Annotated in this window: 106 protein-coding genes, 1 tRNA gene, 1 pseudogene, 2 riboswitches and 1 other annotated feature (2 of these 111 only partly in view); of the genes and pseudogenes, 84 read left to right on the top strand and 24 right to left on the bottom strand. The window is 42.9% G+C overall.

Annotation, left to right across the window (positions count from 1 at the left end; genetic code table 11):
* Positions 1-796 carry the 3' portion of a 6-phospho-alpha-glucosidase gene (locus A5878_RS10045; protein WP_034858513.1) on the top strand. The gene continues 536 nt to the left of window position 1, outside the view, so 796 of the gene's 1,332 nt are visible here — the last part of the coding sequence; the start codon falls outside the window, past its left edge; its stop codon occupies positions 794-796.
* Positions 797-1,016: 220 nt separating this feature from the next.
* The gene (locus tag A5878_RS10035) at positions 1,017-2,390 is read left to right on the top strand and encodes a gluconokinase (RefSeq protein WP_228077399.1); all 1,374 of its coding nucleotides are present in this window, start codon (positions 1,017-1,019) and stop codon (positions 2,388-2,390) included.
* An 18-nt stretch (positions 2,391-2,408) separates the two neighbouring features.
* Here the strand turns inward: A5878_RS10035 and A5878_RS10030 are convergent, their stop codons facing one another.
* Positions 2,409-3,149 (bottom strand): MurR/RpiR family transcriptional regulator, encoded by a 741-nt coding sequence (locus A5878_RS10030; protein ID WP_060792114.1) that lies wholly within the window; start codon positions 3,147-3,149, stop codon positions 2,409-2,411.
* A 151-nt stretch (positions 3,150-3,300) separates the two neighbouring features.
* On the opposite strand from A5878_RS10030, the gene A5878_RS10025 reads away from it, so the two are divergent.
* From A5878_RS10025 to A5878_RS10005, 5 genes are all read left to right on the top strand, one after another.
* Complete coding sequence (locus tag A5878_RS10025) at positions 3,301-4,053, top strand: IclR family transcriptional regulator (RefSeq protein WP_016610978.1); 753 nt, start codon at positions 3,301-3,303, stop codon at positions 4,051-4,053.
* 110 nt (positions 4,054-4,163) lie between these two features.
* Complete coding sequence (locus A5878_RS10020; RefSeq protein WP_005229908.1) at positions 4,164-4,811, top strand: bifunctional 4-hydroxy-2-oxoglutarate aldolase/2-dehydro-3-deoxy-phosphogluconate aldolase; 648 nt, start codon at positions 4,164-4,166, stop codon at positions 4,809-4,811.
* A gap of 1 nt (position 4,812) precedes the next feature.
* Positions 4,813-5,811, top strand: coding sequence for a sugar kinase (locus tag A5878_RS10015; RefSeq protein WP_086295515.1), 999 nt, complete (start codon positions 4,813-4,815; stop codon positions 5,809-5,811).
* A 12-nt stretch (positions 5,812-5,823) separates the two neighbouring features.
* Positions 5,824-6,666: a 5-dehydro-4-deoxy-D-glucuronate isomerase gene (kduI, locus tag A5878_RS10010; RefSeq protein ID WP_005229915.1), complete on the top strand. Its 843-nt coding sequence runs from the start codon at positions 5,824-5,826 to the stop codon at positions 6,664-6,666.
* A gap of 22 nt (positions 6,667-6,688) precedes the next feature.
* A complete protein-coding gene (locus A5878_RS10005) occupies positions 6,689-7,495 on the top strand; it encodes a gluconate 5-dehydrogenase (RefSeq protein ID WP_005229917.1) in 807 nt (268 codons plus the stop codon).
* Between the two features lie 246 nt (positions 7,496-7,741).
* Here the strand turns inward: A5878_RS10005 and A5878_RS10000 are convergent, their stop codons facing one another.
* The 5 genes from A5878_RS10000 to A5878_RS09980 form a co-directional block, all read right to left on the bottom strand.
* On the bottom strand, positions 7,742-8,413 hold the full coding sequence (locus A5878_RS10000; protein WP_086295513.1) for a rhamnogalacturonan acetylesterase: 672 nt from the start codon (positions 8,411-8,413) through the stop codon (positions 7,742-7,744).
* A gap of 10 nt (positions 8,414-8,423) precedes the next feature.
* Complete coding sequence (gene uxaC / locus A5878_RS09995; protein WP_086295511.1) at positions 8,424-9,812, bottom strand: glucuronate isomerase; 1,389 nt, start codon at positions 9,810-9,812, stop codon at positions 8,424-8,426.
* 20 nt (positions 9,813-9,832) lie between these two features.
* Positions 9,833-11,344: a UxaA family hydrolase gene (locus A5878_RS09990; protein WP_016610984.1), complete on the bottom strand. Its 1,512-nt coding sequence runs from the start codon at positions 11,342-11,344 to the stop codon at positions 9,833-9,835.
* 12 nt (positions 11,345-11,356) lie between these two features.
* Entirely contained in the window at positions 11,357-12,760 is a 1,404-nt protein-coding gene (locus A5878_RS09985; protein ID WP_086295509.1) for a tagaturonate reductase, read from the bottom strand.
* A gap of 72 nt (positions 12,761-12,832) precedes the next feature.
* Positions 12,833-13,813: a LacI family DNA-binding transcriptional regulator gene (locus A5878_RS09980; RefSeq protein ID WP_074535203.1), complete on the bottom strand. Its 981-nt coding sequence runs from the start codon at positions 13,811-13,813 to the stop codon at positions 12,833-12,835.
* Between the two features lie 162 nt (positions 13,814-13,975).
* Between A5878_RS09980 and A5878_RS09975 the strand changes: the two genes are divergently transcribed.
* A complete protein-coding gene (locus tag A5878_RS09975) occupies positions 13,976-16,189 on the top strand; it encodes an AraC family transcriptional regulator (protein WP_074535204.1) in 2,214 nt (737 codons plus the stop codon).
* 60 nt (positions 16,190-16,249) lie between these two features.
* On the opposite strand, the gene A5878_RS09970 is transcribed toward A5878_RS09975, so the two are convergent.
* Entirely contained in the window at positions 16,250-17,137 is an 888-nt protein-coding gene (locus A5878_RS09970) for a carbohydrate ABC transporter permease (protein WP_015509917.1), read from the bottom strand.
* 259 nt (positions 17,138-17,396) lie between these two features.
* Here A5878_RS09970 and A5878_RS09965 point away from each other — a divergent pair, with 259 nt between their 5' ends.
* The 13 genes and pseudogenes from A5878_RS09965 to A5878_RS09910 all read left to right on the top strand — a co-directional run bounded on the left by A5878_RS09965 (position 17,397) and on the right by A5878_RS09910 (position 29,264).
* Positions 17,397-18,365, top strand: a complete 969-nt coding sequence (locus tag A5878_RS09965) for a sugar ABC transporter permease (protein WP_005229934.1) — start codon at positions 17,397-17,399, stop codon at positions 18,363-18,365.
* Positions 18,366-18,380: 15 nt separating this feature from the next.
* Complete coding sequence (locus A5878_RS09960; protein WP_081116626.1) at positions 18,381-19,058, top strand: YesL family protein; 678 nt, start codon at positions 18,381-18,383, stop codon at positions 19,056-19,058.
* Between the two features lie 165 nt (positions 19,059-19,223).
* Positions 19,224-20,345, top strand: a complete 1,122-nt coding sequence (locus tag A5878_RS09955; RefSeq protein WP_081116627.1) for a glycoside hydrolase family 105 protein — start codon at positions 19,224-19,226, stop codon at positions 20,343-20,345.
* Positions 20,342-21,658: a glycoside hydrolase family 28 protein gene (locus tag A5878_RS09950; protein ID WP_086295507.1), complete on the top strand. Its 1,317-nt coding sequence runs from the start codon at positions 20,342-20,344 to the stop codon at positions 21,656-21,658. Before A5878_RS09955 ends, A5878_RS09950 begins: the two co-directional genes overlap by 4 nt.
* Positions 21,655-22,545 carry a dienelactone hydrolase family protein gene (locus tag A5878_RS09945; RefSeq protein ID WP_081116628.1) on the top strand — a complete coding sequence of 297 codons (891 nt, stop codon included), beginning with the start codon at positions 21,655-21,657 and terminating at the stop codon, positions 22,543-22,545. Before A5878_RS09950 ends, A5878_RS09945 begins: the two co-directional genes overlap by 4 nt.
* Positions 22,506-23,423, top strand: a complete 918-nt coding sequence (locus A5878_RS09940; protein WP_086295506.1) for a pectinesterase family protein — start codon at positions 22,506-22,508, stop codon at positions 23,421-23,423. The genes A5878_RS09945 and A5878_RS09940 overlap by 40 nt, the downstream gene beginning before the upstream one ends.
* Positions 23,420-23,866 carry a DUF4064 domain-containing protein gene (locus A5878_RS09935; protein WP_081116630.1) on the top strand — a complete coding sequence of 149 codons (447 nt, stop codon included), beginning with the start codon at positions 23,420-23,422 and terminating at the stop codon, positions 23,864-23,866. The genes A5878_RS09940 and A5878_RS09935 overlap by 4 nt, the downstream gene beginning before the upstream one ends.
* Positions 23,863-24,680, top strand: a pseudogene (locus A5878_RS17820) (family 43 glycosylhydrolase); the annotation flags it as partial. The gene A5878_RS09935 and the pseudogene A5878_RS17820, both read left to right, overlap by 4 nt.
* Positions 24,657-25,454 (top strand): hypothetical protein, encoded by a 798-nt coding sequence (locus A5878_RS17815; protein WP_373270295.1) that lies wholly within the window; start codon positions 24,657-24,659, stop codon positions 25,452-25,454. The pseudogene A5878_RS17820 and the gene A5878_RS17815, both read left to right, overlap by 24 nt.
* Before the next feature lie 3 nt (positions 25,455-25,457).
* On the top strand, positions 25,458-26,951 hold the full coding sequence (locus tag A5878_RS09925; protein WP_074535210.1) for an extracellular solute-binding protein: 1,494 nt from the start codon (positions 25,458-25,460) through the stop codon (positions 26,949-26,951).
* Between the two features lie 149 nt (positions 26,952-27,100).
* On the top strand, positions 27,101-27,934 hold the full coding sequence (locus A5878_RS09920; protein WP_074535211.1) for a sugar phosphate isomerase/epimerase: 834 nt from the start codon (positions 27,101-27,103) through the stop codon (positions 27,932-27,934).
* Positions 27,935-28,099: 165 nt separating this feature from the next.
* Positions 28,100-28,972 (top strand): VOC family protein, encoded by an 873-nt coding sequence (locus A5878_RS09915; RefSeq protein WP_081116632.1) that lies wholly within the window; start codon positions 28,100-28,102, stop codon positions 28,970-28,972.
* A 64-nt stretch (positions 28,973-29,036) separates the two neighbouring features.
* Positions 29,037-29,264, top strand: a complete 228-nt coding sequence (locus A5878_RS09910; RefSeq protein WP_005229963.1) for a hypothetical protein — start codon at positions 29,037-29,039, stop codon at positions 29,262-29,264.
* A gap of 88 nt (positions 29,265-29,352) precedes the next feature.
* On the opposite strand, the gene A5878_RS09905 is transcribed toward A5878_RS09910, so the two are convergent.
* The 4 genes from A5878_RS09905 to A5878_RS09895 form a co-directional block, all read right to left on the bottom strand.
* Positions 29,353-30,624, bottom strand: a complete 1,272-nt coding sequence (locus A5878_RS09905; RefSeq protein WP_081116633.1) for a hypothetical protein — start codon at positions 30,622-30,624, stop codon at positions 29,353-29,355.
* Between the two features lie 196 nt (positions 30,625-30,820).
* Entirely contained in the window at positions 30,821-30,916 is a 96-nt protein-coding gene (locus tag A5878_RS17700; RefSeq protein WP_256925804.1) for an Ltp family lipoprotein, read from the bottom strand.
* Positions 30,917-30,942: 26 nt separating this feature from the next.
* Positions 30,943-32,046, bottom strand: coding sequence for an Ltp family lipoprotein (locus A5878_RS09900; RefSeq protein ID WP_256925785.1), 1,104 nt, complete (start codon positions 32,044-32,046; stop codon positions 30,943-30,945).
* Positions 32,047-32,449: 403 nt separating this feature from the next.
* Positions 32,450-32,532, bottom strand: a tRNA-Leu gene (locus A5878_RS09895).
* Positions 32,533-32,728: 196 nt separating this feature from the next.
* Between A5878_RS09895 and A5878_RS09890 the strand changes: the two genes are divergently transcribed.
* From A5878_RS09890 to A5878_RS09875, 4 genes are all read left to right on the top strand, one after another.
* Entirely contained in the window at positions 32,729-33,841 is a 1,113-nt protein-coding gene (locus tag A5878_RS09890; RefSeq protein WP_081116635.1) for a hypothetical protein, read from the top strand.
* Positions 33,838-35,052, top strand: a complete 1,215-nt coding sequence (locus A5878_RS09885; protein WP_074535216.1) for an ABC transporter permease subunit — start codon at positions 33,838-33,840, stop codon at positions 35,050-35,052. Before A5878_RS09890 ends, A5878_RS09885 begins: the two co-directional genes overlap by 4 nt.
* Positions 35,053-35,062: 10 nt before the next feature.
* Entirely contained in the window at positions 35,063-35,938 is an 876-nt protein-coding gene (locus A5878_RS09880; protein ID WP_074535217.1) for an ABC transporter ATP-binding protein, read from the top strand.
* Between the two features lie 167 nt (positions 35,939-36,105).
* Complete coding sequence (locus A5878_RS09875; RefSeq protein WP_005229975.1) at positions 36,106-37,323, top strand: pyridoxal phosphate-dependent aminotransferase; 1,218 nt, start codon at positions 36,106-36,108, stop codon at positions 37,321-37,323.
* A gap of 55 nt (positions 37,324-37,378) precedes the next feature.
* Here A5878_RS09875 and A5878_RS09870 read toward each other — a convergent pair whose 3' ends face one another.
* Positions 37,379-37,558, bottom strand: coding sequence for a hypothetical protein (locus A5878_RS09870; RefSeq protein WP_005229977.1), 180 nt, complete (start codon positions 37,556-37,558; stop codon positions 37,379-37,381).
* A 159-nt stretch (positions 37,559-37,717) separates the two neighbouring features.
* On the opposite strand from A5878_RS09870, the gene A5878_RS09865 reads away from it, so the two are divergent.
* The 5 genes from A5878_RS09865 to A5878_RS09845 all read left to right on the top strand — a co-directional run bounded on the left by A5878_RS09865 (position 37,718) and on the right by A5878_RS09845 (position 45,059).
* A complete protein-coding gene (locus A5878_RS09865; protein WP_015509901.1) occupies positions 37,718-38,563 on the top strand; it encodes a helix-turn-helix domain-containing protein in 846 nt (281 codons plus the stop codon).
* Between the two features lie 68 nt (positions 38,564-38,631).
* Positions 38,632-39,777, top strand: a complete 1,146-nt coding sequence (gene nagA / locus A5878_RS09860; RefSeq protein WP_074535218.1) for an N-acetylglucosamine-6-phosphate deacetylase — start codon at positions 38,632-38,634, stop codon at positions 39,775-39,777.
* A 122-nt stretch (positions 39,778-39,899) separates the two neighbouring features.
* On the top strand, positions 39,900-40,739 hold the full coding sequence (locus A5878_RS09855; RefSeq protein WP_074535219.1) for an SDR family oxidoreductase: 840 nt from the start codon (positions 39,900-39,902) through the stop codon (positions 40,737-40,739).
* A gap of 195 nt (positions 40,740-40,934) precedes the next feature.
* The gene (locus A5878_RS09850; RefSeq protein WP_015509898.1) at positions 40,935-41,636 is read left to right on the top strand and encodes an ABC transporter ATP-binding protein; all 702 of its coding nucleotides are present in this window, start codon (positions 40,935-40,937) and stop codon (positions 41,634-41,636) included.
* On the top strand, positions 41,637-45,059 hold the full coding sequence (locus tag A5878_RS09845) for an FtsX-like permease family protein (protein ID WP_086295504.1): 3,423 nt from the start codon (positions 41,637-41,639) through the stop codon (positions 45,057-45,059). It begins immediately after the preceding gene.
* Between the two features lie 44 nt (positions 45,060-45,103).
* Here the strand turns inward: A5878_RS09845 and A5878_RS09840 are convergent, their stop codons facing one another.
* The gene (locus A5878_RS09840) at positions 45,104-45,703 is read right to left on the bottom strand and encodes an aromatic acid exporter family protein (protein ID WP_005231932.1); all 600 of its coding nucleotides are present in this window, start codon (positions 45,701-45,703) and stop codon (positions 45,104-45,106) included.
* A 98-nt stretch (positions 45,704-45,801) separates the two neighbouring features.
* Here A5878_RS09840 and A5878_RS09835 point away from each other — a divergent pair, with 98 nt between their 5' ends.
* Positions 45,802-46,764 (top strand): aromatic acid exporter family protein, encoded by a 963-nt coding sequence (locus tag A5878_RS09835; protein WP_086295502.1) that lies wholly within the window; start codon positions 45,802-45,804, stop codon positions 46,762-46,764.
* Between the two features lie 31 nt (positions 46,765-46,795).
* Here A5878_RS09835 and A5878_RS09830 read toward each other — a convergent pair whose 3' ends face one another.
* Positions 46,796-47,752 carry a Gfo/Idh/MocA family protein gene (locus tag A5878_RS09830; RefSeq protein WP_081116636.1) on the bottom strand — a complete coding sequence of 319 codons (957 nt, stop codon included), beginning with the start codon at positions 47,750-47,752 and terminating at the stop codon, positions 46,796-46,798.
* A gap of 123 nt (positions 47,753-47,875) precedes the next feature.
* Here A5878_RS09830 and A5878_RS09825 point away from each other — a divergent pair, with 123 nt between their 5' ends.
* The 9 genes from A5878_RS09825 (at position 47,876) to purB (ending at position 56,105) form a co-directional block, all read left to right on the top strand.
* Positions 47,876-48,379 carry a hypothetical protein gene (locus A5878_RS09825; RefSeq protein WP_074535222.1) on the top strand — a complete coding sequence of 168 codons (504 nt, stop codon included), beginning with the start codon at positions 47,876-47,878 and terminating at the stop codon, positions 48,377-48,379.
* A gap of 32 nt (positions 48,380-48,411) precedes the next feature.
* Positions 48,412-49,422, top strand: coding sequence for a M15 family metallopeptidase (locus A5878_RS09820; protein WP_074535289.1), 1,011 nt, complete (start codon positions 48,412-48,414; stop codon positions 49,420-49,422).
* The gene (locus A5878_RS09815) at positions 49,419-50,024 is read left to right on the top strand and encodes a glycoside hydrolase family 73 protein (protein WP_005229997.1); all 606 of its coding nucleotides are present in this window, start codon (positions 49,419-49,421) and stop codon (positions 50,022-50,024) included. The genes A5878_RS09820 and A5878_RS09815 overlap by 4 nt, the downstream gene beginning before the upstream one ends.
* Positions 50,025-50,044: 20 nt before the next feature.
* Positions 50,045-50,722, top strand: coding sequence for a hypothetical protein (locus A5878_RS09810; protein ID WP_010749577.1), 678 nt, complete (start codon positions 50,045-50,047; stop codon positions 50,720-50,722).
* Positions 50,723-50,804: 82 nt separating this feature from the next.
* Positions 50,805-50,902: riboswitch (purine riboswitch) on the top strand.
* A gap of 76 nt (positions 50,903-50,978) precedes the next feature.
* Complete coding sequence (locus A5878_RS09805) at positions 50,979-51,560, top strand: xanthine phosphoribosyltransferase (RefSeq protein ID WP_074535223.1); 582 nt, start codon at positions 50,979-50,981, stop codon at positions 51,558-51,560.
* Complete coding sequence (locus tag A5878_RS09800; RefSeq protein ID WP_005230003.1) at positions 51,560-52,864, top strand: nucleobase:cation symporter-2 family protein; 1,305 nt, start codon at positions 51,560-51,562, stop codon at positions 52,862-52,864. The genes A5878_RS09805 and A5878_RS09800 overlap by 1 nt, the downstream gene beginning before the upstream one ends.
* Positions 52,865-53,193: 329 nt before the next feature.
* Positions 53,194-53,682, top strand: a complete 489-nt coding sequence (gene purE, locus A5878_RS09795; RefSeq protein WP_081116637.1) for a 5-(carboxyamino)imidazole ribonucleotide mutase — start codon at positions 53,194-53,196, stop codon at positions 53,680-53,682.
* Positions 53,666-54,793, top strand: a complete 1,128-nt coding sequence (purK, locus tag A5878_RS09790) for a 5-(carboxyamino)imidazole ribonucleotide synthase (protein ID WP_081116638.1) — start codon at positions 53,666-53,668, stop codon at positions 54,791-54,793. Before purE ends, purK begins: the two co-directional genes overlap by 17 nt.
* Positions 54,794-54,806: 13 nt before the next feature.
* Positions 54,807-56,105 carry an adenylosuccinate lyase gene (gene purB / locus A5878_RS09785; RefSeq protein WP_077453800.1) on the top strand — a complete coding sequence of 433 codons (1,299 nt, stop codon included), beginning with the start codon at positions 54,807-54,809 and terminating at the stop codon, positions 56,103-56,105.
* A 48-nt stretch (positions 56,106-56,153) separates the two neighbouring features.
* Here the strand turns inward: purB and A5878_RS09780 are convergent, their stop codons facing one another.
* From A5878_RS09780 to A5878_RS09770, 3 genes are all read right to left on the bottom strand, one after another.
* A complete protein-coding gene (locus A5878_RS09780; RefSeq protein ID WP_081116639.1) occupies positions 56,154-58,202 on the bottom strand; it encodes a penicillin-binding transpeptidase domain-containing protein in 2,049 nt (682 codons plus the stop codon).
* A 1-nt stretch (position 58,203) separates the two neighbouring features.
* On the bottom strand, positions 58,204-58,809 hold the full coding sequence (locus tag A5878_RS09775; RefSeq protein WP_016611021.1) for a DUF1054 domain-containing protein: 606 nt from the start codon (positions 58,807-58,809) through the stop codon (positions 58,204-58,206).
* Between the two features lie 100 nt (positions 58,810-58,909).
* A complete protein-coding gene (locus A5878_RS09770; protein WP_081116640.1) occupies positions 58,910-59,344 on the bottom strand; it encodes a hypothetical protein in 435 nt (144 codons plus the stop codon).
* A gap of 214 nt (positions 59,345-59,558) precedes the next feature.
* On the opposite strand from A5878_RS09770, the gene purC reads away from it, so the two are divergent.
* The 19 genes from purC to A5878_RS09670 all read left to right on the top strand — a co-directional run bounded on the left by purC (position 59,559) and on the right by A5878_RS09670 (position 84,918).
* The gene (purC, locus tag A5878_RS09765) at positions 59,559-60,284 is read left to right on the top strand and encodes a phosphoribosylaminoimidazolesuccinocarboxamide synthase (RefSeq protein ID WP_081116641.1); all 726 of its coding nucleotides are present in this window, start codon (positions 59,559-59,561) and stop codon (positions 60,282-60,284) included.
* Entirely contained in the window at positions 60,275-60,547 is a 273-nt protein-coding gene (purS, locus tag A5878_RS09760; protein WP_010749587.1) for a phosphoribosylformylglycinamidine synthase subunit PurS, read from the top strand. The genes purC and purS overlap by 10 nt, the downstream gene beginning before the upstream one ends.
* Positions 60,544-61,221, top strand: a complete 678-nt coding sequence (purQ, locus tag A5878_RS09755) for a phosphoribosylformylglycinamidine synthase subunit PurQ (protein ID WP_010749588.1) — start codon at positions 60,544-60,546, stop codon at positions 61,219-61,221. The genes purS and purQ overlap by 4 nt, the downstream gene beginning before the upstream one ends.
* Entirely contained in the window at positions 61,214-63,442 is a 2,229-nt protein-coding gene (purL, locus tag A5878_RS09750) for a phosphoribosylformylglycinamidine synthase subunit PurL (protein WP_179135458.1), read from the top strand. Before purQ ends, purL begins: the two co-directional genes overlap by 8 nt.
* The gene (gene purF / locus A5878_RS09745) at positions 63,427-64,851 is read left to right on the top strand and encodes an amidophosphoribosyltransferase (protein WP_086295501.1); all 1,425 of its coding nucleotides are present in this window, start codon (positions 63,427-63,429) and stop codon (positions 64,849-64,851) included. Before purL ends, purF begins: the two co-directional genes overlap by 16 nt.
* 115 nt (positions 64,852-64,966) lie before the next feature.
* Positions 64,967-66,013: a phosphoribosylformylglycinamidine cyclo-ligase gene (gene purM / locus A5878_RS09740; protein ID WP_081116643.1), complete on the top strand. Its 1,047-nt coding sequence runs from the start codon at positions 64,967-64,969 to the stop codon at positions 66,011-66,013.
* Positions 66,010-66,594: a phosphoribosylglycinamide formyltransferase gene (purN, locus tag A5878_RS09735; RefSeq protein WP_010749592.1), complete on the top strand. Its 585-nt coding sequence runs from the start codon at positions 66,010-66,012 to the stop codon at positions 66,592-66,594. Before purM ends, purN begins: the two co-directional genes overlap by 4 nt.
* Entirely contained in the window at positions 66,587-68,122 is a 1,536-nt protein-coding gene (gene purH, locus A5878_RS09730; RefSeq protein ID WP_015509884.1) for a bifunctional phosphoribosylaminoimidazolecarboxamide formyltransferase/IMP cyclohydrolase, read from the top strand. Before purN ends, purH begins: the two co-directional genes overlap by 8 nt.
* Before the next feature lie 16 nt (positions 68,123-68,138).
* Positions 68,139-69,425 carry a phosphoribosylamine--glycine ligase gene (gene purD, locus A5878_RS09725; protein WP_086295499.1) on the top strand — a complete coding sequence of 429 codons (1,287 nt, stop codon included), beginning with the start codon at positions 68,139-68,141 and terminating at the stop codon, positions 69,423-69,425.
* Positions 69,426-69,594: 169 nt separating this feature from the next.
* Entirely contained in the window at positions 69,595-70,509 is a 915-nt protein-coding gene (locus A5878_RS09720) for an aldo/keto reductase family oxidoreductase (RefSeq protein ID WP_081116645.1), read from the top strand.
* 210 nt (positions 70,510-70,719) lie between these two features.
* A complete protein-coding gene (gene guaC, locus A5878_RS09715; protein WP_005230038.1) occupies positions 70,720-71,697 on the top strand; it encodes a GMP reductase in 978 nt (325 codons plus the stop codon).
* A gap of 121 nt (positions 71,698-71,818) precedes the next feature.
* Positions 71,819-72,919 carry a non-hydrolyzing UDP-N-acetylglucosamine 2-epimerase gene (gene wecB / locus A5878_RS09710; protein WP_005230040.1) on the top strand — a complete coding sequence of 367 codons (1,101 nt, stop codon included), beginning with the start codon at positions 71,819-71,821 and terminating at the stop codon, positions 72,917-72,919.
* 390 nt (positions 72,920-73,309) lie between these two features.
* A riboswitch (M-box (ykoK) riboswitch) is annotated at positions 73,310-73,481 on the top strand.
* A 187-nt stretch (positions 73,482-73,668) separates the two neighbouring features.
* Complete coding sequence (gene mgtA / locus A5878_RS09705; protein WP_074535231.1) at positions 73,669-76,260, top strand: magnesium-translocating P-type ATPase; 2,592 nt, start codon at positions 73,669-73,671, stop codon at positions 76,258-76,260.
* Positions 76,261-76,694: 434 nt separating this feature from the next.
* Positions 76,695-77,804, top strand: a complete 1,110-nt coding sequence (gene pdhA / locus A5878_RS09695; RefSeq protein WP_005231936.1) for a pyruvate dehydrogenase (acetyl-transferring) E1 component subunit alpha — start codon at positions 76,695-76,697, stop codon at positions 77,802-77,804.
* Positions 77,805-77,806: 2 nt separating this feature from the next.
* Positions 77,807-78,784: an alpha-ketoacid dehydrogenase subunit beta gene (locus tag A5878_RS09690; RefSeq protein WP_005230047.1), complete on the top strand. Its 978-nt coding sequence runs from the start codon at positions 77,807-77,809 to the stop codon at positions 78,782-78,784.
* A 25-nt stretch (positions 78,785-78,809) separates the two neighbouring features.
* Positions 78,810-80,456, top strand: coding sequence for a dihydrolipoyllysine-residue acetyltransferase (locus tag A5878_RS09685; protein WP_081116646.1), 1,647 nt, complete (start codon positions 78,810-78,812; stop codon positions 80,454-80,456).
* A 7-nt stretch (positions 80,457-80,463) separates the two neighbouring features.
* Positions 80,464-81,870: a dihydrolipoyl dehydrogenase gene (lpdA, locus tag A5878_RS09680; RefSeq protein ID WP_086295497.1), complete on the top strand. Its 1,407-nt coding sequence runs from the start codon at positions 80,464-80,466 to the stop codon at positions 81,868-81,870.
* Between the two features lie 110 nt (positions 81,871-81,980).
* Positions 81,981-82,234, top strand: a binding site (T-box leader).
* A 50-nt stretch (positions 82,235-82,284) separates the two neighbouring features.
* Complete coding sequence (locus A5878_RS09675) at positions 82,285-83,556, top strand: O-acetylhomoserine aminocarboxypropyltransferase/cysteine synthase family protein (RefSeq protein ID WP_086295495.1); 1,272 nt, start codon at positions 82,285-82,287, stop codon at positions 83,554-83,556.
* Between the two features lie 162 nt (positions 83,557-83,718).
* Positions 83,719-84,918 carry an MFS transporter gene (locus tag A5878_RS09670; RefSeq protein ID WP_074535233.1) on the top strand — a complete coding sequence of 400 codons (1,200 nt, stop codon included), beginning with the start codon at positions 83,719-83,721 and terminating at the stop codon, positions 84,916-84,918.
* A gap of 72 nt (positions 84,919-84,990) precedes the next feature.
* Here A5878_RS09670 and A5878_RS09665 read toward each other — a convergent pair whose 3' ends face one another.
* A complete protein-coding gene (locus A5878_RS09665; RefSeq protein WP_005230058.1) occupies positions 84,991-85,515 on the bottom strand; it encodes a type 1 glutamine amidotransferase domain-containing protein in 525 nt (174 codons plus the stop codon).
* Positions 85,516-85,703: 188 nt separating this feature from the next.
* On the opposite strand from A5878_RS09665, the gene A5878_RS09660 reads away from it, so the two are divergent.
* From A5878_RS09660 to A5878_RS09560, 20 genes are all read left to right on the top strand, one after another.
* A complete protein-coding gene (locus A5878_RS09660; protein ID WP_086295493.1) occupies positions 85,704-86,609 on the top strand; it encodes a hypothetical protein in 906 nt (301 codons plus the stop codon).
* Positions 86,610-86,816: 207 nt separating this feature from the next.
* Positions 86,817-87,089 (top strand): UPF0223 family protein, encoded by a 273-nt coding sequence (locus A5878_RS09655; RefSeq protein WP_008381425.1) that lies wholly within the window; start codon positions 86,817-86,819, stop codon positions 87,087-87,089.
* Between the two features lie 8 nt (positions 87,090-87,097).
* A complete protein-coding gene (locus A5878_RS09650) occupies positions 87,098-87,865 on the top strand; it encodes an inositol monophosphatase family protein (protein WP_074535235.1) in 768 nt (255 codons plus the stop codon).
* A 129-nt stretch (positions 87,866-87,994) separates the two neighbouring features.
* The gene (gene typA / locus A5878_RS09640) at positions 87,995-89,824 is read left to right on the top strand and encodes a translational GTPase TypA (protein ID WP_005236363.1); all 1,830 of its coding nucleotides are present in this window, start codon (positions 87,995-87,997) and stop codon (positions 89,822-89,824) included.
* Positions 89,825-90,068: 244 nt separating this feature from the next.
* Positions 90,069-91,436 carry a 23S rRNA (uracil(1939)-C(5))-methyltransferase RlmD gene (gene rlmD / locus A5878_RS09635; RefSeq protein WP_074535237.1) on the top strand — a complete coding sequence of 456 codons (1,368 nt, stop codon included), beginning with the start codon at positions 90,069-90,071 and terminating at the stop codon, positions 91,434-91,436.
* A gap of 426 nt (positions 91,437-91,862) precedes the next feature.
* Positions 91,863-93,524, top strand: coding sequence for a phosphoenolpyruvate carboxykinase (ATP) (locus A5878_RS09630; protein WP_074535238.1), 1,662 nt, complete (start codon positions 91,863-91,865; stop codon positions 93,522-93,524).
* A 73-nt stretch (positions 93,525-93,597) separates the two neighbouring features.
* Positions 93,598-94,026 carry a VOC family protein gene (locus A5878_RS09625; RefSeq protein WP_010749608.1) on the top strand — a complete coding sequence of 143 codons (429 nt, stop codon included), beginning with the start codon at positions 93,598-93,600 and terminating at the stop codon, positions 94,024-94,026.
* 335 nt (positions 94,027-94,361) lie between these two features.
* Entirely contained in the window at positions 94,362-95,192 is an 831-nt protein-coding gene (locus tag A5878_RS09620; protein ID WP_074535239.1) for a prenyltransferase, read from the top strand.
* A gap of 107 nt (positions 95,193-95,299) precedes the next feature.
* Entirely contained in the window at positions 95,300-95,992 is a 693-nt protein-coding gene (locus tag A5878_RS09615; protein WP_086295491.1) for a response regulator transcription factor, read from the top strand.
* Positions 95,985-96,968, top strand: a complete 984-nt coding sequence (locus tag A5878_RS09610; protein ID WP_086295489.1) for a sensor histidine kinase — start codon at positions 95,985-95,987, stop codon at positions 96,966-96,968. The genes A5878_RS09615 and A5878_RS09610 overlap by 8 nt, the downstream gene beginning before the upstream one ends.
* 93 nt (positions 96,969-97,061) lie before the next feature.
* Positions 97,062-97,820: an ABC transporter ATP-binding protein gene (locus tag A5878_RS09605; RefSeq protein ID WP_010749611.1), complete on the top strand. Its 759-nt coding sequence runs from the start codon at positions 97,062-97,064 to the stop codon at positions 97,818-97,820.
* A gap of 3 nt (positions 97,821-97,823) precedes the next feature.
* Positions 97,824-99,797: an ABC transporter permease gene (locus A5878_RS09600; protein WP_074535241.1), complete on the top strand. Its 1,974-nt coding sequence runs from the start codon at positions 97,824-97,826 to the stop codon at positions 99,795-99,797.
* A 322-nt stretch (positions 99,798-100,119) separates the two neighbouring features.
* Positions 100,120-100,812: a M23 family metallopeptidase gene (locus A5878_RS09595; RefSeq protein WP_074535242.1), complete on the top strand. Its 693-nt coding sequence runs from the start codon at positions 100,120-100,122 to the stop codon at positions 100,810-100,812.
* A 127-nt stretch (positions 100,813-100,939) separates the two neighbouring features.
* Entirely contained in the window at positions 100,940-101,491 is a 552-nt protein-coding gene (locus A5878_RS09590) for a CDP-alcohol phosphatidyltransferase family protein (RefSeq protein ID WP_086295487.1), read from the top strand.
* A gap of 141 nt (positions 101,492-101,632) precedes the next feature.
* Positions 101,633-102,616 (top strand): serine hydrolase, encoded by a 984-nt coding sequence (locus A5878_RS09585; RefSeq protein ID WP_074535244.1) that lies wholly within the window; start codon positions 101,633-101,635, stop codon positions 102,614-102,616.
* A gap of 270 nt (positions 102,617-102,886) precedes the next feature.
* Positions 102,887-103,261: a hypothetical protein gene (locus A5878_RS09580; RefSeq protein WP_005230091.1), complete on the top strand. Its 375-nt coding sequence runs from the start codon at positions 102,887-102,889 to the stop codon at positions 103,259-103,261.
* 167 nt (positions 103,262-103,428) lie between these two features.
* Positions 103,429-103,731 carry an antibiotic biosynthesis monooxygenase gene (locus A5878_RS09575; RefSeq protein WP_074535245.1) on the top strand — a complete coding sequence of 101 codons (303 nt, stop codon included), beginning with the start codon at positions 103,429-103,431 and terminating at the stop codon, positions 103,729-103,731.
* A gap of 58 nt (positions 103,732-103,789) precedes the next feature.
* On the top strand, positions 103,790-104,254 hold the full coding sequence (locus tag A5878_RS09570) for a hypothetical protein (RefSeq protein ID WP_074535246.1): 465 nt from the start codon (positions 103,790-103,792) through the stop codon (positions 104,252-104,254).
* Between the two features lie 48 nt (positions 104,255-104,302).
* Entirely contained in the window at positions 104,303-104,761 is a 459-nt protein-coding gene (locus A5878_RS09565) for a DUF3788 family protein (protein WP_081116907.1), read from the top strand.
* Positions 104,762-105,076: 315 nt separating this feature from the next.
* Complete coding sequence (locus tag A5878_RS09560; RefSeq protein ID WP_034858575.1) at positions 105,077-105,490, top strand: VOC family protein; 414 nt, start codon at positions 105,077-105,079, stop codon at positions 105,488-105,490.
* 88 nt (positions 105,491-105,578) lie between these two features.
* On the opposite strand, the gene A5878_RS09555 is transcribed toward A5878_RS09560, so the two are convergent.
* On the bottom strand, positions 105,579-106,463 hold the full coding sequence (locus A5878_RS09555) for a LysR family transcriptional regulator (RefSeq protein ID WP_086295484.1): 885 nt from the start codon (positions 106,461-106,463) through the stop codon (positions 105,579-105,581).
* Positions 106,464-106,674: 211 nt separating this feature from the next.
* On the opposite strand from A5878_RS09555, the gene A5878_RS09550 reads away from it, so the two are divergent.
* The 3 genes from A5878_RS09550 to A5878_RS09540 all read left to right on the top strand — a co-directional run bounded on the left by A5878_RS09550 (position 106,675) and on the right by A5878_RS09540 (position 108,999).
* A complete protein-coding gene (locus A5878_RS09550) occupies positions 106,675-107,772 on the top strand; it encodes an alpha/beta hydrolase (protein WP_086295482.1) in 1,098 nt (365 codons plus the stop codon).
* A 122-nt stretch (positions 107,773-107,894) separates the two neighbouring features.
* A complete protein-coding gene (locus A5878_RS09545; protein WP_074535250.1) occupies positions 107,895-108,407 on the top strand; it encodes a cyclophilin-like fold protein in 513 nt (170 codons plus the stop codon).
* A gap of 22 nt (positions 108,408-108,429) precedes the next feature.
* On the top strand, positions 108,430-108,999 hold the full coding sequence (locus A5878_RS09540) for a sugar O-acetyltransferase (protein ID WP_074535251.1): 570 nt from the start codon (positions 108,430-108,432) through the stop codon (positions 108,997-108,999).
* Between the two features lie 78 nt (positions 109,000-109,077).
* On the opposite strand, the gene A5878_RS09535 is transcribed toward A5878_RS09540, so the two are convergent.
* Positions 109,078-110,532, bottom strand: a complete 1,455-nt coding sequence (locus A5878_RS09535; RefSeq protein ID WP_086295480.1) for a flotillin family protein — start codon at positions 110,530-110,532, stop codon at positions 109,078-109,080.
* 25 nt (positions 110,533-110,557) lie between these two features.
* Complete coding sequence (locus A5878_RS09530) at positions 110,558-111,103, bottom strand: NfeD family protein (protein WP_081116908.1); 546 nt, start codon at positions 111,101-111,103, stop codon at positions 110,558-110,560.
* 408 nt (positions 111,104-111,511) lie between these two features.
* Here A5878_RS09530 and A5878_RS17695 point away from each other — a divergent pair, with 408 nt between their 5' ends.
* Positions 111,512-111,640 carry a hypothetical protein gene (locus A5878_RS17695; protein ID WP_005236316.1) on the top strand — a complete coding sequence of 43 codons (129 nt, stop codon included), beginning with the start codon at positions 111,512-111,514 and terminating at the stop codon, positions 111,638-111,640.
* Between the two features lie 78 nt (positions 111,641-111,718).
* Here the strand turns inward: A5878_RS17695 and spxB are convergent, their stop codons facing one another.
* The 3 genes from spxB to A5878_RS09510 all read right to left on the bottom strand — a co-directional run bounded on the left by spxB (position 111,719) and on the right by A5878_RS09510 (position 114,938).
* Positions 111,719-113,452 carry a pyruvate oxidase gene (gene spxB, locus A5878_RS09525; RefSeq protein ID WP_074535253.1) on the bottom strand — a complete coding sequence of 578 codons (1,734 nt, stop codon included), beginning with the start codon at positions 113,450-113,452 and terminating at the stop codon, positions 111,719-111,721.
* A gap of 127 nt (positions 113,453-113,579) precedes the next feature.
* Positions 113,580-114,272 (bottom strand): N-acetylmannosamine-6-phosphate 2-epimerase, encoded by a 693-nt coding sequence (locus A5878_RS09520; RefSeq protein ID WP_015509858.1) that lies wholly within the window; start codon positions 114,270-114,272, stop codon positions 113,580-113,582.
* Between the two features lie 180 nt (positions 114,273-114,452).
* Complete coding sequence (locus A5878_RS09510; RefSeq protein WP_005230125.1) at positions 114,453-114,938, bottom strand: MerR family transcriptional regulator; 486 nt, start codon at positions 114,936-114,938, stop codon at positions 114,453-114,455.
* Between the two features lie 137 nt (positions 114,939-115,075).
* Between A5878_RS09510 and A5878_RS09505 the strand changes: the two genes are divergently transcribed.
* Positions 115,076-115,343, top strand: the beginning of a protein-coding gene (locus tag A5878_RS09505; protein WP_010749631.1) for an MDR family MFS transporter. 1,211 nt of this gene lie beyond the right edge of the window; 268 of the gene's 1,479 nt are visible here — the first part of the coding sequence; the start codon lies at positions 115,076-115,078; its stop codon lies beyond the right edge, outside the window.

The following is a 115,343-nucleotide window of genomic DNA, read 5'->3' as shown; positions in this document are numbered from 1 at the left end:
GTCGCAAATCATTGGCAAACAGCCAGAGGAACTAGAAGTTCGCTACTTTGGCTTGAATCATTTTGGCTGGTGGACCAGCGTCAAAGACAAAGAAGGCACGGAGTACATTCAAACCATTCGTGACTACGTTGCAGAACACGGCTATTTGACGCAGATCGAAGTGGATACCCAACATACTGACCCAAGTTGGCAAGACACCCACAAAAAAGCCAAAGACCTCTTGGCGCTCACACCAGAATATCTGCCAAATACGTACTTGAAGTATTATTTATACCCAGATTACGTCTACGAACACATGAAAGAACATCCAGAGTATACGCGTTCCAATGAAGTGATGGAAGGACGGGAAAAACGAGTGTTCGATCATGCCAAAAAGATCACTGCCCAAGGCTCTGCTGAAGGGATCGCCTTTGAGATTGATGCCCATGCAACCTTTATCGTTGATTTGGCACGCGCCATCGCTTTTAACACGCATGAGCGAATGGTCATGATTGTGGAAAACAACGGCGCGATTGCGAACTTCCCAGATGATGCCATGGTGGAAGTGCCATGTATCGTCGGTTCTGATGGACCAGAAGCTCTCGCTCAAGGAAAAATTCCTGCCTTCCAACAAGCGCTCATGTTCCAACAGGTGACTGTGGAAAAATTAGTGGTCGAAGCATATGTGGAAAAGAGCTATCAAAAAATGTGGCAAGCGTTAAGCCTTTCCAAAACGATTCCTAGCGCAAAAGTAGCCAAAGAGTTGCTCGATGATTTGGTTTCGGAAAATGGTGATTACTGGCCAGGATTGTCTTGATTTGTTTCACATTTGCGAAACATTTGCTGATTGGATAACTGAAAGAGGAAGATTCTCCAAGAATCTTTCTCTTTTTTGATTTTTGTTGTGGAAGGATAATTCTCTGAAGAAAATCACCACGAAACGTCTTATCAAAAAAACGATCAGACAGGTATACTAGAATATGCCACTAACTATGGTAGAATAAAGCTAATTGAATCAGATGAGAGGGAGCAATGCGATGTTTTTAGGGATTGATATCGGCACGACAGCCATAAAATTTGGGGTCATTGAAGATCGGAAAATCATTTACTCACAGTCATTACCAATCAAAACCCATAGCCACGGGTTAAAACAGACCCAATCAGCGACCCAGATCAGTAGCCAATTGATCAGTGGTGTCACAACGATTCCCGCTCAATTTAAAGCGGCAATCACAGTGATCGGGTTCAGTACCGCCATGCACAGTTTGATGCCAGTGGCTGGTGAGACAGCAGAAGAGATTTACATTTGGTCAGACAATCAAGCGAGTCAAACGATGACGGCCTTTCGTCAAACGGATCTGGCGGGAACGTTTTATGAAGAGACAGGGACCCCGATCCATGCGATGTCTCCCTTTGCGAAACTGGCTTATTTTCAAACAAATGGTTCATATTCTAAAGAGACGAAATGGTTTGGCTTAAAAGAACTAGCAATGGCGTTGTTTACCGGACAAGCACGGATCGATTATAGTACCGCATCAGCGACCGGTCTTTTTTCTTTGAACGAAAAGCAATGGAGTCAAAAGATTCTCAATTATTTATCCCTTTCAAAAGCCCAGTTAGCGCCTTTATGTGCACCCACTGATCGTTTTTTGATTACCGAGGAGATGGCGCAGCGGTGTGGCTTGAAGCCTGAGGTAGAAGTGATGTGTGGGGCTAGCGATGGGTGTTTAGCAGCATATGCTGGCTATATTTCTACAGGGATCCGCAACAGCTTGACGATCGGAACCAGTGCGGCGGTTCGTAAAGTAAGTGAGACCACCGTCTTTGATCGCCAAAAACAAAATTTTTGCTACTATCTGCAAGATGACCTCTATGTCGTAGGGGCACCTTCAAACAATGGTGGCTGTGTCCTTGCTTGGGCAAAAGATACCTTATCAGAAGATCCTGATGCATTTTATCATTATCTGCCTCAAGTCATGGAGGAGTCGCCGATCGGCAGTAACGGCTTACGTTTTTTTCCCTATTTAAACGGGGAGCGGGCACCTTTTTGGACAAATGAGATCACAGGCGGCTTTTCTGGCTTGACCCTGAAACACAATCGCTCAGACATGTTGCGGGCAGTCATCGAAGGCATGCTGATGAACATCGATTTATTAAAGCAAATGGCGCAGTTGGAAGGGGCAGTCACTGTAAGTGGTGGTTTCTTTCAAACAAAACTTTTAGGTCAAATGACCGCGGATGTGTTGGGGCTGACCTGTTATCTTTCCGATGAAAACGAACCGATATTCGGCTTGTATGATTTATACAAAAGCTCTGTTGTGCGCCAAGATCAGCCAGATGAAAAATTTGTTCCTGATCTGCAGAACCAAGCGCTCTATCAAGAATTGGCAAAAACCTATTTTCAAGCATAAGCAAAAACCAGCAATCCACTAGGGTTGCTGGTTTTCTTTTTCAACATGGGTAAAAGCGTCGACGATATATTCCATCAATAAGAGCAGTTTACCAAAGAAGCTAGTGTACTGGATGTTTTGGGTGTCGTAGGGACGTTCATCGGTCACTTCAAAGGAAAAGGTCGCTAGTTGATTGGCGCGATGATCACCGTTCCCGCAAAACAAAACAGTTGGTATGTGATGTTCATTGGCTAATGCCATCTTTTCCAGCACTTTTTGTGTTTCGCCAGATTTAGAAATGGTGATCAGCATACTGATGTTCTCGATGTTGTTACTAATGATCCCACCTGAGTCAGAAGCACTGACTAATAAGGTTTTGATGCCGTTGACAAGCATTTTTTTGTGGAGGTATTCTGCCACGATCCCAGAAAAACCTGTTGCATAAATCGTAATAAACTTGTCCTTGTTTCGTCCATAGATTTCTTTGATTGCGTCGATCGTATCTGCAATACTGGCAGCGTCAATTTGGTAATCGATGGCGGCTTCAGTGATCGTCTGATTTTTCAAGCGATTCTTTAAGAAGTAAAGTAGCTCTAGATAGCCAGAAAAACCTAATTTTTGCGCAAGCCGCACGATGGTTGCGGGGGAAGTGTAGATCGCTTTAGCGATTTCTCTTAAGGGCAGTCCATCGATCGCAGCGGTATTTGCAAGCAAATAATCAAGGATTTGCAGCTCATTGTCAGTCAATTTTTTTCCTTTGATCAATACATTTAGGTCCATTGTTCGGCACTCCTTTGTCTTGTCTTCATCATACAATGAATAACGACAGAAAGTAAAATGGGAATCGCGTCATGCTGATATATAGGAAAAAAGATTGTGCATTTCCTAAAAAGATATTATAATTTCTTATATAGAAAATAAAGGTGGAGAAATGATGACGCAAAAACCATATGGAACCGTACTACTAAAAGCAGCAACCATTTTAGATTATCTCGCAGAAGCGCCAAGTAAACCATTGCAAGAAATTTCAGAAGCAACGAAACTGACCCCATCCACAGCTTTGAAAATATTAGAAACGCTGCAAATGATCGGCTATGTCAAACGGGACAAAGAGAAGAATTATCGCTTAGGGTCTAAGCTGATCAAGTATGCCAATCAAAACATTCAAGAGCTTGATTTAGTGGAAATCAGCTTGCCTTACTTGGAAGCATTGCAGAAAACGGCGGATGAAACGATCCACTTAGGGGTCTTGACTGCCAATGAGATTCTTTATGTCAATAAATTGGAGCCCCACAATCAAACGATCCGCATGTCTTCAAAAGTAGGGATCACAAGACCGTTGTATAGCTCTGCCATGGGGAAAGCCGTTTTAGCGGAGTTTGATGCCCCTCAAGTGGAAGAATATTTGGCAGCAACGCCTTTAACCGCTTATACGGAAAACACCATTACGAATCAGTTGAAGTTGAAGAAAGAATTGGAACAGGCAAAAGAAAACCAAGTAGCGTTTGATGATGAAGAAATGGAACAAGAAATCTATTGCATCGGCGCCTCACTGATAAAGGATCAGGAGATCGTTGGGGCGTTTTCTATCAGCCTACCGAAATACCGCTTGACCCCAGAATACAAAACGACATTAATCGATGCGATTATTGCGACAAAACAACAAATTGAACAAGCATTATAAACTTTTTAGTGGAAAGCCCTTGCAAATAAAAACGAGAACGGTATAATAAACGTGTAAGTTTCTTTATAATAAATACCATTTTCCAAATAGGAAATAAATGGAGGGTCTCAATGAAAAAAGTAGCGAATTTAATGAAACTAAAAGAAAGCGGCGTGATCGCTGTTGTGCGTGGCGCTTCAAAAGAAGAAGCACTACAAGCAAGTAAAGCGATCGTTGCAGGGGGGATCACTGGCATTGAGTTGACTTTTACAGTGCCTCAAGCGGCGGATGTAATCGCTGAATTAGTAGCAACCTTCAAAGATAATCCAGAGGTAGTCGTTGGTGCTGGGACCGTTCTTGATGCAGTGACCGCTCGCTTAGCGATCATGGCAGGAGCACAATATGTTGTAAGCCCAACCTTTGATCAAGAAACAGCTGAATTATGTAATTTATATCAAATCCCGTATCTGCCTGGTTGCATGACCATTTCAGAAATGAAGGACGCCTTAAAAGCAGGCGCAGATATTATTAAACTATTCCCAGGTAGTGCGTATGGACCAAGTATCATCTCGGCCTTCAAAGCGCCATTGCCACAATTAAACATTATGCCGACCGGTGGTGTCAGCTTAGACAACATGCAAGAATGGTTTGCGGCGGGTGTCGTAGCCGTTGGTGTAGGGGGGAATTTGTTAGCGCCAGCAGCAAGTGGGGATTTTGACAAAGTAACAGAAGTAGCGAAACAATATGCGGCAAAATTAAAAGAGATTCGAGGAAAGTAAGATGGCAAACATTCTGACACTAGGAGAAATCATGTTGCGTCTATCGACAACGTTAGGCGACCGAATCGCCCATAGTTCGATGTTTGCTGCCCATTATGGCGGTGGAGAAGCCAATGTTGCGATCTCCTTAGCAAATTTTGGTCATCGCGTTTCTTTTGCTAGTAAAGTGCCTGAGAATGCTTTAGGAGATGCCGTTTTTCATCATTTACGAAGCTATGGCGTCGATTGTCGCCACTTGCTTCGTGGCGGTTCCCGACTAGGTACTTACTATATTGAAACCGGTATCGGGGAACGAGCAGCGCGAGTGGTTTATGATCGCGCAGGCTCTAGCTTTGCTCAAATGAAAGAAAATGAGTGGCAGTCTGACCTTTTTGATGGGATTGACATTGTTCACCTTTCAGGGATCACGCCAGCTCTTTCATCGACTTGGCAGACGCTTTTACTGACGTTGATCAAAGAAGCGAAAGCAGCTGGTTGTAAAATCAGTTTCGATATCAATTATCGTGGAAAACTGTGGACGACCGCTGAAGCACGCGTCTTTTTGCAAGAAGTGCTCCCCTATGTCGATTATTGCTCGGCAGGACAGTTAGATGCCCAAGTCTTTATGGATGTATCAGCTCCAACAGAGGAAGTCGAAGATGACTACTATTATCAAGAAATGCATCGGAAATATCCAAATATCCAGCTCTTTTATTCAACTAGTCGTCAGGTGCTCTCAGCAAGTCACAATCAATTGACAGGAAGCCTATGGCATAACGGCAATTATGTCGTTTCTGCTACCCATGAGATCAATCCCATCGTTGATCGCGTCGGAGGCGGCGATGCCTTTTCAGCTGGTGTCCTACATGGTCTTGTCACGAAGAAACAAGACCAAGAAATCATTGATTTTGCCACTGCAGCATCTGCTTTGAAACATACGATCCATGGCGACTGTAATCAGTTTAGCGCCAATGAGATACAAGAATTTATTGCAACAGGTTCAGGAAAAATTATCCGATAGGAGGAATAAAACATGCAACACATGGAAACACGCTATACCCATAGTCCACTTGATATTCGTCACTATAGTACCGAGGAATTACGCAGAGAATTTTTGGTAGAGAAAATTTTCACACCAGGACAAATCATGCTGACCTATACCCACAATGATCGGATGATCTTTGGCGGAGTGACACCGACAGAAGAAGCGTTAGAAGTGCAATTAAGCAGCGAATTAGGGGTGGAATACTTCTTAGAACGTCGCGAATTAGGCGTCATCAATATTGGAGGACCTGGTGCGATCACGATCGATGGCCAAAAAGAACCAATGAAAAAACAAGACGGCTACTATATCGGCAAGGAAACCAAACAAGTCTTGTTCCACTCAGATGATCCAGCAAATCCAGCGAAATTCTATCTATCTTGCGTGCCAGCACATAAGAAATACCCAAATGTAAAAATCAGTATCGATCAAGTCACACCAATGGAGACAGGCGAGGGCTTGACATTAAATGAACGGAAAATTTATCAATACATTCACCCAAATGTTTGTGAAAGCTGTCAATTACAAATGGGGTACACGATCTTAGAACCAGGCAGTGCTTGGAATACGATGCCAAGTCATACCCATGAACGTCGGATGGAAGCATATGTGTATTTTGATTTTGCCAACGAAGACACAAAAGTGTTCCATATGATGGGCAAACCAGATGAAACGAAGCATTTAGTCGTTAGTGAAGAACAAGCAGTTATTTCTCCAAGCTGGTCGATCCATTCGGGTGTTGGAACCAGTAACTACTCCTTTATCTGGGCAATGTGTGGCGAAAATATCACCTATACCGACATGGATATGGTGGCAATGGACGACTTAAAATAAAAAGAAAGAGGGTTTATTAATTATGGATTTTTCAATGGATCAATTTCGTTTAGATGGTAAGATCGCATTAGTGACTGGAGCTGTCTATGGGATCGGTTTTACGATCGCTCGTTCATTAGCAGCAGCAGGAGCAACGATCGTTTTTAACAACTTGGATCAAGAATCAGTGGATAAAGGATTAGCAAACTATCGTGAAGCAGGGATCGAAGCCCACGGCTATGTCTGTGATGTAACGGATGAAAAAGCAGTCAACGAAATGGTCAAGCAGATCGAAGAAGAAGTTGGCGTGATCGATATCTTAGTCAATAATGCTGGGATCATCAAACGAATCCCGATGTTGGAGATGTCTGCTGAAGACTTCCGCCAAGTCGTTGACGTGGACTTGAACGCTCCATTTATCGTTTCAAAAGCAGTCTTACCGTCAATGATCAAAAAAGGACATGGAAAAATCATTAACATTTGCTCAATGATGAGTGAATTGGGAAGAGAAACGGTGGCTGGTTACGCAGCGGCTAAAGGCGGCTTGAAAATGTTGACGAAAAACATTTGTGCTGAATTTGGTTCAGCTAACATTCAATGTAATGGGATCGGACCTGGTTATATTGCAACACCGCAAACCGCACCATTACGAGAGATCCAACCAGACGGTTCTCGTCACCCATTTGATCAATTTATCGTAGCGAAAACACCTGCTGCCCGTTGGGGTGAGCCAGAAGATTTAGCAGGACCAACTGTTTTCTTAGCTTCTGAGGCATCCAACTTTGTCAATGGCCATGTCTTATATGTAGACGGCGGTATCTTGGCGTATATCGGGAAACAACCTGAATAAAACAATCAGTAGTAAGGATGGGGACGATTGCAATCGTTCCCATTTTTATGGTCCAACACCCAAGAAATGCAGGGCTTTAAAAATAAATGGGTTGAAGCAAAGGAATGGCAAACAAATCTTTTAAAAAGAATCAAAAGCAAAACGCTGTGAAGGAAAATGTTCTTCGCAGCGTTTTGCTTGAGTAGCTCTTTTTCAAATCAGGTAGCGTATTTATGTTAGGGGAAGATTCAACACGAACAATGAGTTTCAATCTAACAAAACTTGTTGTGCAAGCGGTAATGGAGCATTTGTCAAACATTTGGCAACTAATTTGGCGACGGCTGTAGCACCTTGGTCATTCAAATGCGTGTTATCCGTAATGCCGGCTGGATAATTGGGGTGCTGGTTTTTTTCTAAATGAAGAAAATAGTTTTTCGCCTGTTGTGGTTCCAGTGCTGAAAAAAACCGTTGTGTTGCGACAAAAAGATCCAGACAGACCACATCCAAGGAGGTAGCCAAAGCACGCATTGCTTCTGGGTAAGGACCGACTGCCAAAGGATCAAGTTGCTGTTGGTCCACGTAATGCAAACGAGTGATCGAGGTCAATAGGATCGGTGTCGCTTGCTGCTGGCGTGCCGTTTGCACAAAGGTTGCTAAATTATGCTGATATTCTACAGGTGTCGTACCACGACTATCTGTTTTTTGATCGTTGTGTCCAAATTGAATCAAGAGATAATCACCAGCATATAGTTCTTTTTTTGCCTGCAACAAGCGTCCTTCTTCAATGAAGCTTTTGGAGGAACGCCCATTTTTTGCCAAGTTGACGATTTGATGCTGGGGGAGATAGCGTGAGATCTTTTCACCCCAGCCCGTTTCTGGACGAGCGCTAGGCTCTTTGATCGATGCGGTGGAATCACCGACGATGACGATTTTTTCCATTGTCTTTCTCCTAAAATTTGAAGTAGTTGTTGGCGTTTTGATAACAGACATTTTCTACTAATGGTTTTAGCTGACGAAGATCAGCAGGTGCTTCACCACGTACAACGATCTCAGCAAGCCATTCACAAAAGACGCGTCGGAAATATTCATGACGGGTGTAAGACAAAAAGCTTCTTGAATCCGTCAGCATGCCGACAAAGTTAAAGATCACACTGCCGTCAGCGAATTTCGTCAATTGGTGACGCATGCCTGCGCGGGTGTCGTTATACCACCAGCCAGATCCTAACTGCAATTTATTATTGCCTTCTTGCTGGAAGCACCCCATCAAAGCGACGAGTGCATCATAGTCATTGGGATTTAAGGAGTAGAGAATCGTTTGAGGCAAATGGTCCTGCGCATCAGCAGCGTTCAATAATTTCTGCAAGCTTTGAGTCAGTGGTTGATCATTGATGCCATCGTAGCCCGTATCTGGTCCCAAGCGCTCAAACATTCGTTGATTGCAGTTACGGTACGCATGGACATGCAGTTGCATCGTCCAACCATGTTCGTGATACAGCTTCATCAGTTCAACTAGAACATTGGTTTTGAAGAACGAGACTTCGTTTTCCTCCAAAGATTCTCCAGCTAATGCTTTGGCAAAAATTGCTTCAAGGGATAACTGTTCGTCTGCAGCATACACTAAAGTATCCAGCGCATGGTCAGACAAGCGGCAGTGATGCTGGTGAAAATAGGTTACACGGTCCCGCAAGGCTCTCAAGAAAGCATCGTAGGTAGTGATCGCGTTTTCGACACTCTTTTCGAGTTTGGTAACATAGGTAAGAAAATTCGGATGGTCGATTTGTAACGCTTTGTCAGGTCGAAAGGTCGGCAAGACCCGAAAACGTTGTTCTGTTTGGCTTAATTGGTGATGATAGTGAAGATCATCAACTGGATCATCTGTGGTGCAAACGATCTCGACGTTACTGCGAGCAATCAAAGCTCTTCGGGTAAAGTCTTTTTGCTGCAATTTTTCGTTGCATAGCCTCCACAAAGTTTCGGCATTTTCTTCAGTAACGGGAAGATCGATCTCAAAAAATCGCTTTAATTCTAAATGGGTCCAACTGTAAAGGGGATTTCCCACCAATTTTGGCACTGTTTGACACCATGCCAAAAATTTTTCATAATCACTGGCATTGCCCGTAATCGCTTCTTCGGGTACGCCACAAGCGCGCATCAATCGCCATTTGTAATGATCACCACTTAGCCATGCCTCGGTGATAGTTTTAAACGGCCGATCCTCATAGATTTCTTTCGGGTCTAGGTGGCAGTGGTAATCAATAATCGGCAGCTCTTTGGCATAGTCATGGTATAGTGTTTGAGCAATTTCATTTGGCAATAAATAGTTTTCATTTAAAAACATGTCGGACCTCTTTTCTTTGATTATAGTGTCACGCCATTTTTAAAGATGGCGATCTCACGAACGTTGTTGGCTTCATTACGCGTCGGTTTTCCACTGGCAGTATCGATGATCGCTTGAATAAAATCTTCCAGCACGACCTCCATCGGCTCTTCCAACAAGCGACCAGCGTTGAAATCCATCCAGTGGGGTTTCTTATGATAAATCTCTTGATTTGTGGCAACTTTCATGGTCGGCACATAGGCACCAAATGGCGTGCCGCGACCAGTGGTAAATAAGACGAGTTGGCAATCGGCAGAAGCCAGTGCAGAAGCGGCAACAAGGTCGTTTCCTGGACCTTCCAGCAGGCTCAAGCCTGGCTTACGGAGTTTTTCCCCATATTTTAAGACATCGACGACAGCGGAAGTCCCAGATTTTTGGGTACAGCCTAATGACTTATCTTCTAGCGTAGTGATACCGCCTGCCTTATTGCCAGGAGAAGGATTTTCATAGACTGGTTCACCGTATGCAAGGAAATAATCTTTAAAGTCGTTGATTAGATGGAGAATTTTTTCAAAGGTGGCTTCATCTTGTGCACGCGCCATCAAGACTTGTTCAGCGCCAAACATTTCGGGTACTTCCGTCAAGACTGTACTGCCACCTTGAGAAACTAAAAAGTCAGAAAATGCCCCCAACAAAGGGTTGGCGGTGATCCCAGAAAACCCGTCGGAACCCCCACATTTTAACCCGATCTTTAGCTCACTCAAGGGAACGGCTTCTCGTTGATCCTCTTTTGCTGCTTCCAGTAATTCTTCTAATAAGCTTTCGCCGACCGCAATTTCATCGTCGCTTTCCTGTGCCACCATAAATTTGACGCGCTTTGGATCGTAGTCACCCAGGTTTTTCTTAAACTCGGGAACGGTGTTGTTCTCACAACCTAAGCCAAAGACCAAGACGCCACCGGCATTTGGATGATGCACCGCATCAATTAAAATTTGACGGGTGTTTTGATGATCTTGGCCTAACTGAGAGCAGCCGTAGGGATGTTTAAGGATCGTAATATGATCAAAAGTGCCAAGATCCGGATGATTCTTCTTGAAGTTTTCAACAATGATCTCTGCGATGCCATTGATACAACCAACTGTTGGCACGATCAGTAAATCATTACGAATTCCAACTTTGCCGTTTGCCCTACGGTACCCTTGGAACGTCGCAGCCCTTTTTGGATAACGGACGGGATGCAAATCGGGAGCATAGGTGTATGTTAAGGTGCCAGAAAGGTTGGTTTTGACATTGTGGGTATGCAACCATTGGCCAGTTTTCACGTCAGCTAAGAGATGTCCAATGGGATAGCCATATTTGATCACGTCTTGTGATTGTGCTAGGTCTTTGAGGGCGATTTTGTGTCCTTGTGGAATATCCTCAAAAAGGGTGATCGTTTTGCCTTCAAATGCAAGGGTCGTTTTAGCAGCTAGTGGTTTTAATGCGACTGCGACATTGTCTTTAGGGTGCAATTTCAATAGTTGCGCGGGTGTTTCTGTTAATGTGCTGGACATAAAGATTCTCCTTTATTTCAAACTTGGCTCAGGGGTGTCAATCGACGCAAGTAACTGGCGGGGTCCGTCTTGTTTTAGGCATGCGCACATTTCATTGATTGTCTCTGTCATAAAGCTCAGGTCTGCATGCCAAAGTTGCTCATTTTTTAATAGAGCTGCGATCTGTTCTTCTGCTGGTAATTGTTTCACTTGCTGAAATATGGTTGTCACTAGCTCATCATCTTGAAAGGGTCGTGTGAGATAGAAAGTCAGCAATCCTGCCAGTGCGGCAGTGATTCGTTTTGGTACCTGCTGGTTTTGTTGGACATAACGACTTAAGACTGGTTGAAGACGCGCACGGAATTTTGAGACGCTGTTTAAAGCGATCGATTGCAGCTGATGCTTCACATAAGGATTTCTGAAGCGCTCTTTGATTTGGTCCGCATAAGCTGCAAGCTGTGCTTTAGGCAAATCAAGCATTGGAATCAACTCTTCCTGAAAAAGACCATCCAAAAAGGCTGCAAATTCACGGTCGTTCATTACTTCTTCAACGGTTTCTAAACCCGCTAAAAGACCGAGTGGAACCATCGCCGTATGAGGACCATTTAATAAATGTACTTTTTGTTCACGGTAAGGAGTCATATCTTCTGTCACGATCACATTCAACCCAGCTTCTTGCAAAGGGAGCTTTTCGGCTACGCCGTTTCCTTCGATCACCCATAGCATAAAGGGTTCCGCAGTGACCATTACGGCATCCTCATAGCCAAGAACCTCTTGGTATTGTGCCACTTTGTCGCGAGGATATCCTGGAACGATCCGATCGACTAAGCTGCAGCAGAAGGTGTTTTCTTTTTCTAACCAGTTGACGAAGTCTGATTCCAAAGACCATAATGCGGCATATTGTAAGACGATCTCTTTTAGTTTTTCCCCATTCCGATCGATCAATTCACAAGGAATGATCAAAAATCCCTTTTTTCGTAATTGAAAACGACGATACAAAAGAGCGGTCAGTTTTGCGGGAAAACTTTGGGGAGGGGTATCGTGTAAGGTATCCTCTGGGTGAAACGCAATACCTGCTTCCGTCGTATTAGAAACGATAATCTCAAGTTGCTCGTCTTCGGCTAAAGCAAGATAGTCTTCCCATTGCTGATAAGGATTCAGCACTTGATCAATGGTGGAGACGACTTCAAATGTTTGAGATAAAGCGCCATCGACAAGTCCTTCTAAGATAACGGTGTAGAGATTTTCTTGTTGTGCCAACAGCTCTTTCAAGCCGTGATCAATCGGCTGTACCACAACGGCACTGCCGTTAAAAAGACCGTTCTTGTTCATTTGCTGCAGCTGCCAGTTAAAAAAGCCCCGCATAAAATTGCCTTCCCCGAATTGAATCACTCGGGCTGGATAGGTTTGATGGGGTTGTTCGGTAATTTTTTTCATAGAATCCTCCTTAAAAAATAGTTATGCACACGTTAACATTTTTTTGCGTAAGCGCTCTTGAAAACAAGAGGCTTACAACGATTGACGAATGATTAACGAGGTATCAAAGAAATGTTGTTTCTCAACTACTTGATTGGCAAATGCTTGCAACAGCAGGGTTGCTGCCAATTGACTCATTTCATAGACTGGTTTGCGGATCGTTGTTAATGGGGGATACGTATAGGGAGAAAAAGAACTATCATCAAAACCGATGATACCGATCTCCTCAGGGATCTTTCGTCCTGCTTGATGACAGGCATTGATCGCACCGATCGCCATGTCATCATTGGCGCAAAAAATCACTTCAGGTGGTTCAGGTAAAGCGAGTAGTTGCTGGGCACCCAGCTGACCGCTTTCCAACGAGTAGTCGCCAGCTACGAAGTATTCTTTCGGGCAGACAAGCTGCTTTTCTTGAATCGCTTTCATAAATCCTTTGCGGCGCTCTCTAGCGGAACCAAAGGAAGCGATTCCTTCGATCATGGCGATCTTTCGAAAGCCTTGTTCAAGCACATAGGTGATCATTTGATAGACCCCTTGGGCATCATTACTAGTGACATTCATCAAGGTTGCATCCTGCAATTGACGATTCAAAACGACGATAGGAATGTTTTTCTTTGAAAGAGCAGCGATAAAGCCGTCATCACGATCACTTTGACTCATCACGATCGCTCCATCGAGGCGATTCGGCTCTTCATCAAATGTATCGGATTGCAATAATTCATGAACCGCCAAAGTATATTCGGATGGTAGGGTATCACTGATTCCTTTGATCACTTCGACTAAAAAGCTATCGGAAGTACCAATGGATAGATGAGAAAAATAAAGACCAACGATATAGGATTTTTGATTCACCAGACTTTTGGCATTGACATTGGGCACATAGTGTAAAGATTCAGCGATGGCTGCGATCTTCTTTTTTGTTTCTGGCTTAATTAATGGGCTATCGTTTAGCGCACGAGAAACAGTTGTATGTGAAACACCAGCGACTTTGGCGATATCTTTGATCGTGACCATAGAAAACCTTCTTCCTTTTTGCTTGATTCAAGCATAGCTTGTTCCCACGAGAATGTCAATACACCAAGGATGCACACGTGAAACATTTTTCAAAATAACATAGGAACTTTTTCTGGGATGTGCTAGTATAAAAGAAGATAGTCAGGTAATGGGAGGGAGTCTATGAAATTCTTTTTAAGCTATCATCAAACGTCCAACTTGTTTTATAAAATATTTATTTTGATTTTTCTAATTGGTAGCGCTTTAATCATTGGGTTTAGTGGGGTCATTTATCATCGAACGTATCAAAACATTCAAGAAACATTTTTGCAAAGTCAACATAATTTGGTCAACCAAGTCAAAGAAAATCTGGATCAAAAAATTCAGATGGTGGAGTATGCCTTTTCTACATACAGTAGCACACAAAGCTTTTCCGATACGATGGAACAGCCGTTTTCCGTGACGAATTATCGACAAGTGCGAGAGATCAATTCACAACTGGCTTACATTGGTGTGATGGGGATTGAAAACGCCAGCTACCAATTGGTGAATTTGAATCAGCATTGGAAAATCGAAGAAGGCTCCTTAAAACAGATCGATGATACTGAATTCGCTGCTTTTCAAGCGTTGATCGACAACCAACGCTACTTGTATTGGTTACCAGAAGATGGCTATTTAAAAATGGTGATGACGCTGCCTGTGTTTCGCCAGGAAACCACTGCTTTGGGGATCGCTGAAATCCAAGACCATACCATTGCGCAGTTGGTGGCAGATCATGACGATTCCTTTTTGAATATTTTTCATGCAGACGGACAACTGCTTTTCGATAATGGTGAAGTGATCGATTCTGCCTTACAAGAAACAATGATTGCAGCTGCCCACGGCGATGGCATCTTCACTGACAAAGAAAACAATAAGTATGTGGTCACACAATCGGATTACAATCAGTGGTATCATGTGATCCGCCTGGCGTCTGCTAGCGTTTCACAAGCAATCCGTGAATTAAGAAGCGGTTTGATCGTGATTGGCAGTCTTTTGATCATCCTCTTTTTATTAGTATCCTATCGCATTGCGATCGTGGCTACCTCACCCATCAATCGGATCGGTGAGCTTTTAAAGCCCAAAAAACAAGGTCAGAAATTAGAAGTCAATCAGTTGATTTCCGATATCGACCAGGTCTTACATCAAAACCACGATCTCGCCGTCAAAGTCGAGCATCAAAAGCCCGAATTAGAATCCTTGTTTCTATTAAACTTGTTTCGCGGCTGTATCTCAGAAGAAGATATTCACTTAAAACTGTCACAATTTGGGTATGAAGTATCCAAAACAGAACACTTTGCCGTATTACTGATTCAAATCGATGATTTGTGTGGACGAGAAACAGCGACTATTGATATTTTCTTGCTTGCCATCGAGAATCTCGTTTCTGAGATCATTCCAGCAAATTTGCGTTTTCAACCAATCATCTCCAGTCAAGAAACCCAAGGAACGATTTTAAAGCTTCCTGAATCAGTTGACCAAAAACAAGTATTGACCTATTGTCAAAAGATCCATCAAGCGGCAAAAGATTACTTGAAAATCAAAATAAGTTGTGGGGTCTCACAATCCTACGACCGCCTCGTAGAAACCAAATTAGCGGTTGATAACGCCAAAGAAGCCTTGCACTATCGAATGAATTTAGGGGAAGAAGTCATTATCTTTTTTGACGACATTGCAGCACAATTAGACAATAATGCGATCGTTCAATACCCTAGAGAAGCAGAAAGCACCTTTTTGGATGCGATGCGTAGTGGGGAACTAGCGACCATCAAAGCGAGTTACACGGAAGTCGTACGGGAAATCATTCATGAAAACAAAAATCCGTTGACGATTGAAAGTGCCTTGTTTAAGTTGATCAACAGTATCGTTCAGCTAGGGCAACTCTTAGGAGCGGATCATACCAGCTTGCAGAATAGTCGTAAAGTTTATCAATCCGTGCTCAACCAAACTAGTTTGTTCAAAGTTGAGCAAATCATCTATCATGAGTTAGTTTTACCTATCGTTGAAACGACACAAGCCAAAACAGATCGAGAAATTCGCTCCTTGTCTGAAAAGATGGTCTTGATCGTACACCAACAATACGATCAAGATCTCTCCTTAGATAGCATTGCTGAACAGCTGCATTATAATGCCAATTACTTAAGTAATGTGTTTAAAAAGGAATTATCCATCAATTTTGCCGATTACTTACAAAACTATCGGTTGCAAATCGCCAAAAAATGGTTGCGGGAAACGGATATGACGATCAAGGAAATCGCAGCCAACCTTCAATATACCAACTCTCAAAACTTCATCCGCTTTTTCAAAAAGAAAGAACAGATGACCCCTGGAGAGTATCGCAAGCGATCCAAAGACTAAAAGAAAAAAGCGCTTTTTGATCGTTGATCAAAAGCGCTTTTTTTCTTTGCTGCCTGTTGGTTACCCTTTGACGGAACCAACCATTGCACCTTTCACGAAATACTTCTGGACAAAGGGATAGGCGATCAACATTGGCAGAGTCGCAACGACGATCACGGCCATTTTTACGGATTGTGCTGGGGGGACAACATCGACACTAGCGGCATCAGCGTTCATCCCGCTGGAGACGATCACGATTTGTCGAAGGAGCACTTGGATCGGCCATTTCGCTGAATCATTGATGTACAAGATCGCTGATTGATAAGTATTCCAATAACTAACAGCGTAGAACAAAGAGATCGTCGCAATCGATGGTAAGGAAAGGGGTAAGATGATACGGAAAAAGACGCCCCAATCAGAGCAACCATCCATTTTTGCGGATTCCTCTAAACTATCAGGAATCCCTTGGAAAAAGTTTCTCATAATGATCATATTATATGCACTGATGGCGCTCGGTAAGATCAATGCCCAGAGAGAATCGATCAAGCCGAGGCTTTGTACCAAAATAAAACTTGGGATCATCCCACCGCTAAACAACATGGTAAATACGACAATAAAGTTGAAGATGCCGCGTCCATGCAAATATTTTCTCGAAAGAGCATAGGCCATAAAAGAGGTCAAGATCATTGAAAGAACCGTTCCGACGATGGTCACGAAAAGGGAAACACCAATACTCGTAAAAATCGTGGGTGTCGAGAGAATATACCGGTAAGCATTTAAGCTAAATTCACGTGGGATAATGATAAATGTTCGTGTCGCGATCTCAGAAGAAGAAGCAAAGGAGCTTCCGAGAATGTTTAGAAAAGGTAAGAGACACGTTAAGGTGAAGAGTAGTAGAAAGCCAATAATAAATCCTTGAACGACCCGTTCACTTTTCGGGCGGTTCGTTTTTTTCAGGGTTTGTTGCATAGAAAAAACCTCCATCTTTTTTTACTTAAATAGGTACTTCCAACGTATCATGAGGCGGGGACAACGTATATAATCACTTTTACATGTTAAAAAATTCACAATAGTGATAAACGTTGATAAATCAAGGGTTTTCCAATTCGATTGAGAAATAATCCTAAAAAATGTATGCCTTTTCAAAGCTGAGAAAATGATTATATACGTTATCTTTTTTTCACGCTACCATGGGACTATCAAATCAAAAAAATTCGGAGGAACAAGTATGGAAACAAAAGTTGATAATTACTTCTCACCACTTAATGAAGAAGAACAGCGGCTGCGGCTGAAAAAGAAAAAATGGGCGCAAATCAGAAAAAATCGTGCCCTCTATATTATGGTATTGCCGGGGATTTTATATTTTCTTATTTTCCGTTACATACCGATGGGCGGTTTGGTCATCGCTTTTCAAGACTACCAACCATTCTTGGGGATCCTAGGAAGCCCCTTTGTTGGCTTCACTCATTTTATTCGGCTCTTTACTGAAGATACCTTCGTGATGTTGATGCGCAATACACTGATCATGTTTTTCTTAAATATCACGATTTCTTTCCCTTTTCCTATATTATTGGCACTTATGCTAAATGAAGTAAACAATCGCCGTTTGAAAAAAGGGATTCAAACCATCATTTATTTGCCTCATTTTATGTCGTGGGTCATCGTTGTTTCCATCTTCTATGTTTTATTAACGACAGAAGGTGGTGTAATCAATAACATGATCGAAAGTCTTGGTGGCGAACGTATCCCGTTTCTAACAAGCCGCACGTGGTTGCGTCCAATGTACATTTTCCAAGATCTTTGGAAAGGTGCCGGTTGGGGGACGATCGTCTATCTAGCCGCTATTACCAATGTTGATGAACAGCTTTATGAAGCTGCGGATATGGATGGGGCTGGCAAGCTACGAAAAATGTGGCATATCACATTGCCTTGTATTCGTCCAACGATCGTAACCTTATTGATTTTAAAGATCGGTTCGATCTTAGATATGGGCTTTGAGCATATGTTCTTGTTGATGAACTCAATGAACCGTGAAGTTGCCCAAATCTTTGATACCTTTGTCTATACCGCCGGGATTCAAAATGGTCAATTGAGTTACTCGACAGCTGTTGGGCTGTTTAAAGGACTTGTTGGCTTGATCCTCGTTATCTTTGCGAATCGTTTGGCGAAAAAAATTGGCGAAGACGGGATTTATTAAGAAAGAAGGGATCACATGACGATCGAAAAGATCACGAAAATCAACGAAGGATTACTCGCATTTTTGACGCTGATCGCACTTCACTTTCTTTGGCTCAGTGTGACTCTCCTGGGAGGGGTCCTCTTTGGCATTGGCCCTGCGTCGTATGCCATGATGAAATATTATGATCGCTGGCTTCGTCTTCATGAACGACCACCTTTGATAAAAAGTTTTTTCTACTATAGTAAAGAACGGTTCCGACAATCGGTGCTGATCAGTTGGTTGTTTCTGATCATTGCAGCGATCGTGATCACCAACATATTTGCGCCATTTCCATGGTTTATCCAAGTAGCGAATGTCCTCTTTTTGATTGCGTTTCTCTTTTTATTCATGCACGTGTATACCGTCATGGCAGCCACCAACTTTGTGACCGTGTTTGAGATCCTGCGGGGGAGTGCGTTGTTAGGTTTAGGCTATCTGCATTATTCGATCATAAGTTGGACGATTTTGATCGTTGGCTATTTAGTCCTGGGCAGTTATTTCTTGATCGGCCTCTTTTTGATGGGTAGTAGCTTAGTTGGTGGTGTTTTTGCCCTTGCTGGTAAAAAAATTCTTCAAGATATCCACCCAATTGAAACAGATCAGGTGGTTTCAAAAACGGCATCGACTACGGAGCAAACCGTTGCCAGCAAAGGAGAGGAGGTCATTATCTAAAGAAAACGGCTCAAAGACTTTTACTTGTCCGCAAACAAAACGGTTACTAGAGAACACCTGAAAATAGCAAGACAAGCTGAACCCTCATGAAATACAGCCGGTAAAACGGATTCATTCAAATAGCTCTATGAATTGAGGAGACTACAATAAAAGGAAGTATCGTACATGAAGAACTATTCGGAAATTGCTTTGAACACATTATTTGAGCGCTATGACTACTTATGCAAAGAAAAAATTTATCACGGAAAATGGTCCTATGACATCGGGGTCGTTTTACAAGGTGTGAAAGAAGCCTATGAGCAAACTGGTGACAAACGCTATTTCGACTATATCCAAAACACGATGGATTTTTATATTGACGAAGACGGTTGTATCAAAAACTATCAGATGGATGCGATGAATATCGATTACATCAATAATGGCAAATGTTTATTCTTACTATACAAAGAAACAGGTGCTTCAAAATACAAGATCGCCTTGGACACGCTGTATCAACAATTACAGCAGATGCCAAGAACAAGCGAAGGCGGGTTCTGGCATAAAAAAATCTATCCTTATCAAATGTGGTTAGATGGCTTATATATGGGGGCCCCATTTCTAACAGAATACGCACTGACATTTGAGAAAGAAGAAGCATTGGAAGATGTAATCAAGCAATTCACCTTATGCTTTACTCATACCCTAGATCCAAAAACGGGTCTTTTGTATCACGCGTGGGATGAACAAAAAGTCCAGCCGTGGGCAGATCCTGAGACCGGTTGTTCAAAAAATTTCTGGGGACGATCAATGGGATGGTTCATGATGGCTCTCGCAGATACGATGGTGCTATTAGGGGAATCAGAGCAGAAGAATCCATTAGAAAAAATGTTTGTCTCCTGTCTAGAAGCTCTTGCTAAAGTAAGAGATCCCCAGAAAAAAGTGTGGTATCAAGTCTTAGATAAAGGCAGTGAGCGTGGGAATTATTTAGAAGCATCCGCTTCTTCAATGATTTGTTACGCAACAGCGAAAGCAGTCAAAGCAGGGATCATCGATCAAAAATGGCAAGTGTTTGCCCAAGAGACCTATCAAGGATTGCTTGATGAGTTTGTCTTTTTAACAAAAGAAGGCTGGTTGAATCTGATCAGAAACTGTGAAGTTGCTGGTCTTGGTGGCCCAGATGATCGGGATGGTACGTTTGTTTACTATATCAGTGAACCCGTTATCACAAATGATTTCAAAGGATACGGTGCCTTTTTACAAGCGAGTTTACTGCTGCAACCACTAATGGAGGAAGGAAGCAAGAAATGAATATCCAATTGACTACAGCTGATTTACAAGAAAAAGAAGGTCTGTTGACAGAAGCGATTCAAGAAAAAATTGATGAATTGCATCAACAAGGAGGAGGCAGAATCACTTTTTCCGCAGGACGCTATCCGACAGGAGCGCTCTTTTTAAAAAGTAATATTGAACTGCACCTACTATTGGGGGCGACCCTAGTATTTTCTGATGATCCCAAAGACTATCCCGTCGTCGTGTCTCGCTGGGAAGGGGTCAAACGGGAAGTTTATGCCTCTTGTTTATATGCCGAGAATGCGGAAAATATCGCTGTCACAGGATTAGGAATGCTTGATGGACAAGGGCAAAGATGGTGGAAGACCTTTCGGGAAAACCGTGAACAACTTGCTTATCCACGACCTAAATTAATCAGTTTTGACTCTTGCCAGCAAATTACGTTGAAAGATATCCGTCTTGTCGATTCACCAAGTTGGACCGTCAATCCGATTCTTTGCCAAGATCTAACGATCGATAATCTTCGCATCAAAAATCCAGCGGATTCGCCAAATACGGATGGGATCGATCCTGAATCTTGTAAAAATGTCCGCATCAGTAACTGTCATATCGATGTTGGCGATGATTGTATCGCCATCAAATCAGGAACGGAGGACACCAAAGAACGGGTCGCTTGTGAGAATATCACGATCGTAAATTGCCATATGCTTCATGGGCATGGGGCAGTCGTTCTAGGTAGTGAGATGAGCGGCGATATTCGTAATGTCACCATCAGTAACTGTATTTTTCAAGATACTGATCGTGGGATTCGGTTGAAATCCCGTCGGGAACGTGGCGGAACGATCGAAGATATTCGAGTGAATAACATTGTGATGGATAATGTTATCTGTCCATTCACTTTAAATCTTTACTATTTCTGTGGACCGAAAGGCAAAGAAAAGTATGTTTGGGATAAAAATCCGTACCCGATCACCGAGGAAACCCCTCATTTTCGGAGAATCCATTTTGCAAATATCTCGGCTCGGAATGTTCATGCGGCCGCTGGGTTTGTTTATGGCTTGGCTGAACAATTTATTTCAGATATCACTTTCCAAGATATTGCTGTTTCTATGGCTGAACACCCAATTCCAGGAAAGCCTGCAATGATGACAGGTATCGAAGAGATGACAAAACAAGGCTTTTATATTGGCTGTGGACGGAATATTCAGTTTGATCGTATCAATTTGGAAGGCGTAACTGAAGCGTTCCATATCGAGAATAGTCGGGAAATCACCGTCACACAATCATTTGAGAATCGTCAGCCTCTGGCATTTCAAGGAGATTTTTTGTGAGGGATCCTCAGTTACTACAGCTGCTAGGTCCTGATATGAAAGTTGCACCACAAGTGGTTCAGCAAACAAAAGAGCAAGTGCAAAATTATACCTTGGAACATTTACTTCTACGATTAAATCAAGAAGAGGATGTCCCTGCATACTTTGCTTATCCTAGCTCTCAGCAACCTGTTCCACTCGTTTTGTTCAATCATTCTCATGGCGGCGACTTCACGATGGGGAAAGAAGAACTACGACAAAGTCCGTGTTATATGCAAAAAGAAAGCCTATTCGCGACATTTATGAAGTTGGGCGTCGCCGTTGGGGTGATCGACATGTGGGGCTTTGGCGAACGAAAAAACGGTGAGAATGATAGCTACAAGCGGTTTCTGTTGCATGGCAAAACATTATGGGGACAACGAATCTATGATAACCAACAGTTTTTGACCTATCTTGCTTCCCGCAAAGAAGTGAAACATTCCGCTATCGCCACATTGGGACTTTCTATGGGCGGCTTGATGAGCTGGTGGTTGGCAGCGCTTGATGAACGGATATCAGTGGTGGTGGACATGGCAGCACAAGTGGACTATCAGGCATTGATCGAAGAGGACTGTCTAAGCAAACATGGGTTTTACTATTATGTTCCTAATGTGTTGAAAGACTTTACGACTGTGGCGATCCAAAAACAGATCGCACCACGCCCGCGTTTGAGTTTGGTTGGCAAAGAGGATCGTGGCTGCCCCTCAAGCGGCGTCGCTCGTTTGGATCAGCAGATCGGGCAGCATTATGAAGCAATAGGCTACAAGGAGAATTGGCAGGCGTGTTGCTTGCCAGGCGGTCATGAAGAAACCAAGGAGATGAGAGCGCAGTGGATCGAATTTCTAAAACAGCACCTCCTATCAAGCTAAAGGTTAGTAAAGAGCCGCAAAAGGGTGATTTTACGAGTATCCAAGCAGCCGTGCTGGCTGCTGAAGCCTTAAAAGCACCTTGTGAAATCACGATCGCCTCTGGCGTGTATCAAGAACAGGTGAAAATTTATAAAAACCAGCTTACGTTGATCGCGGAACCTAACACGTTCTTATGCTACCACTTGGCTGCCGAGCAAACCGATGAAAAAGGGCAAAAAAGAGGAACGTTTCAAACAGCGACGCTCTTTATCAATAGCCGAGAAGTCTTTGTAAAAAACCTGACCATCATCAATGACGCAGGGTATGGGCAAGCAGTCGGGCAAGCAGTTGCCGTCTATATCGAAGGGGATGACATTCGCTTCGAACGCTGTCATCTCGATGCTTTTCAAGATACCTTGTGCCTGGGTCCATTGCCAAAATATACCAAAGAAGGCGAACCAATGATCAGTCCTTGGCGAAAGACAATCTTTGACCAACAACAGAGTTTGTTTTTGCATTGCAGAATCAGTGGAACAGTCGATTTTATTTTTGGCGGTGGTTCCGCCACCTTTGAAGAGTGTCACTTGCATTGTAAAAATACACCACAAACGAACTACATTACTGCTGCCTCAACCAGCAAACAAGCAAGCGGGTTAACCTTCGATCGGTGCCGAGTGACAGGGGACAAAGCCTATTACTTAGGCCGTCCTTGGCGTAATGACGCCAAAGTCACCTTTTTATCCTGCTGCTTTGATCAACAGCTCGCCCCTTGCGGATGGTCTGATTGGGGAAAAACAGCAAGCCACCAAACGGTCACATTCACGGAGCGAATGTGTTGTTACCAAAGAAGTCCCCAACGTCCTGAATGGGTGACTCTTGAAGGAGTGATAGAAAAATGAGCAAGGCAAAATGGTCTGGCTGGATCGGGATGGTTCTCGCTCTGGTGTTTATGGGCGGCTTTTCCTTGGCGATCAATCAAATGACTGTCCAGCAGTTCGAAGAGATCTTTCAACGTGCGTTTCCCACTATACTGAATCAAATGACGGCAGAAGCAGCATTGGCGCAATTTCAAACACTCGGCGCTTGGTTTGGCTTCACGCTGTTGGCACTCCTGATATTGGTTTCAGTGGCGACGATGCTTGTTCGCTATCGTAATTATCGAAAGCAATCTTGTGCTATTTATTTTTTGACTGGTGTCGTGACATTGATTGGTAGTCAAATGATCGCTTTTCCGATTGCCTTTTGTTTCTTTTTAGCGGCGGGTTTTTGTTTTCTCCATCGCGATGACGGACACAAGAAAAAAACAGCGGACGCAGTCAGCAAACAAGGAGGGGTTGCATGAAGGCAATAATCAATAATCCGATTTTAAGAGGGTTTCATCCTGATCCGAGTATTTTAAAAGTCGAGGATACTTATTATTTAGCGGTTTCTTCCTTTGAGTGGTTGCCAGGAATTCGGGTCTACTGTTCTCAAGATCTAGTCAATTGGTCCCATGAAACAGATATTCTGACCAATCAAGTGGATTTATTAGGCAACGCAGCAAATTGCAGCATTTGGGCACCGCAAATCAGCTACGCAAACGGACAATACTATTGTGTCTATACAAATGTTCGCAACACGACACGCCCCTTCAAAGACTGTCGAAACTATCTCATCACGGCTCCTACCATTCATGGGCCATGGAGTGAGCCCATTTACTTAAATGGTAGTGGCTTGATCCGTCCTTGTTTCATGATCAAGAGGGGCGTATCTGGTTACTGAATGCGCTTTGGGATTATCGTAAGGATACACCAAATAAATCGGTGGGGATCGTGCTCCAAGAATACTCTGAAGCACAAGGGTGCTTGATCGGTGACAGAGTGCCAATTTTTTCTGGAACCCAGCTGGCGAAGACTGAAGCACCGCATCTTTATTACCACAATGAGTGTTATTACTTACTGACGGCAGAAGGAGGAACGGGTGCAGGTCATGCGGTAACAGTTTGTCGTAGTAAAACCATCACTGGACCTTATGAAGTAGATCCGCATTTTCCCATGATGCGTGCCTATCAGCGCGAAGATTCCCCTTTTCAATGTACAGGTCATGGCAGTTTGACGATTGCGCCATCAGGAGAATGGGTCATGAGCTATTTGATGACTCGGCCAGTAGAAGGGGCAGCGATCCTTGGACGAGAGACAGCACTCCAAACTGTCTATTGGGATCACGAAGGATGGCTGCGTCTTAGCAATAACGATACGATCCCAGATCAAACCATCAGGCTCGCTAGCGACGCTCAGAAGCAAAGGGCATCATCTGCTGTTTTTATTGATGACTTTAAAGGATCGTTGCAAAAAGCATGGAACGGTAGACGATTGCTGCCCAATGAAGAGTGGTGCAATCTGAGTGAGCGACCAGGGTATTTGCGATTGATCGGCGGAGAATCGATGCAATCGAACTTTCATAAGCACTTATTGGCGATTCGTCAACAAGACTTTTGTTTTGAAGCTGAAACAGTGATGGAATACCACCCCCAATCGTTCAATCAGATGGCTGGATTGTCGCTTTTCTTAAATGAAGAAAACTATTTGTTTTTCTACGTAACCTATGATGAAAAAGAAGACAAGGTCCTTCGGTTGCTGCGGTGTTGTGAAGGAGAATTTCACTTGTTCCCAGATAAATTGCCCCTCGCTGCTGCAAGTGAGCCGATTGGATTGAAAGTAGTCGGTTCTTATCTAGAAGCCCAATGGTTCTATCGGCAATCACAAACGTGGCATCCCTTTAAAAAGCAAAGCATCCAGTTCTTGTCTGGTGGTTTTACGGGGAATTTCATTGGAATCAGTGCCCATGATTTAGATCACTTTGGCAAAAGCTATGCCGATTTTGAATATTTTACGTATCAAGGGAAAGATCCGCTCGATGATGGCTCCCTAAAAATAGAGAAAGAAGGTTAACAAATGAAAAAGTTGAAAGTTGCAAGTTTATTATTATGTGCTGGACTGTTTTTAGCAGGCTGCGGCGATGGTGGAGGTTCACCTGAAGGACCAGAAAGCGAAGGGAAATCAAGTATTTCGTGGATGGCGATGCTACATACTGCTTCCCCACCATCTGGAGATGTCACGCAAAGGTTAGAAGAATACACAGGGGTCGAGATCGACTTTACGTGGGTGCCAGATGCTTCAAAAACAGAACGCTTGAATGCAGCATTGGCGTCGAATTCTTTAGCAGATATCGTTAGTCTGACAGAAATCAATAACACAACCGTCCGCAGCTCACTCGCATCTGGAATGTTCTGGGATGTGGAACCCTATTTAGAAGAGTTCCCGAATTTGGCAGAAATTTCCGAAGATCGGTTAGAGTCTTCTCGAATTGATGGTCGAATCTATGGTGTTCCGTTTTTAAAACCGATCGCTCGTTATGGCGTCCTTGTCAGAAAAGATTGGTTGGATAATTTAGGCTTGGACGTGCCATCGACATTAGAAGAATTAGCTGCTGTCGCCCAAGCCTTTACGGAAGATGATCCAGATGGAAACGGTGCGGATGATACGGTTGGTTTCGTAGAGCGTGATGAGTCCTTTAACGTTGGGTTCCGTTCACTTTCAGGTTACTTTGGTGCAGACAATTGGTTTACGATCACGGATGATGATGAAGTGATGCCATCTTTTATGCAACCAGAATACAAAGAAGCAATGGAATGGTTCCGTAATATCTATGATAACGGCTGGATGAATTCTGATTTTGCGGTAATGGCGAAAAATGATCAGAAGAACTATATCGTTCAAGGTCGTGGTGGGATCGTATTGAGTGGTTTGCAAGAAGTACGTAACTACATTGATGATGCAGCTGGTACTGATGAAGAGCATATGGAATGGGTCTTGATCAATGATATCGTCCATGAAAACGTGGAACGTCGTATCCTTTCTGATACCAATGGTGGAATGGGCGGCTGGTTAGCCATTCCGAAAAACAATGTTGAAACCGAAGAAGACTTACGTGTTGTTTTGAAATTTATCAATGATTTGATGGACGAAGAGCCGTTTACGTTGATGACGCAAGGGATCGAAGGTGTTCATTATGAAATTGATGATGAGGGTGTCTATGTCCGTTTAGATGATACGAAGTGGCAACAAGAAGTACAACCATTTTCTTCGTCTCGTCCATCAGAATTAGTAACAGTTTTCCCTTCAAGCAACCCATATGTCAACTTAGCCAATGAAAAGATTCGCGAAAATGAAGAGTTTGCGGTGATCAATCCTGCACAATCGCTGACCTCTGAAACCTATGATCGTTCATGGTCAAGCTTGATTGAAGGAATCTCAGACGCTTACTACCAATATATGACTGGGGAAATCGAGATCGATGGGTTTGATACAGCGATCGAAACCTTCTTAAGAAATGGTGGACAGCAAATCATTGACGAGTTCACGGAAGACTATCGTTCACAACAATAAAGGTCACAAAAGGTTCTGATCATCTATTGAGAAGAAATGGATGAAGTGAGGAGCCGCTACTGCTGAAAGATTTGAAGACCAAGACCAGTTGAAGTGATTCGCTGCTTGGTCTTCTTTTTGCTTCAAAAGCAGTGAAGAAAGGAGAAGCTATGTTTCAACTAACTGTTCGGGGGCATGATTTAAAGAATTATGGATCCCCAGAAGAATTAGCGCAAAAAATTGCCGCCCAAAACATTCATAACATTCAATTTGCATTAAATAAATCCTTCCCGCAATGGGCAGAGCCAGAGCAATTAAGCCCTGGTTTAGGCCGCTTTTTCAAACGAGTTTTTGGTCAATCTCACGTTCAGGTCGCTTTATTAAGTTGTTATTGTAATCTGATCCATCCTGATCTGGAAAAACGGGAAACGATTTTATCCAGATTCGAGACCTATCTCGCACATGCCAAATATTTTGATGCAGCTATGGTCGCAAGTGAAACTGGTTCGGTTTTGCCAAATATGGGGTATACCGAGGAAAATTTTAGTGACGTCGTTTTCGATGATTTGGTTCAGGTGATCAAGCGTTTGGTCCAAGTGGCTAAGAGACATCAAGTGATGCTAGGAATTGAAGCAGGCTTGAATCATCCACTATCATCGATCGACCGAATCGAAGAATTGCTGGAACGGGTACCCTCTGACTATTTAGGGATCATCTTTGATCCAACCAATCTGATTACTGCGAAGAACTATCAAGAGCAAGTCGCATTGACAAGGGAAGCTTTTTCTCGCTTTGGCGATGCCATCGTTTGCTTGCACTTGAAAGATTATCAAGTAATCGATGGGAAAATCAAGGTAGTCCCATTGGGAGAAGGAATGATTGATTATCAACAACTATTGGCCATCACCGCTGAATACAAGCCATATTGTTATGTTGTGTTAGAAGGGACGACCGAAGAAGCGATGCAGCCAGCCATTTCACTGATTGAAGCACTGAAAAAGTGAGCGAGTTGTCTTTGATTGTGACTGATGAGGAACTGCTTTGTTTCTAGGAATCACGGGAGATCACGGAGTCCTTTCCTCAGCAAGCAAATTTATTTACTTACTAAAAGTTAGTGTTATACTTAAAGGTACAAGTGAATTTAACTGTTTAGAAAAGAGGAAATAGCGATGACAATGATTCAATCCACCTATCAAATCGATGCAACAGCCGCAATTGGCAAAGTCGTTTTAAAAGTAGCAAACATAGAAAAAATGAGCCAGTTTTATTCGGACGTGATCGGCCTGACTTTATTGGAGCAAAGTGTAGATCACGCGCGATTAGGCGTGGGAGCGCAAGAGCTTTTAGTTCTAGAGAAGGTGAGTGATCCGTTGCCTTTGACACGGAAAACAGGCCTTTTCCATACGGCGTTTCTTTTGCCTAGCCGTAAAGACCTAGGAAATATGCTGATTCATTATTTGGAAGCCAAAGCTCCCCTCGATGGTGCCAGCGATCATGGATATAGTGAAGCGTTATATCTGACCGACCCAGAAGGAAACGGGATCGAAGTGTATCGTGACAAACCGATGAGTGAATGGGATATTCGAGCAGATGGTGAGATCGTAGGCGTTACTATCGAAATGGACGCGCAAGGCGTCCTGGGAGCCGCTGACCGATCTCAAACGACCTTTCCAGTTGGCACCACGGTGGGGCATGTCCATTTGAAAGTGGCGGACTTGGCAAAAACAGAAGAATTCTACACAGAAGTTTTAGGCATGCGTTTGACCTCAGATTTTGGTAGCCAAGCAAAGTTTTTTGCTGCTGGTGCGTACCATCACCATATCGGATCGAATATTTGGATGGGAAGAAATGTTCCAGCTATGGAAGAACAGGATCTAGGCTTAGCGTACTTTACGATCGTTTTGCCAGCTTTGGCTTTTTCTACGTTACGAAGTCATCTAAAGGCAAGTGGCGTTTCGTATGAGTTAGAAACAGACAGCCGCTTGCATTTGACTGATCCGAATGGGATCAATCTGATCATCGAAAGAAAGAATCAGCCTTAAGATGGAGGTTTTTTCATTCATGAAATGAGAGAATAACCTATAATCAAGTAAAAGGAGAGCAAGCATGAAAAAAAACGGGGCGGGACAATCACTATTTCTAGCATTATTGATCAGCATGGGCTTATTTTTCTTTGTCCAAGGGAAACAATTAATAGAAAGTGGGGCGTCTCCTGTGATTTTTATTGCTTTTTCGGCTTTTGCAGGAATTATCGGAGTTGGTGTCTATGGTCTTCAAGCAATAATGAAGCAGCATCGGCGCAAAGCCATGGTACCAATCAAAACCAAAAAATAAAGAAACCGACCAATCTTAAACAGGAAGATTGGTCGGTTTTTTGTTTAAGCTAAGACAAAATGGGAAATGGGGTCTCGTCCCCTACATATTAATTTTCCATGTTTTCAATCGCAAATTCGATCTCATCAGGTGAGAAGCCGTTCCCTTCAAGATGAGCAGCCATATTTCTTTGACGGATCCCTAACACCCGACGGGATTGATTGGCGCGTCCTAAAGCATGGCGATACCAATCTACATCTAGGGTTTCTAGTGCCCATTGTGTTTCCTCCGCAGTAAAACCTTCTGTTTCTAACAGTTCTGCCATCTCTTGTTTTGAATAAAAGCGACGATTTCCTTGCGCTCTAACGAGGAAAAAGGCTTCAAGTTCTCGTTCTGTCGCATTGTTTTCGCGCTCATAGCGTGCTGCTACAGTCGGGGCGAGATGAAACCCTGCTAAAATCGTTTCCTCGGTCACTTCGTTATCAAACACGTAGGTTCTGAATTGAAAACGATTGTCGTTTTCCAGTTCAAGCCATAGTGATTCAACCAGAAATCGATAACCGTATGGAATCGTTTCATAAACAGCATCGGCAATTTCGTAAAAATAAGCGGAAACGGCTTCGTAAGGAGTCATTATCTCGGGAACGATTTCCGTCGTTTGTCCATTAAACAAAGTGATTGCGGAAGGGTAGGTCTCACCAGCATTCGTAAATGTGAGAATCCCCACTGGCTCATGTTTTGTTGAAAAGACATTCATGGTCACACCGTTCGCCAAATCAATCGCACTCTGCCACTCGATTTCTTGGTCATCGCTTTGTTGGTGTAAGTGTTCAAGTGTATCAGGTGTCAAACCAAGCTTTTCTCGTGTATCTTCATTAATTCCTTCTTCATCGGCAAGAGGATTGTTTGCTCCAGCGGTCACTAGTGCCAAATCCTCTTCGTATTCGTTGAATAATTCTTGCAATTTTGCTCGTCTACTGACGATGATCGGGCTCTCTTCATGGATGGCAAGTAAGGCTTCGATACGGCCATTGCGAGCGGCAACCCAACTGGGCATATCCAGATAGCGAGCTTCGATCGCTTCTTGAGCGAGTGCGATCATTGTTTCCGTGTTTTCAATGAATGCCGCCTTGTGTTTTGAGTTGCTATTGACCTGGTCTAGAAAGGCCAATTCTGCTTCTTTGCCTCGAATCATCAGTTCGAGATTTTCAATACTTAAATCATAAGTAAGATTTTCTGCATGATAGGTATGTTCCCAACCAGCATCTAAAGCTGCACCGATGCGTTCAGAAAGTTCCTCAGGGCTTGCTGAATTTATCGTCCCACATCCTGAAATCAGGGACAGTATTAGTAATAAAGGCAACAAAACTTGTTTTTTCATTTTTCTCCTCCTCGTGAGACTCTAGTAAACCTCGCCAATTTGTACGAATGAACGCATCAGAGCACTTTCTTGGGTATAAACATAGCCACAATATAAGGGACATCAACTGACCCCCAAAGTTAGACCAAAAAACCTAACTTTTTGGGGTCACTACAACAGCATATGGGCATCGCGATGCCCTTTTCTTCGCTAGCTTTTAGTTACCTATGTTTGTCATCGCGTAGTCGATTTGTTCTTCTGAAAAGTCTTCAAAAGTCAATAACCGGCGAATGTTGTCAGGAGGAAGACTCATCAAGGAATGGTAACTATTTGCTTTCTTCAACGCCTGCTCGTTCCAATCAATCGTGAGCTGATCAACTGCCCATTGTGCATCATTATGGGAAACCCTTCAAATTCTAATTGTTGTATCAATCGTGCACGTGAGAAAGCCATGAGGTTCGTATAGGATTCGGCACGAGCTATCGCTCGTCTTTGTCCTGAAGATCCTTCATTCTCGGTCTGAGTTTGTTCGTCATTGTTTTGCTCTTGCTGCAAAGCCGTAGCTGCTTCTTGTTTGGCGTTTGCTTCTTGAAGCTGTTGATACACGGTAGTGACCATGTCTTGATCAATGTCATGATCAAAACCATAGGTCATCACCGCCAGCTGATGTTCATCAGAAGATTGATCGAATCGATTCATAAACATCAATGATTCACGAGGAATATTTACGGCGAGCGCTCGTAAAATCGTTTCATAGAAAGCAGCTTTTTGCTCGTCGGCAGTTTCCCGATTCAGAACAGTAAACCCAGATGCGTACTCCTCATCGGGCATCGCAAAAACGAAGACGTCAACATTCGTTACGCTTGTGTGGTAAACAGTGGCAGTGAGTCCATCGTCAAGTTCGATTGTGCGATGAAGAGTAAGCGCATCTTCTGTGAGCTGCTGAAGCTGCTCGATATCGTCTGCCAAAAGCCCCAGCTTTTCCCGCGGATCGGCTTCAGGAATCGTTTCGTTTGCTACCTCTAGTAGACTGTTGAGGTTGTCTTGATTACTGAGAATGATTGGGCTCCGTTCATGAATCGCAGCCAGAGCATGGCTATAACCAATGCGGGCAGCAAACCAAGCAGGGACATCGATCCGACGCTCCACTAACGCTCGTTCAGCGGTTGCCATCAAATCAATCGTGTGGCTGATCAATTGCTGAAGGTCTTCGTCGGAAGAATCAAGTTCTTCCAAAATAGCCAGTTCGGCTTGGCTGCCGGCAATCAGCAATTCTAAGGTCGCTGGTTGATAATAGGCCCAACCCGTTCCAGACTGGTTTGTATATTCCAGTCGTGCGTCGATGCCAAGCGCAACGGTCTCTGACAGTTCTTCATTTGCCTTCGTGCAGCCGATAAGCAAAATAACGAATGACAATAGGGTGATCAGTATTCTTTTTTTCATTAGGCTCCTTCTTTCTATCGAAAGTAACTGAGAAAACGGTCGGCAGAGGTTGGTTCATCTGGGGGAAGGAGGGGGGCAGGTGAATGGAAAAAATGTTGAAAAGATTTCCATCACAAGTTCATTCAAGCAATTGTTTCTGATACGTTAATAAGAAAAAACGGAACATTGAACTGGTTTTCATTAATACCTGTTATATTATTCATTTTATATGAAAAATATCACTAAATGCAATGATAAAAGGATTTTTATTGGATTTTTTATCTTTGGGAAAGGAAGGTTACTCTCAACTTTTGAAGAGTAGGTACTCAAGAGCAAAGCGATCGAGGGAATTCATTAAAGGATCGCCAAGGGGATCTTTTGCGCAAACAAAAAACAGCTTCCCACAATGGGGAAGCTGTAAGGATGCGGAAAATGGGATTTGAACCCACACGAGCGATTGCTCACAAGACCCTCAATCTTGCACGTCTGCCATTCCGTCATTTCCGCAAATACTATAGAAGGAAACGCAGGCTAAGGTAGTTCTGTCACGCCGCGTCTAGAAAATATCTTACCTGATTTTCAGCAGGTTTGTCAATAACTTTTCCAAATGCTATTTGAAAGAATTTTCAGACTTTAGATTGCATTTTTTTCCATAAAAGGTATGCTAAAAGAATGAATAATTATTTTTTTGAGAGGAGAGCAAATGAACTATTTTAAAAACCAACTGGCAAAAGCTGTTAAGCAGAAAGTATTCATCTTCCTACTCATTGGTGCCTTTAGTTTAGGCTGCAGTTTTTCCGTTTATTTGAAACTGATGGAACCCGTCAACTTGCCCGCTACCATTACCGCCGAAAAAGCGGAGGCCTCACGGCTTGTTGATCGCTACCAAGCCAATCAGTCGGGCTCGCCTGACCAGCAAGAGGTATATCAACTTTTGCTTGAAAATAATACACTGACCTCACGGCAGTTATCCAACTTGATTATGGAGGAATACGAACGATTTAATCAAACGAGTATTCAAATTGCAGAACTAAAAAAGCAGATTTGGGCGTCTGAAGTTGATGACAAAGCCTTTTTACCGCCTATGTGGACGATCGAACAAGAGCAAACGGTCTATCAAGCATTAGCCGAGCAAGAAAAAGAGCCGGTCCTCACGGCTGCCAATACCCAGACCGCTGTCGCTTTGGCAATAATGCTTTTACTGAATTTTGGGTTCTTCTTTTGGGCTTTTTTTGCCAGTGACAATTTGATAGAAGAAAGAGAACACTTCTCTTTGATTCGCTCGTACCCGCAGATTTTCCCGATACGGATGGTCAGTAAGGTTTTTGTCAAAACGATCACAAATTTAGGAATCTTGCTCGTGTTTTTCTTAGGCGTGTTTCTTTCAATGAGCCTTCTGGGGGAGTTCGGGGATTGGCAGTATCCAGTAGCCGTCTATCTCAATGGGGATTGGGTAGCCTTACCTTTTTGGCAGAGCGTTTTATCTAGTATGGTTTCTTTTGCCTTGCTGATTGGTTTGATCGAATGCTTAGGTTTTGTCATGAACATGGTCGCAGCCAATCGATACGTCTCTTTCTTTTTACTGGTGCTTTTTTATGGATTCGGCTTGATTCCGATGCTGCAAAAGATCCCTATATTACCAGTTCATCTAGCTGCTATGGATAAATTTTATTCGGGTGCCTTTGCTTTGGGCTCTGGCACTTCTTGGGGCGTCTATGCCAGTTGGCTGCTGACGCTGGTGTGGATCTTCCTTTGTTTAAGCATCATGCTCGTTGCAGATAAACAGAATCGCTTGTTGAGAGGAGGCAAAGGATGAAAGACTATTTTTTATTTGAATTACGACAACTCTTAAAGAGCAAGAAAACCATTGGCCTTTTTTGCTTGCTGCTGATCTACAGCGGCGTTTACAGTTTTTGGCAAAGAGACTTTCGCCCGATTGAACGAGTAGATAAAACAGAAATGCAACAACGCTATACCGTGCGACAAGATTTTCTTGATCAACAAGCAGCCAATCCTTCTGACCATTGGTCGGCAATCATGGCAGTCGAAATGTTTACACCATGGAATGAAGCAGAAAAACAACGGTTAGATGCGCTAGCCGATGAAGACTGGCAAGCTTATGCCCAAGGGACAAGTAATTGGTATCAGTTGGCCTTACAGTTTACCGATGAACGAAATGTTTTTTATACACCGGATTATTATACGTTTCAAAATTACTACGCTGGGTATGACGGGCGCTTCGGCTATGCATCAACCGCAAAACTGATGGAGGCTTTTAGCCAGCTGCCCAATAGCAAACTCTCTCAAGCAGTCATGGAGCAAAAAACGGGGGTGCAAGCATTACAGCGAAGTTTTACTGGATATTTACCGATTCTGTTGCTTGCTGTTTCTTTATTTTTGGCGATCGATTGCTTACCAAAAGAACGAAGACATAAATCCCTGTTTCTTTCACTGCCATTATCGACAGAAGAGATCCTTTGGAGCAAAACGGCAGCGTTGATGGTTGGTTCTGCAATCGCAACGCTAGGAACCATGTTCTTTATCTGGTTTGGCTCTGGAATTCAATTCGGCTTTGGTTCCTTGGAACTGCCAGTCACGATTTTATCATCGACCTTTGATGCCCGCTATCCGATCACAGATTTCAATGCTTTTGAGACCCAATCCATCGGTCTTTTTCTAAGTCAATGTTTTCTTGCAACACTTTTCTTGCAGTTTCTTTATTGTCGTGGCATCTTGCTGTTCAGTGCCCTGTTTCGCTCAGAGCTGATTAATCTGCTTGTGGCTGGTTTTTGTTTGCTTTCGCCCTTTCTTTTCCAACGGCGCTGGTTTAGTGCCTACCTTGATAAAACGCTGTATGTCTATCTGTATCAAAATGTGGGACAAGTCCTTTCAGGCTGGACACGCTTTTACTTTGGTTCTGCAGGATTTACGATTGAGAAAGGCTTACTTTTATTAGGCGGGGTTTGGCTTCTGATCGAAATGTGTTTCTTTTTGACGATCCAACGCAAAAAATTTCATTTGGCATAGGAGGAACGATATGTTAGAACTGAAAAATGTGACTGTCACGTATACGAGAAAAGTATTGGATCAACTTTCCGTTGCTTTTTCTCCCGGGGAGATCGTCGGGTTAGTCGCCCCTAACGGCACTGGGAAATCCACACTATTGAATGTGGTGATGAATTTCATCCAGCCGAATGAAGGCGCAGTATTTTTAAACGGCAGTCAAGTATATGTGACCAAAAAATCAGAAGTGGCAGCGCATCAACAAATTTCATTTTTTCCTGACCAAAATGATTTGTACAATGATTTAAGCGGACTCGAGCATTTGAAACTGTATCAGCGAATGTGGCGTTCAGAGGAACGCTTGGTGGAAGAAACGATTGCTCGTTTGCGAATGAGCGATTACATCAAACGCCCAGTGGGAACCTATTCGCTGGGGATGCGGCAACGTCTGTGCTTTGCGATGCAGATCGTGACAGATACGCCATACATGTTGATGGATGAGGTGATGAATGGCTTAGATCCGACAAATGTCGAATTGATCTCCAACGTGTTGAAAGCCTTGCGGGAGCAAAAGAAAGCAATCGTGATCGCTTCGCATATTTTGACGAATTTAGATTCTTACGCGGATCGGGTCTTGTTTTTAAAAGACGGTAAGATCATTCACGAATACCTTGGCCGAAAGTCGTTAGTCAATGAACCGTTGTATGTAAAGACGGATTCGGCGGATTTCTTGGTGGCTTTTCCAGAGTTAACGACAGTGACTATCGATCTGCAAGGGCGGATCTATCTAGTAGAAATCAGCGATCCGCAGTTGCCGCAACGTTTTATCGCAGCAGGAATCACTGATTTTTCGGTGGGGCATTTGGCGTTAAATGAATTGTACTTGAAGTATTTTCCTGAAAATTCCTGAATGAACCAAATTCAGTGGATGAACGCAGGGCAAGCGCTCTCGACCCAGAGGTGAAAAATTTTCGCCACAGTTAAAATTTTTTTGCTATAATAGGTTCAATCTGAAAAGAGATCAACGACGAGAACCAATAACCTGACGTTGACCTATGGTTAAAGGAGAAATGGAATATGAAGAAATTTTCAAAGTCGTCAAAACTTGAAGGGGTCAGTTATGATGTACGCGGCCCTGTTTTAGAAGAAGCTGATCGGATGCAAGAAGAAGGCATCAGTATCTTAAAATTAAATACTGGGAATCCCGCGCCCTTTGGCTTTGAAGCCCCAAATGAAATCGTTAGAGATTTAATCATGAATGTGCGAGAGTCGGAAGGCTATTCTGATTCAAAAGGGATTTTCTCGGCACGTAAAGCGATCGAGCAATATTATCAATTACAAAAATTTCCTGATGTGACCATCAATGATATTTACACAGGTAATGGTGTTTCCGAGCTGATCACGATGTGTATGCAAGGGTTATGTAACAATGGGGACGAAGTGCTCGTGCCGATGCCAGACTATCCTTTGTGGACTGCTTCGATCTCATTAGCTGGCGGAAAACCCGTCCATTATATTTGTGATGAACAAGCAGATTGGAATCCTGATATCGAGGATATCAAAGCCAAAGTAACCAGCAAGACGAAGGCCATCGTCATTATTAATCCAAATAATCCCACCGGTGCCGTTTATCCGAAAGAAGTTTTACAACAAATCGTCGAGGTTGCTCGTGAGCATGACTTGATCATTTTCTCCGATGAGATCTATGACCGTTTAGTCATGGATGATTATGTCCATGTACCGATTGCTACACTAGCACCAGATCGCTTCGTTGTGACGCTAGGCGGTTTGTCTAAGTCTCACCGAGTGGCAGGCTTCCGCGTTGGCTGGATGGTTCTCAGCGGGGATAAGTCCAATGTCAAAGACTATATCGAAGGCTTGAATATGTTGTCTTCGATGCGGCTGTGTTCCAATGTTTTATCGCAACAAATCGTCCAGACTGCATTAGGCGGCTATCAAAGCTCCGATGAGCTGCTGCTGCCAGGTGGTCGAATCTATGAACAAAGAGAGTTTATCTACAAGGCGATCAATGATATTCCTGGATTGTCAGCAGTGAAACCGAAAGCAGCCTTTTATATTTTTCCTAAAATTGATATTCAGCGCTTTAACATTACCAATGATGAACAATTTGTTCTCGACTTTTTACATGAACACCATATCTTGTTGGTGCACGGCGGTGGGTTCAATTGGCAACAGCCCGATCATTTCCGAATCGTCTATCTTCCTAATATGGAAGATTTAAAAACGACTGCTGAAAAAATGACAGAATTCTTGGCAGCGTATCGCCAGAAGTAAGTACATGAAAAAGCACCGCTCCTTCAGCAATCGTGAGGGAGCGGTGCTTATGTTTTTATTCGGTAACTGGTTGACAAATTTTTTTGCTGACAATCATCCGATTGGTAAACTTATCCAGCATTTCAGCACTAGGATCGGTCACTTGAACGAGGACCGAATTTTCATATTCCCGTTCGATGATCCCTTGGTATTTTTTGCCTTCCCATGTAAAAAAGATCGTACTGTCGATCGTCATCTTAACACCTCATTTGAAATTGTGGAAAAATAACAAGACATTCTTGAAATTGCTTTCCTTTTTGTCATTATGTGCTAAAATAAAGAAAATTAAAAATGCGAATTCGCATTTTTGACAAGAAACGTTCGATTTTTTTAGAATTCCCCCTGGAGGACGATTATGAAAAAAAGAGATGAATCTTTTGGTCAAAATATCCGTTCAATTCGGTTGAAACGAAAGATGACCCAGAAGATGTTAGCGGAAGATATTTGTTCGCAAAGCGTGTTAAGTCGTATCGAAAACAACGAAGAGCTGCCCAATGTCTGGGTGATGTATCAAATCTGCCAACGCTTAGGCGTCACCTTAGATCAAGTAATGATGCTTCATTCGGAAGAGATCAACAAAACCAATCAAATCTTTGCCGAGATCGAATCACACTTTGTCCATAAACAATTTCAAGAAATGCGGGAAAAAATGGAAGACAAGGCGATCAAGGATTATTTGTATCTGGATTCAGATATGCAAATGTATTACTACTATCTAGGCAGCTGTGATTATTTCCTCGATCAAAACTATGATGCCGCCCTTGAGGCGCTGAAAAAAGGATTGGCTTATTCCTATCAACAGGATAAGACCAATGTTTCGGTGATGGAAATTCGTATCCTGAGCTGCATGGGTCGCGTCTATAGTGATTTGCTGCAACTGGGTGAGGCGCGTTTTTATTTAGAAAAAGCCTACGATGCCATGCATGCCTTGCCGCCGGAGCGACTGTCCACAGCGCTGACCAAAATTTATTACAACTATGCGGTCTTTTTAAAGGAGCAACAAGAAGACTGTCGCGCGCTAAAAGTAACCAACGAAGGCATTGCCCTAGCAAGAGAGAAAAATAGCTTGTATTTTCTTGAAGAATTGTTTGAACTAAAAGGACAATTGCTTCAAAGACTAAAAGAAGAAAAAGCGGCTGAAAAAAGTTTTCAACTGTATCGTGCCGTCATGGATATTCGCCAATCTGACAAAGTGGTGTAGACCTTTCTTGACTTCTGCTACAAATAAGAGTACTTTTAAGGAAGAAAAGAAATAGAGGAGCGATCAAGATGAATAAATATATTTACGCAGACAAATTCTTTCTGAAATCAGCGGTTCATGGCCCTGGTTACTTGGAGGTCAAGGAGGGAAAATTCGGCGCGATCGTCGAAGAAGTCCCTGCTGGTGCAGACGTAGAAGATTATTCAGGCAAATGGGTAGCACCGGGTCTTGTGGATACTCATATCCACGGGTTTATGAACCATGATGTGATGGATAACGATGCAGAAGGCATCAAAGCCATGTCAGAAGGTCTTTTGTCTTGTGGTGTGACATCTTTCTTACCGACAACCTTAACATCCAGCAAAGAACGGTTGCGTGATGTTGCTGAAACCGTTGGGAAAGTCAAAGACGAAGTTACAGGAGCAAAAATCCAAGGGATCTACTTTGAAGGTCCGTTCTTTACTGAAGAACATAAAGGGGCGCAAAATCCAATCTACTTTGGTGATCCTGATATTGATACCTTCCATGAATGGCAAGAAGCTTCTGGTGGAATTATCAAAAAAATCGCCTTGGCTCCTGAGCGCGAAGGTGTGAGTGAATTTGTTTCGCAAGTGACGGAAGAAGGCGTAGTGGTTGCACTAGGGCATAGTAATGGAACGTTACAAGAAGCGCAAACAGCAGTAGAAGCTGGTGCCAGTGTCTTTGTTCATGCCTTCAACGGAATGCGCGGATTAAACCATCGTGAACCTGGAATGGTTGGTGCCTTACTTTCATTAAAAGAAGTTTTTTCTGAGTTGATTTGTGATGGCCACCATGTACATCCTCAAGCAGCTGAGATTTTGATGGAAAAAGCTGGTCACGACCATGTGGCCTTGATCACCGACTGTATGATGGCTGGCGGTATGCCAGACGGTGATTACATTTTAGGTGAATTTCCAGTAGTGGTAAAAGATGGCACGGCTCGAATGGAAACAGGCAATCTTGCTGGCAGCATCTTGAAACTAAAAGAAGCCGTGAAAAATGTTGTAGACTGGGGAATCGCTACCCCTCAAGAAGCGGTCATGATGGCAAGCTTGATCCCAGCGATCAGCTGCAAGATCGACCACGCTTGCGGTATGATCAAACAAGGTCGTCCAGCTGACTTCATTGTTTTGGATCAAGAAATGAATTTAGCAGCCACTTATTTAGATGGTGTTTGCCGTTACCAAGCATAAAATGAAACAATCTGCTTCAAGAAACAAGAAGAGAGCTTCTCTTGATCTGTTTTTTGAGCAGATTTTTTTATTTTCAGTTATGATGAAAGAAACCGGTATTCTTAGAAGGGGAAGGTGGCAAATTGAAGACGATTTTAGTTACGGGTGCCAACGCTGGCATGGGCTTTGCAACAGCCAAACAATTGGCAGAATTGGGGATGCATGTGATTTTGTATTGCCGTTCTGCCGAACGAGGGCAGGCAGCACAGCAACGTTTGAAGGAAGAGACAGGCAATCCAAGCATTGATCTAGTGATCGGTGATTTGGGGTCATTGGCTAGCGTACGCAAGTCAGCCGCTGAAATCAATGCCCGCTTTGAGAAAGTGGATGTACTGATCAATAATGCGGGCATCGTCAATTTAAAAAAAGAGCGAACAGCCGATGGATTTGAACAAATGCTGGGCGTAAACTACGTGGGGCATTTTGAACTGACCCGTCAGTTATTGCCGCTAATAAAACGTGCGGATGCTGGTAGGATCGTTAATGTTGCTTCTGGTGCTTACAAATTTGTAAAGAAAAAGGATCAGCGCTTTTTCGATGTACCGGATTTTTTACCTTGGCGGGAATATGGTCGCTCAAAAAAAGCCCTGATTTTATTTACGGATGCACTTGCCTTTCAATTGCGCAATACGACCGTTACTGCCAATGCCTTGCATCCGGGAGCTGTGGCGACCAGCTTAGGGGTCAGCCGACAAACAGGATTTGGTCAATCTGTCTACAAAATGCTCACGCCTTTTTTCAAAACACCAGAGGAAGGGTCTGATACAGCGATATATTTGGCACTAAGCCCCGAGGTAGCTGGCACTAGCGGGCGCTACTTTGTCGACCGTCAGGCAGTGCCGACGGAGATCCTTGATGAGCGGCAGCAAGCGCAAAAACTTTGGGAAGAAACCCAGCGAAGAATTGCCGACCAAGCACAATAATTGGTTTTTGTTCTTTGTCAATCAAATTAGATGGAAGTGTAAAATCGATTCTGGGACAGAATGAGCATCATTTTGTCTCAGATTTTTTAATTTGATAAAATGAGCTGCTTTTTTGCTGTTTCTTTCGCAGGAATAAGTATGATACACTATTAAGCGAGAAAGCGCATGCGGCGCTGGAATTCTTGGAGGAACATAATGAGTTATATCGAAGTTGTGAAAGAAGTGAAGAAATACACAATGGGCGACACGGTCATTGCTGCTAATGATGGTGTTTCGTTTTCTGTAGAAAAAGGAGAGATCGCACTGATCCTTGGTCCTAGTGGCGCTGGTAAGTCCACCGTTTTGAACATACTTGGCGGAATGGATCAATGTGACAGTGGCAAAGTGATCGTTGATGGAACAGATATTGCTGGCTTTGATGCCAAACAATTGACGACCTATCGCCGCAAAGATGTCGGTTTTGTCTTTCAGTTTTATAATTTGGTCCCTAATTTGACAGCCAGAGAAAACGTTGAACTCTCAGCACAAATCGTGCCAGAGGCACTTGATGCTGCTGAGATCTTGACCCAAGTTGGGCTTGGTGATCGCTTGGATCACTTTCCAGCGCAATTGTCTGGTGGCGAGCAGCAGCGAGTCACGATCGCTCGTGCTATAGCGAAGAAGCCCAAATTGCTGCTTTGTGATGAACCAACTGGGGCACTTGACTATGAAACGGGGAAACAGATTCTAGCAATTCTAGAAAAAACGGCTCGTGAGACTGGGACGACCGTTTTGATCATTACACATAACAGCGCATTGGCTCCCATGGCTGATCGTGTGATCCATATCAATGATGCAAAGGTCCGCAAGATGGAAAAAAATACTCATCCGATTCCAATTGCCTCTATTTCTTGGTAAATGCCTATGAAAAAAACATTATTACGTTCCAGTTTACGTGAAATTAGGCAAGCACCCGGGCGGTTTTTGTCCATATTAGGCATTATCTTCTTAGGGGTCGCTTTTTTTGTGGGGATCAGTGCAACAGGTCCGAATATGGAACAAGCTGCTGAAGATTACTTTGCTCGCCAGAAATTAGCGGACTTTACGATTGCGTCAACTTTAGGGTTGTCGACTGCCGATCGGGAAATCATTGAAGAAATGCCTGGTGTCACGTCTGTTGAAGCAGAGCAGATCGCCGATATCAATGCCGAAAATCACCGTGCCGTGATCCGTGTCTTTTCCCTTTCGAAGGAGCGACAAGTCAATCAATATCAGGTGACTTCTGGTCGATTGCCGCAAAAGTCAGGGGAAATTGCTTTGGATCAAGCGGCACAAAGCAGCGATGGGTTTGCACTAGATGAAACTTTTGAACTGCCAAAAAGCGGTGAAAACCAGCTAGCAACGCACACTTACACGATCGTTGGCTTTGTCAATAGTCCCGAATTTATTGAGAATTTTCATCGAGGCAATAGTACCGTTGGGAATGGGACAGTCGATTACTTTGCAGTAATTCCAGAAGAAGATTTTAAAGAAACTGCGTATGCTAGATTGTTAGTTCGTTTTGATGAGCTATCGCAAGTGACTAGCTATTCAGAAGCATATCAGACAAAAAGGGATCAAGTAAGTGATGAAGTAGAAGAACGGTTGGCTCCGCGGGCACAAGGACGTCGGCAAGAGTTGATCGATGAAGCGCAACCAGCGATTGATGAAGCCAAAGAACAGATCCGTGATGGCGAAGAGGCATTGCAGCAAGCGCAAGCGGAACTTGACGACGCAACAGAGAAATTGGCGCAGGCGCATCAGGAGTTGACGGAACAAGAAGTAGCTTTTCAGACAGAGATTCAAACTGCCCAAGAGCAATTGAATGTAGAAGCGCAAAAATTAGCTGAGGGGAAACAGGCATTGATCGAAAATCAACGCCTGCTAGATCAAAATGAACAAGCATTGATTCAGCAAGAAGCCCAAGTACAGTCAGCCCAAGCTCAGTTGGCACCCGTTTTGGCACAAAGACCTGAACTACAAAGGGGTATCCAGCAGGTAGAGGAGCAACTGGCGCTGGCATACCAAGGCATGGATCAAATCAGAAGTGTGAGTCAACTTTCTGCAGAGGAGCAAATGTCCCAGCTGCCTACCGTCTATGCACAAATAACAGCCGCTCTGGCACAGTTGAACCTGCCGACAGATGTCCTTGGTCCGGTTCCTGATCTGGAGGAAATCGATGAAACGATGATTGCTACTATGCTGACGGCAGCTGAAGATACATTGCGTCCACTTATTGCCGAAGGTGAGCAACAACGTGCTCAATTACTTGGGCAATTGTCTACGATCAATGACCAAGAAGCGCAACTTCAGCAGGCACAACAGCAAGTCAATGCTGGCTGGAGCCAAATCAGAGCTGGGCGCCAAGAATTGGCACAAGCGCAGACCCAGATCACCCAAGGAGAGACGCAGCTAAGCGACGCTCGTGAGACCTTAGCTTCTGAAAAAGCCAAGGGTCAGTCTTTATTAGCTGCTGGTTGGCAAGAATATCGAGAAAACGAAGCAACCCTTCAAGAAAAGGTTGACGAATTTAAAGAAAGAGCACCAAAAGAACGCGAAAAACTTGAAGATGCCAAAAAAGAAGTTGCTGAAAAAGAGCAGGAATTGTTGGATCTAAAACCGGCAGTTTATCGTGTCGCAAACCGCGATGCGAACCCTGGTTATTCAGAGTACCAAGACAATGCGGAACGGGTTTCTTCGTTAGCGACGATTTTCCCAGTTATCTTCTTTTTGATTGCAGCGTTAGTCAGTCTAACCACCATGACGCGGATGATCGATGAAAAACGTAGTGAGATCGGTACATTGAAAGCATTGGGCTATCGTAACTGGGAGATTGGACAGAAATTTTTGCTTTATTCCTCTGCAGCAGGAATCACAGGTGCTGTATTGGGTCTAGCAGTCGGCTTTTCCTTTTTTCCAGCAATCATCATTCAAGCTTATGGACCGCTTTACAATCTCACGGAGTATGACACCCCATGGTATTTGCGGCTTTCATTGATTGCTGTGGGAGTCAGCTTGCTTTGCACCATCGGTATCGCGTTGCTGGTTTTACGATTTGATTTAAGACAGTCATCCGCTTCATTGTTACGACCAAAGGCACCCAAAACAGGAAAACGAATTCTCTTAGAAAGAATCACCGTTATATGGCGGCATTTAAGTTTTATTCAAAAAGTTACAATGCGAAACCTGTTTCGCTACAAGTCAAGAATGCTCATGACCATCTTAGGGATCGCCGGATGTACGTCAATGATCTTGACTGGATTTGGCCTAAGAGATTCCATCAGTAATATCATTCCTTTACAGTTTGAGAAAATCTGGCAGTATCAGGCGGTGATCACCTTTGATGATGAGGATTCTGAAGCAATGAGTGAAACAAAAGCCGCCGCAGAAGAAATTGAAGGCTTTGAAGCAGGGTTATTCTTGCATACGGAAAGTCTGACGTTGGCTCAATCGGGGGTCACGCAGCAAGAAGTAACCGTCACCGTGCCAGAAGATCCTGCGGCTTTATCGAGATTTGTCCACTTGAATGATCGGGTTTCAGGAGAAGCTTACGAGCTAGAAGGAGAGGGCGCCATCATCAATGAAAAGCTTGCTAAGTTGTTTGGATTATCGGTGGGTGATATGATAACGTTGACGAATGAAAGCGGCGAAGCATTTGAACTGAATGTGGCTGCAATCGCAGAAAACTACACAGAGCATTTTGCTTATTTGACCCCAGATGCGTATCAAAAGATCTTTCAGGCCGCCCCTTCTTACAACAGTGAGTTATTGAAATTCAGTCAGCGTTTGACGAAATCGGAGGAAGAAGCGATCGCGGCTGATTTGATGGCACAAGACAATGTCATCAATGTTTCCTTCCTCTCAGCTTCAGCGGATGCCTTAGATGACACGACAGCAACCTTGAACATCGTCATCTGGATCTTGATCTCGTCTGCGGGGGCATTAGCCTTTATCGTGTTGTACAACTTGAACAACATCAATATAGCGGAACGCATTCGCGAGTTGTCGACCATCAAAGTATTGGGCTTTTATGATCGAGAAGTGACCATGTACGTCTTTCGTGAAAATATCTTTCTGACGATCTTCGGCATTGCATTTGGTTTATTATTAGGGGTGCTTCAGCATCAATTTGTCTTACAGACCATTGAAGTCGATATCGCCATGTTTTCACCGACAGTCGAACCAATGAGCTATGTGTATGCCGCTGGATTGACCTGCTTATTTTCAAGCGTGGTAGGGATCGCAATGTATTTCAAACTGAAACATGTCAATATGATCGATGCACTGAAAGCCAATGAGTAACAAAAACAGCCTTTTCTCAGAATGATTCTGGAAAAAGGCTGTTTTTATTTTTCTTGTTTTTCTTGTTCGGAAATCTCACCTTGGACTTCTTCTAGCATGGCTTTTAGTTCAAGCTCTTTTTGCCTCAGCACCACCAGATCTTCTTGGATCTCATCCTTTTTCTCTTCCTCAGGTGGTCGAATGACGAAATTGATCGATAGGGCAACTAACGTGCCGATAAAGGTGTCCAATACACGGTCTAAGGCGAAGATGATCGATTCCCCTTGAGGGACACTGGAAGTGATCAAAAGCATCGTCGCAATAGCAGAGATAATGCCAGAATTGTTATTGATGCCATCTGAAAAAACGATGACAAAAATGACTAGCGCTGGCAAGACAAACAATTCGATCAGAAAGTCATTTTGAAAATATTGCTTCGTCAAAAAGTAAAAAATAGCTGTACCGCCGCCGATCGTATTTCCTAATACCCGTGACTTCCCAAAAGAGATCGTTGTGGTCAGGTCTTGTCGCAAAGAAAAGACAGCCGACAAGGCAGCAATCAATGGTTGGCCACGATCAAGAAAATGAAAGAGCAGAATACAAAGCATGACAGCAATGGCTGTTTTTATCGTTCGCATACCCAAGCGAAAACGCCCCAGTTTCATGGTCAAATGCCCCCTTTACTTAATCATACCCAAAGCAGTTGAGAAATTCTAGTCTTATTCCTCACAATTTAGTATACTTTTCACAGGAGGTGACAAAAATGAAAATCGGAATGAGGACCGTGAAAACGGCGATTGCTGCTGGTTTATCAATGTTTCTGGCACAACAGATCGGTCTTTTGTATGCGCCAGCCGCAGGGATCATCGCCATTTTAAGCGTCGGTAATACAAAGAAAACGTCACTTTTTACGGGAATCGGGCGTTTGATCTCTTTGGCGATCGCTACGCTCTTAGCTTTTGTCAGCTTCCATTTATTAGGCTTTGGGCCGATAGGATTTGTTCTTTTTCTCTTTCTCTTTATCCCAACCGCTGTCTATTTCAATTTGACCGATGGGATCGTCGTCAATTCTGTCTTGGTGACCCATTATATGATGGAACGTTCGTTTGCTTGGCCACTGATTGGGAATGCTTTTTTATTGATGGGTATTGGCATTGGCTTTGCACTTTTGTTCAATTTATATATGCCAGATGGCGAACGAGCATTGAAAGAAAGACAGCAATTAGTGGAAGAAATGTTTAAAAGTCTTTTAAAAGACATGTCGATTGCCTTAACTGAAAAAGAAAAGGCGACGCTTCCCCAGGTCTGCCAAACGCTTTTGGGGGATATCAAGCAAGGCAAACAACAAGCAATGGTGCATAGTGAAAATCAATGGCGAGGAGAAGCCTCCTATTATGAAGAGTACTTTACCATGCGCCAAAGTCAGGCACGCTTACTCTTAGAAATGGTTGACTTATTGCAGTTTTTTTGGGTAGAAGAAGCCTATACAAATGCGTTTCAAGAGTTGCTATCCTTTACTGCCGAGTCCTTTCACGAAAATAACGATGGGAAAGAGATCTTGGCAAAAATTGCTGCGCTTTATGAAGATTATCGACAAAAGCCATTGCCCCAAACAAGAGCAGAGTTTGAAAATCGCGCTCAGCTGTTTCAGTTTCTGCAAACCTTTAAAAGTTTTATTGAAATCAAAGCCGACTTTTCTGATCAAATGCAAACAATGGCACGCTAAAAAAGACTCCCAAAATGGAGTCTTTTTCATTTTACTGCTGTTCCCAAAAAGCCTGCATTTGATCAAGAACGTCAATGACATCGGTGGTCAAGTGGATCGATCCTGCGATCTCGCCATCGATGGCTTTGATCATATTGGCAATTTCATAATTAAGGGCTTGACTGCTGTCGCCAGCTTCAATCATTTCATTTGTTCCATCTCGGAAATGGATCACGGCTTTGTCCGCACGAGGGTATTCATCTACGGTAATGTATCCTTCTTCGAAAGCGACGATACCGGTTTTAGGCATTTTCGCTTGGAAAGTCAGCGTGACACTAGCCATTTCATCGGCTGGATTTTGTAGGATCGTGACTGATTGTTCATCCACACCTGTAGAGAAGGGCTTCATGCTGCTAAACGTCACTTCTGGTGTATCCGTCATGAAAAAGCGGGCAAATGAAACAGCATACGTACCGATATCCAATAAAGCACCGCCGCCTAAATCTGGATTGAAGAAACGATTGCTTGGGTCTGGATCTTTGTAGCTGCCAAATGGCGCTTGGATCATTTTTAATTTTCCTAAGCGTCCGGCATCGATCTCTTCTTTCAACTGAGCATAAACCGGCATATTGAAAATCGTCATTGCTTCTTCTAAGATTAGGTTTTTTTCTTTGGCTAAGGCTAGTTCTTCCGCCAGCTCATCGGCACTGGTGGTGATGGCTTTTTCGCAGAGGACATGTTTTCCTGCCATCAGAGCTTTCATAATAAATTCATGATGAAGATCATTAGGTACTGCAATATAAACAATATCGATTTGCGGATCTTCTAACATGGCATCTGTGCTTTCATAAGCATGGGGAATAGAGTGTTTCTCAGCAAATGCTTGGACTTTAGGGAAACTCCGGGCACTGACCCCATGTAGTTCACTTGCTTCATTAGAAAAGCCAGCAGCAAATTGCGTTGCGATATCTCCGAGGCCAATCATTCCCCAACGGTATTTTTTCATCATTGATCATCTCCTTCGTATTTAGTATAACAAAAGAAATCAATTCTTTAAAATAATCAAAAACAATCGCAAAAAGTTTCCATTACGGCTGACTTTCAGTAAAATATAGAAGAGGAGGGATAACATATGCATAATGTATCAATTGCAATTATTTTAAATACCATCATCGAGCAATACGCATCAGAAAAACAGTTTTATGAAACACAATTAGGCATCAACGAGGAGCAATGGGAAGCATGGAAAAATGGCACAATGAGTCTGTCACCTGCTGAAAATCAGAAAGTGAAGCTGCTGTTTTCAGATTATGAATGGATGTTGATCCAAAAAATCATTCGGCAAACCGTCATTTATCCAGAAAAACGCAATCAAGCGGTCGTCGAGTTCAAAAAAATGAAGACCCAAATCGCCAGAACGTGGTTAGCAAGCGATTTAGCGAAGGTCGAATTGTTAACAGAATCTGAAGAAACAGCCCAATACCTTGATTTGAGAGTCAGTATTACGTATGATGAGTGGGGTTATGATGATATACTAAACTTCCGATTGCCCGCTTTTGTTCAGCAGCAAATTCGCAATGAAAAAATCGAACTGTTGGAGTGGGTCAAAGAAAATCTGGAAGAAACTTACAACTAAAGGTAGGATATTTTTTGAAAAAGTATTATGGAATGGCTGCGGCGGCGGGCTTCTTGTTTCTGGTTCTTTTAACCATTCAAGTGAACCGAGTGACCGCAGTCACCCCAACAAAGAGTGCAAGTATCGCTCGTTCAACAGATCAAGCAACAACGAGTGAAACAACAGAAACAAATGAAAAAGAGCCAAATGGGAACACGCAAGAGTCACAAGAACAAGCAAGTGCTAGTGATGAAGTGAACGAAGAGGATTTCCCAACCGTTTCATTGGATGATTGGTCATTGGTTTTGGTTGGACCAAACAATAAAATCGAAAATGAAATTGCCCAAAAAGATTTAGGGAAATTGTCGAATGGCTATCTCGTCGATCAACGCATCGTTTCAGCTTATGAAAAGCTGGCAGATGCCGCAAAAGCTGCAGGACATCCTTTGGCGATGGTCTCTGCCTACCGTTCAGTAGCGTATCAAGAGGAGATATTCAATGCCAATGTCAACACCCTGATGAGTCAAGGTCATACAAAAGAAGAAGCAATTCGGATCACGAAACTGACCTTTACTGAGCCTGGCTATAGCGAACACCATACTGGGCTTGCTGTTGATGTTGTGGATCAGGATTGGTATCAAAATCATACTGGAGAGCTGCTCAATGAGGGGTTCGGTGATACCGAGGGTGGAAAATGGTTACAGGCTCATGCAAGAGAGTATGGGTTTATCATCCGTTACCCGAAAGGAAAACATGCTATTACGCAAATCGATTATGAGCCTTGGCATCTACGATATGTGGGGGTCGAAGTGGCAACCTACATTGAGGAGCAGGAGTTGACCTTTGAAGAGTTTCTCGAAGAAGCAAAAGAACACATCGCTCGAAAAGAAGCAGAACTGTCCTCTCACGAATGGGAAGATCCTCTGGCAGAGGACTGGATCTATGAGGGTTCTCTTGCTAAAAGTCAAGAAAGCAGTGAGCTTACACAAGATGAGTTGTTGCTGAATGGAGGCAATTTGTTTTCTAAAACTGTGTTTAGTCAGACAAAGGAAGTGAAAAAATGAGCGCAAGACGAAAAAAACAGAAGACTCGTTTCCCATTAGTCTTTCTAGGGTTATTCTTGATTGGGATTGCCTTTATTTTTTCCTTGAATAGTTTGGCAGACCCCCTTCCAAAAGAGGAAGAAACAAACACGGAAGCCATCTCTCATGAAGAATTTATTGATCGCATCGCTCCTTACGCACAAGAACTGCAAAAGGGCTACGGGATTTTACCTAGTATCATTATTGGACAGGCGATTCTTGAATCAGATTGGGGTCAAAGTTCTCTAGCCAGTGAATACAATAATTTATTTGGGATTAAGTCGTTTGGCCATTCAAAAAAGGTGACATTAGATACCCAAGAGTTTTATAATGGAGAATGGGTCACGATTCAAGGAGATTTTCGTGTCTATGATACTTGGGAAGAATCAATGGATGATCATACGATGTTGTTTGTAAATGGTGTGGATTGGAATCCTGCGCTTTATGTAAATGTCTTGACAGCAAACGACTACCGCAGTGCCGCACAAGCATTACAAGATGCAGGGTATGCAACGGATCCAGATTATGCCAGCAAAATCATTCAAGTAATTGAAACCTACCAATTGAATCGATTTGATCAATAAGAAAAGAGAGTTGGCTGCTTATGGAAGAAAAATATATGCCAAAAATCACCACCGATTTGCGTAAAGATATCGTGAAAGTGCCTAAAGTTATTCGAGAGGCTAGCGGTATTCAAATATTTGGAAAACAAATCCGCTCCATTATTTTCACAACGGATATTGCGATCATCCGCAATACAAATGCGGATGCTGTGATTGCGGTCTATCCTTTTACACCGCACCCAGCAATTACGAAAGCAATCATCGAAGCAGCAGATATTCCAGTGTTTTCTGGTGTCGGCGGGGGCTTGACCCAAGGATTTCGCTCGTCTTATATGAGCATGTTTGCTGAAGCCCAAGGATCGATCGGGGTCGTCTTAAACGGACCAACGCCACTGAAAACTGTGGAGCAAGTCTGTAAAGTTGTAGATATTCCCGTTATCAGTACCGTAACGAGTAAGTATACCGAAATTGATGCCAAACTTGAAGCTGGTGTGAAAGTCATCAATATCAGTGCTGGCAAGGACACAGCAGATACCGTGGCTTTCTTCCGTAAAAAATATCCGAAGCTGCCGATCATCGCAACCGGTGGACCAACCGATGAAAGCATCTTAGAAACGATTGAAGCAGGCGCTAATGCCATCACCTACACACCGCCGTCCAATGGGGAGCTTTTCAGTAAAAAGATGGAACACTATCGCGATATGGAGAAGCCAGAGTAGGAAATGATCCGCAAATGAGAATATTTTTATTTATAAAGGGCATTCCATGCTTGTGTTTTTAATCAAAGACAGGCATAATCGAATCTATCATTTAAAAATTACTTGTATATCGTCGAAATATGGTCGACAGTCTCTACCCGATACCGTAAATATCGGACTATAAGTAAAAATCGTGCCTGTTAGACACTTTTTTTGCTTTGGCAAAAAGAGTGTCTTTTTTTTCAGGATGGAATAGAAAGGAACGAGGAGAGCTAGGATGGAAAAATTAGTTGAGCGTATCAAAACACATGGAAATGTGCTGGGCGAAGGGGTTCTTAAAGTGGACCAATTTTTGACCCACCAAGTGGATTATGAGTTGATGAAAGAAATCGGTACAGTCTTCGCGGAACGGTTTCAAGGAAGCGGCATCACAAAAGTAGTGACCATCGAAGCTTCAGGGATCGCACCAGCGCTTTATACTGCAGAACAGTTACAAGTACCAATGATCTTTGCCCGTAAAGCAAAGAGTTTGACGATGGATGAAGAGCTTCTGACTGCATCTGTCTATTCCTTTACTAAGCAAGTGACCAGCCAAGTATCGATTTCCAAGAAATTTTTGTCTTCAGATGATACGGTCTTGATTATTGATGATTTCTTAGCAAACGGACAAGCTGCAAAAGGATTGATCGAATTGTGTCAGCAAGCAGGAGCAAAAGTCGTTGGCATTGGGATCGTAATTGAAAAATCATTCCAAACTGGTCGACAATTGCTTGAGGAGATGGGGATTCCTGTTGTTTCACTAGCACGGATCGCCTCATTGTCGGAAGGCCAAGTTAGCTTTTTAGAAGGAGATGCCTAATGAAAGAAACGAATAGCCGTTCAGCAGTTTTAGGCTTGCAACATTTGCTAGCGATGTATGCAGGAGCTGTTGCCGTTCCTTTGTTGATTGGAACAGGTCTGGGCTTCAATGAAGCTCAGATGACGTATTTGATCTCGATCGATATTTTCATGTGCGGAATCGCTACGCTTTTGCAATTAGTTGTTACCCGCTTTTTCGGGATCGGCCTACCAGTCGTTTTAGGCTGTGCCATCCAAGCTGTCTCCCCATTGATTTTGATTGGCACCAAATCAGGGATCAGTGCGATTTACGGAGCGATCATTGCCGCTGGGATTTTCATTGTTCTGATCGCTGGCATTTTTTCGAAAATCAAAGTCTTGTTCCCCCCATTGGTGACAGGAACGGTGATTACCGTCATCGGCTTGACCTTGATTCCAGTCGCCATCACCAAAATCGGTGGAGGGGATGCCGCAGCTGCTAACTTTGGTGATCCAACGAATTTATTGTTAGGCTTTGTGACGATTGCCTTGATCATTGGGGTGCAGGTCTTTGGGAAAGGCTTTATTCGCTCGATTGCCGTTTTGATTGGTTTGATCGGTGGGACCATTTTAGCAGCGCTCTTAGGATTGGTGGATCTTTCTGCCATCGCCCATGCGCCTGTGTTTCATTTGCCTCAGCCTTTTTATTTCGGCTTACCATCCTTTGATCTGTGGTCGATCGTTTTGATGATCATTATTTCCATCGTGAGTCTGGTAGAGTCCACTGGCGTTTATTTTGCGCTGGGAGATATTACTGAAAAACCGATTACAGGCAATGACTTAAAGCGCGGCTATCGTGCGGAAGGCTTGGCGGTGATCCTTGGGGGGATCTTCAATACATTCCCTTATACTGGATTTTCACAAAATGTAGGTTTGGTTCAACTTTCAGGTATTAAGACACGACGCCCGATTTTCTTTTCAGCTATCTTTTTGATCGTATTAGGGCTGTTTCCAAAAGTTGGTGCCATTGCGCAAATCATTCCAGAAGCAGTACTGGGAGGCGGCATGTTAGTGATGTTTGGCATGGTCGCTGTTCAAGGGATGCGAATGCTGAGCAAAGTTGATTTTATGAATGACAAGAACTTGTTAGTGATTGCGGTCTCGATCGGTTTTGGTTTAGGGTTCAATATGATGCCAACCTTATTCAGTCAGATGCCTGAAACCGTCCAAATGTTTACAGGCAATGGGATCGTCATGAGTAGTTTGACAGCCATTGTTTTGAACCTGTTCTTCAATGGATTGCCGAAAGAAACAGACGAAGTTACGGAATTGAGCTTGCAACAGTAAGTCGATTTGATCCAGACGAGGATTCGTCTGGATTTTTTGTATTGTTCCTTTATTTGTCTTTTTCCTACCAAACAGAAAGACTGAATAGTTTTATTAGCCATAAAAACGAACGATCCAATGTTAAGCTAGCAAATAGTTCGAAAATATTTTGACATTGCTCCGGCAACTCGTTACTATTTAAAGGTGAAAGTGATTGTTAGTCATAACGTGTTATGCAAGGGGCGTTGGGTCGCAGTGACAAACTGCTGCTAACAAACTAATTTCGTGAGAAAATGCTTCTGAGCTTGTTTCAGAAGAAACTAGTAAAAAATCGTTGGAGGGAAAATCAAATGAAACCAGCAGTTGCAGTGATTATGGGGAGCAAGTCAGATTGGGAAACAATGAAGGAGTGCTGCTTGATTTTAGATGAGTTAGCGATACCTTATCAGAAAAAAGTCGTTTCGGCACATCGTACACCAGATTTGATGTTCGAATTTGCCGAAACTGCTCGTGCAGAAGGAATCAAAGTCATTGTCGCAGGAGCAGGAGGAGCAGCCCATTTGCCGGGAATGGTGGCAGCTAAAACAACATTGCCGGTTATTGGTGTACCCGTGCAATCCCGCGCGTTAAATGGTTTAGATTCCCTTTTATCCATCGTGCAAATGCCGGGTGGTGTACCAGTGGCAACAACAGCGATCGGAAAAGCTGGCGCAACTAACGCAGGACTACTTGCAGCGCAGATGCTTTCCATGTATGATTTAGAGATAGCGGAGAAATTAAACGCGCGAAGAAATTCATTAAAAGAAATCGTATTGGAAAGTAGTGATCAACTTGATTAAACCTTTAATGCCCAACGCAACGATCGGAATCGTTGGCGGAGGACAGCTAGGTCGTATGATGGCAATGAGTGCCAAAGAAATGGGCTTTCGGGTTGGCGTTTTAGACCCTACTGCCAATTGTCCAACAGCCCAAGTCGCTGACTGGCATATTGTTGCTGCCTATGATGATGTGTTTGCTTTAGAAGAAATGGCTCGACGTGCCGATGTAATCACCTATGAATTCGAAAATGTCAGTGTTGAAGCATTGAACTCTATTTTGCCTTACTCACATATCCCTCAAGGCACCGATCTGTTAGCAATCACTCAAGACCGTTTATTAGAAAAGTCATTTCTAGAGGCTAACAATATCGTGATTGCACCTTATGCCACGATCATCAGTCCGACGGATATCCAAGATGCCATCGACAGTATCGGTTATCCCTGTGTGTTAAAAACGACTAGAGGCGGTTATGACGGAAAAGGGCAGCACGTCTTATACAGTACCGCAGATTTAGCGCCTTCGATGAACTTGCTGCGTGAAGGGACGTGCGAATTAGAAGCGTGGATTCCTTTTGAGAAAGAATTGTCGATTTTAGTTGCTGGTAATGGAGAAACCTTTACCACTTTCCCAGTGGTAGAAAACATCCACCGCAACAATATTTTGCATCAAACGATCGCTCCTGCGCGCATTGATCCAGAAGTTGCCGAAGAAGCCAAACGGATCGCTCATATTATTGCGAAGGCCTTGTATCTGCAAGGCGTTTTAGCCATCGAAATGTTCTTGACTAAAAGCGGCGGCTTGTATGTCAATGAGTTGGCACCGCGACCGCATAATTCTGGTCACTATTCGATCGAAGCTTGTTCCATGAGTCAGTTTGATGCCCATATCCGGGGGATCTGTGGCTGGCCATTACCAGAAGTGTCATTGCTTTCACCAGCAGTCATGGTCAATGTTTTAGGCGATGAATTGACAGAAACGTATGAGTTGATTGCCACAAAACCTGCTTGGCAATTCCATTACTATGGCAAAGAAGAAGCGAAAACCGGGCGTAAAATGGGTCATATCACTGTTTTGACGGAAGATATCGCAGAGACCACTGAAGAAATCTATCAAACCAATATTTGGGATTAAAGGAGATAATAACATGTTAGAGCGTTACACAAGACCAGAAATGGGTGCTATTTGGACCGATCAAAACCGTTACCAAGCGTGGTTAGAAGTAGAAATATTGGCGGATGAAGCTTGGGCGGAATTAGGGGAGATACCGAAAGAGGATGTTGCTTTGATTCGTGAAAAAGCAACCTTTGATATCGACCGTATCTTAGAGATCGAAGCGCAAACGCGACATGATGTGGTTGCTTTTACCCGAGCAGTCTCTGAATCTTTAGGTGATGAAAGTAAATGGGTCCACTACGGCTTGACGTCGACGGATGTTGTTGATACTGCGTATGGCTACTTGATGAAACAAGCCAACGACTTGATTCGGGAAGATTTAAATCGTTTTGTGACGATCATTGGTGAAAAAGCCAAAGAATACAAACATACCGTAATGATGGGACGTACCCATGGTGTACATGCGGAACCAACGACCTTTGGCTTGAAATTAGCCTTATGGTATGCGGAAATGAAACGCAATGTCGAGCGTTTTGAGCGGGCAGCAAAAGGGGTCGAAGCAGGAAAGATCAGCGGAGCAGTTGGAACCTTTGCAAATATTCCACCGTTTGTCGAAGAGTATGTCTGTGAAAAATTAGGGATTCGTGCGCAAGATATTTCCACACAAGTATTGCCTCGTGACCTACATGCTGAATATTTCTCAGCAATGGCGTTGATCGCAACCAGCATTGAGAAATTTGCCACCGAAATCCGGGGCTTACAAAAATCAGAAACCCGAGAAGTTGAAGAATTCTTCGCCAAAGGACAAAAAGGTTCTTCTGCCATGCCCCATAAGCGTAACCCAATCGGTTCTGAAAATATGGCGGGACTTGCACGAGTCGTTCGCGGCCATATGGTGACGGCTTATGAAAATGTCTCACTGTGGCATGAACGGGATATCTCACATTCATCGGCAGAACGGATCATTATTCCGGATACGACGATTTTGATCGATTATATGCTGAATCGCTTTGGCAATATCGTCAAAAATCTGACTGTTTTCCCAGAGAATATGAAGCGCAATATGAATGCGACCTTTGGATTGATCTACAGCCAACGAGTGATGTTGAAATTGATCGATCACGGAATGACAAGAGAGCAAGCCTATGACTTGGTTCAGCCAAAAACAGCGCAAGCTTGGGATGAGCAAACGGATTTCCGTCCACTATTAGAAGCTGATCCAGCCATTACGGACGTGTTGACCAAAGCAGACTTAGACGATGCGTTTGATTACAACCATCATTTAAAACAAGTCGACACGATCTTTGAACGTGTCGGTTTAGCCGAATAAGAAAAAAGCCGCAACCTTCAGATCCTTATCTGAAGGTTGCAGCTTTTTTTAATAATGTTCAGCTAAGTAGGTCAATAGCTCAGGTGCTAAACCAGTTGCTGATTGGTTTTCCTGGCGATCTTCTAGCATGGAGACCATCAGAAATCCTTGGTCTTGCGAATCAAAGGCAAATAAGAAACTGTTTTCTTGGCCTTTTTCATCTTGCTTTTCTTTGATTTCAGCTGTTCCTGTCTTAGCAGCTAGTGGAATGTTTAATGCTGCCAAGGAATGTGCAGTTCCGTTTGGATCGGAAACAACGGCGGTCAAATCTTGATTGATTTGATCGATCGTTTCTGCTTTAAAGACTTCTTTGTCTTTTTGCTCTGCCTCTTTCACTAAACGGGGATAGACCAGCTTCCCTTGATTGGCAAAGACGGAGTAAATAGCCGCTTGCTGGATTGGATTCAATAGCAATTCTCCTTGGCCATAGCCAGTATCTGCCAGTAAAATGTCCGAATTGAAGGAGTCTTCATTTGAAATTTGAGCAGGATTCATCGCGATCGGTAAATCCAATGTTTCACCAAAAATCAACTTCGACAAGCCGTCACGAAAGGCATCTTCGCCCATAGATAAGGTTTGTTGCGCCATATAAATGTTATCAGAGTATACCAGTGCATCCTTGAGATTCACAGAAGCTACATCAGTAACTCTCGTCACAAAGTAGTCGCCCCATGAGCTATCTTTTTGCCATTTCAATCCATCGATCGCGATACTCTGCGTAGGATCGATCGTGCCATTTTCCAAGCCGATCGCACCAGTGATGGCCTTAAAGGTCGAACCAGGTGCATAGGCCGTAGCAAAGCGGCTGATGAAAGGCAGGTCTTCATTTTGTTCATACGCATCATAATCTTCTTGTGAGATCCCTTGGGTCATTTTATTGGGATCATAACTTGGCGAGCTGGCAAGTACCAACAGATCGCCAGTTTTGGGTTCGGTAACGACCGTTGCTCCTGGTTGGTTTTGTAAGGAGTCAAACGCCGTCTTTTGGGCTTGGGCATTAATGGTCAGTTGGATATCCTTGCCATCTGCGCGTTCTTTTTCTAACAGGACGGCTTTCTCAGCACCATCTTCATCTGTGATGGCGATTTTTCCGCCGTTTTCTCCTCGCAACTCTTTATCGAAGGCAGCTTCCAGACCACTACGACCAATTTGTCCGTTGCTTGCTAGTGTTTCATCTTTTTCGATATCTTCCGCTGTTACATTTCCTAAGTAACCAATCAGTTGGGCGGCAGCTTCCCCAAGTGGGTAAGTGCGTCCAGTCGTTTCTTTTAAACTTGTTCCAGTTGGCATCTCATCCGTTGGTTCGATGATCTTCAAGGGGACGAACAACTCATCTTGAACCCAAGATTGCCCCAACGCTTGATTGATGGCTTCTTCTGTCAGGTCGAAACGTTCCGCGATCGCTTTGATATTGGCGTTTTTTTCGTCTCCCGTGCCCAGTTGCCCCTGAACGACGCCTAACTGATAAAGCGTGCCATTTTCTGCTAGTGGTTCGTTGTTTCGGTCGAGAATCTCACCGCGAGTGGCATTATCTACGGAAATACTGACTTTGTCTTGTCCCTCCATTCCTGGAAAGATCAACTGAGGGGACCAATCGATCTTGGCTTCGTTATCAGCTACAGTGATCGTGCCACTATAAGAAAGCTCGGTTAATTCACCTAACGAGGTGGTCAAGGAACCGTTGTATTGGAAATTGAATTGATCGGAATCCTTGTCATTAGGAGTTACCTCAATCCCAGAGGCTTTAAATGATTCGGCACCGATACCAGTGAAGATCGCTTCGTATTTTGCAGAGACTTCGTCTGCGGTAAAGCCGGTTGATGCTAAACTGTCTTCAGACACGAAGGCAGGCAAATCACTGTACTTCTGATCGGCCAAAGCGTCGATAAAGGAAGTGAGGGCTTTTTTAGCAGCGGCTTCTTCTTGCCGATCCTGATAGACGGTATAACCATAGTAGCCGCCGCCTAGTACCAATAAGGCGGCAGGAAGTGCCAACCAGACGAAGCGCTTGGGGGTTTTCGCTGGCTTTTCGTTGCGAGAGCGCCGATTTTCTGACATATTATTGTTCCTCCTTCAAAGCCGTCATACGGGCATGATAAAGCGGCAACAGTGTTTGATAAACTGCTAAAATATCCGCCATCTCAACGTCTTCGATCATTTCTTTTGGAAAGATCTTTCCAATTTGAAGTTCACTTTTTTTGACTTTCTTCAATCGTTCCAGATAGGTTGGCCACATGGCGATAGGGTGGTGGTCGTATTTTGTGTGATCAGGAGAAAGTGTAAAGTCAGCTGGTAATTGATCGAATAATTCTTTTTGGGCCAACCAGGATTCGGCGATCGTTGCCTGATTTTTCGGTTGATCGATCACGCTGAGCCATACAAAGACATACGCTTGATTGATCCCGATTTGAAAGTGGGCATCCATTTTATAGCCTCGTTTGTTCGGACCGATCCCTGCCCAGGTTTCGGCAGGAGGGTAGACGGTTCTGCGCCGGTGCTGAGCAATATGCAAATAAAAAGGCTCTTGGCAGCTTTCTTCAATTAATGGGATCGCTGCCTCACCGATCGTTTGAAAAATCGGCTGAATCTCGGCACGGATTTTTTCCATTCGTTCGTCTAACGTTTCTAAAGAAAAAGCATCAAATGATTGTTTCGTAAATAGCATAATCGTATCCTTTCTGTTGTCTGAAAATAGTATAACAAAAAAAGCCCGAAAAATTACGGGCTTTTGTTTATTTTACCTTTTTTTATCGAAGGATACTCAGTCAATTTGCCGCTGGACTCAATTTAAACGTTGGTGTCTGGCTTTGTTCCTTCAAAAGATGCAAAAGATCATCCAAGAAAGAAAAGTCCATTTCTTCTAAATTAAAATAAATCCGAAAAGAATACGTATGTTTAAATAAGCTTTGGCGATGGATTTGATGAATGATCAATTCGTCATTGCGCTCATTTTGAAATTGTAGAACACGCTTTTGTTCTTCGGCATAATGAGGGCGCGCCACTTTTTTGAAGGGACTGAATAAATAGAAACTTGTTTGTTGGTTGATGGAAAGGATTTGCCGCACGGCCAATAATTCGTTATGGAGCTGTTGTTTTTCTTTGTCTGATAAATGAGCTAAAAAAAGTTCAGCACGATTCTTTAGCGACCACATATAGTACTCCTCCTTGAATGTAGCTACAATACGACCTAAATATAGCATGAAAAAAGAATATTGTAAACGCTTTATAAATCCATCGCTGCTTCTAAAGAGGAATCTGCTTTCAACCAACTGGTTAAAAAGCGAACATTCGTGTTTATTAATATGTAAATGTACAGATAATCGTTGACCCGCTTTTTCTGCGTTGTTAGAATAATAAGCAAATAAAGATGTGTGTCATCGCTATGTGAAAAATATTACTTAACTGAGGTGGATTATGGAATCAGAAGTGCTTCTTTATGAAGGAAAAGCCAAGAAATTGTTTAAAACCAACGAAGAGGATGTATTAAGAGTCGTTTATTTGGATCAAGCTACTGCATTGAATGGTCAAAAGAAAGATGCCGTTGTAGGAAAGGGTGCCTTGAACAATCAGATCACTGCGCATCTTTTTCAGCGGCTAGCCGACAAAAATGTCCCGAGTCACTTTCTTCAATTAGTGTCTAAACACGAACAATTAATTCGAGCTGTCACCATGATTCCTTTAGAAGTCGTTGTTCGCAACACGGCTGCTGGTAGTTTTTCAAAGCGCTTGGGCATCGAAGAAGGAACCAAACTGCCAAAGCCGATCGTAGAGTTTTACTACAAAGAAGATCGCTTGGATGATCCGTTTATCAATGATGATCATGTGTTTTATCTAGGGCTTGCCTCAGAAGAGGAGCTGGACCAGATCAAAACATTGGCGCTGCAAGTCAACGCTGCGTTACTGGAAATCTTTGCGAACATCAACATTCGCTTGATCGATTTTAAAATCGAGATCGGCAAAACCAAAAAGGGCGAGTTGCTCCTGGCTGATGAGATTTCACCAGATACTTGTCGTTTATGGGATATGGGGACAAATGAGCATCTTGATAAAGATGTCTATCGACGTGATTTAGGGGACATCGTTCCTGTTTATGAAGAAGTCTTAAATCGTTTAGAAAAGGAGAATTCAGCATGTATTTAGTCAAAGTTTATGTAACCTATAAGGAATCTGTTTTAGACCCTCAAGGAGAAGCTGTGAAAGGAGCGGTTCATCGCTTGGGGTATCAAGATGTCAGTGATATTCGGATCGGGAAATACTTTGAAATCAAAGTGACACCTTCAAACAATCAAACACAAGCAGCTGTAGCAGAAGAAATCGAAGCGATCTGCGACAAGCTTTTGGCAAACGTCAATATGGAAACCTACCGTTATGAAATGGTTCAAATGGAGGAAGCAGCCCTATGAAATTTGCAGTGATCGTCTTTCCAGGATCAAATTGTGATGTTGACTTGATGTGGGCAATCAAAGATATCATGGGGGCAGAAGCAGAATATGTGCGCCATGATGCAGACAGCTTAGCTGGTTTTGACGGTGTTTTGCTTCCAGGAGGATTTTCTTATGGTGATTACTTAAGATGCGGAGCGATTGCCCGTTTTTCAACGATCATGTCAGAGGTCATTCGTTTAGCAAATGAAGGCAAGCCTGTCTTTGGTACCTGCAATGGGTTTCAAATTTTAACGGAAGCGGGCTTGTTACCAGGGGTTTTACAAAGAAATGAATCACTCCATTTTATTTGCAAACCGGTCCGTCTGCAAGTGAATAATCAAACAGCTTTTACTTCTGAATATGAAACGGATCAAGTCATTACGCTTCCTGTCGCTCATGGTGAGGGCAATTATTATTGTGATGAAACGACTTATCAGGAATTGGTTGCCAACAATCAAATCGTTTTCCGTTATGAAGATAACGTCAACGGTAGCCTACACAATATCGCTGGTATCTGTAATAAAGCAGGCAATGTTCTAGGCATGATGCCTCATCCAGAACGAGCGATGGAAAGCTTATTAGGCTCAGAAGATGGCAAGAAGTTTTTTGCTTCATTATTGAAAAATTTTGGGAAGGTGCCGGTAAATGGATAAAATGATCGTAAAAGAACCTACACCACAAGAAATCAAAGACACGAAATTATACGAGCAATGGGGATTGACCCAAGAAGAATATCGGATGATCTCAGAAGATATTTTGGGACGTTTACCGAACTATACCGAAACTGGACTCTTTTCAGTGATGTGGAGTGAACATTGTTCTTACAAAAATTCCAAACCTGTTTTGCGGAAATTCCCGACAGAAGGGCCGCAAGTACTGCAAGGACCTGGCGAAGGTGCGGGTATCGTGGATATCGGCGATGATCTAGCCGTCGTTTTTAAAGCGGAAAGCCATAATCATCCTTCTGCGGTGGAACCTTATGAAGGAGCAGCAACTGGTGTTGGTGGGATCATCCGCGACATCTTCAGTATGGGTGCAAGACCGATCGCTGTTTTAGACTCCTTACGATTTGGTGAGTTAGATAATCCAAGAACGAAATATCTTTTGGAAGAAGTCGTTGCTGGGATCAGTGGCTATGGCAACTGTATTGGGATTCCGACCGTCGGTGGTGAAGTGGCATTTGATCCTTGTTATGAAGGCAATCCATTAGTCAATGCGATGTGTGTAGGGATCATTGCCCACAAGGATATTCAAAAAGGGCAGGCTAAAGGTGTTGGAAACACCATCATGTATGTCGGCGCAAAAACAGGACGCGACGGGATACACGGGGCGACTTTTGCATCGGAAGAATTTGTCGAAGGAGAAGAACAACAACGTTCCGCCGTACAAGTCGGTGATCCTTTTATGGAAAAACTTTTGTTGGAAGCTTGTTTGGAATTGATCGTGGATCATTCGGACATTTTAGTCGGAATTCAAGATATGGGTGCTGCTGGATTGGTTTCTTCTAGTGCCGAGATGGCATCAAAAGCCGGATCAGGGTTGCGCTTAACGTTAGATGATGTTCCACAACGAGAAACCAATATGACACCTTATGAAATGATGTTGTCAGAATCCCAAGAGCGGATGCTGATCTGTGTCAAAAAAGGACATGAAACTGAAGTGGAAGCACTCTTTAAGAAATACGATCTAGAAGCCGTCGTGATCGGTGAAGTAACAGATGATGGCAACTATCGTTTGTTCCATCACGGACAGGAAGTCGCTAATTTGCCAGTAGATGCTTTAGCTGAAGATGCGCCGACTTACTACAAAGAGATGGCAGAACCGAAACGGATCAAAGTGTTTAAGGAAACACCAGACTTTGTTCCAGTGATTCATTCAGCAACGTCTGTATTTGCCGATCTACTGCAACAGCCGACGATCGCTTCAAAACACTCGATTTTTGAAACCTACGATTCGCAAGTTCGTACCAATACCGTGGTAGGACCCGGCAGTGATGCCGCTGTTTTACGAATCAAGGGAACCAATAAAGCCTTGGCAATGACAACTGACTGTAATGCTCGTTACCTCTACTTAGATCCAGAAGTCGGCGGACAGATCGCAGTTGCAGAAGCTGCTCGAAATATCGTCGCTTCCGGTGGGCGTCCATTGGCGATCACTGACTGCCTTAACTTCGGCTCGCCAGATAAACCAGAAGGATTTTGGGAGTTATCCACGGCTGCTGACGGGATCTCAGAAGCTTGTCGTGTGCTAGAGACACCAGTCATTTCTGGGAACGTCTCGTTATATAACGAAACGGACGGACAATCGGTCTATCCAACGCCTGTAATTGGGATGGTCGGATTGATCGAAGAGCTGGCGCATATCACGACGCAGCATTTCCAAGCGGCAGGGGATGTGATCTATGTCCTAGGGGAAACCCATGCTGACTTCAATGGATCTGAATTGCAAAAACTTCAGACAGGAAAGATCGCTGGGCGTTTAATGTCCTTCGACCTTGAAACAGAAAAAATGAACCAACAATTGGTTACCGCAGCGATCCAAGCAGGTCTTGTTCAAAGTGCCCACGACTGTGCCGAAGGTGGTTTAGCGATCGCTTTAGCCGAATCCGCTTTTGACAAAGGCTTTGGTCTAAATGTGACCGTGTCATTGCCAGCAGCACAATTGTTTTCAGAAACCCAATCCCGTTTTGTGCTTTCAGTCGCACCTGATAAGCAAGCAGCTTTTGAAGCACTGGTAGGCGCTGCTGCAACAGCGATCGGGGAAGTGACTGCTGATGGCCAGATTCGCATGCAAGCACAAGATGATACGATCGAGATGCCCCTTACTGAGGCGAAATTGAAATGGGAGGAAGCTATTCCATGTTTAATGAAGTAAAGAGCCTCAACGAGGAATGTGGGGTTTTTGGTGTTTGGGGTCATCCAGATGCCGCTCGTGTCACCTACTTCGGACTACACAGTTTGCAACATCGCGGCCAAGAAGGTGCTGGGGTCGTCACGAATGATGCGGGAAAACTCAATGGCCACCGTGATTTAGGGTTGCTAGCGGAAGTGTTTTCGGATGAACGTGTCCTCCAGCGTCTGACAGGAGATGCTGCCATTGGTCACGTTCGTTACGCAACTGCTGGTAATGGTAGCGTCGATAATATTCAACCATTTTTATTCAAATTTTTTGATCAGCAGATTGGCTTAGCTCATAACGGCAACTTGACGAATGCGAAAAGTCTACGGAAATCCTTAGAAAAGGCTGGTGCGATTTTCCACTCGAATTCCGATACAGAGATTCTCATGCACTTGATCCGTCGCAGCGAAGAACCGCTTTTTATGGATCGGGTCAAGGAGGCATTAAATCAAGTTAAAGGTGGATTTGCGTACCTTTTACTGACCGAAAATGCCATGATCGCAGCACTAGACCCCAATGGCTTTCGGCCATTGTCAATCGGGAAAATGGTCAATGGTGCTTATGTGGTGGCTTCAGAAACCTGTGCGTTGGAAGTCATCGGTGCGGAATTTATTCGTGATGTCCGACCAGGCGAAGTCGTGATTATTGATGATGCAGGCATTCAAATTGAACAGTATACCCAAGAAGTACAACCTGCGATATGTTCGATGGAGTTTATCTATTTTGCCCGTCCTGATTCCAACATCGCTGGCGTCAACGTCCATCGTGCCCGTAAAAATATGGGCCGTCGCTTAGCACAAGAGGCACCGATCGAAGCGGATATGGTCATTGGTGTACCGAATTCATCCTTATCTGCTGCCAGTGGGTACGCAGAAGCATCAGGTATTCCCTATGAATTAGGCTTAGTAAAAAATCAATACATCGCACGAACGTTTATTCAACCGACGCAGGAGTTAAGGGAACAAGGCGTGCGGATGAAGCTCTCAGCTGTTCGTGGCGTAGTCGAAGGCAAACGAGTGATTCTAGTCGACGATTCGATCGTCCGAGGAACCACCAGCCGCCGTATCGTGCAACTGCTAAAGGAAGCAGGTGCCAAAGAAGTTCATGTACGTATCGGTTCGCCGCCTTTGCGCTATCCGTGTTTTTACGGGATCGACATTCAAACAAGAAAAGAATTGATTGCAGCCAAATATACGGAAGCTGAAATTTGTGAAAAAATCGAAGCAGATTCTTTGGCCTTTTTAAGTGAAGACGGGTTGATCGAAGCGATCGGTTTAGATTTTGACGCACCTTACTCAGGCTTATGTATGGCCTATTTCAATGGCGATTATCCAACCCCTTTGTATGATTATGAAGAAAACTATCTCGCGTCTTTAGCTGAATAAATTGTAGGCAAAAATGGTTTTTCAAACGAAGCAGTGAAGGATCGCTGGTTTGCTTGCGTTAACGACGAATGAGCTGAATGAAGAAAAGCGGATGAATGATTGAGGAGGAACGAACGTGGCAAATGCATATGCAAAAGCCGGTGTCGATGTCGAAGCCGGTTATGAAGTAGTCGAACGGATCAAAAAGCATGTGAAACGAACAGAACGTCTAGGCGTGATGGGGGCAATCGGGGGCTTTGGTGGCTGTTTTGACTTATCATTATACCAATTGAAAGAACCAGTACTCGTTTCTGGGACAGATGGTGTAGGAACTAAGCTTTTATTGGCGATCCAGCAAGAACAGCACACAACGATCGGCATTGATTGCGTCGCAATGTGCGTGAATGATATCGTCGCTCAAGGGGCAGAACCTATCTACTTCCTTGACTATGTTGCAGTCGGTAAAAACGATCCGGCAAAGATCGAACAAATCATTGCTGGTGTCGCAGAGGGCTGTGTGCAAGCGGGTGCTGCCCTGATTGGTGGGGAAACCGCTGAAATGCCGGGAATGTACCAACCAGAAGAATATGATCTTGCTGGCTTTGCCGTAGGAATCGTCGAAAAAAGTCGCTTGATCACTGGAGAAACCATCAAAGAAGGCGATGAGCTGATTGGGTTGCCTTCATCAGGCATTCACTCGAATGGGTACTCTTTAGTCAGAAAAGTCTTTTTTGAACAGCATGGCTATACAGGAGCAGAAACATTTGCAGAACTTGGCAACCAAACACTTGCAGAAAGTTTATTGACGCCAACGAGAATTTACGTGGATGCATTGAAGCCTTTATTGACAGAAGGATTGCTAGCTGGAATTTCTCATATCACTGGTGGCGGCTTTGTTGAAAATATCCCGCGGATGCTGCCTGAAGGTCTGGCGGCAGAAATCTCCTTAGACACTTGGCCGCAGTTGCCGATATTTGATCTGATCGCTGCTCATGGCGCGATTCCTCACCAAGAAATGTTCGAGATTTTCAACATGGGGATCGGTATGGTCTTAGCCGTTGCGCCAGAAAATGTTGCGGCAGTAATGGCGCTTCTATCCGCCAATGAAGAACCAGCGTATCGGATCGGTAAAGTGACGAAACGTGACAACGAAGCTGTCTGCTTTAAAGAGGCAGTCCGATGAGGATCGCCGTCTTTGCTTCTGGAACGGGCAGCAATTTTACAGCGATCGCCGATGCGATCCAGGCTAATGAAATCAAAGGGGCGCAGATCGGATTGGTCTTTTCCGATAAACCTGCAGCGCCAGTGATAGAAAAAGCTCGCGCAAGAGACTATGAAACGCTTGTCTTGGAGCCAGCGGCTTTTGCGTCAAAAGCAGCCTTTGAAAGGAAATTGATCGAAGAATTGCAGTATCATGCCATCGATTTTATTGTTTTAGCTGGGTATATGCGGATCATCGGGAACACCCTATTATCCGCTTATGAAGGCAGAGTCATTAATATCCATCCCTCGTTGTTGCCGAGCTTCCCAGGCAAATCTGGGATTGCCGATGCCTTCGCTTATGGCGTGAAAGTGACGGGGGTTACGGTTCATTATGTCGATGCTGGCATTGATACAGGGCCAATCATTGCCCAAGAAATCGTTCGGATTGACACCGACGATACGTTAACAAGTGTGACAGAGAAAATTCATCAAGTGGAACACCAAATCTATCCAGCTGTTTTAGCTGAAATTGTGGAAAAGGGGCTATCAAATCGTGAATAAACGTGCATTAATCAGTGTGTCTGACAAAGAGGGACTGGTACCATTTGTCCAAGAATTGACCAATTTAGGATTTGAGATCATTTCAACTGGCGGGACCAAAACCGTCTTGGAGGAAGCAGGGCTTCAACCGATCGGCATCGAAGCGATCACAGAATTTCCTGAAATGATGGACGGTAGGGTAAAAACGCTACATCCGCGGGTGCATGGTGGTCTGTTAGGGCGACGTGATCTGCCTTCTCATATGGAGGCAATGGCTGAGCACGGTATTTTACCGATCGACCTCGTTGTCGTCAATCTTTATCCATTTAAAGAAACGATCAGCAAGCCTGATGTCACAGAAGCCGACGCAATCGAAAATATCGACATCGGCGGACCAAGCATGCTGCGTTCTGCGGCGAAAAACCATGCCTCAGTAACTGTTGTCGTTGATCCCAAGGATTACGACTGGGTCTTAACTGAGCTGAAGGAAGGCAATACGACGTTGGCATCAAGAAAGAAATTAGCTGCCAAAGTCTTCCGTCATACCGCAGCCTACGATGCCTTGATTGGTGAATACTTGACCAAAGCGGTGGCTGAAACAGAAACGGAGAACTTGACGAAAACCTATGTTTTGAAACAAACATTGCGTTATGGTGAAAATAGTCATCAGAAAGCTTCCTTCTATCAAGACGCATTACCCGTGCCCTATTCGATTGCCAGCGCAAAACAAATCCACGGCAAAGAATTGTCTTACAACAACATTAAAGATGCTGACGCTGCCTTACGGATCGCAGAAGAATTTACAGAGCCAACTGCAGTAGCCCTAAAGCACATGAATCCATGTGGAATCGGAAGTGGAGAAACGATTGCTGAAGCTTTCCAAGAAGCTTACGAAGCAGACCCAGTGTCGATTTTTGGCGGGATTATCGTCTTAAATCGTCCAGTTGATGTGGCAACTGCGCAGCAGCTGCAGCGGATTTTTCTTGAGATCATTATTGCACCTGCATTTGAAGAAGGAGCACTTGAAATCCTAACGAAGAAAAAAAATCTGCGCTTGCTGGTTGTTGATTTCGAAAAAGCAGCCAAACAGCCAGAAGTTGTCTCTGTCCTTGGGGGCTTATTGGTGCAAGAACCAGACGATCAAATGGAGTCACCAGCAGATTGGACCGTGGTGACCAAAAGACAGCCGACACCAGAAGAAATCGCAGCCTTGGCATTTGCTTGGAAAGCGGTGAAACACGTGAAGTCCAATGCGATCGTTTTAGCCAATCAACAGCAAACCGTCGGGATCGGTGCTGGTCAGATGAACCGCGTTGGTTCAGTGAAAATCGCTGTGGAACAAGCCCGTGAAAACAATAAATTGGCTGGTTCAGTGCTGGCAAGCGATGCCTTTTTCCCGATGGATGACAGTGTCGAATATGCAGCACAACAAGGAATCAAAGCGATTATTCAACCTGGTGGTAGTATCAAAGATCAAGAATCGATCGACATGGCAGATAAGTACGGTGTGGCGATGGTCTTTACTGGTGTTCGTCATTTTAAACACTAAGAAATAGGAGAAGACGATGAAAATACTTGTTATTGGTAGTGGTGGCAGAGAACATGCCGTCGCAAAAAAGTTTCTGCAAGACCCTCAAGTTGAAACAGTCTTTTGTGCAAAGGGCAATCCTGGAATGCGAAAAGACGGGATCGTGACAGTCGCAATTGAAGAGTCCGATCATGAAGGTTTGATTGCTTTTGCTCAAGAGCAGGAGGTTGATTGGACCTTCGTTGGTCCAGAAGTTCCATTACTAAATGGCATCGTAGATGATTTTCAGGCGGCGGGCTTGGAAATTTTTGGTCCCAATCGACAAGCAGCGATGATCGAAGGATCAAAAGAGTTTGCCAAAGAATTGATGCGTGCCAATCACATTCCAACAGCTGACTATCAAAGCTTTACAGATAGTGCGCAAGCAAAAGCCTATATTCAACGTAAAGGTGCACCGATCGTTATCAAAGCAGATGGCTTAGCGGCAGGCAAAGGTGTAGTTGTTGCTGAAACCGTTGATGAGGCGAATGCAGCTGTCGAAGCGATGCTGGAGCAAAATGCTTTCGGTGAAAGTGGTGCAAAAGTGGTGATCGAAGAGTTTTTGGCTGGCGAAGAGTTTTCGCTCTTGGCGTTTGTTAAGGACGAAGCCGTCTATCCAATGGTCATTGCCCAAGACCATAAACGTGCGTTTGATGGCGATTTAGGGCCGAATACAGGAGGTATGGGGGCGTACACACCAGTACCGCAGATTCCGCAAGAAATTGTCGATCAAGCGGTCAAAGAAGTTTTACTTCCTGCAGCAAAAGGGATGATTCGTAATAAGACACCATTTACTGGTATTCTTTATGCAGGTCTGATTGCTACTAATGATGGACCGAAAGTCATCGAATTTAATGCGCGTTTTGGTGATCCAGAAACGCAAGTCGTGTTAAGTCGTTTAGATAGCAGTCTGGCCCAGATCATTGATGCTCTCTTGCAGGATCGAGTGCCCGAGATCCAATGGAATCAAGCGGCTTCAATCGGTGTTGTGATTGCCTCTCAAGGATATCCTGGCAAGTATCAGCAAGGAATGCCTGTCCCAAGCTCTGAAGGAGAAGGAACACAATTCTTTTATGCAGGAGTGGAGGAGACTGCTGATCAAGGCGATTTGACGGCAGCTGGTGGGCGCGTTTTTCTCGTGGAAGCTTCAGCTGAGGATTTAGCTACTGCGCAAAAGAACGTCTATGAAGCAATCAGCAAGTTGTCTTTATCTGGCTTGTATTATCGAAACGATATCGGCGATAAAGCCTTGCAATATAGCAACTCATCAAAGGCGATGAAGTAAAGAACGTTTCTATGCGTAAGTAAAATTGAAAGTAAAAGAGGACTGCCAGTAGAACCGATCGGTTGTGCTGGTGGTTTTCGTTTTATAGGAGGTTTTTTTGACGTTGGTATAGCGTTTTCATCTTGTTGTGCTAAAATAGGAGTGTAGTTTAAATAAGGAGGAACTTTACGTGAAAAAAATTAAATTCGGTCCCACTGATTTAGAAGTATCTAGTGTGATTTTAGGCTTGATGCGAATCAACAATGCCAAAGACCCAGTCAAAGTATTGACGACAGCGATTGAAAATGACATTACCTTTTTTGACCATGCCGATATTTATGGTCGCGGTGAATGTGAAACGATTTTTGCGGAAGCATTAGCAAAAACGGATGCCAAAAGAGAAGATTTGTTTATTCAATCAAAATGTGGCATCGTTCCTGGTGAAATGTTTGATTTTTCGAAAGAGCATATCATTTCTTCTGTGGAAGGTAGTTTGCAACGATTAAAAACCGATCATTTGGATGCGTTATTATTGCACCGTCCTGACACTTTGTTTGAACCAGAAGAAGTGGCAGCTGCCTTTGATCAATTAGAAAAAGACGGCAAAGTGAAATACTTCGGTGTCAGCAATCAAAAACCTGGTCAAATCGAATTGTTGAAAAAATATGTTTCCCAACCTTTAGTAGCGAACCAGCTGCAATTCGGGATCATGCATACGGGAATGATCGATCAAGGAATTCATGTCAACATGACGGATGCTGGTAGTGTCGATCATGATGGAGAAATTCTTGAATATTCTCGCTTGCATGAGATGACGATCCAAGCTTGGTCTCCGTATCAATATGGTTTCTTCGAAGGTGTCTTTATCGGTAATGAGAAATTCCCAGAGTTGAACGAAAAATTGACTGAACTAGCGGACAAGTATCAAACGACACCGACAGGTATTGCTTCTGCGTGGATCTTACGTCACCCTGCAAACATGCAAGTGATTGCTGGAACGATGACCCCGCATCGGATCGAAGAAATCGCGCAAGCATCTTCGATCGTATTGACTCGCCATGAATGGTATGAGGTGTATAAAGCAGCAGGGAACATCTTGCCGTAATTTATTAGTAAATCCCGTTTTTTTCAGTACTTATAAGGATGAATGTTCGTAAAAGACGAACATTCATCCTTTTTTTTCAAAAAGTATTTCTAAAAAGCTTGTATTTCACTTCTAGGTGGTTTAAATTGTTGTGGGCGTTAAAAATAGGCTGAGGCCATTTGATGCTTGCTTCACTCTTAGTAAGATTTGGAGGATATTTTTATGTTTGACATGAAAGTTTTTGATTACGAAGATATACAACTGATTCCTAACAAGTGTATCGTGAACAGCCGTTCAGAATGTGATACCACGGTGACATTAGGCGGACACTCTTTTAAGATGCCTGTCGTTCCTGCAAATATGCAAACGATTATTGATGATTCGATCGCAGAATTTTTAGCTGAAAATGGCTATTTTTATATTATGCACCGCTTTGATGAAGAAGCACGGATTCCATTTATCAAAAAAATGAAGAGCCGTGGCTTGATTGCTTCTATCAGCGTAGGTGTCAAAGAAAATGAATATGCCTTTGTGGAAGAACTAGCTGACAAAGAGCTTGTTCCTGATTTTATTACGATCGATATTGCTCATGGCCACTCAAACGCCGTGATCAATATGATCCAACACATCAAGAAGCATTTGCCAGCAACGTTTGTGATCGCTGGAAATGTTGGAACGCCAGAAGCAGTTCGTGAATTGGAAAACGCTGGTGCAGATGCAACGAAAGTCGGCATTGGACCTGGGAAAGTGTGTATCACAAAAATCAAAACTGGTTTCGGGACTGGCGGCTGGCAGTTAGCAGCACTACGTTGGTGTGCCAAAGCTGCTCGCAAACCAATCATTGCAGATGGGGGCATTCGGACACACGGCGATATCGCTAAATCTGTCCGTTTCGGTGCAACAATGGTCATGATCGGTTCATTGTTTGCAGGTCATGAAGAATCACCTGGTGAAACGAAAGTAGAAAACGGTGTTGTGATGAAAGAATACTTTGGTTCTGCATCGGAATTTCAAAAAGGCGAAAAGAAAAACGTGGAAGGAAAGAAAATTTGGATTCAATACAAAGGTTCTTTGAAAGACACGTTAGTTGAAATGCAGCAAGACTTGCAGTCATCGATCTCTTATGCAGGTGGAAAAGATTTAGAATCGATTCGTAAAGTGGATTACGTAATCGTGAAAAATTCGATTTTTAATGGAGATACGATCTAAACAGGATACTAAAGAAGCGACCTTCTATTGGTCGTTTCTTTTTTTGTAAGAAGAACCATTTTGTTTTTCTGTTTTCTTCGTTATAATAGAAGCAACGAAGAGTAGAGGAGCGGGTGACCAAATGACAATCAAAGTGATGTCAGTGTTCGGTACCAGACCGGAAGCCATCAAAATGGCGCCACTAGTAAAGGAATTGGAAAACGACCCGCGTTTTGAATCGATCGTTGTGGTGACGGCGCAGCATCGAGAAATGTTGGATCAAGTATTAACGGTTTTTGAAATCACACCAGACTATGATCTGGATATTATGACTTTAGGGCAAACTTTAACAGGGATCACCACCAAAGTTTTACTAGATCTAGAACCGATCCTGCAAAAAGAAACTCCTGATATCGTGCTGGTTCATGGGGATACGACCACCGCTTATGCAGCCGCAACGGCCGCCTTTTATCAGCAAATTCCTGTGGGGCATGTGGAAGCCGGTTTGCGCACATGGAACAAAAAATCTCCTTATCCAGAGGAAGCCAATCGTCAGTTGATCGATGTCTTAGCTGATTTTTACTTTGCGCCAACTTCCCAAAGCAAAAAAAATCTGCTGGCTGAAAACCGCAATGAGGCTGCGATTTATGTAACAGGTAATACCGCCATTGATGCGATGCGTTATACGATCTCGGAGGAATACCAGCATCCAGAACTTTCCGCAGCAGATCAAACCATGATCCTACTAACAATGCATCGTCGAGAAAACTTAGGTGCTCCGATGCAGCAGGTCTTTCGTGCTTTGGCACAGATCGCAAAGGAGAAGCCAACGATCAAAGTGGTTTTCCCTATGCACAAGAATCCCCAAGTCCGAGGGATTGCTCAGGAGATTCTTGGGGAACTAGCAAATGTTACGTTGATTGAGCCTTTAGATGTCATTGATTTTCATAACGTTGCGAATCAAAGTACCTTGATTTTGACGGATTCCGGTGGTGTCCAAGAAGAAGCACCGTCATTAGGCGTTCCTGTTTTGGTCTTGCGAGATACAACAGAGCGCCCCGAAGGCATTGCTGCTGGTACGTTAAAACTGATCGGTACATCTGAAGCTGCGGTTTATCAGGAAACAAAGCGACTGCTAGAAGATCCAGAAGCTTACAATACCATGGCACATGCAGAAAATCCATACGGCGATGGGAAAGCAAGCCAGCGAATCCTGCAAATTTTAGCCGATCATTTTTCGTGAGAGCTAGAGTGAATAATAATTCTCCCAGTATAGGGGAACATAGAGAAAGAGGCAGCTGTTTGTTAAATGGCTGTCTTTTTATATACATGAAATCTGCGTGAACGCCGTTTCCATTTTTTCGTTGATTGTGACAAACGAAGAGGCTTGATTAAGTGTGAGTTTCGCTTTGAAAGGATTTCTGTTCATCTGCTCGTATATAAAGGTTTATCAAGTATAAAATCACATCAGTTCTTTAAATTTGTTATTTTATTGTAAGACCTTTCATTTGAAAACCTATGGAAAACTTGGAAAAAAGGGTGCTTTTTTCCTTAGATGCTGTTGACATTGGTTAGGATAGCAGTTATTATGTGGATAGTTGGAAGAAAGACTTCCGACGAACTGACATTTTATACAAATAATTGTTAGGTGAGGCTCCTATATGGACACAAGCTGCTGCCGCAAAAGCATCGAGAGATGCTTAGTTGGTAGGACAGGTCTAATCGTGAAGGTTAAACCCAAAGCAGCTGATAGCAAATTTGCTATCTACGCCCTATAGTGCTAAAGCTCTACAATGATCATGAGTTTTTTACGCATGCTTATTGGGAGCGTGCGTTTTTTTGTGTCTTTTGCGCGCGTTCCACAGTGACTTACCTAATAAAAAGAAAGGAAGATTCACATGGAATACCCCAGTCCCCAGATGAAACAGCGGAGTAGTTATCGAATCGCTAGGGGTGGCGTAAGCAACTCCTAAGTGCTAGGAGGAAAAAAAGATGTTAAAAAAACTATCGAAAGATCAAGAACTAAAATTACTTGCAAAATTGACCGAAAGAGAATTATTGATGGAGATGCGGACCTCCTTTCAAGGGTTATCGGAAGAAGATGCTGCAGAACGTTTAGCAGAGTATGGTCCAAACAAAGTCGACGCACAAAAACCAACACCCGCTTGGTTGATGATCTTAGGCGCTTTTAAAGATCCCTTTGTGTTAGTTTTAGCCCTATTAATGATTATTTCTTTTGTAACAGGCGATATTGAAGCAGTGATCGTGATGGGAATCATGATTTTAGCCAGTGTCATGATTACTTTCGTCCAAGAATACCGTTCCCAAAAAGCAAGCTTAGCGTTAAAAGAACTTATTGAAAATACTTGTTCCGTAACCAGAGATGGAATCACGAGAGAAATTCCAATGGATGAAGTCGTTCCTGGAGACATCGTCACCTTAGCAACTGGCGACATGATCCCTGCGGATGCGATCTTGATTTGGACCAAAGATTTATTTATCAATCAATCTTCATTAACAGGCGAATCAATGCCCGTTGAAAAATTTGTCGATGCTGGGATCAAAGAAAGCGATGAACAAATTTCTGCACTAGATATGCAAGATCTTGTTTTCATGGGTACCGATGTCTTAAGTGGTCAAGGAAAAGCCATTATTTTGAAAACCGGTCAAAGTACATTCTTTGGCGATATTGCTAAAAATGCGACCACGAAACGCGGCAAAACAACCTTTGAAGATGGCTTAACGAAAGTCAGCAAACTATTGTTGCGAATGGTCATGGTTCTTTTCCCAATCGTTTTACTGATCAATGGATTAACCAAGGGTGATTGGGGCGAAGCGTTGTTCTTCGCGATTGCAGTAGCAGTTGGTTTGACGCCAGAAATGCTACCAATGATCGTTACCAGTAACTTAGCCAAAGGGGCGATCTCTTTATCAAAAGAAAAAGTGATCGTCAAAGAATTGCCTTCAATTCAAAACTTAGGTGCAATGGATGTGCTATGTACCGATAAAACGGGTACGATCACCGAAGATCGTGTCGTGCTGGTACAACATTTAAACCCGTTTGGCGTAGAAGATAAACAGGTTCTTGATATGACCTATTTAAATTCTTACTATCAAACAGGGTGGAAAAACCTGATGGATATCGCAGTCCTAAACTACTATGAAGAAGAAGGTTTGGCAGCGCCATTTAACGATGTGACAAAAATCGATGAGATTCCTTTTGACTTTTCACGTCGCCGCTTGACGGTTGTTGTCAATGCGGATGGTCATCAACTAATGGTCACAAAAGGTGCAGCTGAAGAAATGGAACAAGTCTGCAAGTACGTAGAAGTTGATGGCAAAGTGATGGAACTGACTCCTCAATTGAGAGAGCAATTACGTCAAGTGAACCTGCGCTTGAATAAACAAGGGATGCGTGTGTTAACGGTTGCCGTAAAACGCGATGCCCACGCAGATGCCGTTTATTCTGTAGCAGACGAACAAGACATGATCATGATTGGCTTTATGGGCTTCTTAGATCCAGCAAAAGAAACAGCCAAAACAGCGATTGCTTCTTTACACGGTCATGGCATCAATGTCAAAGTGTTGACTGGAGATAATGCGATCGTTGCGCAAAAAGTTTGCCGAGATGTTGGTATCGATGCAGATAAATACTTATTGGGAACCGATATTGATCATCTATCAGATGAAGAGTTAGCAGCGAAAGCTGCAAAAACCAATCTGTTTGCAAAATTAAACCCAATGCAAAAATCACGAATCATTGAAACCATTCAAGCAGCAGGCCATACGGTCGGCTTTATGGGAGATGGCATCAACGATGCGCCTGCTTTACGCACGGCAGATGTTGGCATCTCGGTTGATACAGCAGCGGATATCACCAAAGATGCCAGCTCGATCATTTTATTAGAAAAAAGTTTGAATGTCCTTGATAAAGGGGTCATCGAAGGGCGCAAAGTATTTACCAATATGATGAAGTACATCAAAATGACGTTGAGTTCGAACTTCGGGAATGTTTTCTCGATTTTAGTTGCTAGTGCCTTTTTACCTTTCTTACCAATGTTGTCCATTCAATTGTTGGTTCAAAACTTGGTGTACGATATGGCACAATTGACGATTCCATGGGATAACGTAGACAAAGCAGAGTTAGAAAAACCAGTCAAATGGCAAGTGGGCGGACTATTGAAGTTTACCGTCGGCATTGGACCGGTCAGCAGCATCTTTGATATTTTGACCTTCTTTGTGATGTGGCATGTCTTTAGTGCAAATACGATCCAAGAGCAAGCCTTGTTCCAAGCAGGATGGTTTATGATCGGCTTAACGACACAAACCTTAGTTGTTCACATGATCCGAACAAGAAAATTACCATTTATCAATAGTATTGCTTCACCGGCAGTCCTGATCTCCAGCGTCTTAGCAATTGCAGTTGGCTTCTTAGTTATCTTGACGCCATTGCACACCGTCTTCGATTTTGCGGCGCTGCCATCAAGCTACTGGCCATGGTTTATTGGTATCAATTTCGCTTATTTAGTAACAGTTGAATTTGCCAAACGCATTTACATTCATGTAACGAAAGAATGGATTTAAAAAAACAGGTCGGCGTTCTTCCTATGGAGGGGAGAATTGCCGATCTGTTTCTTTTTATCCGATCTCTGTATTATTTTTTTCTCATCTTAAGAAAATTCTTTTTGATTCAAGTCGAATCCTTCACAAGTAATAAAAGGAGGTTAATGGTAAATCTGTTTAGCAAAATGATGATTGCTGTACTATTCTTAAATAAAAAAAAGAATCTGAAAAGAAAAAACTGAAGAAAGCGATTGCTTTAATGTGATTAATTTCACTAATGTTTTCTTAAGAGTTGCTACAGTGGGAATTGTTTTATTAAAAAAAATACCCTTTTCACTTGTCATTTTCGAAGTTAAATGATAATTTATAAGAGTAAATGAAATTTCGATAGTACAGATTTAAACCCTGTTACATACGAAAGTGAATTTTTATATCAGAGAGGAAAGTGTGTCAAGATGGCAAAAAAACAAAAAGCACTTGATTTCCAAGCGATTTTGGAGCAAGTCAATGCGGATTTTCCAACTTACCAAGCTTTGGACAAAGACGGGAAAATTGTAAATCAAGAGTTAGTACCAGATTTAAGTGACGACGAATTAGTTGAATTGATGACTCGTATGGTATGGTCTCGTGTATTAGACCAACGCTCAACTGCGTTAAACCGTCAAGGTCGTCTAGGTTTCTTCGCGCCAACTGCTGGACAAGAAGCAAGCCAATTAGCAAGTCAATTTGCTTTTGAAAAAGAAGACGTTCTATTACCTGGTTACCGTGATGTACCACAATTGATCCAACACGGTCTGCCATTGAAAGAAGCGTTCTTATGGTCACGTGGTCACGTTGCTGGGAACCTTTACCCAGAAGATTTAAAAGCATTGCCACCACAAATCATCATCGGTGCACAATACGTCCAAGCAGCCGGCGTTGCTTTAGGATTGAAAAAACGCAATAAGAAAAATGTTGTATTCACTTATACAGGTGATGGCGGTTCTTCACAAGGGGACTTCTATGAAGCAATCAACTTTGCAGGGGCATACCATGCAAACGCTGTATTCTACATCCAAAACAATGGTTTTGCGATCTCTACACCTCGTGAAGTACAAAGTGCGGCACCAACATTGGCACAAAAAGCAGCAGCAGCTGGGATCCCTGGTATCCAAGTTGACGGTATGGATCCATTGGCAGTGTACTATGTTTCTAAAGCAGCTCGTGAATGGGCAGCAAACGGCAACGGTCCTGTATTGATCGAAACCTTGACTTACCGTTACGGTCCACATACATTGTCTGGTGATGATCCAACCCGTTACCGTTCAAAAGACATGGACAGCGAATGGCAACAAAAAGATCCATTGGTACGTTTCCGTACTTACCTAACTGAAAAAGGACTTTGGTCTGAAGAAAAAGAAGAACAAGTCATTGAACAAACAAAAGAAGAAATCAAAGCAGCGATCGCTGAAGCTGACCGCGTGCCAAAACAAAAAGTTTCAGATTTCTTGAAAAACATGTTTGAAGTTCAACCACAAAACATTAAAGAACAAATTGCAACTTACGAAGCGAAGGAGTCGAAATAGTCATGGCACAAAAAACAATGATTCAAGCAATTACAGATGCCTTAGCTGTTGAAATGGAAAATGACAAAGAGATTTTAGTCTTTGGTGAAGATGTCGGTAAAAACGGCGGGGTTTTCCGTGCAACAGAAGGTTTACAAGAAAAATTCGGCGAAGATCGTGTCTTCGATACCCCTCTTGCTGAATCTGGTATCGGCGGCTTGGCTTTCGGTTTAGCATTAGAAGGTTTCCGTCCAGTTCCAGAAATCCAATTCTTTGGTTTCGTATTTGAAACCTTTGACGAAATCGTTGGTCAAATGGCGCGTACTCGTTACCGTATGGGTGGTACACGTAATTTACCAATCACTATTCGTTCACCATTTGGTGGCGGTGTGCACACACCAGAATTGCACTCAGATAACTTGGAAGGATTGATCGCTCAATCACCTGGTATCCGTGTCGTTATTCCATCAAACCCATATGATGCAAAAGGATTATTGATTGCTTCTATCCGCAGCAATGACCCAGTTGTTTTCTTAGAGCACATGAAACTTTACCGTTCATTCCGTGAAGAAGTGCCAGAAGAAGCATACGAAGTTCCTTTAGACAAAGCAGCAGTAACTCGTGAAGGTTCTGATGTTTCCATCATCACTTATGGTGCGATGGTTCGTGAAGCAATCAAAGCTGCTGACAACTTAGCGAAAGAAAACATCAACGCTGAAATCATCGACTTGCGTACAGTTGCTCCTCTTGATGTTGAAACGATCATCAAATCAGTTGAAAAAACTGGTCGTGTGGTTGTCGTTCAAGAAGCACAAAAACAAGCAGGTGTTGGTGCTCAAGTCGTTTCTGAAATTTCTGAACGTGCGGTTCTATCACTAGAAGCTCCAATCGGACGCGTGTCTGCACCAGATACGATCTTCCCATTCGGTCAAGCTGAAAACATTTGGTTGCCAAATGCAAAAGACATCGAAGACAAAGTGAAAGAAATCGTGAACTTTTAATAGTTGAAGAAGGGAAGAATAGAAAATGGCATTTCAATTTAAATTACCGGATATCGGTGAAGGAATTGCAGAAGGCGAAATCGTAAAATGGTTCGTCAAAGCAGGGGATACCATCAATGAAGATGATACCTTACTAGAAGTTCAAAATGATAAATCAGTGGAAGAAATTCCATCTCCAGTAACAGGAACAGTGAAAAACATCGTTGTCCCTGAAGGTACAGTCGCAAACGTTGGGGATGTCCTTGTTGAGATTGATGCACCAGGACATGAAGACAACGAAGGCGATGAAGGTGTAGCAGCAGAGTCTCAAACACCAGCAAAACCAGCGGCAGAACCTACAACGGAAACGGCTGAAGCATCAGCTGGTTCTTCTGAAGGTTCAGGCGTTTTCCAATTCAAATTACCAGATATCGGTGAAGGAATTGCAGAAGGCGAAATCGTAAAATGGTTCGTTAAAGCAGGAGATACCATCAATGAAGATGATACGTTGCTTGAAGTTCAAAACGACAAATCAGTGGAAGAAATTCCATCTCCAGTAACAGGAACAGTGAAAAACATCGTTGTTGCTGAAGGAACAGTCGCAAATGTTGGGGATGTTTTAGTTGAAATCGACGCACCTGGTCACAACAGTGCGCCTGCTTCATCAAGCACATCTGCAGAAGCACCAAAAGAAAAAGTGGAAACTTCTGGTTCAGCAAGTGTTGTTGAAGCAGCAGATCCTAACAAACGTGTCTTGGCTATGCCTTCTGTACGTCAATTCGCTCGCGAAAAAGATGTTGATATTTCTCAAGTATCAGCAACAGGTAAAGGCGGCCGTGTAACAAAAGAAGACATCGAAAACTTCCTATCAGGTGGCGGACAAGCTGCAAAAGCTGAAACTCAAGCTCCTGCGAAAGAAGAAACCAAAGCTGCAGCAACTGAAAGCAAACCAACAGCTCCAGCAAAAGCCTTCAAATCAAACTTAGGTGATTTAGAAGAACGTGTTGCCTTAACACCTACACGTAAAGCAATCGCTAAAGCGATGGTAAACAGCAAACAAACAGCACCTCATGTAACCTTGCATGATGAAGTTGAAGTAACAAACCTATGGGATAACCGTAAGAAATTCAAAGAAGTTGCTGCTGCAAACGGCACAAAGCTTACTTTCTTACCATATGTTGTGAAAGCATTGACTGCAACAGTGAAAAAATTCCCTATCTTGAATGCGTCGATCGATGATGCAAAACAAGAGATCGTATACAAAAACTATTACAACATCGGTATCGCAACAGATACTGACCATGGTTTGTATGTACCAAACGTAAAAGATGCAGATCGTAAAGGCATGTTTGCTATCGCTGATGAAATCAACGAAAAAGCAAAACTTGCTCATGACGGCAAATTAGCTGCAGATGATATGCGTAACGGTACCATCACGATCAGTAACATCGGTTCAGTTGGTGGCGGCTGGTTCACACCAGTAATCAACTACCCTGAAGTAGCTATTTTGGGTGTAGGTACGATCGCGCAACAACCAATCGTAAACGCTGAAGGCGAAATCGTTGTCGGACGTGTGATGAAACTTTCATTAAGCTTCGACCACCGTATCGTTGATGGCGCAACAGCGCAACAAGCAATGAATAATATCAAACGTCTATTAGCTGATCCAGAGCTATTAATGATGGAAGGATGATTAACAAATGGTAGTTGGAGATTTTGCTGTTGAATTAGATACAGTTGTAATCGGTGCGGGACCTGGCGGCTATGTAGCTGCCATCCGCGCTGCTGAAATGGGACAAAAAGTAGCAATCATTGAAAGAGAATACATCGGCGGCGTTTGTTTAAACGTTGGTTGTATCCCTTCAAAAGCCTTGATCGCTGCAGGTCATCATTACCAAGAATCTTTGGATTCAACAATGTTTGGTGTAACAAGTGAAAATGTTTCCCTTGATTTTACCAAAACACAAGAATGGAAAGACAACAAAGTCGTTAAAACGTTAACTTCTGGTGTTGGTTTCCTATTGAAAAAACATAAAGTTGAAACAATTGAAGGAGAAGCTTTCTTCGTTGATGATCACACATTGCGTGTCATCCACCCAGATTCAGCACAAACTTACTCTTTCAACAATGCAATCATCGCAACAGGTTCTCGTCCAATTGAAATCCCTGGTTTCAAATTCGGCGGACGTGTCCTTGATTCAACTGGCGGATTGGCATTAAAAGAAGTTCCTAAAAAATTTGTTGTTATCGGTGGCGGTGTCATCGGTTCTGAACTAGGTGCAGCGTATGCAAACCTAGGTGCAGAAGTAACGATCCTTGAAGGTTCTCCTCAAATCTTGCCAACCTATGAAAAAGACATGGTCAAATTGGTTGAAGAAGACTTTGCGAAAAAAGGTGTAACAGTCGTTACCAACGCAATGGCGAAAGAAGCAATTGACAATGGCGATAGCGTAACTGTGAAATATGCCGTAGATGGTAAAGAAGAATCAGTCACTGCTGATTACGTGATGGTTACTGTTGGCCGTCGTCCAAATACTGATGACATGGGCTTGGAACAAGCAGGTGTTGAAGTAGGCGACCGCGGATTGATCACGGTTGACAAACAAGGCCGTACCAACGTATCAAACATCTACGCAATTGGTGATATCGTTCCTGGTGCTGCATTAGCACATAAAGCCAGCTACGAAGCAAAAATCGCTGCTGAAGCAATCTCTGGCAAAAAAGTTGCTGTTGATTACAAAGCGATGCCTGCAGTTGCCTTTACTGACCCAGAATTGGCTTCTGTCGGTATGACCATCAAAGATGCCAAGGATGCTGGAATTGAAGCAAAAGCATTCAAATTCCCATTCTCAGGTAACGGTCGTGCGTTATCTCTAGGAAAAACCGAAGGATTCATTCGCTTAGTAACAACGGTTGAAGACAATGTGATCATCGGTGCGCAAATTGCTGGTTTAGGAGCAAGCGATATGGTTTCAGAACTTGCTCTTGCTATTGAATCTGGCATGAACGCAGAAGATATCGCGTTAACCATCCATCCACATCCATCTCTAGGTGAGATCACAATGGATGCTGCTGAGTTAGCTCTAGGTTTACCAATCCACATTTAAGCTTTTTGAAACTCGTTCATCATTTGGTGAACGAGTTTTTTTATCACCAAAAATAAAGCGATCCTAAACTATTGACAGAATCTTCTGTAAATGATACGATGCTCTTAATATTTCAACCGTTGATGAGGAAAGTACATTGATTTGGCAAGCCTAGAGAGTCTTCGTAGGGTGTAAGAAGAACTTGTAGAATCAATCGAAAATGGCCTCAGAGGTGATCTTCTGAACTTGTACGAAAGATAAGAAGATCCGGGTGCGCCCGCTATCGCGTCAGAGTATAACGACGTTAATTTGTCGCGTACTTGCTGAGAAGCATGCTGGAAAGTCTGCTTGAATAAAGGTGGTAACACGTAAACACGTCCTTTGATATCTCGATATCAGAGGGCTTTTTTATTTGTATTATTAAGGAGGAATAGTATGACAGAAAGATTTGAGACGATTCAATTACACGGAGGACAAACACCAGATCTTACTACAGGGAGTCGCGCCGTACCCATTTATCAAACCACATCGTATGTGTTTGAGGACGCAGATCAAGCGGCAGCGAGATTTAGTCTTAGTGAGAATGGCAATATCTATACCCGTATTACCAATCCGACAACGGCTGTTCTAGAAGAACGACTAGCCCTCTTAGAAGGCGGTGTCGGTGCGTTAGCAACGGCTTCTGGCTCAGCAGCGATCACCTATGCGATTTTAAATCTTGCACAAGCAGGAGATCATATCGTTTCTGCTGCTTCAATTTATGGGGGGACCTATAATTTATTCGCTCATACGTTGCCAGATTTTGGCATCACTACAAGCTTTGTTGATAGTGAAGATCTGGCAGCACTAAAAGCAGCCATCCAAGAAAATACTAAAGCAGTTTTTCTAGAGTCTTTAGGCAATCCAGATATTGATATTGCCGACTTTAAAAAGATTGCAGCGATCGCTCATGAAGCAGGGATTCCCCTCATCATTGACAATACCTTTGCGACTCCCTATCTGTTTCGAGGATTTGAGCATGGGGCGGACATCGTCGTTTATTCCACGACAAAATACCTCGGTGGTCACGGTGCTGCTTTGGGAGGGGCCATTATCGACAGCGGCAACTTTGATTGGACAAATGGCAAATTTCCCAAGCTGGTCGATCCCGATCATAGCTACCATGGAATCTCATGGGTAGAAGCCGCTGGTAACGCTGCCTATATCACTCGAGCACGAACGATTCTTTTACGGGATACAGGCGCTACGATTTCTCCCTTCAATTCATGGGTGTTGCTGTTAGGCATCGAGACGCTTTCGTTGCGGATGGAACGTCATGTAGAAAATGCGCAACAAGTTGCTGAATTTTTAGCCAAGCACTCGGAAGTCTCTTGGGTTCACTTCCCAACACTGCCGGACAGCCCCTATTTTGAACGGGCGCAGGAGTATTTCCCCAAAGGGACCAGTTCCGTCTTTTCCTTTGGATTAAAGGGTGGAGCAGAAGCAAGCAAAACCTTTTGTGGCGCAACCAAGCTCTTCTCTTTGCTGGCAAATGTCGGGGATGCAAAGTCCTTGATCATCCATCCAGCTTCGACGACCCATTCCCAGCTTAGCGTAGAAGAACTTGCAGCAGCCAAAATTCGTCCAGAGACGATTCGCCTATCCATTGGATTGGAAAACATCAACGATCTCTTGGAAGATCTCACGCAAGCCTTCCAACAGCTCTAAATAGTTGAAGCAGTAGGAAAAGCGCAGGATACTATGCTGCGCTTTTTTGTTGTCGGTTAGTGTTTCAAATAAAACTGCGGTTTCTGTTGGTAGAAGGATAGTAAATCCATCGGTTCTATGCTATATTTAGTTGCTAAGGAATATGGATAAGGTGGGGGATGTATGCGTAATCATGCAAGTGACAAGAGGATTCGGTTTTACTACACAAGTTTGCAATTTCTTTATTGGATGATGTTTTGCTCAATCTATGGCTTTGCGACCCTTTTTTTGATTTATTTCAAGGTCGATCCAGCAAAAATTGGCGGTATTTTAGCCTTAGTCAATATTGCGTCTACGATTTTGCAGCCCTTCATCAGTCAAATCATTATCAAAAAAAGTAAAGTACCGCTGATCGTTGTCTTGAAAACGATGACAAGCGGCGTGGTCGCGGTGCTCTTAGCAGGTGTGATTTTCCCTGCATTATCAATACTGACCTATGTTTTAGGAGGGATTTTGCTCGTTTCCATGCAGTCCTTTCTCAACGCCTTGGCGTTTGAATACACGAATAGCGGCAACAAAATCAATTTTGGCTTTTCGCGTGCGGGTGGGTCACTAGGATTTGCGGGGACCTCCTTTTTACTGGGGCAGCTCTTGGAGGAGTTTTCGGCAGCCCTTTTGCCTATGATCGCTATCGGGCAGGCCGTTTTGTTTCTCATTATTTTGCTTTTGCTGCCAGCGATCAAGAAGCCAGAAATGCCCGTGATGCTTACAGAACAAAGTCATTCAGGGGCCTTTTTGAAAAAATATCCTTTTTTACTCTTTCTCTTTGTCGGGTTTAGCTTTCTCTTCAGCTTCCATACGATGATCAACAGCTTTTTGGCACAAATTTTTGCCGATATTGGCGGTGGCAGTAAGGAAGTTGGCATCGCCCTGATGATTGCGGCGTTATGCGAATTGCCAGGCATGATTTTCTTTGAACAGTTAGTGAGGATACGGTCTAGCCGTTTTTGGCTGTTGCTGTCCAGTGTTGCCTTTGCCATTCGTGGGGTGCTGATGCTGTTGATCAGCTCCATCATCCTGATGGAAATGAGCCATTTGATGCAAGGGGTTAGTTTTGCCTTGTTTATTCCAGCTTCGGCTTATTTGTTCAACCATAGTTTGGCAGATGAAGATCGGGTTTTTGGACAAACGATTATTATCATTGCTACCACGATCGGTGGCGTGATCGGCAATCTTTTGGGCGGGATGCTGATCCAAAGCTTCGGTGTCTGGGAAATGCTTTTGATTGGGACTGGGTTTGCCGTTCTAGGTGCTGCATTGACCTTTATCGGTGTGAAAAAAATCCCTAAAAGTAACAAGATATTAGCGATCGTAAGCGAATGACCGCTAAGTAGAAAAAAGAGTTGCGGCCGTATTTGCTTCGGTCGCAACTCTTTTGAATCTGATCAACGGGTACTATTTCTTTTCTAATACAGCGATAAATTCCCGCATATAGTCTGGTAGATCTGGGGGACGGCGGCTGGAAACGATATGTCCATCCGTAACCACAGGTGTATCCACCCATGTGGCTCCAGCATTTGTCATATCATCTTTGATGCCTGGTGTACTGGTGACCGTCTTGCCTTGCAGGATATTCGCAGAAATCAAGACCCAGCCTGCATGACAGATTTGACCAATGACTTTTTCGTCTTTGTCCATCGTTTGCACGAAAGAGATGACCTCTGGGAAACGTCGTAATTTATCAGGCGCCCAACCACCTGGAACTAAGATGGCATCGTAGTCATCGGCATGAATATCAGAAAAAGCATAGGCTGATTCTGCGGGTACACCGTATTTGCCAATATACGTTTTATGCGCTTCTTCACCGACTAAATCGACTTGCGCGCCTTCTTCCCGTAACCGATGGACCGGGTACCACAATTCTAAATCTTCGAAATCATTGTCGACTAAGGCAATGATTTTTTTGTTTTCTAAACGCAAGAGAATTCCTCCTTTTTCTTGTTATTCTTACTGTAACATCATGCAAAGAGAAACACCAAAAGTATGCTTCTTAAAAAATGCCAAGAAGCTATTTTGAGAATGGTCATTCAGAGAAATGGTAGTGATGTAAGCGTTGTAATCATTAGGAAAGTAAGAGATAATGAAAGAAAGCCAAAGGAGGCGAAGATGTGGAAGCATTCGAAAATGCTCGAAAATTTATTTACAAAAACGCGCGCCCTTTAGACCTTGCTCGTTGGCAGTATCATTTTGAAAATGGATCTCGCGAGGCTGTATTACAGGCGTTACAATTCTACCAAAATGAAGATGGTGGGTATGGGCATGGTTTGGAACCTGATCATTGGAATCCCAACAGTACACCGATTGCAGTGTGGGAGGCATGTCGAATTTTAAGAGAGCTTGAATGCCTTCATTCGACAAATCCACAAGTCCAAGGGATTTTAAGGTATTTAGCTAGTGGAAAAGAGTTTTCTGAAGGGAAATGGTTCAACCAAGTGCCGTCAACGGTATCCTATCCGCATGCGATTTGGTGGGAGAGTCCTGTAGGCGTGCCAGCAGACAACCCAACAGTAAGTCTAGCTGGTATGATCTTAAAAACAGGGGAAACTACCCTCTATCAAAAAGCACAAGAAATTGTCGAAACAGCAGTTGCAAGTTTCCTTAAGGAACCAACCAGTGAAATGCACACATTAGTCGTCTATCTAGAATTATTACAAGACTGTGAAGAAATCCAGTATCAGCCTGTTTTAGCAAATGACCGCTTTCGCGAGATCTTATTCCAGCAAATTCGCCATACTGTCTCAAACGAGCCAGAAGAGTGGTTCACGTCTTATGTCAGTAAACCTTCAAATTTTTTCTTTACAAGAGAGCAGCTGCTTGGGATCTTTAGTGAAGAATTATGTAAAAAAGAAGCCCAAGAAATTTTAAAATACCAACAAGAAGATGGATCATTTGTCATTCCATGGCAATGGGGAACGGATTATCCAGAGTTTTTCATAAGTAAACAGTGGTGGAAATCAATTACTATCATTAAAAATTTTTTGTTTTTGCGGGCTTTTCTAGACGAACCTTTTTGAAATCGGTCATCTTTTACTAAGCAATCTCGTTGGAAGAAAAAAGGAATTTCCTTCTTATTTGAGATTCACGGATTTCAGCTTTTAAAAATCTCAATAGTTTGTATACAAGAGGTACATTCATTGCTAGGATGTACCTTTTTTGCAGCGGAGGCTCTGACCTATTTTCAATTTTGTGGTACACTGAATAAGATGAATAGGAGTGGTAATATGCGGGATTATCAATATCCTCTTGACTTAGATTGGTCGACAGATGAAATGGTCGTCGTCATGAAGATGTGGGAACGATTAGAACAAGCCTATGAAAAAGGCCTTCCTAGTAGTACGTTTCTTGAGGCGTATCAAGCCTTTAAGAAAGTCGTTCCTAGCATTGGCGAGGAACGACGTTTAGGCAGAGAATTTGAAGAACTATCAGGCTATTCGCTGTACCATGCTGTGCAGGCAGCGAAAAAGACTGAGGGAAAACTAAAAATGAAAGGGTAGATCAACGAATGCATGAAATCGTTAATGAAGTTCGCCAGTGGATGATCGCTGCAGGTGAAACGATCAAAGACAATTTAAATAAAGAAGACTTAGTGGTCGAGACAAAATCAGGACGGAAAGACTTAGTGACAGAATTGGATAAAGCCACGCAAGATTTTCTGATTGGTAAGATCCAATCCTATGATCCGGATGCCAAAATTTTAGGTGAAGAAAACGGACTGGACACACTTGCCGACATGAGTGGGCGGGTCTTCATCATTGATCCGATCGATGGAACGATGAATTTCGTGTTAGAAAAAGAAAACTTTTGTATCATGATCGCGATTTACGAAGAGAGCAAAGGGCGCTTTGGCTTTGTCTATAATGTTATGAAAGATGAATTCTTATGGGGTGGTCCAGAGATTGGTGTCTATAACAATGGCGAGAAGATCGAACCGCCGAAAGATATTGCCTTATCCGAAGGTCTCGTTGGCTTGAATTCGCCCATGTTGATCCATAACCGCCACCACGAAACCGAGGTCAGTGACAAAGCATTAGGCATTCGTATGACTGGCTGTGCTGGGGTAGAGCTGATCGCCCTCGCTAAAGGACAAAGAGCAGGCTATCTTTCTCATCTTGCGCCATGGGATTATGCGCCAGGGGGCGTTTTGTTAGAAACCCTTGGATTAAAGATGGCAAACATTAAAGGAGAGCCGCTTTCCTTGAATGGACGGGAATTGTTCGTAGGCGGTACACCGAAAGCTTTTGAAGAATTATTGGCGATCGTTAATCAATAAGAAAAAACCAGATATTTTATTAATATCTGGTTTTTTCTGCAAAAATGAAAACTTTGCACTATATTTCAGAAAGAAATTCTGGTATAATGGCTTGTCGAGTGCAATGTCACCAAAAAAGGAGTTTATAAATTGAATATTAGAAATGATATCCGCAACGTCGCTATTATTGCCCACGTTGACCACGGAAAAACTACATTAGTTGATGAATTATTGAAACAATCCCAAACGTTAGATAGCCATACCCAATTACAAGAACGGGCGATGGATTCAAATGCGATCGAAAAAGAACGTGGCATCACGATCTTAGCGAAAAATACAGCGGTTGAATACAACGGTACAAAAATCAATATCATGGATACCCCAGGACACGCGGACTTCGGTGGTGAAGTAGAGCGGATCATGAAAATGGTCGATGGTGTTGTTTTGGTTGTTGATGCTTATGAAGGAACGATGCCTCAAACACGTTTCGTATTGAAAAAAGCGTTGGAACAACACTTAGTGCCAATCGTAGTTGTCAACAAAATCGACAAACCATCTGCTCGTCCTGAGCATGTCGTCGATGAAGTCTTAGAACTATTTATCGAATTAGGTGCCGACGATGACCAATTGGACTTTCCAGTGATCTACGCTTCTGCGATCAACGGAACTTCAAGTGAATCAGATGATCCTGCTGATCAACAAAAAACGATGGCACCATTGTTTGATACGATCATCGAACATATTCCAGCGCCAATCGACAACAGCGATGAACCATTGCAATTCCAGGTATCATTGCTTGATTACAATGACTACGTTGGACGTATCGGTATTGGCCGTGTCTTCCGCGGATCAATCAAAGTCGGCGACCAAGTTGCATTGATGAAATTAAACGGAGAAGTTAAAAAGTTCCGTGTGACGAAACTTTTCGGTTTCTTCGGTTTGAAACGTTTAGAAATCCAAGAAGCCAAAGCCGGTGATTTGATTGCCGTTTCTGGGATGGAAGATATCTTCGTTGGTGAAACTGTTACACCAATCGATCATCAAGATTCATTACCTGTTTTACACATTGATGAACCAACTTTGCAAATGACCTTTATCGTGAACAATTCACCATTTGCGGGTCGCGAAGGAAAATTCGTAACCGCTCGTAAAATTGAAGAACGCTTAATGGCGCAATTGCAAACAGACGTTTCATTGCGTGTGGATCCAATCGGACCTGATTCATGGATCGTTTCTGGACGTGGCGAACTTCATTTGTCAATTTTGATCGAAAATATGCGTCGTGAAGGCTTTGAATTGCAAGTTTCTCGTCCAGAAGTTATCGAACGCGAAATCGATGGCGTGAAATGTGAACCATTTGAACGAGTGCAAATCGATACCCCAGAAGAATACATGGGATCAGTAATCGAATCATTGGGAATGCGTAAAGCAGAAATGCAAGATATGATCAATACAGGGAATGGACAAGTACGGATCATTTTCTTGGCACCAGCTCGTGGCTTGATCGGTTACACGACAGAATTCCTATCAATGACTCGCGGCTACGGCATCATGCACCACACTTTCGATCAATATTTGCCAATGATCCAAGGACAAATTGGTGGCCGTCATCAAGGTGCACTTGTATCGATCGATACAGGAAAAGCAACAACATACTCGATCATGAGTATTGAAGAACGTGGAACGGTCTTCGTTGAACCAGGTACCGAAGTGTACGAAGGAATGATCATTGGTGAAAACTCTCGTGACAAAGACTTAACGGTCAATATCACGAAAGCAAAACAAATGACCAACGTCCGTTCAGCAAACAAAGACCAAACCTCAGTTATCAAGAAACCTCGTATTCTTTCTTTGGAAGAATCACTGGAATTCTTGAATGATGATGAATACTGTGAAGTAACACCAGAAAGCATTCGTTTAAGAAAACAAATCTTGAACAAGAGCGAACGGGAAAAATCACAGAAAAAGAAAAATAACTGATAACTAAAACAGTGATCAAAAGTTTTAAACACTTCTGATCTGTTCGATTTTCCGAAGGATGGAAAAGGGATTGCTCCTGTGTTGCAGCGGCTCTTCGCCGCAGGACCCAGAAAAAGCAATCAGCCGATTTCCCTCCTTCGGTTCTTTTTTGCTCGAAGTCAAATTGAACCGTTAGAATAAGCACCGCTTGCAATTTCGGCCATTCCTTTTTAAAATGAAGAAAGCAAGCACAAAGGAGAAATCTATGAAAAATTATCCTGTTAAAAAGAATCAGGAACTTGAAGTTGATATTTTGGATCTTTCCCATGAAGGAAATGGGATCGCCAAAGTCGATGGGTACTTATTATTTATTGAAAACACCCTGCCAAATGAACGTGCCTTAGTCAAAGTGTTGAAAGTCGGAAACAAATTTGGTTTTGCCAAAGTGATGAAATTGTTGCAAGCAAGTCCTGATCGGCAAGAATTGCCGAATGAAGCATTGCTGCGCACCGGTATCGCTCCATTGAGTCATTTGAGCTATGACAAACAATTAGCCTTCAAACAGCAGCAAGTAGAGAATGTTTTGGCTAAAATCGCCAAACTGCCTGAAATCAAGGTCAATGCACCAATCGGAATGGAAAAACCATTTGGTTACCGCAACAAAGCGCAAATCCCTGTGCAAAAGATTCATGGGAAATTAACGACTGGATTTTACCGCAAAAACAGTCATACTCTGGTACCGATCGAAGACTTTTATATTCAAGATCCAAACATCGATCAAGCAATCATCAAAGTCAGAGATATCTTGCAGCGCTTCAATGTCAAAGCCTACAATGAAGAAGCCCATGAAGGGTTCTTACGCCACATTGTCGTTCGTCGTGGGCATCACTCAGGTGAAATGATGGTCGTATTAGTGACACGTAAACCGAAATTCTTCAAGGGAGAAGAGATCGCGGAAGTGATCCACGAAGAGATTCCAGAAGTTGTTTCTGTCATTCAAAACATCAATGAAGAAAAAACCAATGTGATCATGGGCGAGTTCGAGCGTGTTTTGTATGGCAAGTCATCAATCGATGATCAATTATTAGGCAAAACCTTCCAAATCTCAGCGAAATCTTTCTACCAAGTCAACACAGCGCAAACAGAAGTCTTGTACCAAACCGCCTTCGAGATGGCACAACTGTCTGAAAATGATGTCGTTGTGGATGCTTATGCAGGAATCGGAACGATCGGGATTAGTTTGGCTGATCGCGTGAAAGAAGTGTTAGGGATGGAAGTCATTCCTGAAGCAGTGAACGATGCCAAAGCCAATGCCAAAAGAAATGGTGTCGAAAACGTGCATTACTTTATCGGTAAAGCCGAAAAAATCATGCCGCAATGGCTACGCGAAGGCATTCAACCGACAGTCGTCTTCGTTGATCCACCTCGCAAAGGTTTAGATGCTAGCTTTATCGAAACGACTGCTGCGGTTAAACCAGAGCGCATCGTCTACATTTCCTGCAATCCAGCAACCTTGGCTCGTGACCTCGCGTTATTTGCGGAAGAAGGGTATGTGACAAAAGAAGTCCAACCTGTTGATTTGTTCCCACAAACGACCCATGTGGAGTGTGTCGTGTTGTTAGAACGTCGTTAAGAAAAAACGAGCTTCTTTTCAGCAATTTTGACCGTGAATTCTTATTATGGTAATTGTCATAAAATCTTACGATACCAAAGTTGCTAGAGAAAGCGAGTCAATTGATAAATAAGCAACTATAACCCATCTGTTTATCTAATTACGTCGATTGTGACGTTTGGAATGGATGAAATATAAAACCAGAAACTGGAACAGAAAGACACTCTTTTTTGTTCCAGTTTTTTTTGTTCTTTCTCACTATTGATGAGCGGGGACAAAATCAATGCAAAAAGCAGTGAAGCTACAAATATGCAGACAGCCAAATCCTTTAACAAAATGGTTTGTCGGCAATTTATAGTTAATGTGTATAAAAATATGGCGTGTAGTGATTAGAAAGTATTATAATAAACGTAGTGAATAGAAAATTTTTGTTAGGAGGGATTGCACATGGCAACGATTCGTGCATTTTCACACAAAGAGATTACACCGCAAAATACGCATTTGTCTAGTTTTAAAGTGTTGATAGAGTCAGCTTTTTATGGGAACAATGTCACTTGGATTGATGATCTAGCCACTGCCTATCACTTAGCAAAAGAATCTTCTGGGGCTATTCTTACGGATATGCCGGTATCACACACCAAGGAGTTAGGACTACCAGAGGATGCAAAAGTCATCGTGTTTAATGACGGAAAAGTTGTTGGACGAACAGCGTCAGCTCGACGCATCATCGGACATCCTGGAATCCAGCGAGAATTATATGAAGACATTTTGCGAGATGCCTTATATCATGGAACCCGCAAGCAATTTTATGGTGGTGAAGTTGTTGTAGGATTAGACGAAGCGTTTATGGTCAAAGCTCACCTGTTGATACCAGAGCACTATGAAACCAATTTTTACTCTTATTTGTTGAATTTTCAATTGATGACGAAATCATGGGAGGAAAGATACCAACGTTCCAAAGAATATCCAGAGACGGACATTTTTTTGTACGCTGATCCAGACTGGTCTCATCCTGATTTTCCTTACGGGCTGTCTCTTTTTGATCCTGAACACAATGTTGCGGCAGTCTTAGGTTTAAACTATTTTGGTGAATTGAAAAAAGCGACATTAACTTTGGCTTGGGCTACCGCGCATCGCCATGGCTTTGTGGCGTGTCATGGGGGAATGAAGCAGTATCAGTTACCGAATCGAACATTTACGATGGCTGCTTTTGGTCTTTCAGGATCAGGAAAATCGACTATCACATTGGCAGAACATGATGGCAAATATGAGATCAAGGTTCTGCATGACGATGCATTTGTGATTAATCAAACAAATGGTGCCTCCACTGCACTGGAGCCTTCTTATTTTGATAAAACGCAAGACTATCCACTAACCAACCCAAATGTCCGCTACTTTATCACCTGTCAAAATGTTGGGGTTACTTTAGACGAGAAAGGAAAAAAGGTCCTCGTGACCCAAGATATTCGTAATGGGAATGGTCGAACCGTCAAATCACGATATGTCACACCTAATCGGGTGGACCATTTAGATTCGCCGATCGATGCCGTATTTTGGATCATGAAAGATAACACGCTGCCTCCGGTAGTAAAAATTGACGATCCGATTTTAGCCGCTGTTTTTGGTTTGACCTTAGCTACGAAGCGCACGACAGCTGAACATATTGTCGAGACCACGGATATAGATAAACTGGTCATCGAACCTTATGCCAATCCATTTAGAGTCTATCCTTTAGGGGAAGATTTTGCCCATTTCATGCACTTGTTTAAAGAAAACCAAACGGCTTGTTATATTCTAAATACAGGCTTTTACAAAGGCAAGAAAGTCACGCCTGAAGTCACACTAACATCGATTGAAAAAATTGTGGAAGGCGAGGCTGAATTTAAAAATTTCGGTGGGATCACCGAAATGAGTTTCCTGCCAGTAACAGGCTTTAAAGTCGATTTTCAAGATGCCTCCTATGTTGCTCATTTAAGAGAGCGGATGCAAGGACGGCTGGACTTTATTTTGGCTCAAGAGACAGAAAATGATGGCTATAATAAGTTGCCTAAAGAAGTAGCAACGGCAATGGAAAAGGTGATTTCTACATTAAGTGAGCTTCCTAGCTAATTTAGTTGAATCAAACTTCCGCAAGCGGCTTTTTTCCTGAAACACTTATTTTGTTAGCCAGAAAGGAGCGAATATGAACATTCAGTTTCACCATATCCAAATCACAGTCAATGATGTAAAAAAAGCAGAAGGCTTTTATGATCAATTATTTGCACTATTAGGTTTTGACCTTCAGAAGAAATATTCTGGGTACTTAGAACATGCTGATATGGAAGTAGTAGAATATATAGGCGATTCATTTGATTTCGGCATTTGTTCCCCACGAAAAGAATGGAAGAACGAGAAAATCGATTCAAGAAAACCTGGCTCTGTTCAACACATAGCATTTAAGGCGGAAAGCCGCGAAGTAGTAGATGCGATCTTTCCCAAAATAAAAGCTTTAGGGGTAAAGATCCTTCACGATCGACCAATGGAGTACAAAGAGCGCATCGCTCCTAACTACTATGCCTTATTCTTTGAAAGCCCAGAAGGCATTCGTTTTGAACTATTTCATTATGCCTGATTCCTTTTACTAAAAGAGCGTGGCATGAACTTGTTGCGTGAACGTGTTCCTATTCAGGTGATCTTTCATTGTGGGGTTCGTATAACCATGTGATATCAGAGACAAACTTTTTTAAAACCTGTCATCAGGAAAACTAGAACATTCTTTTTAAAAGTACGTCCGTCTGGAAAAAACTATTTGATTTCTAAAATTCATTTGGACAATTCACAAATAAAAACCTAACTCGTGTGTTAAAAAACGTTCGAATTTTTATCATTCTAGAAGCGAGTGCACCGTGGGTCAATGAGGATTATTGGGTTGATGGCACGACACTTAAGAGAGGGAGGAAGATCAATATGGATCAGAGGGTTCAGCAAGACATCGAAGCAATCATTTCCCATCAATATGATCATGGCGCCGATTTATGGTCGACGCCAGACCATAAATTACTAAAAGGAGCACCCTTTACGACCTTAGAAAGTCCTCTTTATTTACTTGAACTTGGTATGTCTCCTGAGGAGAACTTATTAAAAGAGACAGCCGCATTGATCTTTCAAGGATGGAGAGAAGATGGCAGATTTAAAATTTCTCCGTCAGGGGGGATCTATCCATGTCATACGGCGTTGGCTTTGCGAACGCTGTGTGCTCTTGGTTACACAAGGGACCAGCGGCTGCAACAGACCGTTCACTATTTTCTTGCTACTCAGGAAGCAGATGGCGGCTGGAAGTGTAATAAGTATAGTTTTGGTCGCGGCCCGGAGACCCACTTTTCCACGCCAATGACGACGTTAACGGTCCTTGATGCTTTTCGCTATATTCATGATCGTGAAAAAATGGAAACTCTTAAGCAAGCAAGCGAATTTTTGCTTGCTCATTGGGAGATCCGTCAGCCAATCAGTCCCTGTCATTATGGGATGGGTACATTATTTATGCAGACAGAATACCCCTTTAGAGGATACAATCTTTTTTATTATCTGTATGTCTTGTCTTTTTATCCTTCTGCCAGAAAAGACGCACGATTTTTGGAGGCTTTGCAGCAGTTTGAATCGAAAGTTCAAAATGGCAATGTCATCGTAGAACGGGTCGTACCCAAACTGGGGAAACTGAATTTTTGCCAAAAAGGGCATATCAGTCCCTTTGCCACACAGCGTTACCAAGAAATTCTTGCTCGATTGGCAGAGGATTGAGGAAAAACAGCCCTTTGAAAGGTTCCCCCCATCTAGACGATTCTTTTTCTTTTCTGGTACACTGTCTGTAAAGAAGCAAGTGATTAATCAACAGAGAGGAGAAAGACATGCAAAAAATATATCTTGTTGAAGATGATGCAACGATCGTCTCTGTTCTAGCAGAATATTTACAGCAATGGGGGTACGAATGTGTTTCCGCGAAGAATTTTGCTAGCATCTTGCAAGAGTTTCATGAGATCAAACCGGATCTCGTTCTTTTAGATATTTCGCTGCCTTATTACAACGGGTATAATTGGTGCCAAGAAATTCGCAAGAAGTCAGAAGTGCCGATCATTTTCCTTTCGTCGATGGATCAACAGATGAATCAGATCATGGCGATGAACATGGGAGCAGATGATTATTTAACAAAACCCTTTGATTTAGCCTTCGTTTTGGCAAAAATCCAAGCATTGCTGCGGCGGAGCTATCAGTATAGCCACCAACAAGCGCTGACCTTTGAGATAGGGCAAGTAACCTTTTATCCCACAGAAAATGTATTAAAAAAACAGGGGGAACAGTTGCCACTGTCTCCAAATGAAGCTCGGATTCTTTCCTTGCTTTTGCAGCATCGAGGGAAGATCGTAGCCAAAGAGACCATCATTGAAATGCTCTGGAATAGTGAAGAATTCATCGATAATAACACATTAGCGGTCAATATGACCCGCTTGCGAAAAAAATTAAGCCAGATCGAACTATCCGATTTGATCCAGACAGTAAAGAATAAAGGGTATTTGATAGAAAAGGAACACGCCTATGACTAACGTGAAAGAATATTTCGTCCTTTATGGAAAGTTTTATCTCGTTTACCTGCTGTTTAGTGCGGGCCTATTTGGGCTATTCTTTCTCCACAGCCTTTCATTGGAGCCCTTCATTGACTATGTGGTCTTTTCAGGGGTGATCTTAGGGGGACTTTCCCTTTTTCATTATTTTCGTTACGCACAAAAAAGAAAGCAGCTGCAGCATTTATTAAGAAAACAACGTATGACGGAAGCGGCGTTGGCGTTCTTGCCTGCCACTCGAAATCGTTTAGAAGACGAATACCAAGCCCTTCTTAAACAATTGGCAAGAGAAAAAACCACTTCTGATTACAAGGCAGCGTTAAAAAATGAAGAAATTTATGAAGATTTCGGCTTGTGGCTTCATCAAATCAAAACGCCTCTAGCTGCGCTGGATCTTTTGGTCCAAAGCGATTCGTTGTCACCGACGGAGGTCAAAGCGGAATTATTTAAGGTGAATGATTACTTGCAAATGATGTTGAATTATTTACGACAAAATTTAGCGAATGAAGATTTTGTCTTTGAGTCGATTGCTTTAGCGCCCCTCGTTCGTCAAACGATCAAAAAGTATGCCTTGTTTTTCTCGAAAAAGAATCTGCAACTGGACATGGCGGTGGATTTGACGGTGACATCCGATCGAAAGTGGCTCGTTTTTATTTTTGAACAGGTTCTTTTCAATAGCTTGAAGTATACCGAAACTGGTGGCATCAACGTTTTCACTAAAGACAATGCCTTAGTGATTCAAGATAGCGGCATTGGTATTCGTAAGGAAGACTTGCCAAGGGTGTTTGAGAAAGGATATACGGGAAAAAATGGTCGCTTTCAGCAACGAGCGAGCGGGCTAGGCTTATATATGAGTCAACAAGCGGCTGAAAAAATCGGCTGCCGTTTAGCGATTGATTCTGAAGTGGGACAGGGAACCATCGTCACGCTTCATTTTCCCACCACAAATAACCGATAGCCGCAAACTTTCAACACTGTAAGTTTGCGGTTTTTATTGTAAGTCGCTTTTTTCTGCCAGTCAGCTTATTCTAAAAAGGAAGGAGGGAACAAGATGACACTTTTAAACATTCAACAAGTAAAAAAAATCTATCAAAGCCAGCTGAACGGACAACCCGTTGAAGCGTTGAAAAATATTACCTTTATGGTAGAAGAAGGGGAATATGTCGCTATCATGGGGGAATCAGGTTCGGGAAAGAGTACGTTGCTGAACTTGATGGCGACGTTAGACCAACCAACAGCGGGTGAAATGCAGCTGAATGGCATCGATCTGACCACGATCAAAGAAAAAGACGCAGCGAGTTTTCGACGGGATCACTTAGGCTTTGTTTTTCAAGACTTTAATTTATTAGACACCTTTTCGGTAAAAGACAATATTTTATTGCCATTAGTTTTATCAAAAGTTTCCGTCAAACAAATGGAAAAGCAGCTTCAACCTATCGTACAAACTTTAGGGATCGCCGATTTATTGCAGCACTATCCGTATGAATTGTCTGGCGGACAAAAACAACGAGTTGCTGTCGCACGAGCAATCATCACAAAACCGGAACTGCTATTAGCAGATGAGCCAACCGGAGCGCTGGATTCGAAAACCTCTGATCAACTGCTGACATTATTTCAACAGATCAATCAAAATGGACAGACGATCGTGATGGTCACTCACAGTTCGATCGCAGCCAGTCGCGCACAACGCGTCTTGTTTATCAAAGACGGGTATGTGTTTCACCAGCTGTATCGAGGGGATCGCAGCAATACCGCTTTTCTAGAAGCAATAGCCGAAACAATGACTGCTGTCTTTGCAAAGGAGGAGTAACCAATGTTCTTTCAAAAAATCGCCTTCTCCAATTTGCGTAAAAATGCCAAAGCTTACACACCCTTTTTATTATCCATGAGTTTCTTGGTGGCTGTTTTGATGATGACGCAAATCATCGTGAACAATCCAGGAATGAAGGAACTTCCTAGTAGTCAAAGCGCCATCTTCATGTTTCGTTTAGGAAATATCATCCTCATGATTTTTGCGGCGATCTTTTCCTTTTACACCAATAACTTTTTGATCAAGCAGCGAAAAAAAGAATTTGGTCTCTACAATGTTTTAGGACTAGGAAAACGTGAGATAGTCTTCGTGGTCTTTTGGGAACTCTTTTACAGTTTTCTCATTAGCCTTGCCGCCGGATTGATCAGTGGCTTATTGTTTGCACGATTAGGATTTTTGATACTGAAGAAAATCTTAGCCGTAGGCGAGTTCTTTGTCTTCAAACTGTCATTTGAGAGTATTGGCTTGGTGATCCTGTATTTTATGTTCGTCTTTGGTTGTTTATTTTTATTTGACATACTGCAAGTCCGCAAAACCAATCCACTTCAACTACTGCAGGGAAGCAAGCGTAATGAAAAAGAACCACGAGCAAAAGGTATTTTGGCACTATTAGGTGTCCTTTGTTTAGTGGCAGGCTATACGATCTCTGTGACGATCAAATCTCCTATCAGTGCATTAGGCCTGTTCTTTGTCGCCGTCGTCCTCGTAATCTTGGCTACCTATTTGTTGTTTATTGCGGGCAGTATCAAAGCATTGCAGTTTTTAAGAAAACGAACGACCTATTATTATCAAACGACCCATTTTATCAATGTCTCTACCATGTTGTATCGGATGAAGCAAAATGCGGCTGGTTTAGCAAGTATTTGTATTTTATCAACGATGGTGTTAGTGACCGTTGCTACGACCGCCAGTCTTTATTTTGGACAAAAGAATGTGATCGAAACCCGTTTTCCTTACGATGTTCAAATTGAGTCAGCGGCTGATTCCCAGCAAATCAACACAGCAATTAATGGACTTGAGGAGAAGCTATCGATCAAAGAGCGCCAGCAAGTCACTACAACAAGACCGTTGCTTTTTACCTTTGAGGAACCAAATTTTGTTCCCTCAACCAATTTTGAAGAAAATAGCGGTAGTTTAGATAAAGCCGTGTATCTTATTTTTCTTACCAGTTCTGAATACCATGAAATCACTGGGAAAACAGGACCCGCTGACGACGAACTATTCGTTTTTCCCGCCACCTGGACGCATCAAGCGTTACCAGAAAAGACGACGATCGATGATCGTCAATTTCGCTTGCGGGAATTGAAAGAACTGCCAACATTCACGAAAACAGAAAACCCCGTTCAGCATCTTGTTCTCGTGGTGGATGATCAGTGGCTTGCCGAAAAGCTAAGCGCTTGGTATCAAAACGAAGAGTTTCAACTTTACCAGCAACCAGTGACAACAACAGTCTTTAATTTTCAAACAGAAGAAGCAAGCGATCGCGAAGCCATCGCAAAACAGATTCGCAGCGAACTTCTGGCAGCAGATGCTCAGGCGAGCGTTGAATCAAAAGATCTTTTTGAAGTTGAGACAAAAACCTTTACCGGCGGCTTCTTCTTCTTAGGCTTGATTTTTGGTGTGATCTTTATTTTAGCTGCTGCATTGATCATTTATTATAAACAAGTTTCCGAAGGGATGGAGGACAAAGAACGTTTCGAGATCTTGCAAAAAGTTGGGTTAAGCCATAAGGAAGTCAAGCAAGTGATCCAGCAGCAAGTTTTGATGATCTTCTCATTTCCTTTGGTGGCAGCGATCATCCATTTGGCGTTTGCTTTACCAATGATTCGAAAATTACTGATTCTTTTTGGTCTGACGGATCGTAACTTATTGATTACGGTAACGATTATTTCTGTCCTGTTGTTTACAATGATTTATCTGCTGGTGTATTTCATCACCGCAAGAGTCTACTATCGATTGGTGGAGCGCAAACAGTAGAGGATGGACAAATGCTATTTAGTCAGACGATAGCTAGATGGATTAGCCGTCACCGCCAAGAGCTACAAAAAAATAAAATGTAAGAACACCTCATCCATGAAGCGACGCTCAAAAGTTAGAATTTTTGGTCTAACAGTTTGGAATCACTACATGATTGAGGTGTTTTTTTGATAGGCACGCCCGTTAGCCCACTTTTTAGAGTTGAAAAAAATCCTTAGGTGACCTATAGTGAAAAGGAGTAAAGCACGGGTATAGAGTGCCGCGCGATTGATAGTCATTTCAAAATAAAAGAGATCATGTGATCCAAAAAGGAGAAAGCCCTATGAAAGAGCAGCCGATAACCATTGGATTCCCCTTAAGAGGTGAGTGGCTTGCGCCGACTACACCAGCCGAGAAGATTCCTAGCCATGGTACCGATCGAATGGGGTTGCGTTATGCCTTTGATTTTTTACAAGTTAATTTTGAGGGGAAAACCAAAGCTTTTCATAATCGAAGCTTTCTGCGCTATTTCTTCTTAGGGGTTCCGCTGGAGAGCTGTTATTGTTGGGGCGAAAAAATCTATGCGCCTTGTGATGGCGAAGTAATTGTTGCAAGAGATGGCTATCGGGAACGGAAAATCGTTCACTGGATCAGAGATTTTTCGATCGCTGTAAAAAATGGTTTGTTTTTTAATGAACAAAAAGATGATTATCAACAAATAGCTGGAAACTACATTGTGATAAAAGCTTCTGAGGGCGTTTATATGGCATTTGTCCATCTACAAAATGGATCTGTCAATGTTTCCGTAGGACAAAACATCACCAAAGGGATGGTGATCGGAAGCGTTGGCCATTCAGGAAATTCGACTTCGCCTCATCTGCATTTTCAAGTGATGGACACAAGTGATATCGCCCATGCAAAAGGTCTTCCTTGCCGCTTTCAAGAATATGAAGTGTACCAAGCAAGGGGATGGACAAAGGTGCAGAATCGGATACCAGGAAGTACGGATCGGATACGATTGTTGAAGGAATACTAAGGACCAGTTTTGAAACATTGCATCAGGGCTTGTAGGACGCTCAAAAGAAAAAACGTTTAAAAGTCTTTGGACTTCTTTTATGCATGTAAAATAATCTTAGGCTTTCAAAATTTGTGAAGAAAATGAAATGCAAGGAGAACAAATGAATCATTTACCCAATATCCTTACCACTACTCGACTGATTCTCGCACCACTTTTACTATTCCTTCAGCCAATGTCTGGCTGGTTTTGGCTGCTCTATTCCTATTGTTTTGTAAGCGACCTCGTTGATGGGCTGCTTGCAAGAAGGTTGAATCTTACGAGTGAGGTGGGTGCCTTACTAGATAGTTTCGCAGATGTAAGCTTTTTTCTCGCAGTTTTTCTTTCTTTTCTACCACAGCTGTTGGCGGTACATACGCTTTGGGTCTGGCTACTAGTGAATGCTATGATTCGTTTTGTCAGTTATCTGATTGGCTATGTAAAATATCGGTCTTTTAGTAGTCTGCATACATGGCTCAACAAAGCAGTCGGATTTCTTTTATGTATTTTCCCGTTGTTGCTCATCATGTTCCATGAAAAAATTGTTATCTTGATTTTGGGGACCATCGCCACTGTTTCCGCATTAGAAGAATTGCTGATAACGATCCTCTCAAAAAATCTGGATAGAAATCAAAAATCGATATTCGAAAGTTTTAAGTAAGGCGCCTCTATCATTGAGGGCCTTTTTTTGCGTATTCACCGCTAATAGACTTTTAAAAGACCCTTCAAAAACAATTTTAAAAATAACATTGAAAACAATTTTTAATGGTATTATGCTTATCTTTGAAGGGAGGCTTCACAAATGAATAGACAAGAACTGCATGCATGTATCAGTAAAAACCAGCCTAATATTTGCCAAATTGCTGCCTACCAAAATGGAAAGGAAGTTTACACGGATGAATGGCATGAGTATAAGCCAGAGGATACTTGCCACCTTATGTCCGCTACGAAAAGTATCGTTTCTCTACTAGTTGGGATAGCGATCGATCAAGGTGTCATCCGGAGTGTCAATGACAAAGTACTCGATTATTTTCCAGACTATCAAGTAAAACGGGGCGAAAAAACGATTCAGGATATTACGATCAAACACCTATTAACGATGCGAGCCCCGTATAAATGCAAAGGTGATCCATGGACAAAGGTTTGTTCGAGTGACGACTGGACCAGCGCCTCGCTTGATTTATTGGGAGGAAGAAAAGGAGTGACAAATGAATTCAATTATCAAACCGTTTGTCTGCAAATCCTCACTGGTTTGTTAGCGAAAGCTTCTGGAATGACGACCGTTGATTATGCGAACCATTATTTATTTCGACCTCTTGGTGTAGCCGAACTGACCAATTATTATGCGGAAACGGCACAAGAGCATAAGCACTTTACGATGAGCAAGGCACCAAAAAAACCGGTTTGGTTTTGCGATCCTTTAAATATTGGCACTGCAGGTTACGGGCTTTGTCTTTCAGCAAAAGATTTAGCCAAAATCGGTGAGCTATGCTTGAACCAAGGCATCCATCAAGGACAACAAGTGATTTCTTCACAATGGCTCACTGAAATGGTCAATCCGCTAGAGACAAACATAGAGAAATTTCAAAATATGAGTTATGGGTATTTATGGTGGATCTTGGATGCTGAGAAAAGCACCTATGCCGCCATCGGCAATAGTGGAAATGTCCTTTATATTGATCCCGAATCAGAGACTGTTATCGCCATTACGGCGTATTTTAAGCCAACTGTCTTTGATCGCATCGACTTTATCGAGACAGAGCTAAAACCGTTCCTTTTGCACTAATGAGCGTTAAGAAAAAGCAGTCTGCTGTCAAAAGTTGATTGCTTTTTTTGTAGACGAAAGCTTAATGATCCCTTTTGTGACTATGGCAGGCAGGTGACCTACTGATAAAGCTCGGCTGCTAGCCTTTTTATGAAATTATAATTTAGCAATTTGATCCCGCAGGTAGGAGGCTAAATCAATAATAAACGGAAGATAAATGAGAAATGAATAAAATGACCAAACTATCAACGACGTAAACTTGGTATACTATAATTGAGAAGAAAATCACAAGTGAAAGGAGCGGTCGGGGTGTTTTCAGAAATCAGTATCTATCAAGTGAAACCCAGTAGTGTTGAGACCTTTGAAGCAGTCATGCAGGAAGCAACAGAGGCAATGAAGGCCATGGAGGGGGCTTTGTTCTTTCGATTAATGAAACGAACCCATTACATCAAAGAAATGAGGACCATCAAGGAAGGTCGCCTGCCAGATCCATTGACGAGAGTCATAAAATGTGTGAAATATGCTCACTATTGGGAGTTTGATAGCGAAGAAAATTATGGCAAAGCTCAAAAAAAGTTGTATGAAAGTTACTGGAAAGCAATGGAGAAATGTTTGATCGTTCCCCACGACAAACTATTGGGGGAAGTTCTTGAGTGCTCGCTTTAGTACCAAATGCTCTCCTGCTGAACGGACTTTTTGTTGCAACTGTTAAGAAAGGACAGGGTAGAAATACAACGGACGTTAAAAAAGTCATTTGAACGGTTGAATGGAGAACTGTTAGTTTTTTTTTAAACGCTCTATTACTTGATGGAATCTAAAAGGAGGAAGCCCCGATGGCACAGGTTGCTTTTCATAATTCGTACAAATTAAAAAAAGGCGTTTCAACAGCGGAATTTGTTCGTGTCGTTGAACAATTAAACCGAGAATACATTTCCAAACAAAGAGGATACCTTTCTTTTGAATTATTCGTAGATGGAGAAACTTGGGCGGACATCACCAAGTTCGAAACGAAAGAAGATGCGGAAACATTTGCCCGATGCGGCACGCCTAATGCCTTTGCACAAAAGTTTTATTCATTCATCAATCTAAACAGTTGCACCTCTCACCTATACACCATTAAAAAAACGTTCCAATAACTAGCCACTATGGAATGAACAGCTCAAAAAACAATTCATATGAAAAGAGGAACTTCTTATGACAAAACCAGCAGAATGGTATCAAGGAAAAGTCGGTCGGGCAGAACATTTGGTCTATTTAAATAAGGAAGCCAAAGAGCTTGAGAAACTGATTCACGGTGACAAAACAATGATCATTCGGGGGGCAGCCGGCAGAAAATCACCTTTAGGAGGAAGAGCCAAAATCAACGATCTTGTGTATTTTGTGGAGACCGGCGGCGATTTGACCATCACTCATCGGGGCAGCATTGCCAACGTGATTGAATCTGAAAAGATGACGAAAGAAGAATCCATAGATTTTGTAAAACGCTATGAAAAAGAGTTGAATTTATCGAAAAAACAAGTCGATCGTTGGGCAGGGAAAAAGTATCTAGCGGTCTATGAAATCGCTGAATTAGAAGAAATAACACCATTTCAGTACAATCGTGACAAAAATATGGATGATTGGGTCATCACAGATGATATCAACAAAATCAAATTGTAACGTAGCGAAAACCTTAAAAAACGAAGCGCAAAGGAGTTGAGTGGAAGGATGGAAGGCAAAAAGCAATTGTTTCGAGACAAAAACGTGAAACCAACAGAGCAGCTGATTGCAGAATCTTTGGGTGAAGGATATGTCATTTATCAACGTTTTATCGAAACCCTTGAAAACGAGGGCATCTCTCTTATGGATTGGCGCTATTACCAAGATGGAAAAGCGTGGTTGTCCAAAGGCGAATACAAATGGACAACGACTCGTGGAACGAATAAAGTAAAACCAATTTTTTGGCTCTCGATGTGGGAGGACTTCTTCAAAGTCTCTTTTCACTTTAGCGAGAAAGTCCGAACACAGTTATTGTCTTTACCAATCAGTGAAGAGACAAAGGAAACCATTCATAAGGCGCTAACTAATGGCACGAAAATGAAGTTTTTTTCTGTGATTTTTGATGTCGCTAATCCATCACTCTTTGAAGATATCACCGAATTGATCGTGTTCAAAAAAAGTAAATAAAGTAAGAGTATGTTTATTTAACTTGGATAGTCTGATTTTATTACATCTATCAAAAAGGAATCTTTGTTATAGTTTACCCATTTTTTAGGTTAAGAAAAGTAAAAGTCAATCAGAAGACTCTAAGTTTATCGCCTTTCCTCTGATTGGGTTTTAATATAAGTGACTCTTGGGAAAACCAACGCTAATTTTGATTAGATTATCGGATAAAATTCACAATGAAATAAATTTTACTCGCTAAATATGCTATTATGGGTAAAATATGCTTTAATTACTTTTGAATTGATGGAAGACACATTGGAAAAGGAGAAAAGACAAATGACTATTCAACGAATCACAGCTTGCGTTCAAGTCAAAGGAGACTATCAGAAGTGTTATCATTTTTATACGGAAAAAGTTGGTTTGGTACCAACTTATGGCGATGAGTCAGGTCCTTATACAAGCTTTGCATCGAAGAAAGAGGAGGCGCCTTTTTTTGGTATGTTCCAAGTGGATGCCGTGATCGATCAAATGGAGGGCTATCCGATTTCGGATAATCGGATTTCATCTGATACGCTTTCGGCAACGTTTCACACCACGGATTTTGAAGAAGATTATACGAGAATGAACAATGCTGGTGTAGTGTTTGAAGTGAGTAAAACCGTTTTGGGGGAAGGGGACCAAGCTTTTCATATTGCCTATTTCCGCGATCCAGAAGGAAATTTGCTAAGCTTGGAGGATGGCGGTGTCTAAAGAGTTCACATACAAAAAGAATCAGAAGAAAACGTAAAGAAAGATTTATCTCATAATTGTTTTGAGATAAATCTTTTTTTATTTGAAATCATTCCTCTATAAAGCGTTCCTTCATCCGCTCCAAGAAAAGTCCAGAGGCTTTTGAAAAAACTTGGGTGTTCTTCCAAATGACTGCAAGATCTGATTCAAGAGTGGGACTCAATTTTCTAAAGCATAAAGGACTGTCAGGGGTGAAGTTGATTAATTTGTCGAGGGTCAATGCATAGCCGACGCCTTCTTCAACCAATTTTGACGCATTGTACACGAGATTATACGTGGCAACGACAGTCAATTTGTTCATGTCTTTTTTCAACCATTTAGAAAGCTCACTGCTGACCAGACTTTGTCGTGAAGTAATCAAGGGAACCTCCCAGAGATCCTTTGGTGTGATGACTTCGTTACTACCAAGGGGACTGTCTTTTCGCATCAAGACGCCCCAGGTGTCTCTGGCAGGTAAGCGCAAGGAATGGTATTTTTTGACGTCGACGGGGCTGATCACGACGCCAAAATCCAACAATCCTTTGTCCAACCGTTCTTTGACCTCGTCAGCATTGCCGCTAAATAAATGAAATTTGACGTTAGGGTACTCAACTTGAATCTCCTTGATGATTTTTCCCAACAGCTGGATCACGTAGGTTTCTCCAGCACCGATCGACACGTTACCGGCAATCGTATCTCGAGGCGACAAAAATTCAGAACGGGTCTTTTCTAACAATTCTACAATTTCTTCCGCCCGCTTACGAAACAAGAGGCCATCTTCCGTCAGCGTAATTTTGCGATTGCCTCTGGTGAACAGCGTGACACCTAATTCTTTTTCTAACTCCATTAACTGTCGTGACAGGGATGGTTGCGAGAGATGCAGATGTTTTGCGGCAGCTGAAATCGTTTCTTTTTCTGCAACTGCTAGAAACGTGGTTAAACTTTTTAATTCCATAGGTCTATACTCCTTTTTCTATGCTATATATGAATAGTTAGGTATTTAACATTAGTATTTTACATAGAAAGATGCGGCAAGTACAATAGGTTTATCCAAAAATAGCTCAAGCGATCAAGAAAAAACGATCATCCAGACCTTGATCATTTGAAAAACATTGGAGAATCGCCCTAAGGTACAGGATAGTTGACCGAGAAAGAAGGCGAATGAAATGAAAAAATGGCAAAAGAAGGCCCTTGTGTCTTTAGTTGTGCTGGCACCGTTGGTTTTAGGTGCTTGTAGCAGCAATAATGAGGAGACGAATGAAGAGCCGCAAGCCAGCTCAGGAGGAGAAACGATGACAGAAAATGTTTCATTGACAGATGAATGGGATAAAGTTTTCCCAGAAAGTGACACGGTGAATCACCGAAAAGTGACTTTCCAGAATCGTTACGGGATCACTTTAGTTGCGGATCTTTATGAACCAATTGATGCGCAAGGACCACTTCCAGCAATCGCCGTTAGCGGACTTTTTGGAGCAGTCAAAGAGCAGACATCTGGTCTATATGCTCAAACGATGGCAGAGCGTGGTTTTGTTACGATCGCTTTTGATCCGTCCTATACAGGTGAAAGCGGTGGCGAACCACGCTATGTGGCTTCACCAGACATTAATACAGAAGATTTTCAAGCAGCCGTCGATTTTCTATCTGTCCAAGAAAACGTAGATGAAGAAAGAATCGGTTTGATCGGGATTTGTGGCTGGGGTGGTCTAGCTTTGAATGCCGCAGCCATCGATACCCGTGTGAAAGCGACTGTTTCTGCCACCATGTATGACATGTCGCGAGTCAATGCTCAAGGGTATTTTGATGAAATGGGGGCTGAAGGACGCCATGAATTGCGCCAGCAGCTGAACGCCCAACGTACAGTTGATTTTGCCAATGGCAGCTACGAACGAGCAGGTGGGGTACCAGATACACTGCCAGAAGATGCGCCGGTCTTTATGCAGGATTACTTTGATTATTACAAAACAGAACGAGGCTACCACGAACGTTCCTTGAACTCTAATGATGGTTGGAATGTCACGTCTTCGCTGTCATTCTTAAATATGCCACTTTTGTCTTACATTGATGAGATCCAAAGCGCCGTTTTATTGCTTCATGGAGAAGAAGCCCACTCACTTTACTTCAGTCAAGACGCTTTTGAGCAATTGCAAGGTGATAACAAAGAGCTGACAGTCATTCCTAATGCTTCGCATGTTGATCTATACGACCAAACAGAGGTGATTCCTTTTGACCAAATGACCGAATTCTTCCAAGAGCATTTGAATTAAACAGCAACAACCAGCTGCACGACTGTTCAGTCCCATATCTTCTGCTGAGCAGTCGTATTTTAGAAAATAAGCATTCCGTTGCCCGCCGCTACATCGAATCATCAGCAGAAAGGAGCGAAGCCATGTTGATAAAACTCATCCCTGCTGTCTTGCTGTTCCTACTAAGTGCCTGTGGGACAAGTGGAACAGAGGAGAGGCATGCGCTGTCTGCCAGCGAAACTTCCTCTGAAGCAAGTCAGGATCATGATCAACCGACGATTGAATCAGCAACAGCTGTCGTCATTACGGTTGGTCAACAGGATTTTATAGCGAAGTTTTATGAAAATGAGGCGTCTAAACACCTAATAAATCAAATGCCCTTCACGTTGACAATGAGTGACTTGAACAACAACGAGAAATATTATCGTTTTTCTGAGAATTTGCCAGAAATGACTACAGAACGGCCGGAGATCATTCACGCAGGAGAAATCATGAGCTGGAATAGTCATACGTTGGTGCTGTTTTATCAGACCTTTACCAATTCTTATGGTGGCTATAGTCGTATCGGCGTTATTGAAGATCCAGCAGGCTTAAGAGAAGCAATGGGGGAAGAGGACGTGGAGGTTGTCTTTTCGCTAGAAAATACTCGTGAGTAACGAATGATTAGGAGAAAAACAAATGACGATCGATCAATTAAACAAACTTATGGCAAGTGGTGAACCCTTACTTGCCGGTTCGCAAGCTTCAAAACAAATGGTGGCTTTGAGTGCTGAGGCGAGAAAATTGACCATGAAAATCAATACGGTTTATCATGAACCTCATGAATTACAAGAACTTTTTGCCCAATTGACTGGGAAAGCAGTTGAACCGACATTTTCGCTTTTTCCGCCTTTTTATACAGATTATGGCAAAAACATCCAAATTGGTAAAGGGGTGTTTCTTAACGCCGGTTGTCATTTTCAAGACCAAGGAGGGATCACGATCGGTGATGGTACCCTAATTGGGCATAACGTTGTTCTAGCTACCTTGAATCATGGCCTTCACCCTGAAGATCGTAGCACGCTTTATCCAGCACCCATTACGATTGGGAAGAATGTCTGGATTGGCTCAAATGCAACGATCGTTGCGGGTGTGACCGTCGGTGACCATGCGATCATTGCTGCTGGGGCAGTGGTGACCAAAGATGTCGCTGAACGCACGATCGTGGCTGGTGTACCTGCAAACTATGTCAAAGAGGTCACTGAGTAAGCACAATAGCAATGAGTAAGAAAAAAACTGCTGTTCGCCTTGTCGCTTTTGAAGCGATGAAGACGAACAGCAGTTTTCTTATTCTTGAGGCGGCTCGCTCGTATTGGAACCGGCGAAGTTTTCGATCAACGATTTCACATCAAGACCAAGGGTTTCTTTCAAAGTCTCTTGTGTGGTCGATAAGAGATTGGTGGCGTAATTGGTGACACGATTGGCACCACCGCCTTCACCTGATCCTGTATCAACGACCGAAATTTTATCGATATTGCCTAATGGGGCGGCAGCCTCTTTGACTAATTGCGGCATGATCTCAACGATCATGCTAAGGATCGCTGCTTCATCATATTTCTTGAAGGCTTCAGCGATTTTTTCCTTCGTTTCAGCTTCCGCCGTTCCTTTCGCCAAGGTCGTCTCGGCTTCTGCCAAACCAATCAGACGAATTTTATCGGCTTCAGCTTTTGCCAACGACTCTGTTCGAAACTTCTCAGCTTCAGTGGTTGCTAACGCAGACGCTTTTTTCGCTAATGCTTCTTGTTCAAGCGCATAACGATCGGCATCGGCTTTTTTCTTGATCTCAGAATCAAATTGGCGTTCTCGACGCAAGATTTCTTTTTCTTCCAATTCGATTTGTTTTTGTCGTTCAACGACTTCGACTTCAATCTCTTGTTCTCGGACTTTTTGTTTCATGATGGCACTTTGCAGATGATAGGCTTGATCGGCATCGGCTTTGGCGATGTCTTGTTCTTTCTTATAAAGCGCCAACTTCAATTCTTTTTCCTTCAATGCTTCAGCGATTTCGGTCATGCGTTTTGATTCCGCTGTTTGCGATTCTTGTTCCGATTGGGCTTTTTTGATGCGGGTTTCTTTCAGCGCTTCGGCTTCCGCAATTTCAGCATCCCGTTTGACTTGGGCGATTCTAGGTTTTCCAAGAGAATCTAAATAGCCATTTTTGTCTCGTACTTCTTTGATCGTAAAGGAGACAATGATCAAGCCCATTTTCGCTAGATCGACAGAGGCCACTTCTTGCACGCTTTGGCTGAATTTGTCGCGATTTTGATAGATTTCTTCGACGGTCATCGAACCAAGGATCGAACGCAGGTGACCTTCCAAGACTTCTCGTGCCTCATTTTCTAATTCTTCACGGGTTTTTCCTAGAAACTGTTCCGCTGCCGTTGCGATTTCTTCTACGGATGAGCCAATCTTGATAATGGAAGTTCCATCACACATAACGGGAACTCCTTGTTCCGTATATACTTCTGGTGTTGAAACATCCAGCTTGCTGGAAAGTAAGCTGATTCGGTTTGATCGTTGGAACACTGGCAAAACAAAGGCTCCGCCACCACGCACGATTTTGATTTTGTTATTGCTCTCATCCGCATGAACATTTTTGTTGCCAAGGTAACTTCCGCTGATAATCAACGCTTCATCGGGCTTGGCTGTTTGATATTTCGTGACAAAGATGATCAAAAGCATCAGTAAAATGAACGCCACGATTGCGATCGGAAAGACAATTGGTGATAAGAAAATATCCATAGATGCACCTCTTTAGTGATTTATTTTAGTTGCCCAAAAATTTTTCTGTATAGGGAACGACGTAGCAAATACGCTCTTTGACTTCAATAATCAACACTTTTGATCCTGCTGCTAATGGTTCATCGATAGGTTGAAAAGCCGAGGCTGGACGATTACTTGAACCAGTGACACTTGTGAGTTGAATTTCACCCATTCCTTCACAAGGAATCGGCGTCAGCACCGTTGCGATTCGACCTTCAAAGTCTTTCTCGGAACTCGAAAGCGTCGCTTCAGCATTCCTCATGGGAATCAGCACGTAAAAATTCAAGAGAAAAACGAGCCCTGTAGAAAGACAACCGCTACCAATGAAAAGCATCATCGAATAGCCTGGGAAAATAGTTTCCCCTAAGTAACCGAAAAGACTCGTAAAGGCAAACCAGGGGATGATCAACATCGGATCAATTGGACCATCAAAATCGAAGATATCGCCAAACAGAAGCAGCAAAAAGGCTAAAATGGCACAGCCAATCAATACATACAAATAAATCTGATCAGGTGCGTAAGTGTGCAGCACGTATCCACCTCCTTTCAAATAGAGTGATTTGTAAGAACAATGAAAGCTAAGAAACAATCGAAAGAAGAACGAGGGAAGGAAAAGAACGGAATAGGTGTTCTGTTATAATTATACCAATAAATAATAAAAAAAATTAAATAAAATAGTAAAATTGAACAAATAGTACAACAAAGGGAGGTTTATTTTTTTGAAAGAGCCAATCAAAAATCAGCTTTTTTTCATCAGCCATTGACAAACCAGGAAAATCCAAGTAGATTAAATCAGGGTACTAGAAAAAGGCAAAATTAGCTGCAGATGATTTGAATCGTAAGAGGCAGCTTTTATTTTCTATTACCATAGATCGAAGGTAGTTGTTCGCAAACATAAAAGAAGTCAGGAACACTTCTTTTCAACCGACAGTATTGCTAAGAAATAGAGGTGGAATCGATGGATCAAAAAGAAAAAATGTTAGAACTAATCAAGAAAAAACAAGGCGGCGGCCGTTCAAAAAAAATGGAATCCCCAAAAAACGATCGAAAAAACATGCGTAAAGGCCCGAAAATTTATAATAAGTAAGGCGATGCATTAGAAACATGAAATGGTTGATGAAAAAAAGAGAGAAGGACAGGATTTCTGTCTTTCTCTCTTTTTTATTTACTCTTGAGAATCCACGTACAACTCACTCAAAGCTGGCAGATCATGGACTTGGTATTTTGCTTTAAAAGCTGCGATTTCTTCAGCGCTGAAGCGGTTCGGATCAAGTTTCAGTTCTTCGACAGGAAGAGGGCGTTCGTTAGCGATCTTGACATCGATCACCACAGGTCCGTGGCTTTCTTTAGCTTGTGTAAAGACGGATGCTAATTCTTCTTCCTTCGTTACCGTGAAGCCTTTCGCACCCAATGCTTCCCCAACTTTACCAAAATCAGCACCGGCTAATTGGACACCGAACTTGGTTTGCTCGGTATCTTCTTGCTCCGCTTCGATGAAGCCGAATGAGTCATTGGAAAAGACCACGTTGATGATTGGCAAATCATATTTCACTTGGGTGATGATGTCTTGCATTTGCATCGCAAAACCGCCATCCCCACTAAAGGTAAATACTTGGCGATTCGGATAGCTCAATTGAGCTGCGATCCCACCAGGTACACCATTGCCCATTGTCGCAAACCAGCCAGACGTTGTGAAACGCTGTTCACCCGTCATTTCTAAATGACGGATACTGTGAATCGTCACATTACCGACATCCGTGACAAACAGGGCATCAGGAGCTGCAATCCGGTTGATTTCTCGATAGACAGGTTCAGGACGCAAAGGAACTTGCGAATCATGGTAAAAACGATGGCGCCATTCATGCCAATTGCGACAGTTTTCTTGATTGGCTTTTAACCAAGCATCTGCAGGACGAGGGGCTGCCATCTCTGTCCATTTTCTAAGAGCGGTCGCACCATCTCCTAAAACGGAGACATCCGTCTGATGACGACGACCAAATTTCGAGGCGTCGATATCAACTTGGACAAAGTTGGCACCAGGATTGAAAAAGCGGCGGCCAAAAGGGAAGTCACTGCCGACAAAAACGATGAGATCGGCTTCTGCCAAAGCTTCATTGGCAGGTTTTGTCGCCACCCGTCCAGCAAATCCAAGAAAGTTTTCATAAAGATCAGGCACGATGCCTTTGGCTAAGACAGAAGATGCGATAGGCATCGAGAAATGCTTAGAAAAAGCATCGATGGCATCAAAATGACCAAAGAGACCTTGTCCGATATAAAGGACGGGTTTTTTTGCTTGTTCAAAATAAGGAAGGGCAGCCTGTAAATCCTCTTCATCAGGCTGGAGAACACCTGTCTTATGATTTTTTGCGGTTGCAATCTCCTGTTTGTCGATTTCTGCAAACCCGTAATCGACCGGGATCGTTACCACAGCGACTCCTTTAAATTTGTAGGCTGCTTTAATGGCTTCGTCCACCACGTGGGGCAAACTTTCAGGGGACATGACCGTGCGATTGTAGATACTGACATCAGCGAACATCGGATTTTCATTCATTTCTTGAAAATCATTGTAGTTCATCGAGCTCGAAGCTACTTGTCCTAACAAGGCAACGACGGGCACGTTATCCATTTGAGCATCATATAAGCCATTGATCAAATGGGTGGCACCCGGACCAGCAGAACCAAAAACCGCACCGACTTTTCCCGTTAGCTTGGCATCAGCCGCTGCTGCCAGCGCACCTGCTTCTTCATGACGTACTTGAATATACTTGACCGATTGCCGTTCATGGTACAAAGCATCCATCGTTGAGTTGAAAGAGCCACCGGGGATTCCATAGATATGGTCGATGCCCCAAGCTTCAAAAACCTTGATCATTGCTATACCAGCATTGATTTTTGTCATTTTCTTCACTCGCTTTCTCTGTTGTCATTCGTTCTCTTTTAAGTATAAACGTTTCTCAAAAAGACAACAAAGAATGCGCCTTCTGTCACAAGGCGCAGTGAAAGACTTATTTTAGGAAATGAACGACTCAGTTGCGCAGCTCTTGCACGAATCGGCTGGCGATCTCTTTTGGTCGGGTGATGGCACCACCAACCACGATACCCGTCACACCCATATCTTGGATTTTCTTTGCTTGTTTCGGGGTGTGGATCTTGCCTTCGGCTATCACTGGAACCTTTGCCGCAACCAATTGCTGGATCAATTGATAATCTGGTTCGTCAATGGTGGGACTATTCGCCGTATAGCCGGACAAAGTTGTACCAACAAAATCGACGCCCGCTTCAAAGGCATTGATGCCTTCCTCATAGGTGGCGATATCTGCCATGAGTAGTTGATGGGGATAAAGAGTTTTGATTTGTTTGATAAAGGCATTGACCGTCAAGCCATCGTGACGTTTGCGCAAGGTGCAGTCCAAAGCGATCACCGCAATCTGTAAAGCTGCTAATTCGTGCACCTCTTTGATGGTCGCTGTGATAAATGGTTCTTCAGGTGGATAGTCTTTTTTGATGATTCCGATGATCGGCAGATCAACAGCGGCTTGGATTTCGCGAATATCGCGAACGGAATTGGCACGGATGCCAACAGCTCCAGCTTCTTGAGCTGCTTTTGCCAATAGGGGCATGACACCGCCGTTTTCGGTATACAAGGGTTCTCCAGGCAATGCTTGACAAGAAACAATCAACCCGCCCTTGATTTGTTGGGTAAAGACTTCTTTTTCCATTTATATGACACTTCCCATTCTACTAAAGGTTCGTTTCTCCCTTCGACTATATCATGAGGTTTTTTGCTTGTAAATGAATCAACACCTCTTTGAATCAAAGGCAAGACATTCAAAAAACGTGCAGCAAGCATCATTGTCATGGATACTTGCTGCACGTAACGAATAGGCTAGGCAGATTTTTTATTCTGCTTGTTTTGACGTGCATTGCTTGAACTTTTCAAAATCGATCGTTTGATTAGCAGGCAGCACTTCGTATTGCAATCGTTCTGTTTCTTCATCGTGAATGATATGGAGGATTTTTCCTTCGTCATCTACTGGTCCCAGACTGATGATCGTAAAGCGTTCATTGATGACTTCTAAATTTTGTAAAACCCCAGAAAACACTTTGCGAATATGATGGGCGGTTTTGATTTTTTTGTCCGCTTTTTCAACAGCCTTGGCCAACGTAAAGCCTTCATCTAAAAACGTTTTGATCATTTCCACTTTGACGACCGTGGGCAGTCGGTATTTTCGTGGGGCATTTTCTTCTTGTGGGACCGATTGAATAAATCCTTTTTGTTCCCAATAACGCAATTGGCGAGGGGAGATATCACACATTTGGCTAAGTTCGCTGATGCCGACCAACAAGTTTTCATTATCAACGAGTTTTCGAAAAAGATGAGACATACGGACTCCATTCTTGTAAAGGTATTTGTTAATATTGTAACTTGTTTTACTTTTATGTCAAGTAGGTTGACAAATTTCAGGGAAAGATTTAAAGTAAAGAAGGTTTTATGAAAAATATACTGAAAAGAGTGTGAAATATGTCAACGAGTCGTCCTTTAGATATCTACGGCAAACCTTACAACCGTTCCTTACTGGTCATGGTTTTGCTGATCGGTACGTTTTGTACTGTTTTGAACCAAACATTGTTAACAACGGCTTTTCCAACTTTGATGGATGCCTTTGACATCTCAGCATCTGATGTTCAATGGCTGACCACTGGTTTCTTGCTGGTCAATGGGATCATGATCCCGATCACCGCATGGCTGATCAACAAGTTCAGCTCGAGAAGTCTTTACTTAACGGCAA

The organism is Enterococcus sp. 3G6_DIV0642 (genome assembly GCF_002140635.1).
In the GTDB taxonomy this organism is placed as follows: Bacteria; Bacillota; Bacilli; order Lactobacillales; family Enterococcaceae; genus Enterococcus_D; species Enterococcus_D casseliflavus.
Note: the sequence above shows the minus strand (reverse complement) of the source record. Positions and strands in the feature narration are given on the sequence as shown.

What these genes read in the sequence shown, in the direction of transcription:
- A5878_RS09865 (WP_015509901.1), top strand. Translation starts at nt 37,718, where the DNA reads ATGAAAAAAAGAGATGAATCTTTTGGTCAAAATATCCGTTCAATTCGG.
- A5878_RS09815 (WP_005229997.1), top strand. Translation starts at nt 49,419, where the DNA reads ATGAGCGCAAGACGAAAAAAACAGAAGACTCGTTTCCCATTAGTCTTT.
- A5878_RS09905 (WP_081116633.1), bottom strand. Translation starts at nt 30,624, where the DNA reads ATGAAAAAACAAGTTTTGTTGCCTTTATTACTAATACTGTCCCTGATT.
- A5878_RS09585 (WP_074535244.1), top strand. Translation starts at nt 101,633, where the DNA reads ATGAATAGACAAGAACTGCATGCATGTATCAGTAAAAACCAGCCTAAT.
- A5878_RS09965 (WP_005229934.1), top strand. Translation starts at nt 17,397, where the DNA reads ATGGAAACAAAAGTTGATAATTACTTCTCACCACTTAATGAAGAAGAA.
- A5878_RS09630 (WP_074535238.1), top strand. Translation starts at nt 91,863, where the DNA reads ATGGCAACGATTCGTGCATTTTCACACAAAGAGATTACACCGCAAAAT.
- A5878_RS09985 (WP_086295509.1), bottom strand. Translation starts at nt 12,760, where the DNA reads ATGAAAAAAATTACCGAACAACCCCATCAAACCTATCCAGCCCGAGTG.
- A5878_RS09950 (WP_086295507.1), top strand. Translation starts at nt 20,342, where the DNA reads ATGAATATCCAATTGACTACAGCTGATTTACAAGAAAAAGAAGGTCTG.
- A5878_RS10000 (WP_086295513.1), bottom strand. Translation starts at nt 8,413, where the DNA reads ATGGAAAAAATCGTCATCGTCGGTGATTCCACCGCATCGATCAAAGAG.
- A5878_RS09555 (WP_086295484.1), bottom strand. Translation starts at nt 106,463, where the DNA reads ATGGAATTAAAAAGTTTAACCACGTTTCTAGCAGTTGCAGAAAAAGAA.
- A5878_RS09620 (WP_074535239.1), top strand. Translation starts at nt 94,362, where the DNA reads ATGGATCAGAGGGTTCAGCAAGACATCGAAGCAATCATTTCCCATCAA.
- A5878_RS09970 (WP_015509917.1), bottom strand. Translation starts at nt 17,137, where the DNA reads ATGCAACAAACCCTGAAAAAAACGAACCGCCCGAAAAGTGAACGGGTC.
- A5878_RS09975 (WP_074535204.1), top strand. Translation starts at nt 13,976, where the DNA reads ATGAAATTCTTTTTAAGCTATCATCAAACGTCCAACTTGTTTTATAAA.
- A5878_RS09835 (WP_086295502.1), top strand. Translation starts at nt 45,802, where the DNA reads ATGAAAATCGGAATGAGGACCGTGAAAACGGCGATTGCTGCTGGTTTA.
- A5878_RS09850 (WP_015509898.1), top strand. Translation starts at nt 40,935, where the DNA reads ATGAGTTATATCGAAGTTGTGAAAGAAGTGAAGAAATACACAATGGGC.
- A5878_RS09605 (WP_010749611.1), top strand. Translation starts at nt 97,062, where the DNA reads ATGACACTTTTAAACATTCAACAAGTAAAAAAAATCTATCAAAGCCAG.
- A5878_RS09595 (WP_074535242.1), top strand. Translation starts at nt 100,120, where the DNA reads ATGAAAGAGCAGCCGATAACCATTGGATTCCCCTTAAGAGGTGAGTGG.
- A5878_RS09910 (WP_005229963.1), top strand. Translation starts at nt 29,037, where the DNA reads ATGAAAAAAAACGGGGCGGGACAATCACTATTTCTAGCATTATTGATC.
- A5878_RS09565 (WP_081116907.1), top strand. Translation starts at nt 104,303, where the DNA reads ATGGAAGGCAAAAAGCAATTGTTTCGAGACAAAAACGTGAAACCAACA.
- A5878_RS09600 (WP_074535241.1), top strand. Translation starts at nt 97,824, where the DNA reads ATGTTCTTTCAAAAAATCGCCTTCTCCAATTTGCGTAAAAATGCCAAA.
- A5878_RS09845 (WP_086295504.1), top strand. Translation starts at nt 41,637, where the DNA reads ATGCCTATGAAAAAAACATTATTACGTTCCAGTTTACGTGAAATTAGG.
- A5878_RS09550 (WP_086295482.1), top strand. Translation starts at nt 106,675, where the DNA reads ATGAAAAAATGGCAAAAGAAGGCCCTTGTGTCTTTAGTTGTGCTGGCA.
- A5878_RS09510 (WP_005230125.1), bottom strand. Translation starts at nt 114,938, where the DNA reads ATGTCTCATCTTTTTCGAAAACTCGTTGATAATGAAAACTTGTTGGTC.
- A5878_RS09955 (WP_081116627.1), top strand. Translation starts at nt 19,224, where the DNA reads ATGAAGAACTATTCGGAAATTGCTTTGAACACATTATTTGAGCGCTAT.
- A5878_RS09670 (WP_074535233.1), top strand. Translation starts at nt 83,719, where the DNA reads ATGCGTAATCATGCAAGTGACAAGAGGATTCGGTTTTACTACACAAGT.
- A5878_RS09655 (WP_008381425.1), top strand. Translation starts at nt 86,817, where the DNA reads ATGCGGGATTATCAATATCCTCTTGACTTAGATTGGTCGACAGATGAA.
- A5878_RS09570 (WP_074535246.1), top strand. Translation starts at nt 103,790, where the DNA reads ATGACAAAACCAGCAGAATGGTATCAAGGAAAAGTCGGTCGGGCAGAA.
- purD (WP_086295499.1), top strand. Translation starts at nt 68,139, where the DNA reads ATGAAAATACTTGTTATTGGTAGTGGTGGCAGAGAACATGCCGTCGCA.
- A5878_RS09925 (WP_074535210.1), top strand. Translation starts at nt 25,458, where the DNA reads ATGAAAAAGTTGAAAGTTGCAAGTTTATTATTATGTGCTGGACTGTTT.
- A5878_RS09650 (WP_074535235.1), top strand. Translation starts at nt 87,098, where the DNA reads ATGCATGAAATCGTTAATGAAGTTCGCCAGTGGATGATCGCTGCAGGT.
- A5878_RS09920 (WP_074535211.1), top strand. Translation starts at nt 27,101, where the DNA reads ATGTTTCAACTAACTGTTCGGGGGCATGATTTAAAGAATTATGGATCC.
- A5878_RS17700 (WP_256925804.1), bottom strand. Translation starts at nt 30,916, where the DNA reads ATGAGTCTTCCTCCTGACAACATTCGCCGGTTATTGACTTTTGAAGAC.
- A5878_RS09575 (WP_074535245.1), top strand. Translation starts at nt 103,429, where the DNA reads ATGGCACAGGTTGCTTTTCATAATTCGTACAAATTAAAAAAAGGCGTT.
- A5878_RS09805 (WP_074535223.1), top strand. Translation starts at nt 50,979, where the DNA reads ATGGAAAAATTAGTTGAGCGTATCAAAACACATGGAAATGTGCTGGGC.
- A5878_RS09675 (WP_086295495.1), top strand. Translation starts at nt 82,285, where the DNA reads ATGACAGAAAGATTTGAGACGATTCAATTACACGGAGGACAAACACCA.
- A5878_RS09885 (WP_074535216.1), top strand. Translation starts at nt 33,838, where the DNA reads ATGAAAGACTATTTTTTATTTGAATTACGACAACTCTTAAAGAGCAAG.
- A5878_RS10005 (WP_005229917.1), top strand. Translation starts at nt 6,689, where the DNA reads ATGGATTTTTCAATGGATCAATTTCGTTTAGATGGTAAGATCGCATTA.
- A5878_RS09540 (WP_074535251.1), top strand. Translation starts at nt 108,430, where the DNA reads ATGACGATCGATCAATTAAACAAACTTATGGCAAGTGGTGAACCCTTA.
- A5878_RS09840 (WP_005231932.1), bottom strand. Translation starts at nt 45,703, where the DNA reads ATGAAACTGGGGCGTTTTCGCTTGGGTATGCGAACGATAAAAACAGCC.
- A5878_RS10035 (WP_228077399.1), top strand. Translation starts at nt 1,017, where the DNA reads ATGTTTTTAGGGATTGATATCGGCACGACAGCCATAAAATTTGGGGTC.
- A5878_RS09935 (WP_081116630.1), top strand. Translation starts at nt 23,420, where the DNA reads ATGAGCAAGGCAAAATGGTCTGGCTGGATCGGGATGGTTCTCGCTCTG.
- A5878_RS09685 (WP_081116646.1), top strand. Translation starts at nt 78,810, where the DNA reads ATGGCATTTCAATTTAAATTACCGGATATCGGTGAAGGAATTGCAGAA.
- rlmD (WP_074535237.1), top strand. Translation starts at nt 90,069, where the DNA reads ATGAAAAATTATCCTGTTAAAAAGAATCAGGAACTTGAAGTTGATATT.
- A5878_RS09625 (WP_010749608.1), top strand. Translation starts at nt 93,598, where the DNA reads ATGAACATTCAGTTTCACCATATCCAAATCACAGTCAATGATGTAAAA.
- A5878_RS09980 (WP_074535203.1), bottom strand. Translation starts at nt 13,813, where the DNA reads ATGGTCACGATCAAAGATATCGCCAAAGTCGCTGGTGTTTCACATACA.
- A5878_RS09890 (WP_081116635.1), top strand. Translation starts at nt 32,729, where the DNA reads ATGAACTATTTTAAAAACCAACTGGCAAAAGCTGTTAAGCAGAAAGTA.
- kduI (WP_005229915.1), top strand. Translation starts at nt 5,824, where the DNA reads ATGCAACACATGGAAACACGCTATACCCATAGTCCACTTGATATTCGT.
- A5878_RS09610 (WP_086295489.1), top strand. Translation starts at nt 95,985, where the DNA reads ATGACTAACGTGAAAGAATATTTCGTCCTTTATGGAAAGTTTTATCTC.
- wecB (WP_005230040.1), top strand. Translation starts at nt 71,819, where the DNA reads ATGACAATCAAAGTGATGTCAGTGTTCGGTACCAGACCGGAAGCCATC.
- A5878_RS09830 (WP_081116636.1), bottom strand. Translation starts at nt 47,752, where the DNA reads ATGATGAAAAAATACCGTTGGGGAATGATTGGCCTCGGAGATATCGCA.
- purC (WP_081116641.1), top strand. Translation starts at nt 59,559, where the DNA reads ATGGAATCAGAAGTGCTTCTTTATGAAGGAAAAGCCAAGAAATTGTTT.
- purE (WP_081116637.1), top strand. Translation starts at nt 53,194, where the DNA reads ATGAAACCAGCAGTTGCAGTGATTATGGGGAGCAAGTCAGATTGGGAA.
- A5878_RS09775 (WP_016611021.1), bottom strand. Translation starts at nt 58,809, where the DNA reads ATGCTATTTACGAAACAATCATTTGATGCTTTTTCTTTAGAAACGTTA.
- purL (WP_179135458.1), top strand. Translation starts at nt 61,214, where the DNA reads ATGGATAAAATGATCGTAAAAGAACCTACACCACAAGAAATCAAAGAC.
- A5878_RS10025 (WP_016610978.1), top strand. Translation starts at nt 3,301, where the DNA reads ATGATGACGCAAAAACCATATGGAACCGTACTACTAAAAGCAGCAACC.
- A5878_RS09615 (WP_086295491.1), top strand. Translation starts at nt 95,300, where the DNA reads ATGCAAAAAATATATCTTGTTGAAGATGATGCAACGATCGTCTCTGTT.
- A5878_RS09915 (WP_081116632.1), top strand. Translation starts at nt 28,100, where the DNA reads ATGACAATGATTCAATCCACCTATCAAATCGATGCAACAGCCGCAATT.
- A5878_RS09870 (WP_005229977.1), bottom strand. Translation starts at nt 37,558, where the DNA reads ATGACGATCGACAGTACGATCTTTTTTACATGGGAAGGCAAAAAATAC.
- purB (WP_077453800.1), top strand. Translation starts at nt 54,807, where the DNA reads ATGTTAGAGCGTTACACAAGACCAGAAATGGGTGCTATTTGGACCGAT.
- uxaC (WP_086295511.1), bottom strand. Translation starts at nt 9,812, where the DNA reads ATGTTTTTAAATGAAAACTATTTATTGCCAAATGAAATTGCTCAAACA.
- A5878_RS09990 (WP_016610984.1), bottom strand. Translation starts at nt 11,344, where the DNA reads ATGTCCAGCACATTAACAGAAACACCCGCGCAACTATTGAAATTGCAC.
- purS (WP_010749587.1), top strand. Translation starts at nt 60,275, where the DNA reads ATGTATTTAGTCAAAGTTTATGTAACCTATAAGGAATCTGTTTTAGAC.
- A5878_RS10015 (WP_086295515.1), top strand. Translation starts at nt 4,813, where the DNA reads ATGGCAAACATTCTGACACTAGGAGAAATCATGTTGCGTCTATCGACA.
- A5878_RS09800 (WP_005230003.1), top strand. Translation starts at nt 51,560, where the DNA reads ATGAAAGAAACGAATAGCCGTTCAGCAGTTTTAGGCTTGCAACATTTG.
- A5878_RS09780 (WP_081116639.1), bottom strand. Translation starts at nt 58,202, where the DNA reads ATGTCAGAAAATCGGCGCTCTCGCAACGAAAAGCCAGCGAAAACCCCC.
- A5878_RS09545 (WP_074535250.1), top strand. Translation starts at nt 107,895, where the DNA reads ATGTTGATAAAACTCATCCCTGCTGTCTTGCTGTTCCTACTAAGTGCC.
- A5878_RS09880 (WP_074535217.1), top strand. Translation starts at nt 35,063, where the DNA reads ATGTTAGAACTGAAAAATGTGACTGTCACGTATACGAGAAAAGTATTG.
- purN (WP_010749592.1), top strand. Translation starts at nt 66,010, where the DNA reads ATGAGGATCGCCGTCTTTGCTTCTGGAACGGGCAGCAATTTTACAGCG.
- purF (WP_086295501.1), top strand. Translation starts at nt 63,427, where the DNA reads ATGTTTAATGAAGTAAAGAGCCTCAACGAGGAATGTGGGGTTTTTGGT.
- A5878_RS09520 (WP_015509858.1), bottom strand. Translation starts at nt 114,272, where the DNA reads ATGGAAAAAGAAGTCTTTACCCAACAAATCAAGGGCGGGTTGATTGTT.
- nagA (WP_074535218.1), top strand. Translation starts at nt 38,632, where the DNA reads ATGAATAAATATATTTACGCAGACAAATTCTTTCTGAAATCAGCGGTT.
- pdhA (WP_005231936.1), top strand. Translation starts at nt 76,695, where the DNA reads ATGGCAAAAAAACAAAAAGCACTTGATTTCCAAGCGATTTTGGAGCAA.
- A5878_RS09820 (WP_074535289.1), top strand. Translation starts at nt 48,412, where the DNA reads ATGGCTGCGGCGGCGGGCTTCTTGTTTCTGGTTCTTTTAACCATTCAA.
- A5878_RS09825 (WP_074535222.1), top strand. Translation starts at nt 47,876, where the DNA reads ATGCATAATGTATCAATTGCAATTATTTTAAATACCATCATCGAGCAA.
- purQ (WP_010749588.1), top strand. Translation starts at nt 60,544, where the DNA reads ATGAAATTTGCAGTGATCGTCTTTCCAGGATCAAATTGTGATGTTGAC.
- A5878_RS09690 (WP_005230047.1), top strand. Translation starts at nt 77,807, where the DNA reads ATGGCACAAAAAACAATGATTCAAGCAATTACAGATGCCTTAGCTGTT.
- A5878_RS17695 (WP_005236316.1), top strand. Translation starts at nt 111,512, where the DNA reads ATGGATCAAAAAGAAAAAATGTTAGAACTAATCAAGAAAAAACAAGGC.
- A5878_RS09960 (WP_081116626.1), top strand. Translation starts at nt 18,381, where the DNA reads ATGACGATCGAAAAGATCACGAAAATCAACGAAGGATTACTCGCATTT.
- A5878_RS09875 (WP_005229975.1), top strand. Translation starts at nt 36,106, where the DNA reads ATGAAGAAATTTTCAAAGTCGTCAAAACTTGAAGGGGTCAGTTATGAT.
- A5878_RS09770 (WP_081116640.1), bottom strand. Translation starts at nt 59,344, where the DNA reads ATGCTATATTTAGGTCGTATTGTAGCTACATTCAAGGAGGAGTACTAT.
- mgtA (WP_074535231.1), top strand. Translation starts at nt 73,669, where the DNA reads ATGTTAAAAAAACTATCGAAAGATCAAGAACTAAAATTACTTGCAAAA.
- A5878_RS10030 (WP_060792114.1), bottom strand. Translation starts at nt 3,149, where the DNA reads ATGGACCTAAATGTATTGATCAAAGGAAAAAAATTGACTGACAATGAG.
- A5878_RS09900 (WP_256925785.1), bottom strand. Translation starts at nt 32,046, where the DNA reads ATGAAAAAAAGAATACTGATCACCCTATTGTCATTCGTTATTTTGCTT.
- A5878_RS09535 (WP_086295480.1), bottom strand. Translation starts at nt 110,532, where the DNA reads ATGGATATTTTCTTATCACCAATTGTCTTTCCGATCGCAATCGTGGCG.
- A5878_RS10020 (WP_005229908.1), top strand. Translation starts at nt 4,164, where the DNA reads ATGAAAAAAGTAGCGAATTTAATGAAACTAAAAGAAAGCGGCGTGATC.
- A5878_RS09810 (WP_010749577.1), top strand. Translation starts at nt 50,045, where the DNA reads ATGGAAGAAAAATATATGCCAAAAATCACCACCGATTTGCGTAAAGAT.
- A5878_RS17815 (WP_373270295.1), top strand. Translation starts at nt 24,657, where the DNA reads ATGACTCGGCCAGTAGAAGGGGCAGCGATCCTTGGACGAGAGACAGCA.
- lpdA (WP_086295497.1), top strand. Translation starts at nt 80,464, where the DNA reads ATGGTAGTTGGAGATTTTGCTGTTGAATTAGATACAGTTGTAATCGGT.
- spxB (WP_074535253.1), bottom strand. Translation starts at nt 113,452, where the DNA reads ATGACAAAAATCAATGCTGGTATAGCAATGATCAAGGTTTTTGAAGCT.
- guaC (WP_005230038.1), top strand. Translation starts at nt 70,720, where the DNA reads ATGAAAGTTTTTGATTACGAAGATATACAACTGATTCCTAACAAGTGT.
- A5878_RS09590 (WP_086295487.1), top strand. Translation starts at nt 100,940, where the DNA reads ATGCAAGGAGAACAAATGAATCATTTACCCAATATCCTTACCACTACT.
- A5878_RS09560 (WP_034858575.1), top strand. Translation starts at nt 105,077, where the DNA reads ATGACTATTCAACGAATCACAGCTTGCGTTCAAGTCAAAGGAGACTAT.